Below are 115343 nucleotides of genomic sequence, written 5' to 3' on the forward strand. Positions count from 1 at the left end.
CTCTGCTGATCTTTCGAATGGATGAAGGAAGAAGACTGAGAATCAGCGCACTAACGGTTGTGGTGTACAGCATATTGCTGTGTCTGTTACTTGTATTTCAATCTGTTGACCAGGGTGAAGATTTTATGTATCTGGGGTTCTTCAATATGACCTATGGGGCTGCGAAAGTATGGATTAACATTTACGTGGTCGTCGCCCTGGCAGCGTTCATAACGTATCTGGGTGCGAGCGAAGAGGAGTAGGTGTTTTGAAGTTATGGTAACGGCGAGTGTGGTTGGATGTATAGATATATCTGATTCTACTTCTTTTGATCAAGAATCTCTTTGGGAACAATCGCATTCTGCACTTCAAAAGTATCATAATTGACGAGAATTGTAATCTCCGTATTTTTATTATTCTTTACATGTCCGCTCAAACTCACATTATGACTCAGGTCAGCGGGAAGGAATTTGTGATCTGTGAACTCTACATCCACACCATAGTTCTCCTTAAGATAGGCGAGACTCACTTGCTGGGCTTTCTCTAAAGTTTCCTTTTGTTCGTTAGACATACATCCAGAAAATAAAAAGATGCATATAAATAAGAAAGAAAAAGTAAGATATTTTTTTATGGGCATGTTCACTTGAGTACTCCTTGCTGCTATTAATTGAGTAGGATGTTGTTACTTTCTAAAAAGGAGTTTAAATTTTCTATTTAATACTAATACAGCTCTTCTTTTTCATTAAAATAACGATGCAACCCCTTTATATATAACACATTACAATTATATTTGGAATTAATTAGTGAAAAAGAGAGAACCACAAATCACCAGAATGGAGCATTCCAATGGTTAGCGGTTCTCTGAGTTAACTTTATTTTAGTGTGACCCTTGCGGGTGTTTCTGTTCGAGAGGTTGCACTTGCCCTTGCATAAACTGGTGATATTCACGGAAACTGCTGATATGATGCAAAGCATCGGTTTTGGAAGACTGGATTTTGACCTTACCGTTTCCAGGGTTCTTCTTCATCTTAGTCAGTGCTGATTTGGATCCTTCGATATCACCTGACATGTCCTGAATTCGCTGCAGCAATGCGGGGTGCCCTTCATGCTGAAGCATTTCAGCAAGTGGTCTCATTTCCTCAAGCTTTTGACTGGATCGTTCGAGTGTGGTCATCACCTGATCCCCATCGGTATGTGCACTCAATGAGACCATACGGTGGATATGATCTTTCTCCATACGCTCCAGTGCCTCAAGATGAGAAGCTTCAAGTCGCTTGGGGTCATTCCAGCTTTCAACTTGAACCTCAGGTTCATTTTGCTGTGATGCCTGGTTTGCACTATTCCCGTTATTCCCGCATCCCCATAGTAAAGATGAACAGGTCAGGATTGCACCGACTGCAATGATGCTTTTCAAGCTCATGTTGTCACTCCTTCAATTTTTTCCTGAAGGTAGTATGAGCCAACATATATCGAATCATGCTTATTCCGCAGAATTTCTTTCCTGCAATTACGCATATCCCCAAAAGTTCTGGTAACAACAGCCTACATTAATTCTTTAGTGATGGTACTTCGATGTCATCAATTGCAGACTTTTAGCTTATTTTTGCTGACGTATGTTTTCGGTGTACGGCTCTTGATTTATAATTAATTTAATTGAATAAGAGGTAATTATTACAAATTGTACTACACCTAACGGTTCCACAAAGAGACCTGATAGTTCTCCGGGTTGATTCTTGCTAAAACAGCTATTTCATTGCAGTGATTCCTTAGGATGAGGAATTTTCCTTTTTTGGATTACGGCTATCAATAAACCAATCCGGTCCTTCGACACTGAGAACTTCCTGTCTGTCATAGTTATACGAAACTGTAATCCGTTCATCTTCATGTCCCGTTACATAACCGTACAGGTAAAGACGCGAATGGATTGAAGGATCATCAATATCATAGCTGGTTACAACAAATTCAGCATTGTAATATTGCTTGATGTACTGGGCACTGATAGGCGTAGCGATTTCTACCATTTTTTGTTGATCTGATGTGGACATGCTCGAACATCCTATTACAAATGTAAAAATAAGCAAAAGAACTACCGTTAATAGCTTTATTCTCATTAGGTGTATATCTCCTTTTATGGTAAAAGGTATAAATATAAATTTAGTTTAGTTGGAATTTTAGCGACAGACAAGGAGGAGGCGATGCACATCTATAACAACCCGATTTGGCGCTGGACCTTTACACTGCTGTATCCAGCCATTATTTTCATCTTTCAGAGCTGGGGGCCGATATTGGAATCATGGGCGGGTCCCATTATCTTTGTTGCTTTATTTTGCTTTCTGTGGAGCGGGATTGAGGAGATGTTCATCTCGACAGGGCTGACCTGGTTAGTGGCCATCCCGTGCTGGTGGTATTTTATTGAGCGTCCGCAGCCGTCTTTCGGTGCGGAGAATTTTGCGGCACATTTATGGTTAATTGTCATTATATATATCGTTTTTGTCCTCATTCCTCAGGCACTGATCCTGACCACTCGTCTACGGATCATGGATTATTATAAGAAGTGATGGGGGAGTTACATCGCGTTTCAACGTAAGGGAGGAGGGGACATATGGAACGTAAAAAGAAACGGGGAGCATATGTAGCGTTGTATGTATTGGTACTCGCAGGGCTCCTGCTTTTGATCCGTTCATGCGCTCCACAGGACATCGATTCCATGCTAAGCGAGAATGGCATTCATTCAGACCAGGTAATGGTTGTAACCCCCATAGATTCACGAACTCATCTGGTTTTATATCAGAATATTACTGCTGATGGCTTAGCATCCGGATTGATTGAGCAAGAGCCATGGTCATCCCGGGTCACGCTGCCACAGGACGTTCTTCAGGATAATCCCAATGAGCCGATATCTTCTCATAGATCGGGATACCAGATGCCCGATGAGAAAACGTTCGATGTTGCATACGGATATGTCCACGATCCGGAGATAACGAAACTGCGCCTTCGATACGAGCTGAATTCATCGTCTGAGGAAGTGGAAGCTGATATTCTTGAACCCTCGAATAAGAATGAAGAGAGGCTATGGTACGCCATAGTTCAGCACCCGACAACGGGGATACAGCTCGAGATACAGGGGTTGGACAATGGAGGCCAAGTGATCTACTCATCGCAGGAGAACGAAGATTAGGAGGAATGTTCTTGAATCATGTAAAAAGAATAAACAAACCCTACTTCATCTTCCTGGTCTGGAACGTACTTATGATCTTTGCCGTACATGGGTTAACATTTCAGCATGAAGCTGGTAAAGGAGTCTCCGGCAATGGTAACCCGGGGATACTCATCTTGTTTCCGTCCCTTCTTACGTTTCTGATCTTGTGTATCTGGACGGTGTCACTGTCCAAGTGGTGGTTATATGATCAGCGTCAGCGCTGGGGCAAGAAAAAACATGTCATGGTACCCCTGGCTGCTTTGCTACTATGCGTGTTGTCTGTCTTTTGGCAGCTGTTCATGATTAAGGACCTGCGAGTGCAGCTAGGTGGTTTCACGAATGATCCAAATTCGGTGGTGTACCGTTTTGGCTGGTTGAATCAATATACGAATACTCTTTATTATAATGTTCCAATCCTGCTGTTCGGATTGTCATTGTCTATATTCATTGGTTGGTTAATGGAACGGAGTGTACGCAAGAACGGTTCATAAATCACTTTCCCTCTTCTTTTCCATCTTCCTTCACATATCTGAAATAACCCAACTAACACCCAAATAAGCCCTCTTGTCCGGTTTGACCAGTCAAGGGGGCTTACTGTTTCACCTTTGCTATACTCTCCTCTGGAATTTTCCCGTATAGGGAATGGTGATCTTAATGTTCAGGTTCTGAATGGAGTCTTCGGTCAGAATCATCTTCGAGCCATTATTGGATAGCTTACGCCACAGGCCTGGATTTTTGCGGTACAGCTTCTCCTGAAGGCCGTACACATCGACTCCGCGCCGCAGCCCCTCACGGTACGTTTGCAAGATCTGATCCTTTAGTGTCTTCTCACTATACTGGACCATTTCATCATAGGAAATGGGGGTGAGATATTCGTACAAGGCGGTTAGGTATTTGGCATCGATATTGAAGTGAACCTCATTCCCCTTAACAACAGGCTTGATCTTAAGATTGGGCAGACCCACACTGAGGACCCCATAGATGGTTCCCTCATTTTCAATCATCAGTGGTGCGCGCCGCATATCCTTGAGCAGCCAGTGGTATCCCGGAAGCTTACTGCGAGGCAAATATTCGAAATTATCTCCGGTTCGTTCGAAAAAAGCACCCTCAATGACAAACAGTTCGTGTTTCTTTTTGTTTTGAGACCAATGCTCCTTGTTCAGGGCAATACTTGGCAGATACGTTGTCGTGGACGTATTGTTATGCGTGGCAATCAGCTTGAAACTAAGCACTGGAGGAAAGAGCGACTCCTCCAAAAATGTGGGGAGTGGGTTATGAAGAATGCTGTCCAGCGGCGACATATTGTAGATGGATGTCGCACTCAGAATATCCTCCAGTGGCTCACGAGTACCATACACCCAAGTGGTATATCGCGATTCCGGAAAGCGTCCGAGCATATCGAACACATCCTTGATGTGATTGCTTGTCAGAACGCTTTCGTCCATGACGATAGCGGTCACATGGCCCCAGGCGATATGAAGCTGAGCGCTCCGGAACAGTTCATTTACAGCCAGATTCAATGTTTTCCCAGCCGCATGTCCCACCCATACGGGAGGGGTATCCGCTGTTTTGGCAGAGCTTTCGCTTTTGGCTACACTGGCAAAGTCCATCGTTTGAACATACATGTGATACAAACCGTCCTTGTATTCAATGCCGATCGCTTTGGCATAATCGACCTGCTGAATCTCATAGGCACTCCAGCATCCGCTGGTCACGAGACACAGAGCAAGGCTAAGCAGCCCGAGCGACCACCTTCGCATCTGCCGTTTCATCGATCGTTACCTTCTTTGCGTGGCTTTTGTGTTTCAAGATAGACCGGTCTGCGCTTCATCCATCCCTTCGGCAGCTTGAACAGGGATGCCATGGCCTGCTTGAAATTAAGTGGTGTCAGCGGGGTCAGGTAAGGAATGCCGAACGACTTCAGATCGGTCAGATAGATCAGGAACAGGATGATGGACAGGATGAAGCCGTATATACCCAGGGATGCGCTAAGGACAAAACAAAAGAAACGGAGAATCAGCACGGAACTGGTCATCACCTGATTCACGATTGTAGCGCCTGCGACCACTGTGACGGCAATGACGACAATCATGAGCGGGGAGACCATGCCTGCACGAATGGCTGAATCCCCGATAATCAAACCACCAACGACGGTCAGCGTTTGACCAATAGCGCTGGGAAGACGTACTCCTGCTTCCCGGAACAACTCCATCAGAAGCATAATGAGAAACATCTCCACACCCGATTCCATCGGCAGACCCATCCGTCCAACCGAGATCGTGGCTACGAGTGGAAAAGGCAGCTGATCCATATGAAAGGAAGTCAGGGCGATATAAAATCCGGGCAGGAATATGGTCACCAAAAGACCGATAAAGCGGAGCATGCGGCCCATGTTTACCGGGAGGAAAGGGAAGTTTGCATCCTCCGGGGATTTGAGAAGCAGAAACAGATTCACTGGACCAATGATAACACTGGGATTGCCATCTACGATAATAATGAAGCGACCATTGAGCAGGCATTCTGCTGCAAAATCGGGTCTGCCCGTGTAATGAGTTACCGGAAACAATGTGAGCTTCGATGGCGATAACAATTCCTCCAGCTCGTTGGCTGCCATAATGCGTTCCGTATCAATCTTGCGCAGCCGATCCTTGACATCGTCAATTAAGTCGGGGTTGGCAATATCTTTGATGTACATCAGAGCGACTTTGGTCACCGTACGTGAACCGATTAGTTCGATATTGCAGGCTAATTCGGCTGTACGCAGACGTGTACGAATCAACGTGATATTCACTGACATTCGTTCGATGAAGCCATCCCTTGGACCGCGGATAGATACTTCCGTTGTGGATTCTTCCGGTGTGCGGGTAGGAATATTGGATATATCCATGCTCCACATGGTCTGCAGGGAAGGGATGCAGACCAGCATATGCCCCTCAAACACCCGGAGGGATATCAGTTCCTTCCCCAGTTCAGCCTGTAAATCCATACGTGTCCACTGCAGGGTGATGGCTCTCTCGATATCGGATGTACGCAGAAAGTGAGTATGCTCGTAAGCACGAGTCAATTCAGGCAGAATAATATCGTATATGGATTTGCTATCGACCATGCCGCTGCAATACACAAGGATGATCTGTACGGGAGACTCCCCGATCATATGGCTGCTGATGATGACATCATCAGATCCGTCAAAAAATGTCGTCAGGTTATGCTCATTCATTCGAAAAGGTTCAGCCTGTTGCTGGCCCTTCTTGGGTGTTGTTTTGATCGGCATGGGCAGGAGCCTCCTTGTCTTTTTTGTGTATGAACGCGGCCAGCGTTAATAGGACGGTAACAATGGATACATAGATGAGCATTGCCGGAAATTGAATGTGTTTCACATAATATTCAACATAATCAATCCGCCACCAATGTACAGCTATCAAGCACATGATGAATGTGACGGACAATACAGCAATGTATCGCTTTTTGGGCCTGCGAATATCCAGCAGATCTACAATGAGGTAGATGGAAATCGCTACTCTGGCAAAAGAACCGCTCAGCCATTGATAAATGGATAGGAAGTCCACGTGCTGGAGCAGCTTCCCGATATTCACCAGCTTCCATTGCTCATAAGGACTGCTCCGCTGCTTGGCTGCCTCCTCCGGGCCAAATTCAACAATGGCTCCCAGGGTAGGGCCGATGGCCATACTAAGCATAAATAGACCAAGGAGCAGAACATGCCACCAACGAATTTTGCCTTTAACATCGTGCTGAAACAGCATCAAGATCCAGATCTCCATTAGTCCTGCAAGCGAATAGATCATGCCATTCATAACGGGTCCGGCACCATATTCCATGATCGGGAATAACTGGCCATAGTCCTTGTATTTCATGTTGGCTGACATGACAAAATAGCCGAGTAGGACCACGAAAGGCAGCAGAATGCTCGAAGTCATGGCAATGGAACGGATCCCTTTGGCAGCCGCCCAGGCAGCAACCAGCGCTCCGCCTCCGGCGAGCACGTATGGCGGTGTGAATTGCAGATACGTGGATACCGTCCAGTTCGTTGTCTCATATAAGGTATGTGTGCCAAGTGCGAGCAGTAAAAGAGAGGCCGAAATACGAAAGATCCAGGAAAAAACCGCACCGAACTCCCGCGTAATCCAGTCGGTTAGACGCTGTCCCCTTACCCTTCGAATAATAATGAACATCATACATAGAAAAAGCATGAAGAAAGGCGCAGCAGCTACTACAGATAGCCAGCCGTCTCTACCGGCCTGATCGAGAATGGCCGGAATGGATAGAACATGGCATACCAGTCCGGCGCTGAGCAAGATGATGGAAAAGGAAAGCCATATCGTGATTTCTCCCTTTTCACGGCTCATGGAAATCCTCCTTTCCGTACGAGGAAGTTTCCGTTAGCTTGTACAGCATATGGTGATTCGATTCCTCTAATCTTCTTTTTGAAGCAAAACGTTCCATTGCATAACGGTCGGACAATTTTTGTCCCCTTTTCCGAAGCATTTGCGATAGTACTGCACATCTCCCCCAATAGAACGGACATAAATTTCATGTTCTTTATCTGCAAAATATGTCCCTACTGTGCCTGCTGCTCAAGGTATACCGTTAAGGTACATCGCAGACAAGAGGAGGATGATGCGAATGAAATGGTGGTCTTCAAACCGTCTTCGCCTGATTCAAAATAATCTCCGCGAGATTGATGCGGATATGAATGTGGACCTGCTGATCCAGGAGCTGCAGGAGTTCCAAGCTAATGTGCTGATGATGAATGCGGGAGGAATCTTCGCCTTTTACCCTTCTGCACTGGAGCATCAATATGTCACACCTTATCTTCATACCGATTTATTGCAAGAAGCTGTATCGAAGACCCATGAGCAAGGAATGAAGTTTATTGCCCGCTTCGATTTCAGCAAGGCGCATGAATCGCTCTTTGAGGCACATCCGGAATGGTTTTATCGTGACCGTAACGGACAGGAAGTGAACTATTATGGAATCGTGCATACGTGTCTGAATGGGGCGTATCAGCAGGAAAAGTCGATCGAGACGATTACGGAGGTGCTTGAGAAGTATCCGGTGGACGGCATTTTCTTCAATATGTTTGGATACCAGCATTGGGATTACAGCGGCAACCATTATGGACCTTGTTATTGCGACAACTGCAGGCGTCGTTTTCAGGAGATCTGCGGGGCTGAACTGCTGAACTACACGGGGCCGGAGCATGAACTGCATAGAGCGTATCTTCATTTTCAGGAGATTACATCCAGGGCGATCCTGGAGAACATTGCAGACCGGGTAAAATCCCGTTGGCCGGATGTGGCCATAAGCACCTACCACCCGCACAGGGTTGACATCATTCGCAAGGAATCGAATACATCGCTAACCCGAAGCTTGCCCTTATGGCAGTATTCCGCCTCAGAGAATGTGGCCTCCGTAGTGAGCAGTTGGGACGATAAACTGGTCAGCAATTGCAGTATCAATGCCATAGATTTGACCTATCGATTCACGGGAGTGTCTCCCTATGAGACGGAAGTAAGGTTATATCAGAACATTGCCAGCGGCTCTGGACTTGATTTCTGTATTATAGGAGCGTTCGAGGGATATCCGGATCGGAAGAATTTTGAAGCAGCCCGGGACATTTTCCGGTATCATGCAGCGCATGAACATATCTATGGAGGTCTTGCTTCCATGGCTGAAGTCATTTTGATTAAACCAAAGGCACCAGAGGCAGGGACTGAATATTTGGGTCTGTTCAAAATGTTAAAAGAAGCCCATGTCCTGTTCGATGTCATTGTCGAAGACCAGATTACCGCCATGGCAAATAAGCTGGCCGCAGTGAAAGCAGTCATCCTGCCTGGTTTGCAAAGGCCTCACATCGATACCAAGGAAACGCTGGGCAAATTGCTCAGCCAAGGCGCAGCGCTGCTTGCTACGGGAAATGCCTTAAGAGAGGATGCAGAAGCATTATCAGACTGGTTCGGAGCCGTGCATACAGGGAATACCAACTTGCTTCCCTCAGCCTATCTTCACGTGGGAGACGAAGAACGTTTTCCCAGTCTGAAGGACCGGGAATGGATCACGGTTAGCGGTAATTTTGATCACGTAGAATTTGACCCATCGAATACCGAATGCTGCATGCCGTATATTGAACCTGCATCATTCGGTCCGCCTGAACGGGCGTATGGACACCGGGTGGGGGACAGTTACGGGCTGGGAATCTCCAATCCACCAACCGGCGGTACAGCAGCCTATTACACGTGGAATCCCGGTGTTCTGTATTACAGGCACGGTTTCGAAGATCACAAACATGCCGTGGTGGATATTCTGGCCCGGTTGATCGGGGAGAACGTGTTAAAGAATGATCTGCCTGCCAGCACGGAGCTATTTCTGAATCGGACGGAACAAGGAGATGTACTTCTCCAGCTCCTGAACTTGTCCGGTTTCAACGGAACGACATATCTGGAAGCGATACCGCTATATAACCGCACGATTGAGTTTCGCGATATAGGAGTACCTGTTCAAGCGTACTCATTGTGTTCGTCGAATAACATTCCCATGAACATCGAAGGGAACAAAGTCATACTAACCATTCCCGAACTGAAGCGGTATGAAGCCATTGTACTTGAGATGGAACATGTCCCGAAGAAAGAGGTGTCGTTAACCGAATGAAACCTCAGATAACGACGGTGAACCGTGCCGCGGGCAAGCTGCAATCGGGCAGCCTTCTGTCACGAATGTACAAACACCGGATGATCTATTTGCTTATTTTGCCGGGGCTGCTGTATTTCCTGCTGTTCAAGATCGTTCCTCTCTGGGGACTGCTGCTGGCTTTTCAGGATTACAATCCGTTCCTCGGGTTTACGGGAAGTGAATGGGTGGGATTCAAGCATTTTAATGAGCTGTTTGCCAGCTCCAACTTCTACATCATGCTGCGAAATACGCTCGCCATTAATCTGATCGCACTGGTATTCCATTTCCCGCTGCCGATTCTGCTGGCTCTCATGTTGAATGAAATTCGGCATGAGACGTTTAAACGCATCAACCAGTCGATTGTGTACTTACCGCACTTTCTGTCCTGGGTCGTCGTTGCCAGCATGACGTTTTTTCTGCTCTCCACGGACGTCGGCATTGTGAACAAGCTGATTGCACAGAGCGGCAAGGATACGATTTCGTTTCTATCAGAACCGAACTATTTCTGGGGGCTGCTTACGGCTCAGAGCATGTGGAAGGAAGCCGGCTGGGGAACGATCATTTTCCTCGCGGCCATGGCGGGAGTGGACCCTCAGCGGTATGAAGCTGCCGTTGTAGACGGAGCCGGACGGTTCCGGCAAATCTGGCATATTACGCTGCCTGCCATCCGGCCGACCATTATCATTTTGCTGATTCTGCGCCTCGGCAGCATGGCCGATACGGGGTTTGAACAAATTTTGCTGATGATGAATCCGTTGGTTCGTTCGGTTGGAGAGGTATTTGATACGTATTCCTATACGTACGGGATATTGCAAGGCAAGATCAGCATTGGGGTTACCGTGGGGCTGTTCAAGGGACTGGTTGGATTGTTCCTGATAGTGGCAGCCAACAAAATTGTAAGAAGACTTGGACATGAAGGTATCTATTAATCCCGTGGGTGGGTGGTCTATCAGAAAGGAGGATAGGTTATGAGCTTTGTTGTGCAGAAAAAAGGGCTCACGCTCTTCGACTGGATCAATTACAGTCTGGTTGCTTTGATCTCGCTGGCATGTATATTCCCGTTCTTATATGTCTTCAGCGTTTCGTTTACCGATCCGAAGGTGTATGTGCCGCTCAAGTTTTATCTGTTCCCGGAGAAGTGGTCGCTGGAATCCTACCGGTATATTTTATCAACCAACAGTTTTATCAATGCGTTTAAAAGCACGTTGTTTATTACGGTTGTAGGCACCATACTGAATATTATCGTATCCTTCACCATGGCTTATGGGTTAACCAAACGCTCTCTGCCCGGGCATAAGTGGATAATGGGATTGGTTATTTTCACCTTGGTGTTCAGTGCAGGGATTATCCCGAATTACTTGCTCGTGAAGGAGCTGGGACTGCTAAACTCCTATTGGTCCATGATTTTGCCTGGACTGACGAATGCCTGGAGCCTCATTGTGATCAAAAGCTTTCTGGAATCGCTGCCTTCGGAGCTGGAGGATGCGGCACAGATCGATGGATGCAGTGATCTCACCGCATTTTTCCGGATTATTGTACCGTTATCCATGCCAGCGATCGCCACGTTTACATTATTTTTCGCGGTAGGACACTGGAATGCGTATTTCAATGCATTGATCTATTTATCCGATTCAAGCAAATGGACACTTCAGCTGCTCATCAAGACGCTCGTCATTGATTCGAACTCTGTCGCCGTAGCTCAGGCTGGGGCAAGTGATGAAAGCGTCGTTCCGCAGGAGACCATTCGTATGGCGTCGATTGTACTCGCCATGGTGCCGATCCTGATCGTGTATCCATTTTTGCAAAAGCATTTTGCCAAAGGTGTCATGATTGGCTCCGTCAAAGGTTGAACGCTGATGAAGTTGAATTGTGCTTTATGTATAAATGCAAACGCTTACCAATCTGAAGATAAGGGAGATGAAGGCGAATGAACAAGGGGAACAAACGATGGACGACATGGCTCTGCATGTTTCTGGCTGTAACCATGCTGGCGGCATGTACGGGGAACAGTGGTTCAGGTGAAACGGCAGGCAGCACAAATAGCGGAGAATCCGGTGGAAATCAGCCGCTGGACATCAAGATGTTTGCCGGATTGTACAATGAAATTCCCGATATGAACAACGAATACTGGACCGAATGGGAGAAGCGCACCAACGCCAAACTCGATATTGAATGGGTGCCTTCAGGCGATCTGGATACAAAGCTGGATTTGCTGCTCGCCTCCGGCGATCTGCCAGAAGTGGTGGCCTACCAGAATCAGATTCGCCCCACGCTGATTACCGCGATCAAGAACGGTGCGTTCTGGGATTTGGCTCCGTTCCTAGGAGATCTCAGTGAATATCCGAACCTGAAGGAGAATCTGGCGCCGGATGCGCTCAAATACCTGTCTGTGGATGGAGGGATTTACGCTGTTCCACGCTCCCGTTCCCGAGTTGATGGCGGACTGAAAATTCGGGAGGATTGGCTGAAGCAGTTGAACCTGCCGGTTCCCAAGACATTCGAGGAATATAGGGAAGCCCTGAAGAAAATCGTGGACAGTGATATGGACGGCAATGGCAAAAAAGATACGGTCGGCTTGTTATTCGTCAACAATCCACCAGCCATGTTCCAGGCCGGATTCGGGGCGTATAACCCGACCTACGATAACGATGGTGGGCTCATGAGCCCGGGTTTAACACCACAATATGTGGAGATGGTCGAGTGGTTCCGCGAACTGTATGCGGATGGGCTGCTGTCCAAGGAGTATGCCGTTATGAAGGAAAGTCAGGCCGAAGAACTGTTCAAGACCAACCGGGCGGCTTCTTACGGACGTCCGATCTGGTGGGATCATGAATGGGAGCAGGCCATGAAAAAATCAGGGCAGCCTGACGCCAAAATTCTGAATTTGTCTCTGACAGGTCCTCATGGAGACGCAGCGGTCGGTCTGGAGACCGGAGTTGCTGGTGGATTCTACATTTCCAAGAAGGTGCCTGAAGAAAAGGTGAAGCAGCTCCTGAAGTATTTTGATATGACCGCTTCCCAGGAAATGACTGACTTTGCCTACTATGGAATTGAGGGTACGCACTATACGGAACAGGATGGTCAGAAAGTGCTGACGGAGCAAGGTGTCAAGGAAGTGAACACAACGAGCAAAGGGGCAGGTGTGCTCGCCTATGCCAAGTGGGGCAAAGTGATTAGTGCTTCCGGAGACAAAGCCTATAATGACGCCAAAATCAAGGAAGTCGAGAATTTCGACGAAATTGGTAAGATCGATTTCTACCGGGTGATTACCTCGGAGGCCTGGAGAGAGACATGGCCCAAATATGGAGACGAGTACAGCTCCATGTTGACCCGAACGATTGTTGGACAGATCAGTGTCGAAGAATTCAGAGCCTATGTAGACAAGTTGAACAGCCAGCCGGACATCAAGCAGGCCTATCAGGAAATGGCCAAGGCTTATGAGCAGTTTAATCAACAATAACGAGGTAAAGGAGAAGCGATGAAGACTCCCATACTGAGCGATAAGGAACAACGTCCCTGGTGGCAGCAGCCGCTGCGCATCATTCAACCTAACATGCAGGTGAAGGACACCGAGAAGATTGATCCCGAACGGCTTGCGGACCAAATGCTCGAGATGGGTGCCAATGCCATGGTGTTTAATGTGGGTGGAATCTATGCCTGGTACCGATCGAGTGTCGCATTTCATGTTCAAAATGAATACTTGCCCCGCGGCAGCGACCTGCTGCGGGATATGATCCAGAGCTGTCATCAGCGCGGGATTCGCTTTATTGCCCGCTTTGATTTCAGCAAGGCAGAGGACTCCGTTTATTTGCAGAAGCCCGGGTGGTTTGTCCGCAAGGAAGGTGGCCAGCCGGATATTATCGGCGCCACTCGGCCGGGGGCCTGGCCTCTGTTGATGTCGACCTGCATTAACGGAGGCTACCGCAACGAAGAACTGGCGGTTCCTGTAATTCGGGAAGCACTGGAACGTTATGAGATTGACGGTGTCTTCTTCAACGCACCCGGATATGTATATTGCCAATGCTCCAATTGTCAGAAGAAATACAAGGGGATGTATAGAACAGAGCTGCCGAGTACTTCAGCAGAGCTGGCGTCTGATTTTGCAGCTCGCTGCTTCGATGATAATCTGGGCCGGATGTATCAAGAGATCAAGGCTGTACGGCCTGAAGTGCCGATGATCCTGTACTACAATCTGCATCGGGATAATCTGGAGAAACGGGTGTCCATCACTGACATGCTCTGTACTGAACCGCAGGATGTGTTGTCGCTGGGGCATACCCGTATCCCGGAGTTCTGGCAGCCTGCGCTCAGTATCAAGGTGGGGCGTTCCGTTCCGGGTCGTCCTGATCCCTTCGGCATTGTACATTCTTGCCCCGGCATGGACTGGCGGCATACCGGGCTTCCGCCTGCCGAATACCGCTTCTGGCTCTCGCAGATTCCAGCCAACGGCGGTCAGCTCTGGCATTCATTAACCGGAATCCCCGATACGATAACGGATAAGCGGATTTTGCGAACTGTGACAGAGGTTAACAGGGATGCAGCGAAGCTTGCTTCCCATATGGACGGCGCACAACCAATGAACCAGGTGGCACTCATGTGGAGTGCCAATCGTTCAGCAGAAGGCTTGGCGGAGGCGCTCATCCATAAGCATATTCCCTTCGATGTGATTCTGCCTGAACAGGTGGCCAGCGTGAACCTGAACCACTATCCGGTCGTTATTTTGCCTGAAGGATTTGCACATTCATCCCATTTTATAGATTTGCTCCGCGATTATGTGAGTCAGGGAGGCAGCCTTATCGCAGAGGGAGAGCTGCCGAAGATGGAAGAACCGACGGAATCGATGCTGATGGACCTGTTTGGTATTTCCGGGGAAATGCAGGAGAGCGAGTATTTGGCTGCATCCTACCTGCGGTTTGAACAGATATCTAGCACAGACAATGAAGGGAATCCACTGCAGCGGAAGCTGGAGGAAACGGAACTCATACCGCATCGAGGCAAGGTGATGTACTGTCAGCCCAAGGATGTGGATGTGCAGGTATTGGCAACGTTAGTTCCTCCGTTTTCTCCGTTGGAAAGTGTAGGAGCGCCTCCGGAACGGGCCTCACTGGCTGTTAAACAAACCGATATTCCGCTGGCACTGTTGCGAAGCTTTGGCACAGGGCAGACCTTATATTTCCCATTTTCGCTTAGCGGCCTGATACAGGAATTCAAATTGGAGGAGCATTTCCGGTTGTTTGCCAATGCCGTTCATCTGCGGCTGAATAATAGAGCTCTGGTATCGATCACGGAAGCACCCGGTTTACAGATGACTGTTTTCCGCAAGGATAACGACCTGCTGATTCATCTGGTGAACGGGGCAGGACGCAGACCGCTGTCATCTGTGCTCCCCATCCATGATATTGAGATCACAGTCCGTTCAGGGGAAGAGAATCCTGTAGGGGACGCTGAAGCGTTAATCGCAGGAATGAAGCTGAAGACAGAGCGTACTGGAAATAAACTAAAAATAAGAGTCCCCACGCTGGACGTTTGGGAGTGTATCCGGGTACCTCTCTTGATATAATGAACCCGAACAGAGACAAGCGAAAATGAGCCTAAGGCAGCATACGGGGGTGATTCCATGAGGCGTGTAATGCACACCATCCAATCAGCGCTTGACCGCTGGTTCGCAACGAATGGTTATCTGAAAAGACTGATCTGGTTGGGCTGCATGTCGGTGGTCATCCCGGTGGTGCTTGCCGGAAGCGCGTACTATCATTTCTCGATGATCAAACTGACTGAACAATTCCAGGATAACAATATGGCCTCATTGAACTTGCTCAAAGACAGGGTGGAGAATATTCTGACCAATATTGAGCATGAATCGATGCAGCTCGCGAGTGGCCCGTTGATGCGAAATGCATTAGGCAGTGCTCATTATGAGAGCGATTACTTTCTCCATCTTGATCTGCTCGATCTGTTTCAGCTCCACAAAAACACCAATAACTTAATTGAAGAAATGATTTATTATGATGCCAAAACAGATATGGTTCTGTCCCATTATTACGGATTGGTCCCGCTGGCGGATTACAAGGAGAAGCAGGATATGGAGACTGCTCTGGAAGGCCAAGCAGCTGCAGGTTGGAGTTATCTCCCTCAATCCGGAGAAGCGGGTTATATTTCCTATGTTAGGCAAGTGCCCGTCATGGGCCAGGGAGAACCGCGGGGAGTGGTCATTCTCCAAGTGAAGGAACAGGAGCTGCGGAGTTTGCTGCGCAGCTATTCGGTTAGTCTGAAAGATCAATCCCTCGCCATTCTTAATGCAGATCAGCGTATTATTTTGCACACGGACGGCCCTGGAGAGATAGGCAAAAGGGCATCGGAGGACGATGTGCTGCAGCAGATTGCATATGCAGAAGGCAGAGAACGTTCCGGCCATGAGGTACTGAAGAGCGAGGATGGGAATGAACTTGTGGCATATGCCTCGGCATCCATGGGAAGGACCTATATATCCCAGCTCCCTGAGCAGGAGATGATTGCCCAGTTGAATTGGATCAAGGTGCTCATCCTGATCTCGGTGTCCATCTTTGTGTTGGTCGGTATGCTGCTCACCTGGTTCAGCTCACGGCTGGCCTACAACCCTATTCAGCAGCTGCTGCGGTATGGAGAGCACTTGCGCAGGAACGGGCAGGAAACAGCTCCCCAGGGGAATGAAATTGAATATATCCGGTCTTCGCTCAGCTATCTCAATGAACAGACCGAAACCCTGAATCGGTATATAGAGGGCATACAGCCAGACCTCCGCGATCGTTTTTTGCAGAGATTACTGCAATCTAGCGGTTCATGGACCAGCAGCAGGTTGGAAGAAGAATGTGCCAGACATGATTTCCGGACAGAGGGACAATTTTTGGTGTTGGTCGTCAAAGTGGAAAATCTGGTCAAGAAGAAACGATTTTTACCCAGTGAAGGCCCCGTCATTGTATTTGCCCTGAGAAACGTCATGGATGAACTGCTCAGCCAAAACACGGATTTGACGGGGTATGTTGTAGACAAAAATGATAGTGATTCGGTGGCAATCCTGCATTTCGATTCAGAGATTTCTCCTCGTGAAGCGAGGCAGAGGGTGTGCAGCTATGCAGAGGAGATTCATCACGCACTGGATCAATACCTGTCTTTCTCGGCAACTGTGGGCGTAGGGCGTCCGGGTCAACTTCATGGGATCGCAGAGTCCTTTCGGGAAGCGCAGCTCGCCCTCCAGTATCGGCTATTTGATGATGCCGAGAACGTTCTGTTCTATGAAGATATTCTGGCCACCCAGCGTAATCCGGTCTTCATGTATCCCCGGGAGATCGAAGAGGAGATTCTTGAATCACTATGGAACGGAACGCTTACGCAGGCGGAGGATGCGCTGCATCGGTTTTCCAAGAAAGTGCGCGCATCCGAATCCTATAAGGTCATGATTCAGGGATATCACATGCTGCTGTCAGCCATTATTCAATTCATGGAGATGAAGGGTCCCGGCATGCTTGAACGACTGGGCAGCAATCTGTTCGATCAGCTGCAGGAGAATCAAACATCGAAGGAGATGCACGACTGGTTTATCGGTGTGCTGTTTCCTCTGTGCATTGAGGCCAGTCAGGATCTTCGCACCAATTCATCCCGCCTGATTGTTCAGCGGGTCTGTGAGCATCTGAGCAGCCATCCCGAAGGAATGCTGTCACTATCGGATTGTGCAGAACTCGTGAATGTCAGTCCTTCCTATCTAAGCAGGCTCTTCAAGAAGGAAATGGGGGTGTCCTTTATCGAATACCTAATGAATCTGAAGGTGCAAAAAGCGAAGCAATTGTTGAAGGATACCGATTGCACCATTACGGAAATTGCCGAACAGGTGGGATATTCGGAACGCAATCTGAACAGGGCCTTTCAGCGGTTTGTTCAGATGTCGCCCAATCAATATCGAATGTCGGTCCGCTAGATTTCATGTAAATGATAGACGGCGGCGTGCGAAAGCTATAACATACAGATATAGCGATCCAAGACAAGCACCTCACCAAACCATAGAGAAACAAGGAGGAAACCTACGATGACAAATACGACGAAGGCACCTGGAGAGACGAAAGTCGGCTTTATCGGTACAGGCGTTATGGGGAAAAGCATGGCAGGTCACATCCAGAAAGCGGGCTACCCGCTGCATGTGTATACCCGCACAGCTGCCAAAGCGGAAGCGTTGGTGAATGAAGGGGCCGTTTGGCACGATACACCAGGCAAACTTGCGGCTGAGTGTGATGTCATCATCACCATGGTAGGATATCCGAAGGATGTAGAGGAGATTTATCTTGGCGAGGACGGTCTTGTGGCCAATGCCAAACCGGGTTCAACCCTGATTGATATGACGACATCCAGTCCCATGCTGGCTGCTCGCATCTTCGAGGCGGCAGAAGCCAAGGGGCTGCATGCATTGGATGCACCCGTATCGGGTGGAGATATTGGCGCACGCGATGGCAGGCTTTCCATTATGGTTGGTGGCAACTCGGAAGCATTCGAAGCAGTACGACCGCTGTTCGAGTGTATGGGCACCAACATTGTATTGCAGGGCAAGGCGGGTTCCGGTCAGCATACCAAAATGTGCAACCAGATTGCCATCGCATCAGGCATGATGGGCGTATGCGAAGCACTCGCCTATGCCAAGAGTTCGGGGCTTGACGCGGAGAACGTGCTGAAGAGCATTGCTACCGGTGCAGCCGGAAGCTGGTCGCTTAGCAATCTCGGTCCGCGCATGATCGCAGGCGATTTCGAGCCTGGATTCTATGTGAAACATTTTATCAAAGACATGGGGATTGCCCTTGAATCGGCCAAAGCCATGGGCATGAAGACGCCGGGTCTTGCGCTCGCGGAATCCTTGTATCAGGAAATATCCAGGAATGGTCTGGATGAGAAGGGCACGCAGGTGCTCTATACGTACTATCTTCAAGCATAAATACATTTTGTGGTAAGCGGCAGCGTGTTCTTTTTCTTCAGTGGAAAGGGATGCGCTGTTTTTTTAGAATTTTCAATGGATCGCATGTGTCTAAAGTCACAATATTGGTTAAATATTTTCGTGTGTTTTGGTTTGTGCAAGGAAATTAGGCCTGATGACCTTTATTTTTACCCACCTTCATCCGACATAAGTAATAGAAGTTTACATAATGGAAGTCCAAAGATGTTGTTATGTTGTTCAATTGTCGTAACCGATCACCTGTAACTCACACTAAATTTTAGAACGGAGCTTGCCCATGTTCAAAAAAATCCTGTCTCTGTTCAAGACACAGCCAGAGCTTGCGAGTTCAATTACGGCTTCGGCCCCCGCAATCCCGGATACGAGCACTGCACCTGCTCGAATGACGCGGAGCAGACGCAAGTCCAAATCCAAATCCAAACATGAAGCCGCTTGGATCGGCGAGCCGGAAGAACCGACTACAGCAGAACGACTGTATAGTCTCCCGGGACAATACAAAGTTTTGAGTGATCTGCTCGTTGCCAATCCCAAATCCCGTTCAGGCTATTCTCAGATTGATCATGTTGTTATTGGTCCGCGGGGGATCTTCGTCATCGAGACCCGTAACCTGACAACAGGCGAGATTCGGGGTGGGCGCAGAGAAGCCAACTGGACGGTCAGTACCAGTCGCATTAAGATGTATAACCCCCTGATGCAGCATCGGGGTCATGTTGAGGCGGTTCATGCACACCTCGGAGATTATAAGCGGATCCGCATGATTTCCATGGTGACCTTCACCAATCGCTGCCGGATCAGTGTCGATCCTGCGGTACGGTATGTGAATTCTGATGAACTGGTGATATATGATCATGAATTGGTTGAAACCATTCTGCGCAAAACGGAAAGACTTGAAACAGAAGTGCCTGAAACGTTGTTTAAAGAGCAGGATATTCAGGCGATTTATTCCTTGCTGTCGTCAGCCAATTGCACAGAGCCTCAGACTCGGGCGGAACATATCGAGAAGGCTAAGGGTATTAAATAGCGTATAGATAGGTTTCTTGCAGACACTGTTGTCCTTCGGGATGACAGTGTCTTTTTGTACTTTTGTCGGGGGCATCCAGTCATGACATCTCAAGGAGACAGGTACATCGTCGTATACACCCAAAATTTAACTTATGTTAGAATGTAGACCAATACTTACCTGTGAATACGGCATGTTATCCGAAGATAGATCATATGGATTATAGGAGTTCAATCGTACATGCCATGGTTAATTTAGATTATATGCATACATAAGATAAGGGGAAGATTATACCATGAAATGGACACAACCGATTCGGATGTTTACCTTGATATTCAGCTTGGCTGCTGTTTTATCCGCATGCGGTGGCGGGGCCAAGGAAGCTGCCAGCCCAGCGCCTGCCCAGGAGGCAGCTGAAGCGACAGCAACAGAGCCGTCCGGTGCCGATACGGCAATTGAGGATAAGGAGAGCAATGCGGCGGAACCAGCCTCGAATGCTACGGAGACGTTGAAAGAACTGCAGGATCAATACGCTGACAAGCTGGGCTATATCCGTATTCCGCTGGACGACCATCCGGTTCGCCGGGTTAGTGAGGAAGGGTCCAAGAATATTAACGTTGCCAATTACAGTGATACTGTCGTGGATATGAATGCGGAGGTTCCGATTCATGCCAATACACAGCGTTTAATCGATGACGCCTTTCCTTTCTTTACAACTGTACAGGCTCCTGACGTGACCTATATCACTTGGGATGAAGCTACGAACCTGGAACGGGCTATGGTAAAGACGCTGTTTATTTCTCGTGAAGGTCTGCTGATTACGGAAGATGCGATGAATAACAAGGATTACAGCAGCCAATCGTTTCAGGATTCCATGGATTTCTTCAGAGTTACCGCAAAATTCGAATCCATGGCTCCGGTTGCACAGCATCCATATGATATTACGTTAAGCGAACTCTACGACAAGGCCCGCAAGTCATGGGGGGAGCTGGCAGTAATGGACCCCGAGCAGGATGAGGCAGCGTTTGCCGAGAAGTACCAAACGGCGAGAACTGATGCCAATAATGCGATGGGGCTGCTTAACATATTGCTGTCTACGAATGAGGAAGAGCGTATGGAACAGACATACGGAAAGTAGAAGCGCGGCTTGTCCCATTCATGGATGAGCCCCAACAACGTACCAACATAAATGAAAGGTCCATCCGATAAACGGATGGGCCTCTTCCAGCCATTTCCTATATTCAAGGCAGATGAATGGTTTGAATATGATCGGTATGCGTAATCAAGGTCTGACCTTCTGCCTCTACCAGTTCAATCAGCTTATTGTCTGCGGCCTTCAGCAATCCAGCCCGATATGGCTTGTCACCAAGGTTCAGGATGACAAGTTCACCAACCATTTTCTGAAGCTGTTGGTCCATTGTCCGGGAAAGAGGCATGGACGCAGGCTGAATGGGGAAATGCTGCTGGCTTAGGGAATAAGGCGTGCTGTTTGTTGGAGAAGGAATGATATATTTCAGATGATTGATGGAGACGTAGACCGAATGATGCAGCGGAGAGAAGAAGATGAAGTAATCGTTCATAATGTTCGTAATATAACCGTGCAGCGTACGCCCGCCTATCGAAATTTCACTGAATCTTCCGCGGGCATTCATTAATATTTTACGATACGATATATTGTTGTGATCCATCTCGGGATCAGGCGCAGGCACGCTGGAGGTGGAACTGGCATCGCCCCCTTTAGTTATGTGCATGGATTGAAGGTGATGAAGAGGTACATAGAAGAATCGTTGATCTCCGTAAACAACAATCAGGTCCTGACCCATATCAATGATCTCACCCTGAATTGGAAGTTTACAGCCGGATAGTTCCAATTCGATGGATTTTCCAAGCCACATTGTTGGGAATTTCACAGTATACCTCCTCTCAATATAGAATAGACGTCCAAATATATAGGGAAAATAGGCTGACAATTAGACTAATTGGTATCACTATGAAGGTGACTTTCATATACTGTTTCCAAGAGACTCGAACATGGTTGGTCTTCAAAATATACATCCAGATCAACGTTGCTAGAGTACCTATCGGTGTCAGCAAGGCGCCTATATCACTTCCCAGAATGTTGGCCAGGTAAGCCAGATGCAGCTGGGTATCACCTAGTTGAAGATCGGTTACTGCAAAGGTGCCAATCATGACGGAAGGCAGGTTATTGAGCAGATTGGATAATAGAGTGAGCATTAGACCCGATACGGCAATGAGACTGGCGTCACCACCTTCTATCATGGGCTTCATCCACTGAACGATAACAGCTGTCATTCCAGCCCGGTGAAGACTATCCACGATAATATAAATGCTGAAGGCGAAGAGCAGAATATGCCAGGGCGTTTGTGTAACTACATCCTTAAGTCCAGTCCGGGTGCGATACCAACGCACAGCCAGCATCAGAACAACACCAGTGATGGCGACAATCTCCATAGGGATTCCCCACTGCTCAGCGAGAAAGTATCCTGCACGAATGAATACAACAATCCCGATACAGACACGGAACAACCACCAGTCTACGCTCATTCCACTATCTGCTCGTGGTGTATCCTGATTTCCTGTTTGCAGCGGATGATACCCTGAACCGGATGTGGATTGCATGGACATAGGGTAGTGATGAATAACCTTGGGAATACTTTTGCGAAAATAATAGAACAGCAGTATGGTCATCACCATGATCCCCAGCATCGATGGCACAAACATCATCTGGGTGTAGGTGTTCAGGTTTAATCCGACCATTTGCAAGGCGATGAGATTGGCAAGATTACTAAGTCCGATCGGGGCACTGGAAGCTGTAGCGATGAGTGCACCTGAGATCAAGTAAGGTAATTGCTGATGCACTTTGAGGCGTAGGATGGAACAGATTCGGAGGATGATCGGTGTTGTAATCAGTATACTGCCGTCGTTGTTGAAGAAGATGGTCATGAGAAAACAGAGTAATAGAATCAGCCAGAATAATCGGAAGCCGGAGCCTCGTGCCTTTTCTATCATATTGATGGCGATCCAGCGGAAAAAACCGATGCTCTCGAGAATGATGGACATGACAATGGTCGAGAGAATGGTTACAGCAGCGCCAGAAACAATCCCGAAGATGCCAACGATATGGGCGAAGCTGCTTACACCAGTAATAACAAGAAGAAGGGCGCCAAGCGAAGTAGGAATGGATTCATTTAATCCGCCAGGTCGCCACATCAGGAAAATGACAGTAATAATAAACACCCCGAAGGTTAACCACAACTGGTAATCAGGCATTTACTGTGATTCACCTCCCAGGGGGAGAAGTCCTGGTGGAGATTGAATCGAATGTTCGTGGGTTGGAGTGGGCCTTCTTCCAGGTAGAACGATCCAGTACAAAGGCACACCGATTAAGACAACAGCAACGAAGATCAACATGATGTTTCCCCCCTTTAAACTGGTTGATAACCTAAGCTGTCACGTGATTAGCAAGATCTCTTTTTGCCGCCAGATTTGTTTCCTTTGGATTGGTTGCCTTGAGCTCCTTTTGAACGGTTGCCACGAGATTGATTACCCTGAGCCGCTTGATTACCTAGGGAACGATTGCCGCGTGCTTGATTACCCTGAGCCGCTTGATTACCTAGGGAACGATTGCCGCGTGCTTGATTACCCTGAGCCGCTTGGTTGCCTTGGGAACGATTGCCGCGTGGTTGATTACCCTGAGCTGCTTGATTGCCTTGGGAACGATTACTGCGTGCTTGGTTGCCTTGAGCCGCCTGATTACCTTGCGAACGATTACCGCGTGCTTGGTTGCCTTGAGCCGCTTGGTTACCTTGACTTGTGTTGTTTCCGTTATTATTGTTGTTACTTCCCCGAACAAGGGATACCGATTTTACATGTTGGAGAGGAATACGAACAATTTCCTGATTCTTCAAGGTTATAATTAATTGGTTCTGATTGGCATCGGCCAGGATGCCTTCGACTTTTTCGGGACCTCCCCGGTTGATTTGAACACGACGGAAGCGCAGTGCCTGCATAACCCCCAGAAACGTGTTGGCTGGAATAGGATTACCTGTCGCTGCATTTCTGTTTCCACCGGAACGGCCTGTGTCTGTTATGCTTTTGACATGGGTTTCATTGACATAGACGATGCCTTCCTTGCAGCTCATCGCCATATAGTCCCACCGTACGTCCATCAGCGTGCCCGTTACGGAATCTGGGCCACCCCGGTTAATCTTGATCTCTCTTCCGAGCAAACCTCTCATACCTTGACCGTTCATAGACATTGTGTTGTGCCCCTTCCGTGATATAAGTTCAGATGGACATAAATGGCGGATGTTTTGTAGATCCCTTACATTCGTCATTCGTGTCTGTCTGTAGTTTAATCATATGAAACATGCCTTTGAGAGGGACTAGCCAGTCAACCATTTCTATTTATTTTGGCTATAATCTACGAGAAACGGATGATGTTCATAGATTAATGGCACGATTATTCCTCATTCCGGAAGGTTGGCTTGTAGGTGCTCTGAATGGAACTGTGTATCTGCCCTTACGGCTTGCTGTGCTCCTGCATAGGATGATGTAACAGCCTACGGGCAATCCAAGCAGTCTTCGAAAGGCGGATGGAAATGGCTCTACCTGTCTATCACATCACGGTGTCCGATAACGAGTATCAACAGTTAACATCAGATATTTGGTCAGATACGTTTGTGAGCGGAACGATGCAGATGGACGGCAAACCGCTTCCCATCCGAATTCGATACCGGGGAGGGCACACACGTGGCTATGTCAAAAAGTCTTTTGAAATTCGAACGTCCAGCAGAACGTTCCATTTTAATGCTGAGTACGATGATCCCTCATTGCTGCGCAATGCACTCTCGTTCCGTTTTTTTGAATCCCTTCGGGTTCCGGCTCCGTCGACGCAGCACTGCATACTGTATCTAAACGGACAGCTGAAGGGTGTCTATTTACGTATTGAGGGAGTTAAATCGTTCTTTTTTCGGCAGCGAAAAATGCCTGTTCGAAGCATCTTCTATGCGGTAAACGATCATGCGGGATTTGCACTGAATTCGACTGAAACAAACACGGATCTACTATCCGGATACACACTGATCCGCGGCAAGGACGAGGATCGCACGAGGCTCCGTACCTTTATCCAGCAGCTAAATACGAAGTCGAGGCAGGATCTGCTTCGCTTTTTGCAGACGAGAATGGATACGGATAACTATTTGCGCTGGCTGAGTGGAGCAGTACTTACAGGCAATTTCGATGGATTCCATCAGAATTACACATGGTATGAGAAGATCAAGACCCGGAGGTATGGGATCCTTCCCTGGGATTATGAGGGGACTTGGGGAAGAAACTGTTATGGCGCAAGAGTAGATCCGAACCTCGTACGGATTCAGGGATATAACAAACTGACCGGACGGCTGCTGGCTTTCCGCCTTTTCCGTCAGCAGTACAAGAGAATGATGAAGCAGTATCTGATGAACGTTTTCACTGAGAAACGAATTATGCCGGTAGTGTATCGATTACACGGTCAGATCCGTGAAGCTGTGGAGCAGGATCCCTACATGAAATGGCCGATGAATGTTTTTTATGATGAACCCGAGAAGATTCGTACCTATGTGGCAGAGCGCCGGGAGTATCTGCAGAAGGAGTTACACCGATTGTAGGTGCCCCGATATATGGTGAAATGATAAACTTTGACCAGTGCAGACAGGGTCAGGGTTTTTCTGTTTTTTTGAACAGGGGTGTGATATGTTTTTAAGCATAAGACGGGAACGGGATAAGGGTGAGGTGCGTGTACAGGATATGGTGGGACAATTTTTGTAAACGCTTTAAATTTAGAACGAAACTAGTCTTGTTTTTATCGGCTGCGACGGTACTCATCTCCGGAATGACAGGGCTGATCACATATCGCATCCATATTGCCCTGTTCAATGAAGAAGTCAGTCGTCAGTATAGTCTTACAGCAGAACAGGTTCTGGCACGGCTGGATTCGCGGGTCAACGACATGTACAAGGTTACGGATTATATCACACTCAATCCTTCCGTGAAAAATGCCATTAAGGCACAGGCAGCAGGCATCTCTTCCTATGATCAGATGAAGCTTGAGGATGAACTGGATGATCAGTTGTACCAGGTAAGGCTGGATGCACCGGAGATCATGGGGCTTCGCATTTATGATCTGAAGGGAAATATATTTAATCTTGGCGCCTTTGCTGGCTCGTTTCAACAGATGAATCCTTCCTATTTGGCCGAGATGGTTCATAAGCTGGAAGGGACGGGCGGTGAATATGTGTGGAATCGTCTGGGTCCGGATGCTTTTCTGCAGGAGGAGCAGTCCAATTGGATTTTGGCTGGACGATTAATGCGGTCGGTTGATCTGGAAACGTATGGAGTGATGTTGATCCTGTTTAACACCTCGCTGTTTGAGTCGTATCTCAAGGACCTGCGATTGAACGAGGAAGTTGCTGTTGATCTGTTTGATGCCGAAGGGCAGCTGCTATATGCGTTTCATAATCCGGATGCAGACCCACCACCGCTTACAGAGCTAAACCTGGGGGCAACAGAAATCAGGGACGAGCAGGGATCAACTCACCTCTATACCAAACAAACCTCCGACAAGGCAGGTTTCACACTGGTAAGCAAAGTATCGCTCGCACAGATTCAGAACAAAGGGAAACTCATCCTGCAAGTTGCCGTGTTCTCTGCCGCAGCCAGCGTACTATGCTCCTGGTTCATCATCACTATCATTAGCGGCAGATTGCTGCGTCCGCTGGCCAGTCTGGTCAATGCGATGAAAAGAGTGCGCGATGGCCAGTTCGATACAAGGGTCCGAATTGAGACGCGGGATGAGCTGGGCTTCATCGGTGAACGGTTCAATGCGATGGCTTCACGGATCGATACGCTCATTCATCAGGTGTACGAGCGGGAACTCAGTGAAAAGGAAGCCGAGCTCAAAGCCATTCAGGCGCAGTTGAACCCTCATTTTCTATATAACACACTAAGCATGTTTTTCTGGAAGTTTTATATGCTGGGCGATGAGAAATCCGCTCGTCTCGTTACAGCCCTGTCTGAAATGCTGCAGTATACATTGGAACCCGTGCAGCGATTAACGACTCTCCAGGACGAGATGACGCAAATCGATTATTATCTGCAAATCCAACAGGCCAGATATCAGGAAGCATTATCCATAGAAATTTCAATTCCTGCGGAGTTACTTCGCTGTCAGGTGATCCGATTGCTGCTTCAGCCTATCGTCGAGAATGTGTTTGTACATGCCTTCTCAGACAAGAGGGACAATCGCCATCTGCAGATTCGTGGTTTACGGCAACCAGGGCGTGAGACGGAGAAGGAAACGGACATGCTCATTATTGAAATAGTAGATAACGGCTGCGGCATGGATGCAGCAGTCATTGAACGAATAATGAAGCCAGTTCCACATGCGGAAGAAGAACGTCAGCATATCGGTATCCGAAGTGTGCTCCGAAGAATCGAACTGATTCACGGGGAGCCTTATGGCGTACAGATCGAGTCTGCTGTGGGTGAAGGGACGCTTGTACGCCTTCGTCTACCATATCAGATCGGAGAAGGAACCATGCCCGGGAATTCGGATGATAGAGAGGAGCAGGTGCTGTGAATGGACGAATGCTTGTAGTCGATGATGAAGTGTTATTCCGTCAGGGGCTAATTCATCTGGTTCGGAACAACCCTCTCGGATGGGAGGTTGTGGGAGAAGCTGCTGATGGAGAAGAAGCGATTCAGGCGGTGCACAGCTGTACGCCTGATCTGATTATTACGGATATTAACATGCCTGTAATGGATGGTCTGGACTTGGCTGAACGCATACATGAGAGCGGGCGGGATATCATGATTATCATTTTGACAGGGTATCGTGAATTTGAATATGCACAGCGTGCCATCCGCTATGGGGCTATTGAATTTTTGCTTAAGCCGTTCTCCCTCGATGAAGCATGTAAAGTGCTGCGCAAGGCACATGAACGGTATCGCCGGAAGCAGTCGGACATCCGAATCAGGGAGCAATACAACCAGGTGGACCGTACCGAGAGATGGCGCGAAGAACTGGCTTCACTGCTGCTCCATCAGCAATTTGAGCAGATGATCATTTGGGTGGAGGACCTGCTGGAGGAAGCCGCCCGAATGCCACTGCCCCAATGCAAATCCGAGATTCATCTGCTTATGAAAGTCATGACGGACATGCTCGCACAGCAGCTTCAGCCACAGGAATCCGAGGGACTGGACACATTCGGTCCAGATCCACTGCTGTGGATTCATACGGTGCCCGAAGTCATTGCATGGGCTCGCTCGAAGAGTGAAGAGTGGATGGATATGATGATGCGCTTGACCCGGGAACAGCAGGATCATGTGATCACACGTGTCATTCGGTATATTGAGATGAATTACGCCGGAAGCTGCACGCTGCAGGCCGCCGCTGTTCATGTGCATGTGACGCCGAATTACCTGAGTCATTTATTCAAAAAGGAGACCGGGCAGGGCTTCAGCCAGTATGTCAGCAAACGCCGGATCGAGAAAGCGAAGCTGCTGCTGTACAGCACCCGGCAGAGTATGGCGGATATAGCAGAACAGACAGGCTTCGATAACTCAAGCTATTTCACAACGGTATTCAAACAGGCGACAGGATTATCTCCTCGCGAATATCGTAAGCAGGGCACTGGAGATCACCAGGAGTAGCACCTGTTCTTTATGTGTTTTGCAGTCAAGATCAGATCATAAGGAATCTGTATGCAGACAGTTTTGTTTCCAATGACAACCCCACCATGTGGGGTTATTTGTGCGTAGAAATTTTAAAAAGGATCGTTAAATAACAAATGTTTACGCTTACATTTTTATCTAAAATACAGTTATAGCACATCCGCAGCAGAGAGGAGTGATGAATATGAAAGGCGAACTGGCCGCTGGAACGCCATCCGGAGTACAACCACCGGATAATGAAATGAAGCATCGAATCAGGCAGCAGCGGCTAAGAAGGTTCAAGACCAATATTCCGTTAATCCTGATGTTTATTCCGGTGATCCTGTTTTACCTGACCTTTCGTTATGCACCCATCGGTGGACTGGTCATGGCCTTCAAGGACTATAACTTCTATGACGGGCTCTGGCATAGTCCGTGGGTTGGCTTCCAACATTTCGAGACGCTGTTCAGCGATCCGCGTACGGTGGAGATCATCCGGAACACTTTGTTCCTGAGTCTGTTAAGCATCATCGTAGGATTTCCCATTCCGATTATCCTGGCCATTATGCTCAATGAAGTGAGAAACATGGCCTTCAAGCGGACGGTGCAGACGGTGGTCTACATGCCGCACTTCTTCTCCTGGGTCATTATTGCGATGATGATCATGACGGTTTTCTCATTGGAAAACGGGATCGTAAACCGCTGGGTCGAAGCTTGGACAGGTGAACCTTACCCGTTTATGTACAACAAGGGCTCCTGGATTGCGGTGTTCGTTGGATCGGGAATCTGGAAGGACATGGGCTTCAATGCCATCATTTTTCTGGCGGCACTCACGACCATTGATCCGAGCCAGTACGAGGCTGCACAGATGGATGGGGCGAGCAAAATGCGTCAGATTTGGCATGTGACCCTTCCGGGCATACGTTCAACGATTATTCTTCTGCTCATTCTGTCGATGGGGCGGGTGATGGAGGTTGGCTTCGACCAGGTCTATATGCTCCAAAATTCCAATGTCAACGAGGTTGCTGATGTCATCAGTACGTATATTTATCGCACGGGTCTTCAGGGAGCACAGTTCAGCCTGACGACAGCGATGGGATTGTTCGAATCCCTGGTGGCCTTTATTCTCATCTTTTGTGCGAACTACATTGCACGCCGATTCAATGAAGGTTTGTGGTAGGGAGGGAGAACAGCATGAGAAAAACCAGAGGAGAAAAAGTCTTTTATCTGATCAATTATGTGTTGCTATCGTTGGTTGCCGTCAGCTGCATCCTGCCCCTTCTGAATATCATTGCTTTGTCTTTCAGTGATGCAAGAGCCGTCGTGTCCGGTAACGTAGGGCTATGGCCAGTCGATTTCACCTGGTTCTCCTATCACAGCCTGATTACAGGGACGCCGATTCTGAACGCGTTCTGGAACAGTGTGGAGATTACGTTAATCGGTACAGGGCTCAGCATGGCCGTGACCATTATGGCGGCATATCCGCTGTCACGGAGGCACTTTTATCACCGGCGATTTTTTACGATGGCAATGGTGTTCACGATGATTTTTAACGGTGGACTCATTCCGACTTACCTAGTGGTGCAAAACCTGGGGCTGGTGAATAGTTACGGTGCACTCTGGCTGCCTGGCCTGGTGAGCACGTATAACATGCTGATCATGCGGTCCTATTTTGAAAATCTGCCTGGGGAAGTAGACGAGGCTGCCCGCATTGACGGTTGTGGTGAGCTGGGGCTGTTGTTCCGTATTGTGCTGCCGCTATCCAAACCTTTGCTGGCGACCATTGCTCTCTTTTACGGCGTGGGGTACTGGAATTCGTTCATGAGCGTGATGATCTACATCAACGATACATCCAAATACAACATGACTGTACTGGTCCAGAATATGATTATGTCCAATCTGAATGTACAGGACTTTACCGATCCAACGATGATTTCAAATCTGACACCGGAAGGTATTCGGGCGGCAGCCGTGATTGTGATGGTCATTCCGATTTTGGCGGTATATCCGTTCTTGCAGAAGTACTTTGTCAAAGGGGTTATGCTTGGTTCGATCAAAGGGTAAGACAGGCAAGCGGGATGTCGGTCATACTGCGTGGGTGTCATATTACAGGAGAGAAAGAGGGTCTTATCTATGGCGTTAACGATGAAGGCATGGATGAAGTCGGGTCTCGTTCTGGGCTTGATCGGTGGAATACTGACGGGCTGCACAGGGGGAGGTAGCAGTGAGCTGGCAGAAGGCGAAGGCAGCAGAGGGAACATCACATCAACGATCTATGATCGGGGTGCGGTTCCGAGCGGTATGGGTACGATAGAAGATAATATGTGGTCCAAGTGGATTAACGAGAACGGTCCGGCAAATGTCAAATATACGGCAGTTCCCCGCTGGGAATCCCAGTCCAAGTTAAACGTATTATTTGCTTCAGGCAGTGCGCCGGATGTCATTTTTGAATTCGGAACGCCCATCCGCAATACCCTGTTTAATCAGAAACAGCTTATGCCGCTGGATGACTTGATCGAGAACTCCAGCGTGGAATACAAAGCACTCATGGAGAAATATCCTCAGCTGAAGAAAGCTGGCATCAAAAGCGATGGCAAGTTGTACGAGGTCGGACGCATGAATGAGGTATTTCCGCTGACGAGCTTTTTCATCCGGGAAGACTGGCTGGAGAAGCTGAATCTGGAGGTGCCGACGAACGAGGAAGAGATGCTGGCTGTAGCCAAAGCCTTCACGGAAAATGATCCGGATGGAAATGGCGCAAATGATACATATGGCATCGGCGGGTTTCAATTTGGGGATACAGCAGGTCTGTTCCGCTATATGTTCAATGCCAACTGGGTCAATGTAGAGAATGGTGAAGTCGTTGTGGGTCCCAACCACATGAAGGAAGCGACCGCATTTAAACGTGCCTTGTTTGAAGCAGGCGTGGTGGATAAGGACTTTCTAACTGATAAGGACGGCGCCAAGGCGAAGCAGGATTTCCTGAATGGCAAAATCGGCATGTATGCTGCCATGACTTCGGATTATACGGGTTTTGCGGCGAAAGAACTGGATACGCTGATGCAAAATGTTCCGGAAGCTAAACTAAAAGTCATCGCGCTGCCAACCACTTCGGTCGGACAGTACACGATGGTATGGAACAACCCGGTGCAGATGACGGCGGTCGTGAATGCACGCGCCAAAAATCCGGAAGCGGTCATGCAGTATATTGATTTTTTAACCAAAACGGAGTCCGGTCGAACCTTCAAAAATGGATTTGAGGGCACACATTACACCCTGAACGAGCAAGGTTGTCCGCGCATCTCCGATCAGGAGAAATACAAGCAGGAGATCAGCTGGGCAGGGGACTATGCCATGATGTACAGCCGCCTGGAGGAAGGCAAATGCGGGTATACCGAAATGCTGTTCAGCGAGGAGATTCCATCCCAGAAGGAAGGGCTGCGACTCTTCAAGGAAGCACGGGAAGTATACATGACGGATCTTCCGGTCGGAGAGGGCGTGACCCACTCGGAACATATGCCACAGCTGCCGAAGGAGCTTCAGGTGAAGCTGACCAATGTAACGACAGCCATCAACGATATTTTCACACGGTCCATCATCGGGGGCAGCAAGTATACGGTTGAACAGGCTGCGGCGGAAGCCCAGCAGAAGTGGGAGCAAGGCGGAGGGCCGGAGATCGAAACGTGGTACAAAGACTGGTGGAGCAAGGAAAAGGATAATGTACTGGTCTGGGACGATTTCTATGAAATCTATGAACAGCAGCAGGCTGATTTTAAGAAGGCAAAGTGAACAGATTCTTATGTATTTAATGATTCAGCCTGGGCCTACCGCCCAGGTTTTTTTCCTGAATGGATATCCTCTTGTCCATTTCAGGTTAATAATGAGAAGGAAAGAAGATATTAACGATTCCAACCTGTAAAATGAGATATAATAATCGTATTGGGTACGTGAAATTTTACATAGAGTTAACGAAAGAGACTAACGGAGCTGGCTGCGTAGACCAAAAAAATGAGTCGCGGTAATCTAGCCCTCCGGTGCCGGAGGAATGGTAATGATCAAGCTGTTGTACTACTTGAAGAAGTATCGGGTTGCCGCGATCGCTGCACTGGTCATGATGCTGATTGAACTCGCGGTGGAACTTGCTCAGCCTTACCTGATCTCCAAAATCATTGACAACGGGATACAGCAAGGAGATCTGTCAGTGGTTTGGTTGTGGGGTGGCGTGCTTGTCGGCAGTGCTGTCGTGGCATTTGCTGCCGGAATCGCCAGTTCATTTTTTGCATCACATGCGAGTCTCGGGTTCGGATATGATCTGCGGGAGAAGCTGTATGACAAAGTGCAAGCGTTCTCTTACGCCGTATTTAACCGATTCGCCACGTCCTCGCTGATTACCCGATTAACCGGGGATGTGACCCAGGTGCAGGATACGGTCTTTATGAGTCTGAGGTTCATGACACGTGTGCCACTAGTGGTTATTGGAAGCATGATTATGGCTGTCGTGGTGAACCCAAGGCTGGGCCTTTTGCTTTTCGTGATGGTGCCTGTACTGCTCGTATTTGTCATGTGGATGATCAAAAAGGCCGCACTGCTGTTCCGCAATGTGCAGCGCAGACTGGATGCCGTCAACGGTGTCATCCAGGAGAATCTGACAGGCATTCGGCTGATCCGTGTCTTCGTCCGGATGGGCCATGAGATCGAGCGCTTTGCCGGATTCAGCGGCAAGCTGATGAAAGGTACGATCTCCGCGCTGCGCCTGACAGAGACCACCATGCCCTTCATGCTGCTCATGATGAATGGCTGCATCATCGCCGTGCTCTGGTTTGGACGGCGTGACATCTCGACCGGCAGTGCAAGCGTCGGTGAAGTGGTCGCGGTCATCAATTATCTGCTCCGCACCATCGGGGCCATGTCTGCCTTGTCCTGGATTCTGGTGACCTTCTCCAGAGCCAGTGCTTCAGCGCAGCGAATCAACGAAGTTTTTGATACAGAGGATCCATCGGAGGCTGATCAGAATTCAGCTGTGGTTCAAGACCCTGGAACTGGAAAGCAGTTTAAGCGAGCTAATGCTGTTCAAGGTGCAGTTGAATTCCGAAATGTAGGATTCAGCTATCCGAACAGTAATATAACAGTCCTGGAGGATATTACGTTCTCGGCCAAGCGAGGCGAGCGCATCGCCATTATGGGTGCGACAGGATCAGGTAAATCATCACTCGTGCAGCTGATTCCAAGGTTGTATACCGAGGATCAGGGCAAGGTGTTCATTGATGGCAGGGATGCAGACCAACTGCCAATACCTGCATTGCGGGGTGCAATCGGTTACGTGCCGCAGGAGGTGGTTCTCTTCACGGGTTCCGTGCGGGATAACATTGCCTGGGGACGGGAGGACGCAACGCTGGAAGAGATCAAGGAAGCCGCGAAGCGTGCCCAGATTCACGACACAATTGAGAAGCTCCCGAATGGATATGATACGCAGCTGGGTCAGCGCGGGGTTAACTTGTCCGGTGGCCAGAAGCAGCGTCTGTCCATTGCACGCGCATTGATCAGACGTCCGAGCATTCTGATTTTGGATGACAGCACGAGTGCACTCGATGTGGCAACGGAAGCGAGGCTGCTGGATGCGCTGGAAGAGCTATCTTGTACAACCTTTATAATCACCCAAAAGATCAGCTCAACGACCTCTGCGGATCTGATTCTGCTGCTGGACGATGGACGTCTAATTGGGCAGGGAAAACATGAAGACCTGATGGATTCGTCCGAGCTGTATCGCCGAATCTACGGATCTCAATACGGGGAGGGTACACCGCATGTTCAAAGCGTTCATTGAACCTTTCCGTCAGCCTCCGCCGCCACTGGATCCCGAAACGCTAAAAGCAGGTGGAGGTCGCAAGCCGAAGGCACGGGCGAAGAACTGGTCCGGTACATTGGGCCGGATCTGGACTTACTTGGCCCGCCGCAAAGTGAAGCTGACGATGGTACTGCTGATGGTATTTGCCAGTTCTGCACTGGCGCTGCTTGGTCCGTACATGGTCGGCGTGGCCGTGGACAATTACATGGATGGCGAAGCGACAAGCTCCAGCTGGATGACGTTTTTGTTGGGACTCGCAGCAGTGTACGTGCTGTTCTCACTCACATCCTGGCTGCAAAATATATGGATGATTGAAATCGCGCAGGAGACCATTTTCCGGATGCGTTACGATCTGTTCTCCCATCTGCACAAGCTGCCGATTCCATTCTTCGGCAAACGTCAGCAGGGTGAGATCATGAGCCGGGTCACGAATGACATCGAGAATGTCAGCGGTACGCTGAACAGCTCGGCCATTCAGATTTTCTCCAGTGTACTGACGCTGCTTGGTACGTTTGGCGTGATGCTCTGGTTAAGTCCATTGCTGACCTTGCTGACATTTATCGTTGTACCGCTGATGGCGATTGGCATGCGCTGGATTACACGTCGAACCGGACCACTCTTCAAAGAACGTCAGCGTAATCTCGGTGAACTTAATGGGTATATCGAGGAGACTTTGTCCGGACAACGAATCATCAAGGCCTTCTCCCAGGAGGAGCGGGTGGTTCGCGGATTCGAAGAGCGGAATACCCGAATCCGGGTATCCGGTTTTTGGGCGCAGACCATTTCCGGTTTTATCCCCAAACTGATGAATGGATTGAACAACCTGAGCTTTGCTATTGTGGCAGGGATCGGGGGGATTCTGGCCATCCAAGGTACGGTTACCGTTGGGGTCATTATCATCTTCGTGGAGTATGCTCGTCAGTTCACTCGTCCGCTGAATGACCTGGCGAACCAGTGGAACACGCTCTTGTCCGCGATTGCAGGAGCGGAGCGGGTGTTCGAAGTATTGGACGAGGATGAAGAAGCAAAGGATGAAGGAGCTGCGGTTTCTCTGAATAAGGTGGAAGGAGCCGTGCGCTTCGACCGGGTCTCCTTCGGATACGATGAGGGGCGCAGCATTTTGCATGAAATCAGCTTTGAGGCGAAGCCGGGTGAGATGATTGCCTTGGTGGGGCCGACGGGAGCTGGGAAAACAACCTTGATTCAGCTATTGTCCCGCTTCTATGATCCGACAGCGGGAATGTTGACGGTGGATGGAAGGGACATTACGACCATTCGGCGTGAAAACCTGCGTTCCCACATGGCTTTTGTTCTTCAGGATTCATTTCTGTTCCAAGGGACCATTCGGGAAAATATCCGTTTTGGCCGTCTGGATGCTACAGATGAAGAAGTAGAAGAGGCTTCGAGACTTGCCAATGCTCACTCATTCATTATGCGCATGAAGGATGGGTATGACAAAGTGCTTCAGGCAGATGGGAGCGGCATAAGTCAGGGACAAAAACAGCTGCTTGCCATTGCCCGGGCCATTTTGGCGGACCCGTCCATACTCGTATTGGATGAGGCGACCAGCAGCATTGATACTGTTACGGAGATCAAGATTCAAGAGGGTTTACAGCGGCTGATGCAGGGACGTACCAGCTTCGTCATTGCCCACAGGCTGAACACCATCCGGCAGGCAGACCGCATTCTGGTGCTGAAGGATGGGCAGCTGCTGGAACAAGGCTCGCATGACGTGCTGCTGGAGCAGGGCGGCTTCTACAGTGAACTGTATTACAGCCAGCTGCGCAAGAAAGCGCAATAGTAGGCTGTGAGTCAGGTGATCGATTCATATTAGATTTTATTACTACAGCAAAAGAGCAGGGATGAGGGCATGAAACCCTTGATTCCCTGCTCTTTGCCGATTTGTCGAAGGTGTGGAAAAGCGCGGCACCGAGCCTGGCTAAGGGAGAAGACAGGAAATATAGTCGGAAGTTCGTATTGAATTTTCTGGAAAATACAACCGTGACGATATGTCAACTTCAGGATATACTGGAACGAGATATTTTTCAGGAGGTACTTGTTGGATGAAGAATGCAAAAGTTGCTTACTCGCTCTTCCTTTTCAATGCGATCTATCTGATCACTTTGCTTGGATACCCGGTGGTGCTCATGCTTTGTGTGTTTATGTTTGATGCGCCGACTTCACATGACTATATATCCAACTATATAACGGTCTATATTATGGCCTCATATCCTGTTGCTGTTCTCTTGTCACTCAGCTGTTGGATTTTTTATCATGCACGTAAATTTAAATGGGCCCTGGTTATCGGCAATTTATTGTTGTTCTGGGTAGCGGCAATCATATTAGTCGGCATTGCCTCCAGTATTGTTTCGTTTTAGGTTATAGCTAGAATCAATGAAATAAGATTGTGTTTCCGGGAGGTCGCTAATTGTGAAAAATCGTACCGTAGCATACTGGCTTTTATCCATCAACGCAATCAATTTGATTACTCTCGTAGCCTATCCTTATATGTTAATTATCAGTTTCTATATGTTCGCCAGCAGCAATACAGATGATTACATACTGGAGTACATTGCCGCAGGGGTGCTGGCTACGTATCCGGTTCCCGTCCTTGCATCATTCACTTGCTGGGCGTTCTATAATAACTATAAGTTCAAAGCTGCATTAATGATGGCGAATTTGATACTGGTTTGGGTGGCGGTCCTGCTGCTGGCTGCGCTTGCTTCCACCCTGATATAGGTTAAAAGCAAATTGAAAAGGCAGAACCTTCATATGCGAAGGTTCTGCCTTTTTTGACTATCCGCTGATTACACGCCAATTATTCGACTGCTCCACTTTCAGAGGTTGATGTCTGCGAATATAGTCCTCCACCAGTGCCGCCATATCTGTGGCGCCTTCATGCAGTACCTTTTTGCCAGGATACATGGCGTAATCTCCGCCACCTGCCGCACGGTAACTATTCATCACGACAGAGTACGTCCCCTCCATATCAAGCGGTTTACCTTCACGTTCCAGTCTAACCACTCGGCTCCCCACAGGCTTCGATATGTCCAGCTCGTATTCGAGGCCTGCCCACATATCATAGTTGTAATGCTGCGGTTTCGGGGTCATATAGGCTGGATTGACCACGACTTCACCGGAAGCGCTCAATTCAAAATAGCGTGCTGTTTGCTCCAGCGCATCCCGAATGTCCTGACCGCTTAACTCCAATACAGTCAATGTATTGGGGTATATAAAATTGGATAACACATCCCTCACCGTAATGCGGGGGCCAAAGCCGCGGGCTTCTTCACTGAGCAGTGCCGTATTGGAAATTTCAGCTCCGGTTGCTTCCATCTGTACCTGGTGTACAAAGTCAATGAAGGGATGTGCCGAGAGCCGCAGAGCAGTGACATCGTTGATGGACAAGTCCCCGGCTACTTCGCCAATCGGCTGATCGAGCCATGCTTGAGCAGCAGCTTCCAGGTCTTCCGTAAGATCCATGACAACAGCATCGGGCTGTACATGGCTGTTCTCATCCAGAAGCAGCAAACGAGCTTCTTTCCCCGTAATCTTCCACGTCCCGTCCGAATGCTGCTCTAATTGAACGGATACTTGTCCAAGACCGTTGCCGCTGAAGCCTGGCTGAATGACGGTCACGCCATGAATTTCGGCAGTAAGCTGACGGTGCTGATGCCCGGTCAGAAGTACATCAATACCTTCGATGTCACGGCAGATGGCGTAGGCCTGGTTTTCTCCAGTTAACCGTTCGGCAGGCTCACCGCTCTCCAGATCACACTCAAATCCGCCATGATAACTGACCACCATTACGTCCGGCTGCTCATGCTCGCGAATGTAACCAACCCATTTTCGAATGGTCTCCAATGCGTCAAGGAAATGTAAACCTTCGATATTCTTCGGATGCTCCCAGTTCGGAATATAGTGAGTGGTTGCACCAAGCAGAGCTACTTTAACACCAGAACCTAATGTCTTGATGAGATAGGAAGGACCATATGCGGGTACATCCGGCTGTTCGCTGCTAACAATATTGGCGGATAACCATGGGAATTGGGAGGCATGAACGGCTCCGCGCAGCAACTCCTGACCATAGTTAAATTCATGATTGCCCATCACAGCAGCGTCATAGCCCAGTTCATTCAAAACTGTGATGAAGGGATGAACATGGCTATCCGTTTCCAAGGAAGCAGCATAGGATGCCAAGGGAGAGCCCTGCAGCAAATCCCCGTTATCCACCAGCATGAGTTCGGGTGATTGTTCACGCTGCTTGCGGATCAGCGAAGCGAGCAGGGCAAGACCTGCTGGACGGTACGCATTGGTATTGTAATGAATGGGACGGATGGCCCCGTGAAGATCACTAGTGAAAAGGATGTCGAAATTAGACGTGCGGGTTACGGATGTCATTTTACAATCTCCTCTAATATATAAATATGAATATATGGAATCACAGGCTGTTTTGCCAATGATTAACGAGTGAAGATCAGCCTCTGTATCTATATCTTCAACCATAATGAGCCTATTCTAACAGATGAAACTTCGTCTGACAGCCTGACAGGAAACTTTACAAAACTCCAAATTTCGTTTCACATCGCGCAAATATTTGCCAATTATAGTAGACAAGTATTGAAAAATAGAAACTCTTTGGAGGGTGTTCGCTTGAAGAAGTCCGCTTTATTTTTACCATTGTTGATTTTGGTTCTGTTTCTAAGTGCTTGTGGGTCTAGCAGTACAACGGGTTCGGCTAACGAGACGAATTCGAGCTCCAATGCTTCCGGTACATCTACCGAAACGGCAGAAACAGACAAAGAAGCCGAAGGGTATGTACCAACTGAATTGACTGTACAGTTCGTTCCATCCCAGAATGCAGACACACTTGAAGCCAAAGCAAAACCGCTTGAGAAATTGCTGGGCGACAAACTGGGCATTCCGGTAAAAGTCAGCGTATCCACGGACTACAACACAATTATCGAAGCGATGGCTTCCAATAAAGTAGACGTGGGCTTCCTGCCACCAACGGCTTATGTACTGGCAAAAGAAAAAGGTGCAGCACAAGTTATTCTGCAGGCACAACGTTTTGGCGTAAATGATGAGACAGGTGCTCCGACGGAAGAACTGGCTGATTCCTATAAATCCATGTTTATCGTAAAAAAAGATTCGCCGATCCAATCCATTGAAGAACTGAAAGGCAAAAAGATCGCCTACCAAAACGTAACTTCTTCCGCAGGTTATGTATGGCCGGCAGGTCTGTTGCTGGACAGAGGCATTGATCCATTGAAAGACGTAACTCCTGTAACGGTAAAAGGTCATGACCAAGGTGTTATTGCTGTACTGAACGGTGACGTTGATGCAGCTGCCATTTTCCAAGATGCACGTAACACGGTTTCCAAAGACTACCCAACGGTATTCGAAGATACACGTGTACTGGCGTTCACAGAGCCGATTCCTAACGATACGATCGCTGTACGTACAGACATGAATGCGGATTGGACAAGCAAAATCAAACAGGCGTTCATCGACATCGGTACAGATCCGGAAGGTCATGAAATCATCAAAGAAATCTATACACACGAAGGTTATGTAGAATCTGATGACAGCAAGTTCGAAATCGTTCGTCAATACGGCGAAAAAGTAAAAACCGAGTAGTCTTTGTTACAAGTAGACATTTGAAATATGTAGATGGTGTCATTCGTTTCCAATGAATGTTACAGATGTATTCGCAGTGCGGACAGGCCAGTTCAGCGTGATATACGCTGCGCTGGCTTGTCCCGTTACTGCCTGCAACGAAATAGAACTCTATTAATGAAAGAAGGATTAATGTCATGATTGAGCTTCGCAACGTAACCAAAACATACGCCAACGGCACCAAAGGCCTAGATAATATTAACCTTACCTTTAAGCAAGGCGAATTCATTGCGGTAGTAGGCTTGTCCGGTGCGGGTAAATCCACGCTGCTGCGTTCCATCAATCGTCTTCATGATATCAGCGAGGGAGAAATCGTGATCAACGGCAGTTCTATCACGAAAGCTCAGGGCAAGAGATTACGCATGATTCGCCGGGATATCGGTATGATCTTCCAGAGCTTTAACCTGGTTAAACGCTCGAGTGTCCTGCGTAACGTTCTGGCGGGCCGCGTCGGGTATCATTCCACGATGCGTACCATTTTGGGCCGTTTTCCAAAGGAAGATACGGAACTTGCATTCGAAGCGCTCGAACGCGTAAACATTGCTGAGAAGGCTTATTCCCGTGCAGATCAGCTGTCCGGCGGACAACAGCAGCGGGTGGCGATTGCCCGCGTCCTCGCACAGGAAGCAAAAATCATTTTGGCAGATGAACCGGTTGCCTCCCTAGACCCGCTCACCACCAAACAAGTCATGGATGATTTGAAACGCATTAATCAGGAGCTCGGCATTACGACCATCGTTAACCTTCACTTTATTGATCTGGCAAGGGAGTATGCGACACGTATTGTCGGTTTGCGTGCAGGTGAAGTGGTGTTTGACGGTCCTGTGGAAGAGGCGACAGATGAGCGCTTTGCGGAGATCTATGGCAGACCGATTCTCGCAGACGAGTTGTTGGATAAACAGGCTGTAACCGAGCAGGGAGAAGTACTGGTATGAAGGGGCAGTCTGGCGCTTCACTTCATACACCACTAACGGGAGCGGGGAAGGAGCCTGGATCCGGACCTGGACAGGTAGTTAATCGTCCCAAACCACCCGGCCGCACCAAACATCTGCTCACGCTAGTTATCATCTTGCTGCTGCTGTGGGCCAGTGCCAAACAGACCGATGCGAGCTTCGGCGAACTGTTTGGAGGATTCCCCGAAATGTGGAAATTGATAAAGGAAATGTTTCCACCTCGGTGGACTTACTTTGACAACATTGTTCAGGGCATGCTGGAGACCATTCGTATGGCTCTGATTGGCACCACCATCGGCGCAATTATTGCCATTCCAGTTTCGATTATCTGTGCAGGCAACCTGATGCCAAGCCGCTGGATTTACTATCCGGCCCGGTTTGTACTCAACCTGATTCGTACCGTGCCCGATCTGCTACTCGCTGCATTGTTTGTTGCCGTATTCGGTCTCGGCCCAATCCCGGGTATTCTGGCACTTGCCGTATTCTCCGTCGGACTGATTGCCAAGCTGACCTATGAAACGCTGGAAACAATTGATCAGGGACCGCTGGAAGCGATGACGGCTGTTGGCATGAACCGGATTCAACTGATCGTTTATGGTGTGGTACCACAATTGGCTGCCCAGTTTACGTCCTATGTTCTGTATGCCTTTGAGATCAATGTGCGTGCGGCTGCCATCCTTGGATTGGTAGGTGCAGGCGGTATTGGACTGTACTATGAAGCAACACTTGGATTCCTGGAATATGACAAAACGAGCGTGATCATTCTCTTTACTCTTGTTATTGTTCTGATCATTGATTATGTAAGTACTAAGCTGCGGGAGAAATTGTTATGATGAAAAATGAAACGAGCGTCATCCGGCGCAAACCTCGGAAGAACCCGCTTCGCTGGGTCATTGTGTTGCTGCTCATCCTGGTATATGCCTGGGCACTGGCAGGCGTACCGTTTACTGGCCTCAAGGAAACAGCCGGACAGATTATGAAGGCGATTATTGCCGGGATTTTTTCGCCTGACTGGGACTTTGTCTATTTGCCGGAAGGTGAAGATTTGCTGCGAGGATTGCTGGACACGCTGGCGATCTCGATCCTGGGAACCGTTATTTCGGCAGTGCTGTGTATTCCGTTTGCTTTCTGGTCTGCCAGAAACATGAGCCGCTTCCGCGGCATATCGGGTGCAGGGAAAATGGTGCTGAGCTTCATCCGTACCTTTCCTGAGATCATCATGGCCTTGCTGTTTATTAAGGCTGTAGGGCCGGGTTCCTTTGCGGGTGTACTTGCACTTGGACTGCATTCCATCGGGATGCTGGGTAAATTGTTCGCGGATGAAGTGGAAAATATCGATTATGGACCATCTGAAGCGCTGCTTGCTTCGGGAGCCACTCGTATGCAGCAGCTGTGGTTTGCCGTGCTGCCGCAAGTATTGCCTGGATTCCTCAACTACACATTGTATCGCTTCGAGATTAACGTACGTTCTGCAACCATTCTGGGTGTTATTGGGGCAGGGGGAATTGGTACACCGTTGATCTTTGCACTCAGCACGCGGAACTGGCCCCGAGTAGGGATTATCCTGCTGGGGATCATCGTGATGATCACAATCATTGACCTGATCTCGGGGTATATCCGGAAGAAGCTAGTATAAATAATCATAGAAGTCTTGGATTAAGAAGAGGCTATCACGTGCTGAAGTATAACTGCGCGGATAGTCTTTTTTCTGCATTTTAACTAAATCTTGATTCTCAGATGATCCATTAAGGTTTGCAACATTTTCGTTTCGTTTTTATAAAAGAGGTGGGGGGAATATGAGAGCGGCAAACTGTCACAAAAAACAAAAAAACCGAAACCATGTTGCCTGGAATCCAGGCCACTGTTGGTTTCGGTTTTTTTGTTATCTCTTAGCTAGCCAAAGGCAGTGCTTTGGTAACTTGAACCGTAATCGTTTCGGTGCTTGTCACACCAGCTGAATTCACCAGCTCAGCACGGTACGTGTACGTTCCGTTGGCACGACCGGACAGGTCTGTTGCCGCACTTTGAGCAGAAGGTGTTGCAGCTTTCAAGGCTTGAGTATCAATCAATACATCATTTTCATAGAGGCGATACTCGGTTGCATTTGTACCCCACCAGAGGTTCATCGTTACTTTGTAGCTGCCATCTCCATCCCAGTTGTCCTGGGAGAGGACTGCTTTGCCTGGAGCAGCATTGGCAACTTGAACCGTCAATACTTCACTGCGAGTGGAACCGCTGGAGTTCGTCAACTCAGCCACATACGTATAAGTACCGTTGGCTTTGCCAGTAATCGTGGTTTTGGCCGATTGTGCTTGCGGAGAAGCGCTGGTCAGCGTTTGCGAATCGATCAACACGCCGTCTTCGTATAATTTGTAGCTTGTCGCGTTTTCACCCCACCAGAGGTTCATGCTAACAGTATAGGATCCTTCAAGAAGACCATTGGTATGGCCATTATTGGAGGAAAGCACGGGTTTACCCGGTGCACCCGCCGAAGGAATCGAAGGCTCTTCACCGCCGCCTTCTTCCTCGGCAGCAGCAAAATCATTCAGGTTTCTTGGTTTCAATTGATATACATCCTTGAAGATGGCAGCCACACCGGTAACATTGATCTTGTCACCTGCTGCGTAAGGGAAGCTCGATTCAGTTACCCCTGTGCGTGTATCGACACGTACATGAGTGCTTGTCCCGTCGGCTGCAACTGCGTCGAATTCAAACGATCCAACAGGTGTTGCGCTGACCATGTTTTCAACCGTTACGTCTTTCAGTTGGATCAATTGTCCCTGATTGTTATCCGTTACTGTCGATGCTTCAACAGGAGCCGGGATATCAGCTGTTCCTGTTTTCTCGATGGCAACAATATCAGTCAGTTCGAACTCGGAGTTATACAGCGCCGTAGCTGCTGTAACCTTAACCTTGTCTCCGGCATGGAAACCGCTTGTGCTTTGGAAGACATATAGTCCGCCTGTTTCATCCTGCAAGTAGAAGGATTGTCCGCCAAATGCGCCTGGCTCTGTAGTCACAACGCCTTCAACGGTTACCGTTGTTCCGGCTGTTTTGGCACGTGCTTCAGCAATGGTGATTGCTGCAGGAATCGGTCCTTCTTCCTCCGGAAGCTGCTCGGCTGGAACATTGCTGATCGTGACAGCATTCGTGATCAGGTTGCTGCCGTTCAGGCGAAGACGCAAGTTCGCGGCACCGGAAGTTCCTGGCTTGATGCGAACGTTCAGATCCTTGATTGCCCGGCCTTTGCTGTCGGAAGTTACGCTGAATGTGGAGCTGTAGCCATAGGAAGTCGGCCAAGTGCCGCTCTCATTCTGAATCATCGCTACTTGAGTTCCGCCAGTCAGATAAATTCCTGCACTGTACCCGGATACAGTCGTGTTGGCAGGCATATTTTCCACGACAACGCGAACTTGGAAGTCCTCTGCGTTAGGCAGTGTATCCTGTTTCACGAAGCTGTAGGAAGCATTAGCGCTGGAAGCAGGTCCGCCATAGGAACCTGGTTTGAAGGTGGAGCTGTCATACCATTTGTAACCTGCAGCTGGTGCAGCCCAAGGTTCAGCCTGTGGCTCGGTGGAAGCTGCTGGTTCCTCGAACGCCAGCAATGCGGTTGGGCTATCCAGTTCCAAACCGTTTACCTGGGTAAAATCGGTATAGTTTTCTTGTGTAGCAAGCCAGTTTACTGTGTTGACGAGCAGCGCAGCATCATCGGCTTCTTTGAAACCATCATAGGTTGTTTTGCGTGCACCCGTCTCTTCACGCAAATATTTAGGTGACGCATCTTCTACTGGGGAGGAGTCTCCGATGAAGGCTGCTTTACCCGCACCCAGCTTGGATACGGCTACGTAAGGACCTTCTTCGATTCCGCCGCCGTTGTAGACGCCTTGATCGACTGCATTATTCCATTTTGCATTGGTTTTTGGCAGGTAGACAATACCTTTTGCTTTTTCCGGATCGGTAATAGCGAGGGTGGAACCGGCATGCATGGCTACAGCCGATACCCCTTCAGTGATCCCGAAGGCTTGATCTGCAGGTACAATGATGTTTGCGTCGATATCGCCAAGTGCGTTATAGCGGAATCGTACGCCAAAGTTATCGGACAACCAGTCCGTACTGGTTACATTTTGCATGGCTGCAGAGTTACGTTCCTCTGTGCTCATACCTTTAGCTGGGTCTTCGTATGCTCCACGACGGTAGCCGTTAATGACTTCAGAGCCATCCCAGCGGTTTTTGTTGCGGTCGGCATTATAGTGATCTCCGACGAAGAAGATACTGCCGCCAGATTCAACATACTGCTTCAGCGCAGCTTGTTCTGATGTTTTGAAAGGAATTTGGGGTTCTGCAATAACAAATACGTTATACTCCTTGAGGTCATCATAGGTAAATGGAGTTGTTTTTCGAAGTTCCTTCACGTAGTACCCGTCATTTGCGAGTGCATTACCGAAGTCCGAGAATCCGCCGTCAATAACCCAGTCTGCAGCTCCGGCTGTCTGACCATGCGAGTTATCGAACAATACCTTTTTGCCGGCATTTTCGTTCACCACTTTTGCCTGGATGAACGGTGCCGGATCCGTTGGTCCCTCTGCGTGAACAGCAGCGTTCCCATGCCATAATCCGACCTGAAGCGGTAAAGCCATGGACAATGCAAGGAGTGATTTTAACCATACTCCACGCATGCTTGTCAATTTACCCAACCAAATCCCTCCCAAATATTAGTTGATTCATAAGTTCGTCCATATTTTATCACACCAAAATCTCACATAGTCATAACAATTTGTAAAAAATACCTCGGGTTTTGTAAAATTGAGCCATTAGACATACGTCAAAATGGGAATATACGATAAAAGCTTACATCCTCTGTTTATTTTTGCTTAGCATAATATGAAGAAAGCCATCTCTTAGGAGATGACTTTGGCACGTATGCGATTCACGGCATGGAATACCGAAGATTTGATCATGCCTTCACTGCGATTGACGAGCTGAGCGGTTTCCCTGATGCTGTATCCATGAATGACGCGCAGCTCAAGGATTTTGCGATGTTCTGGATTACTGACGACAGAGAAGAGATCGTTGACACTCTCGGTGATCTCCAGTTCGGATATGTCATAGTGGTACGTTGGCACGTCAAGCCTGCTATCCCGCTTCATGGTTCGCGTTCGTTTGCGGAAGGTGTCCAGAGCGAGGTTGTAAGCAATCTTTTTGAGATAGTAGAGCAGTCGATCTTCAGGGATGTCTGCGTGAACGTTCATGAGCCGAATGAAGCATTCCTGCGTCAGATCTTCCGCATCTTGAGGCTGCCTGATGATATGGGATAAGTACCGTGTGATATCCGATTTGTAGTTAACATATGCGTTGTTAATTGTTGCGCTGTTCATGTAATGTGAGTCTCCTTTGATTACCGTCTGCATATCCGTTCCGGTTGGTACGATTCGAATGTCAGTATAGCGAGAGGATGTTTCCAAACGCGCCAAACTTGTATCTAACTTGTAACAATTGGAGCCTAGCGACCTTCGCTACCCACATCAAGTTCGAGACCACCAATCTTAAAATGAGACTTCGATGGACATGTGAAAGGTAGTGGAGGAGACGAAGTCGATTCTGGAGATAACAGCGATCGGAAAAACAATTCGTAGACGGAACGGTTGTTCAGACTTATTTTTGAAATGAGTCCAATAAAACACTGAATATTGATCGTTTTGAACGGATATTTGCCTATGTCACAGCGGAAAGGATGTCTATAATAGTACCCGTTGGGCAGGAATGCTTGCTCCGAATTGAATGAGGAATGGAAGGAGGACAGTGCTCTGGAAGTCGATTGAGTGTTTGTTCGACTTTGTTTATGTAAGCGCAATCATTGCGTTGTGGCGACCTGTTCTGTTCAAAATTAAGATAAGCATCACCTATTCTGTCTCAAGGAGAGTGAAGGTTGATGAATTCCAAAACAACAGTAAAGGTACATAAGGAAGAGTTTCCCCGTGTACAGACCAATCGTCGGAAGATGCGTATGCCGCTTGCGGCCAAGGTGTTATCCTCGGCACTCAGCGTAGCTTTGCTTATTGCGGGAACCGCGGGGACAAGCGGAGCAGCGGCTTCCAATGGCAGCAGTGCAGCAGAGGCTAGCCTTCAATCACACAAGGGGGGCGGTTCATTGAAAGAGATTCAGCTCGAATATTTGGATCGGGGGCTAGTAGCTGCATCCACGTCCGAAGGTGTTTTTCTAAGCTGGAGGTTACTTGGGGATGAGGCAACGGGGTACAGCGACAAAGGGCTGACAGGCACGAACTTCAACGTATACCGCGACGGCAAGAAGATTGCTACCGTTACGGACAGTACGAACTATATCGATCCCGCAGGAAAATCGTCTTCCCGCTATGAAGTGGCCGCTGTTAACAGCAAGGGAAAGGAAAGCAAGCGCAGCAGCTCCGTTAAGCCGTGGGCGAGTGGCTATATGGATATTCCACTGCAAAAACCGGATGATGGGGTTACACCTGCTGGCGAAGCCTACACGTACTCCGCGAATGACATGAGCGTAGGTGATGTGGACGGAGACGGCCAATATGAGTTTTTCGTCAAATGGGACCCTTCCAACGCCAAGGATGTATCTCAAAAAGGCTACACCGGTAAAACGTACGTCGATTGCTACACCCTGGATGGCCAGTTGTTGTACCGGATTGATCTCGGGGTCAACATCCGTGCGGGTGCTCACTATACACAGATGCTGGTTTATGATTTTGATGGAGATGGCAAGGCAGAATTGATGTTCAAGACCGCTCCGGGAACCAAGATTATCAAATATAACAAAAAGGGAAAAGTGACGTCAGAGAAATATATAACGCTGCCAAAAGAAGACCGCAAAGCAGGGTACTCCAACGAAGACGACTATCGTTTAAGTGCTGACGGTTACTATGATCATGTAGTCGACATGTTCAAAAACTGGCACAAACACGAGGAGGTTGTGAAGGGGAACTGGCCAGCTACGCTGGAGGAGGCTTTTGGCATAGAGAAGAAGTATGCCTATCCATTGTCCCAACAGGATGCCGAGAGTCTGGCTGATTACTTCATCGATGTCTATGCGCCAAGCCGCAGTGATAAGAACGAGCTGCGCAAATTCGAAGGCTTTATCGTAGATGGACCTGAGTATGTGACCGTGTTTGAAGGGGAATCCGGCAAAGAGCTAGAGACCATTCCTTATGAGCCGGAGCGCCATGATGACGGTCTAATGTGGGGCGATTATGCCATGGCACGGATCGAGCCAGGTAACCGGGTGGATCGTTTCCTGGCAGGAGTGGCGTATCTGGATGGCAAGAATCCATCCGCTGTCTTTGCACGCGGGTACTATACACGCTCGACGATGGTGGCTTATAACTGGGACGGCAAAAAGCTCAAACGCGAATGGAAAGTGGACAGTGGCTGGACGCCGATGAAAAATCCGTTCAACGACGGACCACACGGTGTAGATGGCACAGATCCGGAGTACGGCTCCATTACAACTCAAGGTGCTCATTATTTCAGTGTGGCTGATGTCGATGGAGATGGTAAGCAGGAGATTATCTACGGTTCAGCTACGATTGATCATGACGGCAGTGTGCTGTACAGCTCAACGGATCTGATGCCTGCGGAGAGTGCTGCACCGGGAACGGTGGCCCGTCTGGGTCATGGGGATGCACTGCATGTGGCAGATATTGATCCGGATCGTCCGGGACTTGAAATCTTCATGGTGCATGAAGGCGGTCCGTGGGCTCCATACGGATATTCCTTGCGGGATGCCAAGACCGGAGAAGTGATCTATGGCGGGTACACAGGCAAAGATACTGGGCGTGGTATGGTAGGGGATGTAGACCCGACTCGCCGAGGTTTGGAGACATGGGCCGTAGGATTGTGGACAGCCAGTGGGGAGAAAATAAGTGATAAGGCGCCTGGCACCAATATGAATATTCGCTGGGCAGCAGATATGACGACTCAGATCGTAGACGGCGCGATTGATGTTACTCCAACCATCAAGGATTGGAATCGCGGCACGCTGCTGACCGCCACAGGAACATTAACCAACAATCATACCAAAGGTACGCCATCTCTGGTGGCCGATATTTTCGGGGATTGGCGGGAAGAGATGCTGGTGAGAACGGAGGACAGCTCGGCGATCCGCATCTATCTGAGTACGGAGAAGACTGACCGGAAGCTGTACACGCTGATGCATGACGCCATGTACCGCGTGGGTATTGCTGGACAGAACAGCGGTTATAACCAACCTTCCTATCCGTCCTTCTACATGGCATCGGATATCGACTGGTCGAAGGTAACGCTGCCCAAGTTCTCCACTCCCCAATCAGGTAAGGGTGGAAAATAATTAGGCTCAGGTTAATGAAAAAAGGCTTCTAATATAAAACATAGCTCTGGAATATCCCGGTGTGTTTCGGCACATGAGGGGTTCCAGAGCTTTTTCACGTAGGAACGGAAGAAGAAGGAGAACTGGATCAAAAACTCATCCAATCGAGGGGGACTATATCAGAGCTATACCTTTATCTTCAAGTCAAATGTTCTATGGACGCGAATGCTTCAATTCTGCAGTTCCCTTTATCATAGATTAGCTTGGTTATGGAACATTCGGGAATAAGACGGTTTTGTACGGATTTAAAATCAGGATGCCAGACGTTCAGCTCTCGCTCGGTGAAGTCCTGAACCAGGAAATCGGTAATAAGTCCGCCATGGGTAACCACGATGATGTTACGGTTTGCCGGCTCTTCATTATGCAATTCGTCCAGTAGGGAGGCCAGACGCTTACCCGCTTTTTTGGCCGAATCACCCACAGGCGGGATGTAATCCGGATCAGACGTGCATTGATCCCACATCGCGATAAATTGCTCCAAGGTCTGATTAGGACAATCGCCCCAATTGGCACGCTCTCGCAAGCGGGAATCCTCGGCTACAGGACAATGAGTAAACAAGGCAATCCTTTCTGCAGTTTCTTTTGCTCTTTGAAGGGGACTGGTAACCATTTTGGTGATGGGGAAAGCAGCCTTGGCCAAATGCCTTGCTGTTAACTCAGCTTGTATGATCCCTTCGGGAGTAAGGGAGACATCACCGATGCGCCTTTCTTTTAAACCGTGTCTCACGAGATGGAAGATGGTACTCATCATACTCGACCTCCTTATAGGATGGAAAATAGTGCGGAATAAGTTTAGATGTTTAGCTAATTATATAAGTGTCTAATCGTAATAAGCAAGTCTATTTGAAGCAATGGAGTTTAAAACCACCTTGCAGAATTGCTACAATGGAGAAAAGTGAGGATCGCTGCATCAATGGAGGTATGAACATGAGCACGAAACGTTTTACGGGAAGCCTGTTTCAGGAGGAGCTGCGAACAGAGGACTGCGGGCCGCGATTCTACGCGTACTATTATAAGCAATGGGACAATTACAGCATGGCCTATCACCATCATGATTCGACTGAAATCATGTATATTATTTCGGGGATGTGCAGGGTGGATGTGCAGATGCTGGATGGGAATTCGGAGCAGGCTGTGTTGAAAAAGGGACAGTTCATTCTGCTGGATGCAAATGTGCCTCACCGTTTGCTGGTGGAGGATGGTGTTCCATGCCGGATGTTAAATGTGGAGTTTGGCTTTGCAGGCTCGGCGCCTGGACAACCCTCCATTCGGCAGCTCGCTCAGGAAGAGGAGGAAGTCGGTACCTTCTTAACGCACGCTTCGCCTTACATGGTACTACCTGATCCGGAAGAGGTATACCACATTATGAAAAGCCTCGTACTGGAGCTGGATCAACGCGGCCTCATGGATCACGGCGGGGCTGCGATCCCGATGCGAATCATTCCTTCTGATGAACGATCACACCATCGCGAGGCCAGGAATCTCAAGTCACCGGAACAGGGTACGCTGGTGCGTACACTGTTTATCCAGCTGCTGGTCCGGGTTGCACGGCTGCGTGGGGAGATGAGCCGGAGTGCACTGGATCAGTCGGAGCTATATGTTAAACGAACCATTGAGTTCATGCATCACAATATGGATCGCAGCATTCAGATGAAGGATATCGCGGCAGCGGTCAATCTGCATCCCGGCTATCTGCATCGCATTTTTCGTCAGCACACCCAGCGGACCCCAACGGACTATCTTACCATGCTTCGAATGGAGAAGGCCAAGATGCTGCTGCAGCAGACCAATATCCCGATCTCGGAAATTTCGGAGTACGTGGGTGTGGGCAGTCGTCAGTATTTCCACATGTTATTCAAAAAATATACAAGCAGGACTCCGGTTGAATATCGATCCATGATGGAGAGACATGTCAGCCAGTACCCACCAGAGGAATGAGTAAATTGTGTTATTTTTAGCCAAGAGAGAAGGATTGTAATTGATAATAAAAGTTAGGATTTTTGACAACCTCATCTGGAACTGGTCATGATTTTGATAACGCTTCCTCATTTTCCGTTGATACAATGATTCCATGAAGTGAGGTCATTAACCGAAACGAATCATTTCGGATTACGGGAGGACATGCGAATGTCGTTTAAAGTGGCATTTATCGGGGCAGGGAGTATCGGTTTTACAAGAGGTTTGCTGCGGGATTTGTTGACGGTACCGGAGTTTAACAACATTGAGATTGCGTTCTGCGATATTAATCAGCACAATCTGGACATGGTAACAGAGCTATGCCAGCGGGATATTCGCGAGAATGGACTCCATATTCAGATTCAGCCTACGACAGACCGAAGAGAGGCACTTAAGGACGCGAAGTATGTACTGTGTACAATTCGTGTTGGAGGGCTGGAGGCATTTGCAACCGATGTGGACATTCCACTCAAATATGGGGTGGATCAATGTGTCGGCGATACGTTGTGTGCTGGTGGTATTATGTATGGACAGCGCGGAATTGCCGAAATGCTGGACATCTGCAAAGATATTCGCGAACAGAGTGCACCGGACGTGCTGCTCCTGAATTATTCCAACCCGATGGCTATGCTAACGTGGGCTTGTAATAAATATGGCGGAGTTCGCACCATCGGGTTGTGTCACGGTGTGCAGCATGGACATCACCAGATTGCGGAAGCATTTGGATTGAAGATGAATGAAGTGGATATTGTTTGCGCGGGTATCAACCATCAGACCTGGTACATCAAGGCTTCTCATGAAGGCAAGGATCTTACAGGTGATTTGCTTGAAGCTTTTGAAAAGCACCCCGAGTACAGCCGTACCGAGAAAGTCCGGATCGATATGCTGCGCCGCTTCGGCTACTACAGCACGGAATCGAACGGGCATCTGAGCGAATATGTGCCATGGTACCGCAAACGTCCAGAAGAGATTCAGGACTGGATTGATCTGGGCAACTGGATCAACGGAGAGACGGGCGGGTATTTACGCGTGTGTACAGAGGGCAGAAATTGGTTCGAGACTGATTTTCCCAATTGGATGAAGGATGAACCGATGCAATTTGTTCCGGAAAAACGTGGCGGAGAACATGGTTCATACATTATAGAAAGTCTGGAAACGGGACGCGTATATCGCGGCCACTTTAATACAGTGAATAACGGCGTGATCTCCAATCTACCAGATGATGCGATCATAGAGGCGCCGGGATATGTGGATCGTAACGGGATCTCGATGCCTCATGTTGGTGATCTGCCACTGGGTCCGGCTGCGGTATGTAATGTGAGTATTTCGGTGCAACGGCTTGCGGTTGAAGCGGCTGTACACGGAGACGACAAGCTGCTTCGTCAAGCATTCATGATGGATCCGCTTGTCGGTGCCGTATGTAATCCAAAAGAAATTTGGCAGATGGTTAACGAAATGCTGGTTGCTCAGGCGAAGTGGCTGCCGCAATATGGTGAAGCCATTGCAGCCGCAGAAGCCAGACTTGCTGCCGGTGATCTTATTCCTACGAAGGAATATGAAGGTGCAGCACGTCTCAAGGTGAAAACGATCGAAGAGATGCAGCAGGATCGTGATGCAGCGAACAAAAATGCGGGTGAGTCCGATAAGGGAAAAGACCGCGAGAAAGTGCAGCAATAAGTGTAAGATTCATCTGAGCAGAACATAAGTTGAACGTGAACCATGACAAGGCCCACTCCAATGTGTTGGAGGGGCCTTGTTTTTTATTTTTTCTCCAAGAGATGAACGGCAAAAGCAAATGAAGTATCTCCTAGGGAGACATTGGAGTCTTCAGGAGAGGACCAGCGGGCAAATGCTCCATAATAGTGAATGCCTGTTTCCTGTGCCAGCTGGAATGATCCCGCTGTAAATGACACGCGATGAGCTTTTCCATCCACAATCTCGACTAAAGTAAATTCATCCGGGGCAACGTCAGTGCCCATATCAATGGATACATCTTCTCCTACAAGTAAAGTAACAGGAGTTATTCCTTCCAGCAGTTCCATGGTTCCTGCGTAGTCAGCACAGCTGGCCTCCCAACAATAACTTCCCTGTATAGCAGGAATGGCGCTCCCACTTGCAGTTTGAATCATTGGCGTAGGGAGTTCCTTCGGTAAGTTCTTGCGGCTGCTCGTTGCGTGAGAGGGATTCCCCTCGTTGGTAACGTTGTATTGGTTGGTATTGCATCCGGATATTAGGAACACAGATCCAAGCAACATAAAGGTAATCCAAGTTTTCTTAGTATTTATGAAGTTAATCTCAAACACCCCCCAATATATTCCATACGAAAAGTAACAGAGGAATGTTGCTCAGCAATGGGTGGGCACGGAGTTGAAGGCACTTCAGGACCCAGTCCAATGGGATTCCGTGGTAAGTTCGAAGCTGGAGAAACCAGCAAAAGTCCAAGAGGCATTTTCACAAATTGTTGACAATTGAGCTGCATGAAAACGTAGGAAATAGGCAAGACACTCGACTCTGCTCCCATGCTATGTTATTATAAGTCTCTGATAACGTGGTAACGAACTAAAGCGTTTGGGTTTTGGTTACAGACATGGAGGGGTTCTAGAGATGAGAAAAAAAGCGATATTCCTATTATTCATCAGCATATGCATGATCGTTGTAGCAGGTTGTTCCAGCTCGGGAAGCAAGGACGACAACTCCATTGTTGTGGGGATTGATGACAAGTTCGCTCCAATGGGATTCCGGGATGAACAAAATGAAATTGTAGGTTTCGACATTGATTACGCCAGAGCTGCAGCGGAGAAAATGGGTAAAGAAGTTACCTTTCAGCCGATCGACTGGTCTTCCAAAGAATCAGAGCTGAACAGCGGCCGGATTGACATGATCTGGAACGGGTACACGATTACGGACGAACGCAAGGAGAAAGTGCTGTTCACGAAGCCTTATTTGGAAAACAGTCAGGTTGCGATTACACTGGCCGATTCCCCAATTACGAAGCTGGATGAGCTGGATGGCAAAAATGTGGGATTGCAGGCTCTGTCTTCAGCCGCAGATGCACTCGCAGCCAGTCCACTGAAGGACAAAGTGAAAGCTTCCGAATTCAAGGATAACGTTCTTGCACTGACGGATCTGAAGACGAAACGTCTGGATGCCGTTATCATTGATGAAGTGGTGGCAAGATACTACATGTCGAAGGAAGAGGGTACGTTCAAATTGCTGGATGAATCCCTTGCACCGGAGCAATATGGTATTGGTATCAAAAAAGGCAACGAGGAACTGCTCAATCAGCTGCAAAAAGCACTGGATGAACTGAATGCAGACGGAACGGCAGCAGACATCTCAACGAAGTGGTTGGGTGAAGACAAGGTATTGAAATAGACAGGTTAGCCGCCTGACATACGATCAGAACAATATGACCCCGTATTCCTCTTGGAGCATCGACTCCATTGGAATGCGGGGTTAACAGATTAGAGGAGACAAAAAATCATGAGTTGGGATTATATATCTACTATTTTGAAACCTATGCTTGAGGGAGCCCAGACAACCATCTTTATGTTCTTGCTCGCCATCGTGCTGTCCGTACCGCTTGGTTTCGTGGTCACCCTGGCGATGAGAAGCCAAATTAAACTATTGGCATGGATTGCACATACGTACGTCTATGTCATGCGGGGAACACCGCTGCTTCTGCAGGTATTATTCTTCTGCTTCGGTCTTCCGCTGCTTCCTGTGATTGGCGATTACCTGGTGTTTGATCGTTTCGTTGCTGCGGCGATTGCATTTATTCTGAACTATGCGGCGTACTTTGCCGAAATCTTCAGAGGCGGTTTGCTCTCCATCGACAAAGGGCAGCATGAAGCTGCACAGGTTCTCGGCTTAACCAAGTGGCAGACAATGACCAAAGTCATCATTCCACAGATGATCCGGGTCGTATTGCCAGCAACGGCGAATGAGTCCATTACTCTGATTAAGGATACGGCTCTGCTCTATGCGGTTGCGGTTCCTGAATTGCTGTATTATGCCCAAGCCGCGGTCAACCGAGATTTGCAGTTAATCCCATTTTTTGTGGCAGCGATCATGTATCTGCTCATGACACTGGTGCTTACACTGCTGTTCAAAGCGCTGGAGAAGCGGTTTTCATTTGAATAAATTAAATCTGATTAATCAAAGGACTGTCTGCATATGACACATATTATAGAAGTGAATCAGTTAAGAAAATCATTCGGCACACTTGATGTACTGAAGCAGGTAACCTTCAATGTGACGCCCGGTGAAGTCATTGCCGTGATTGGCCCTTCGGGCTCGGGCAAGAGTACGATGCTGCGCAGCCTGATTCATCTGGAGGATATCTCCGGTGGAACGATTCGCATTCAGGATCAGACACTGGTTGATAATGGCCGTTATGCGGGGACTGCGGAGATCCGCAAAATCACGGATCGTATGGGTATGGTGTTTCAGCACTTTAATCTGTTCCCGCATCTGACTGTACAAGCCAATCTGGAACTCGCACCGAAGACGTTGAAAAAAGAAAGCACGGCCATTATCCGCCAGCGAAGCCTGGAATTGCTCGGTAAAGTAGGGCTGTCCGACAAGGCGGATGCCTATCCGGCCAATCTGTCCGGTGGACAGAAACAGCGCGTAGCCATTGCCCGCGCATTGATGATGCAGCCAGACATCCTGCTGTTTGATGAGCCGACTTCAGCACTCGATCCCGAGTTGACTGGAGAAGTGCTGCGAGTGATCAAGGATCTCGCACAGGAGAATATGACGATGATGATCGTTACCCATGAGATGAGTTTCGCCCGTGATGTTGCGGATCGGGTTTTCTTCATGGATAACGGTGAAATAGCCGAAGAGGGCCCGCCGGAGCAAATCTTCGGTAATCCCAAGCTGAATCGCACCCGAACCTTTCTTCAGCGGGTGGAAGTAGATTCTTAAAACGAAATGAAAGTGGTGCTCCATTAAACATGGAGCACCACTTTTTTTAAGTTCATTTTAAGAGATGTACCCGTCGAACAACCACTCCCGCCAGTAGTAAGAGGATGCTCAAAGATTACATAATTACAAATTTATTAATAAATATATTTATTTTACATAACGACATGAGTCCCCTTACTTCGACAAGGATATGCATTTATTATGAGGTGGAGTATAGTGTTCGAATTCAGAATCGCTATACGGCTTATCAATATGAGAGGAGGTTAATATATTCATTCATAAGTAACAAAAGTATGTTCTATTAAAGATGGATTGCAAAAGAGAGAGAATATATTTTATATTTTAAAATATGAAAGCGCTTTACAATGTGGATGTGCACAGAAATGTAATTGTTAATTTGCAATACAAGCAACCTATTATGAAGGGAGAATGATCCAATCATGCAACGTGTATACAAGTTATGGAATAAGCTGACCACGATGATGCTCGTATTTGTGCTTTTGGCTGTCAGCGTTGGCAGCGGTAATGCACTGGGGGCCGCAAGTTCATCAACAACTTCGAATACAACCCGGGTGTCTGTACATGACCCTTCCATTTATTATGATTCGTCCACAAACAAGTACTACATTTACGGATCTCATCTGGCTCAAGCCAGCAGCACGGATCTCCGAAACTGGTCTTACGAGGGAACGCAGGGGTATGCCAACAGTACCTTGTACGCACCCTCTACCTTCGAAGGGTATTATTACATCAAAAATAAAAACAGCAACCTCTATCTGGATGTTACCGATGGCTCATCTGCCGATGGGACAGGCATTCGGCAGTGGTCCTATAATGGTTCCGACGCGCAAAAGTTCAGAATTATGCATTACGGCAACGGGGATTACTATCTCCTTACCGCCAACTCGGCCTATAAAAGTGCCATCGACGTAAATAGCGGCTCGGCTGCCGATGGAGCTCTCATTGAGCAGTGGGCCTATTGGGGCGGTACAATGCAGTTGTTCCGGATCCAGCAAAATGCAGATGGTTCCGTTGCTTTCTTGACCAAGGCATCCGGATATACTAGTGCACTGGATGTGGCGAGCGGCAGCACAACGGCTGGGGCGAATATACAGCAGTGGAACTACTGGGGCGGAGAGATGCAGAAATGGGAGCTGGTCAAGGCAGGCGGTACCGGTAATGCTTCTCGCAGCTCGGGAGCTGCCTTGACATCCGCCTTGGCTGTTTCCTATGCATGGGCTGGATATAATGACCAAGACAGCTCTGGTGGTCATGCGGTATGGGCGCCTGCATCGCCAATCTACAATGCTTCATACACATGGGCGGACGGTTCTAAGGGAGCCTATATGCTGTATTACTCCACGTCTTCTACCTATATTCGCTCAGCTATCGGATTCGGCGTATCCAAATCCGTGAAGGGGCCGTACGAATACATCGATACGATTATCTACTCTGGATTCACAAATGGGAGCAATCCAATTACGACCACGTCCTCACTTGGAACCAAAACCGTAAACACGTGGTATCAGCATACCAACATTCCTGAGCTAATCGACAAAGGCAGTCTGTCCGGCACGCGGAGCGGTTGGTTCTTGAGCAATGGAGGCTTTAACAATACCCTGTTCCCGAATGCCATCGACCCTACCTTAACTTACGACAATTCCGGAAAGTTGTGGATGAGCTACGGGTCCTGGTCAGGAGGAATTTATATTCTGCAAATTAATCCGGATACCGGACAGCCCATTTATCCGGGATCGGATAACGGCAATACCGACCGTTATTTTGGCAAGCGCATAGCCGGAGGTTACGGCAAAACAGGAGAAGCTCCCTATATTGTGTATGACAAGGATGCAGGATATTACTACCTGTATGTAACCTACGGCGGACTGGCGAATGAAGGTGGTTACCATATCCGCTTGTACCGTTCTACTACAATTGACGGAACTTATACCGACGCAGCGGGCAATCAGGCCGTATATGCCTCTGCTTCAGTCGACCAGTCGACTCGTGGCATCAAGCTGTTTGGTAACTATGCATTCTCCGGCATACCGCTCGGTTACAAATCAGGCGGGCATAACTCCGCTTTTCTAGATACGGATGGTGCAAGATATTTGATCTACCACACCCGGTTTAATAATGGAACCGAGTATCATGAGGTTCGTGCGCATCAGCAATTCCTGAACGCTGACAAATGGCCGGTGACGGCTGTATACGAATTTTTGGGAAGCAGCATCTCGTCCACAGGTTATAGCGCAAGCGACATGGCGGGAACGTATCAGTTCGTCAACATGGGGCTGGATGCTTCCATCAGCGGTGTGGGCATGCTGCCTACCCAAAGCGTGACGCTGAATTCCAATGGTACGATAACCGGTGCAGTAACCGGTACGTGGTCCAATACTGCCGGTACGTATTACTGCACGATGGTTATTAATGGGGTGACCTACAAGGGCATATTCTTCAAACAGAAAAATGAGTCGGCCAGTCATAATGAAGTCATGACCTTCTCGTTGATCGGGTCCAACAATCAATCGATCTGGGGATCCAAATAGGATCACCAGCCCATTAGTCGATATAACCTCGGACACATTTAAGATTCATTAAAGGTTTGTCCTCTACGATGGTTCCTATAAGCCTCAGGTGCTTAACAGAAACCTAGAAGGAGGATGTACCATTTGAATAATCTACTACAAAAAGTTGCAGTAACGGCACTGTCCGTGACGATGGTGACGTCGTCATTCGGCCTGATTGCTAGCCCTAACGCAGCGTATGCCGCAGAGGATACAGCGGCGACAACGAACAGCACAGGCGTTACACAAGCATACGAATCATTATTCCAGACGGATAATGTCATTGATATCAACGTTACGATTGATGATGCGGATTGGGAGAGCATGCTTGAAAGTCCGCTGGATAAGGACTATAAGAAGGTCAGTGTGGAAGTGGATGGCACCAAGCTGGATAATGTCGGTTTTTCCACCAAAGGCAATCTGACATTGAAGGCCGTGGCATCCATGGAAGATTCGGACCGTTACAGCTTCAGACTGAAGTTTGATAAATATGACAAAACGCAAACCCTGCTTGGCCTCGATAAAATGGTATTGAACAACAACTACGCGGATCCATCGTACATGCGTGAAGTTCTTCACTATGAAGCGCTGCGTAGTATTGGTATGGATGTACCAATGACGAACTACGTCAACCTGTATGTCAACGGCGAATTGGTTGGTTTCTATACAGGTGTTGAAGCGGTGGATGACAGCTACCTGGAGCGCAACTACGGTGAAGATTACGAAGACGGTGTTCTCTATGATACCGACGAGAGAAGTTATCTTCAATATGAAGAGGGCAGCGACTATAGCACACTCACAGAAGATTTGGGTACGGACGAGAATAAAACCAAACTCAAAAGCTTCATCAAAACGCTGAATGACATGCCTGAAGGAGAAAAAGGTGATATCGAGAGCGTGCTCGACGTTGATTCCGCACTTCAATATATCGCGGGGAACATGGTCTTCGGCAACTATGACAGCTATAACGGTGACAAAGGGCATAACTACATGCTCTACAGCGATGCCGATGGCAAGTTCACGGTTGTGCCTTGGGACTTTAACATGTCCTTCAATGGATATTCGGGTGGAGGCGGACGTGGAACAACGACAACCGGATCAACTACGACCAATACCAACGCAACGAACGTATCCGTGGACGAGCCTGTACTCGGCATAAGCATGGAAAATGTACCGATGATTAACAACCTGCTTGCCGTGCCGGAGTATAAGGAAAAATACTTGAACTATGTCAACGAGTTGACGGATTACCTGGAAGGCATCCAAGACCGTATTACAGAACTTGCTGATGTCATCCGTCCTTATGTAGAAGCAGATCCAACCAAATTCTACACAACCGAACAGTTCGAATCCAACATCGCTTACTCTGCAAACGCTGATGCAGCAGGCAGTATGGGTGGAACACCACCGGAAGGGTTCGAAGGCATGACTCCGCCAGAGGGCATGGAGGGAATGAAACCTCCGGAAGGTTTTGAAGGAACACCTCCAGATGGAACGACACCACCTTCGCAGCCGGATGGCACAAGTGGAACAGAACCAACAGATGCAGCCGCGAGCACAGGAAATACACAGACACGTCCCGGTGGTAACTTCGGCGGTGGTGGAGGCATGGGCTCCATGGCAGCAGGATCGCTGACGACGTTTGCCTTGAACCGACTTGCGAACTTGCAAGAGCAGCTCGGACGCGAAGTGACACCGCTGCCTGAGACCATAGAAGATGCAGGCTCGGAAACTTCTTCTGAAACGGGAGCAACAGACCAAACCATTTCCGTTATATTGGATGGCCAAGCCATTTCGTTCCCGGATCAGGATCCGCTGGAGCAGAGCGGCCGGGTGATGGTACCTGTCAATGCCATTCTTGAAGCGCTGGGTGCAGAGGTAACTTGGGACAAAACGGCGAAGACGGTAACTGCTGTTCTGAACGACCAGACACTCGTACTCCAGATTGGAAGCAGCACGGCAACGGTTAATGGGGAGACGATAGATATCGATGCACCGGCCATTATCCTAAGCAGCCGTACACTGGTCCCTGTACGCTTCATCTCTGAAGGATTGGGACTGACTGTCGATTGGGATCAAACGGCAGCACAAGTAAGTCTTACATCCCAATAATCTAGAATGGAACAAGAGACTCGATGAGCACATCGGGTCTCTTTTTGTTTTCCTTTTTTCCATATGTTTCGTTCCATACTCCCTAATCATAAGCGACCTTGTGTTCTTCTGTTTAATTGAATATATGAATCCAGACATATCTAATTGTTATGTTCTGGACGTCTAAATTTCCAGACAGAAGGACATTCGCACACGATTACGGAAAACACGGAAATGTTTTGGTTTTTTCAATGAAAAATTGTGATAAATATCACTGAAAACTTATAAATAATGTGAATATGTCTACCGATAACTCTATATGTGATAATCGAAATCGATTCGAAATCGGTTCGATATCACCTCAATTAAATAGGGAAATGGGTGGCTCAACACATGCGAAGCATGAGCATCGGTACCAAAATCAGTTTGATCGTTATCAGCATATTTATCGTGTTTTCCTCAGCCGTAGCGGTAAGCGTAATTCTGGAAATGAGACAGGGAATTACGACATTTGCAACGGAAAAGGCGAAGCGGGATTTGGAGATGGCGGACCGAATCATTACATACAAACACCCTGGCGACTGGGCCATCAAGGATGGCGAGCTGTACAAAGGCGAGACAGCAATGGAGGGCAACTTCGAACTTGTAGATGAAATCGGTGAGGCATCTGGAGATACCGTCACCATTTTTAGCGGGGAAGAGCGCGTGGCAACCAATGTGATGATGGATGGAGAGCGTGCTGTCGGGACAAAAGTATCGGAACAGGTCGCCCAGGCAGTTTTGCAGCAGGGAGAGAAATTCTACGGTGAGGCCGTTGTCGTTGGACAGAATGTACAGACGGCATATCAACCGATCAAGGATGCAACCGGGGAAATCATCGGGATTCTCTATGTAGGGGCATCTCAATCGCTGATTGATGTCATTATTTCTTCATTTCTAAAGACCTTTCTGATCGTATTCTTGCTCGCGATGGGGGTAGCAATTACAGCCATTATTCTGTATGTCCGCCGAGTGAAATTAAGGATCGAACGGGTGTCTATGGCCATCAAGCTTGCAGGCACGGGGGACTTCACTCAACCGGTCGTCGATCACGTCAACGACGAGATTGGCATGCTGGGTGCCGGATACAACGAGATGAGAAGCAGCTTGCAACTAATTATTCAGGGTGGCCTTCAAGCGGGGGAGAAAGCTAAACATTCGACCGGAATTCTCTTGACCATTGCCGAACGGACGGCACGGGAATCGGAACAGATTGCTTCGTCGGTGGAACAGGTCGCGAGAGGGGCAGAGAGCCAGACCATCAGTACCGAAGAGAACCTGCAGGCCATGGAAGAGGTAGCCATTGGAGTGCAGCGGATGGCAGACAAGGCCTCCAGCATCTCGGAATCTGCCCTGTACTCCCGGAGGCAGGCGGAAACCGGAGGGGAAGCAGTGCAGCTGACGGTTCAGCAAATGTCGACGATCGAATCTTCCGTTACAACAACGGATGAAGTCATTCGTACGCTGGAAGTGAAGTCTGCACAGATTAGCCAGATGGTTACGACCATTCATGAGATCGCGAATCAAACCAATCTTCTCGCTCTTAATGCATCCATTGAAGCGGCCAGAGCAGGGGAGCATGGCAGAGGCTTTGCCGTCGTGTCTACCGAGGTCCGCAAATTGGCTGAACAGGCCGGGGACTCTTCTAGCCGCATTGAGGAACTGGTCAAAGCCATGGAGCAGGACATGCTGCTGTCCCTATCAGCCATGTCTCGAGTGAAGCATGAAGTGCAGGAAGGGCTGCGTTTGACCCGTGAAACGGAACAAAACTTCAGCCTGATCCGGGACACAAACTTAAGGATCGCAACAGAAATTGAGGACATGGCAGCGACAAGTGAGGAGATGTCTGCCGGTGTAGAACAGATCGTTGCTTCCGTGCACGAGATTGCACGCCATGCACAGACGGCCGGTGCCAATTCTCAGCAGGCTGCCGGTTCTGTTCATGAACAGCTCAAGTCGGTGGAACAGATTAAGGCGTCTGCCGCTGTGCTGTCCGATGTTTCCTCAGAGCTTCAGACATCGCTCAGCCCGTTTAAGATCTAACATCTGTTACAATGGTGGAAAAAGGAGGAATAAGTATGGCTCCCGATAAAACAAAACTTTTCCCCAACGAGAATATCCGCACCGTTTGTTATATTCAAAATTTGCCGCCTCGCCCCAATGTGGACATCGGTGACTATACCTACTATAGCGACAATAATAATCCGCCTGAACATTTCTATGACCGAATTCTGCATCATTATGATTTTCTTGGGGATCGCCTGGTGATCGGCAAGTTTTGTGCGATTGCAGAAGGTGTGACCTTCATTATGAATGGTGCAAACCACCGGATGGAGGGCATGACGACCTATCCTTTCAATATTTTCGGTGGAGGATGGGAGAGAGTGACGCCCACTCTGGATCAGCTGCCATTAAAGGGCGATACCGTACTGGGTAACGACGTATGGCTTGGGCAAAATGTAACGATCATGCCTGGCGTCACGATCGGAGACGGAGCCATCGTGGCGTCCAATTCGACGGTAACACGGAACATCGAGCCTTATGTCATTGTTGGTGGCAACCCGGCCAAGCCGATTAAAAAACGCTTTGACGACAAAACGATTGAGCTGCTGCTGGAACTGAAATGGTGGGATCAGGATGAAGAGTGGCTGGATACCCATTTGGAACAATTGGTTTCCACATATGATCTGCAGACATTGAAGAAACTTTTAGATAGCAGATAGGATTGGTTTTCAAAAAAACGAAGCAACAGCTGGTTCCTGACGGAGCCAGCTGTTTTTATTTGGTCAACATATGCCTATCCCCTTTGGCCTAGCTTTAAGAAATAATGTCTCGACATTGAGGAAAGAGATGGAATGTTTCATGTGATATATCTCATAGAATATCGTTAAGTAAGCGCTTCCAAATACCAATATGAATTCACGGAGGGGTTCAGGATGCGAGTCAAGAGTGCTGCAAAACCGCTCATCGCCCTGTTATTGTCGGCTGCTCTATTGGCCGGATGCCAAAGTGTTCAGCCACCGTCGGTAAGTGAACCGCAAGGAACGGTAGATCCACCTGCTGCAACGACCCAAAATGAACCGGCCCCACAAACCAATAAGGAGACTCCACGCAACGAGACGCTGTATGTCAATGGACTGCAATGGGGCCCCCCCACCAATTTCAATCTGCTCAGCGGCAATCCCGCCTTCCCTGTGAATTACGGAAACTCCAGGGAACTCCTGTACGAGACCTTATTTATGGTGAACCAGCTGGATGGAGCACTTGAGCCGCTGCTCGGCAAGTCATACGAATGGACGGATGACACGACACTGCGGATTGAGCTGAACGCAGATGCGAAGTGGAGTGACGGAACGGCTTTTACCGCAGATGATGTGGTGTACACTTATGAATTGGGCAAGAAATACGACATTAACTGGAGTAGTTTCTGGACCTATATTCAGGAAGTGAAAGCTGATGGAGCACAAGCCGTGGAGATCAAGCTAAACCCTGATAATCCCAACAAACTGACCGTGCTGGATAGCATTGAATTAATCCCGATGCTGCCGAAGCATATCTGGGAAGAGATTGAGAAGAAAAATAATAATGATCTGACAGCGATCCGCAAAGAAATCAACGATAATCCGGTGGGCACCGGAGCTTACAAACTGCACTTCTACAATGATCAGAAAATTACCATTATTCGCGACGACAACTACTGGGGGCAAAAGCTGTTCGGCAAGCTGCCGGCACCGAAGTATATCACCCATGTAATCTACAAGGATAATGCGGCAGGGGATCTGGCGTTCAAGAGTGGGCAAGTGGACGTCTCCCAACAGTTTATCCCGCAGGTGTGGAAAATGTGGGAAGGCGGCGCTCCGGTCAAAACCTATCTGAAAGATGCTCCTTATTATCTCCCTGGTTCCATGCCAAGCATCTTCTTCAATCTCTCCAAAGCCGGACTGGATAACGCAGATGTCCGCCGGGCCATAGCTATGAGCATCAACTATGACAAGATCTCCGAACTGGCAATGAGCGGTTATTCTGCACCAATGCAGCCTTCGCTGACCTTGAACTCGGATGCCGAGTCCAAATATATTGATCAGAATGCAATCAAGTCTCTGCAATGGACCACTGATGTGGAAGGGGCCAATGCGCTGCTTGATTCAATTGGGGCTGCCAAAGGCAAAGATGGCATTCGTGTACTGAATGGTACCCGTCTCGGACCGTTTGAAATTGAGTGTCCATACGGCTGGTCTGACTGGAATGCGGCGCTGGAGATTGTTGCACAGAGCGCCAAAGCAATCGGCATTGAGATTCGAACCAAATTCCCGGAATCCCCGGTGTGGACCAATGATCTGCAGACCGGCAAATTCGATATTATCATGAACACACCTGCGGGCGGTGTAAGTCCGAGCCAGCCGTGGAACCGTGCCATGACCATCATGTATTCGAAAGGCGTTGCACCACTCGGCGAGATGGCATTCTGGAACTGGGGACGTTACCAGAATGACCGTGCAGACGCAATCATTGAAGAGATTCCTTCCGTATCCGATGAGGCGAAACTGAAATCCCTATACACCGAACTCAATACGATCTGGCTCAAAGACATCCCGTCCATTCCACTAATGTACAGACCGTGGGTGTTTGATACCGTGAATGAGTCTGTTTGGAAAGGCTTCCCGTCCGAAGGGGACGGCACCAACATTCCGCCGCAGATTTCCATGGATGGCTCAGGCATCAAGGCGCTTTACCAAATTCATAATTAGGTGATGCAAGAAGGTTCTCACCTTAGTACAGATATGGCCTTATCCGTAAAATTCGGGGGGTGCTGGATCCAATGAATGCCTACGCCAGATATGTAGCGAAAAAAGTGTTCTGGTATGGCCTGACCCTGATCATCGCCGTCGGATTGAATTTTATTCTGCCAAGACTGATTGAAGGCAACCCGGTGAGCATGATCGCTTCCAAAATGACCGCAGGCATGACTGATTCGGATTCCATCAAGCGGGTGTATGAGACATTTACCGTTGAATTTGGTATTGATCAGCCCTTGTGGACCCAGTTTGGCATTTATCTGAAAAATCTCTTCACAGGCAATCTCGGCACATCCTTCGGATTATATCCGAAGCCTGTAACGGACATTCTGGCCTCCGCCGTCCCTTGGACGGTGGGGCTTCAGCTCCCAGCTATCCTGCTGGGCTGGTTGATCGGCAATTTGCTCGGTGCCATCGCGGCGTACCGGAAAGGTGTTTTTGATAAAGTGCTTTTTCCTGTAGCGCTGTTTATCAATTCCATTCCTTTTTTCACTCTGGCTATTATTATGCTGTATGTCTTTGCTTTAACACTGAAATGGTTTCCGCTGTCCGGTGGATACGACTTCCAGATGGTGCCTCAGCTAAGCTTCGACTTTATCATGTCGGTCATACGCCACCATACCTTGCCGTTCCTGTCCATTGTGCTCGTAACCATTGGAGGTCAGGCGATTGGCATGCGGGAGATGTCCATCTATGAGCTGAATTCGGACTATGTGCTGTACAGCAAACTGCTTGGCATTCGGGACGGCCGCATTGCCCGTTATGTGTTCCGCAACGCCATGCTGCCGCAGATCACGGGACTAGCGCTCTCCATTGGCACCATGGTTGGCGGATCACTGATCTGTGAAATTGTGTTTAGTTATCCGGGCATAGGTACCTGGCTGTTCACGGCCATACGTCAGCTCGATTATCCGCTCATTTCAGGATGTACACTGCTGATTGCCATCGCCGTGCTGCTGGCCAATTTCACGATTGATGTAATCTATGGCTTCATTGATCCGCGCATTAAGGCTGCTCAAATGGAGGAACAATGACATGAAGCATTCGATCTCTATTTTGCTGAAGTCGCCCAAGTTTATGATCGGTGCGGTGACTTTTGTAGGCATGCTGCTGCTTGTTACCATCTATCCGCTCATAAATCACAGTGATCCGCTGGAGATGATTGCGATGGCTTTTCAGCCTCCGGGGGATGGGTTGCTGCTGGGATCAGACAACTTTGGGCGTGATATCTTTCTGGAATTGATGTATGGCATCCAGACTTCCATACGGGTGGGGCTGATCGCGGGCGTTTTTGCAACGGTCATTGGTCTGATTATGGGCTTGGTATCCGGATATATCGGAGGCATGCTGGACAATTTCCTGACAGCCGTTACGAATATTTTCATCGTGATTCCCTCATTTATCATTTTGATTCTGATCTCGGTCAGTATCGATTCCCGCAGTTCGCTCGTAACGGCCATCATTATTGGCATCACGAGCTGGCCGTGGACAGCCAGGGCGGTCCGTGCACAGACCACATCCCTGCGGAGCCGGGATCATGTGCATATTGCGAAAATTTCGGGACACAGCACGCCGCGTATTATTATTCATGAGATTCTGCCGTATATCGCGTCTTATGTTGTCATGGCCTTTGTGCTCCAGACCGCCTCGGGCATTCTGTCCGAAGCCTCAATCTCGATGCTGGGGCTCGGTCCGTATAACACGATATCACTCGGCATTCTGATGAACTGGGCACTGGTATTTGAAGCTCCGGTAGCAGGAGCATGGTGGGCATTCATTCCTGCGGCAATGGCCATTGCCGTCATTACGTTCTCGCTCTATCTGATGAATACAGGCATGGACGAAATCTTTAATCCGAAAATAAGGAGCTAAGACCATGAACCAACCTATACTTCAGGTCAGCGGCCTCAAAACCTATTACCGTACCCGGCTCAAAGAAAATGTTTATGCGGTTGACGGGGTGGAGTTTGGACTGAAAGAAGGGCAGACGCTGGGCATTGCGGGGGAGTCCGGCTGCGGTAAGTCAACACTGGCACTCAGCCTGATGGGCTTCTATTTCCCGCCCTTGCATTATGGCAGTGGTTCAATCCGGATCAATGGCACGGACATCATGCAGCTGAACAAGGAGCAGCTGCGCTCCCGCATTCTCGGTAAGGAAATTGCCTATATTCCGCAGGCTGCGATGAATGCACTTAATCCAACGCTGCGCATCATCCGTTTCATCGAGGATATTATGAAGGAACATCGTCCGGAGATGAAGCGTCAGGAAGTGCGGAGGATGGCAGCCGAGCGTTTCCAATCGCTGAATCTGTCCCCGGATGTGCTGGATATGTATCCGAATGAACTGTCCGGTGGCATGAAGCAGCGAACAGTCATTGCCATCTCAACCATTTTGAATCCCAAAGTGCTCATTGCGGATGAACCGACATCCGCTCTGGATGTGACTTCACAGAAGGCGGTCATCCGTCTACTGAAGGATTTGTTGAAACGTGAAGTGATCAAGTCCTTGGTGTTTATCACCCATGAGCTGCCGCTTCTGTATCACGTCACGGATGAGATTATGGTCATGTATGCCGGCGAAATTGTGGAACGGGGAACGGCGGACCAGATGATCTTCGATCCACTGCATCCATATACCCGTAAGCTGATGGGGTCCATCATTGTGCCAGAAGAAGGGATGAAGGAACATAAGCTTGCAGCGATACCTGGCGCTCCGCCGAATCTCAAGCATGTGCCTGAAGGCTGTAGATTCGCAGAGCGCTGCACGCTGGTTACGGATGAATGTCGTCAGGGGAAGATTGAGAATATCCAAGTGCAAGAACGGATCTATCGCTGCCTGCTGACACCGGAAATCCTGGAGCAGATCAGGAAAGAGGAGCAGCTTGATTCATGACTCCCGGAAGGAGTGAACTCGCATGGCGATGGGCAAGGTACTGATCAGCGGCCGTCATCTGACGAAGGTATACGGTACAGGCAACCGTAAAAAGGCGGCGGTAGACGATGTCAGCTTTGATTTTCACGAAGGCGAGATTATTTCGATTGTTGGCGAGAGCGGCAGTGGCAAGACCACGCTTGCGAAGATGATTATGGGCCTGCTTAAGGAAACGAGTGGGACCATCAAATATAACGGAAAACCGAGGCAGCTGGGGCGATACCGTGAACGCAAAGCCTATTGGAAGGATATTCAGGCCATTTTCCAGGATCCGTTCTCCTCGTTCAATGTCTTTCACCGGGTAGAGAAGCTGCTGGTCGATTGCATCAAGCTGCAAGGTGTGAAGCTCAGCCAGGATGAGGCGTACATTAAAATGAAGGAAGCTTGTTCCTTCGTAAACCTGAAGTTTGAGGAGTTGTACAACAAATATCCGTTCGAGCTGTCCGGTGGACAGATGCAGCGGTTAATGATTGCGAGGATCTTCATGCTGCACCCGAAAGTACTGATCGCCGATGAGCCTACCTCCATGGTAGATGCCTGTTCGCGTTCCACGATTCTCGATATGCTGCTCAAGCTGCGTGATGAGAACCGGATGACCATTGTGTTTATCACCCATGACGTGGGTCTCGCTTATTATGTTAGCGATACGATCTGCATTATGGAACACGGGCGGATGGTGGAGGCTGGAAAAGCGGAGGAGGTCATTCACCGTGCAGAGCATCCTTATACAAGGCAGTTGATTAACGATGTGCCCAAGATTCATTCGCCCTGGGTACTGGATTAACATAAATCAAGCCCTGGACCGTTTATATGCGGAGCAGGGCTTTTTGTTGTCCAATATGAAAGGGTTCGTTAGCGAGTTGGTGATGATGGAGTGTGTTCAGACTCTGCTGAAGGGGCTGTTGAATGGGTGTGATCCTTTGCGTGATCCTGGTTGGTCTTCTTGTCAGAATAATAGTTAAGAATGTCATCAACCGTAGAAAATGTCGCATTTGCATTATAATTATTGTTGTTCGTTTGAATAAAAACCTTCTTTCCGGTACTGTGTTGTGCTACCTTAATTTAAAGCTTTTTTCATCATTAATCCGGCTGTAAATACAGGAACTTTCCCTGCAGGAAGCTGAACTTCCTTGCCGGTTCTCCGGCTTCTACCCATGCGTGCTTCGCGTGCTTGCACTTCGAATTTTCCGAATCCGACAAGCTGAACTTCTTGACCTTCTTTTAAAGCTTCCAAAATCGAATCGAGTACGACGGTTACGGCTTTTTCTGCGTTCTTTTTGGAGAATCCGCCAGCTTTGGCAACTTCGGTAATCAATTGTTCCTTATCCATCTTAATCCCTCGCTTTGTATGATTGTGGCGTTCGGGTCGATCTGATGATCTGAATAGAGCAGGAAGAGAATAAAAACAAAAAGCTGCCTGTAAAGGCAGCTTGGATATTATTAGATGACTGTAACGTTCTCAGCTTGTGGTCCACGGTTACCTTGGGTTACTTCGAATTGAACGCGTTGTCCTTCATCCAATGTTTTGAAACCGTCACTTTGGATTGCGCTGAAATGAACGAAAACGTCATTTCCTTCTTCAATTTCGATAAAACCGAACCCTTTGTCCGCGTTGAACCATTTCACTGTACCTGTTTGCATGTGATTCCTCCAAAAAATAAGTTTTTAAGCGACCATTTTGATGAGTGCTAATGTGAAATTAACGCTGATCAGGTGCATTTAAACCACAGACTTGATGTCCGCTAATGTATCGATTAATATGATAATACCATGTCCGCTAATATAAGTCAAGATTTGGAGGTTTTTTCTAATGGATAAGGTATCTGGTATGCCGGTACATGGGGAAATGGTTGTTCAGGAATTCATACATATGCTTACAATTCAGGCTAAATTGACTCCCAAAACATTAAAGGAATACGCGAGTGATCTGAAGCATTTTCTTGAATGGTGCAAAGGAAGTACAGCATTTGGAGAAAAGGATATCAGAATTGAAAACATAAATACATCCACGTTAATGAGCTACCTTGATTATTCGCAGAACGTTTTACAGCTGAAGCCAGCTACGATTAACCGCAGACTGATTACACTGAAGCGCTTATTCAAATGGGCTGCAGCAGAGTCCAAGCTTAACAGTGATCCTTCCAAACCTCTAAAGTTCATTCCCGAAGACAAGGTGAGTCCTCGCCGAATGACACCCAGAGAAGAAGAAGCTTTTCTCTCCGCGATCGGACAGGGAAACTCTCTGCGTGATCAGACCATCTTGATCTTAATGTTTCATACGGGGCTGCGGACGATGGAGGTATGCAATCTGGAGCCGGTCGATATTGAACTGGGTAAGCGAAGCGGGCAGCTTACGGTGCGGGCCGATAAACGAAACGGACAACGAAGAATTCCACTGAACATCGTGTGTGTTACGATGTTGAGAAAGTATATGGAAGATCTGAGTCCAGGTAGCCCTTACCTGTTTCCTTCGGAGAAGACTAATGATCGTTTGACCGAGAGGGCGCTTCGCCATTTGATTAAAAAAGTGATGACCGTAGCCGGATTGGAAGGACTAAGTTCACATGATCTGCGTCATCGGTTTGGCTATGCCATGGCTGAGCGTGTTCCACTGCATCGTCTGGCTGAAATGATGGGACATACGAATCCAGATCGAACGATGATTTATGTAAAAGAGTTAAATGCCAATCCCGTAGAGCAGGAGAAGGAATCTTACCAATTGGATTAGATAAAAAGATATAAAGGAGTCTTGCAACCGTAATTATTAATCTAGACTTCATACGAATGATAGCCCTGATCCGCTGTTGAGCGGCTCAGGGCTTATTGATGATCTGCGCACCACTTTCAAGCCATCTGCGCGATCCATCCTCATCTAATCGTTTCTCCATTGTTATGATTGCATACGTTCCATCATGCTTCTCCCAGAACTGAATGGCTTTTGAATGGTCTGGGTTCAGAAGCAGGGCAGGCATGACATCACCATTTTCAAGCAAGGATCTTCGGGCTTCACCGTAATAGACATGAATGAAAGAGGAGTGCTCTTTGCGGGGAATCTGGTGTTTGGCATGCTCCAAATCATAATACAGTTTCCACTTGCTTAGGTTTTCCTTATCTTCATCCTCGCCTTCACCCATAACCTTGTGGATGGCCTCTAATCCTTCACTCCACGAACGTGTTAATTTATTCCTTAGGTCCTGAGAATAATTTTCCCACATCAATGTTTCCGTAGGTGAATGAAGTTGATCAGATCGAATGGTTTCGGTGATGGCTCCGCTACAAAGCAATACGGCGCCGATCCCTGTGGTTATCAATCCAGCTTGTAATCTGTTCATTTGAGATAACATGTTCCTTTCTTGAATTTTTCGAAATAATTTAACTATAATTTACCATGAATTCAAGAGGAATGTGATATCAATATAATCCTTTCCGTCTCAAAAGTAAGCGGTTACACAAATGAAATAATATTGTATAGTATGATGGCAACCTTGGATCGAAACGACATATACATGAGGCATCTTGCCTTATTCCAATGAGCTGGGGGAGGAATTCGGACGTGTACCGGGTATTGCTGGTGGATGATGAAGAAGACGTACGCGAAGGATTAGTCATAGAGGTGGATTGGGAGGCACTGGACCTGCGAATTGTCGGATTGGCAGAGAATGGCCGTGAAGCGCTGGAGATGGCCGAGAGGGTTGAGCCGGATATCGTGGTAACCGACATAAGTATGCCGTTTATGGATGGACTGGAACTTGCGCGAAGGCTGCGGGAACGCAACCCGCTCGTAAAGGTTGTCATTTTGACTGGGTATGATGAATTTGATTATGCGAGGCAGGCGGTCTCACTGAGTGTGGATGAATATTTGCTGAAGCCGTTCTCAGCCGGGCATCTGACCGAACTGCTTACACGTCTGCGAGCGCAGATGGCATCCGAAGTGGCAGAACGTGAAGACGTCCAGCAGCTGAGGGATCATTATTATACAAGCTTGCCGCTGGTGCAAGCCGATCTGATGGCTACGCTGCTGCATCGGCAGAAATCCCCGGCGTACATTCATGGCAAAGCCAAGCAATGCAATCTGGACCTGCACGGTGAGCGGTATGGGGTATCTGTTCTGACGCTGCACATGGAGGGCGACGGGAAGAAGAATGGCCACCAAGTGGGAGCGAATACTCAGAAATTGGTCAAGGCAGACAACGTATCGGAGGAGAAGGATCACCACGGTTCCGGGGGATCACTGCGTCACTCCGAGGATGCGGAACTGAAGCAGTTCGCTGCACTTAACATTGCCGAAGAGGTATGGAAGGAACACGGGGCAGGACATGCTTTTATGCACCAGGAAGCCATTGTTCTGCTTTTTATTGATCGCTGGGGTTCGGGCGAAGGGGAGAAACGTCAGCAGCAGGCCCTTGAAAATGTCATCCGCAGCATTAATCACTACTTGCGCATCCCAGCCACCGTGGGTTCTGGATCTATGGTCGATACCCTCTCGGATGTGAAACATGCTTATGAGGATGCATTGTTGGCTCTCGACTACAGACTGGTGCCTGGGACGGATTCGCTTATCTATATTGCAGATGTGGAGCGGCAGACTGCGGGCAAGCTGCGTTTTGACGAGCTGAAGCAGCAGGCGCTGACCCGTACGCTCAAGGCAGGAACCAGAACGGAGCTTGAAGACGCACTGGATATCATTTTCCGGGAAATTACGGTGGAGCATGGTCGAGGGGACATCCAGCTGTACCTGATTGAAGTGTTGACAACCGTATGGAAGTCCGCGCAGGCATCTGGTGAGGACATGGAGGATATCTTCGGTACAGGATTCCAATTGTATGCGGATATGTTCCGATTGCCGGGACTGTCTGAGGCACAAGACAAAGTGAGGGAAGTCTGCGTGCTCGTGCAGCACCGAATTGCCAGCGGGCGCCAGCATGTATACAAGGATATTGTGGAGCAGGCGCTGCGGTTTACGAAGGAACATTACGCGGATCCCGATCTATCCATACAGAAGGTATGCGGCTATCTGCATATCAGTTCAGGTTATTTTTGTGGCATTTTCAAAAAAGAAGTGCAGCTTACCTTCCTGCAATATCTGATGCAGATCCGTATGGAGGCGGCCAAGGAACTGCTTCGCTCCACGGAGCTGAAGTCGTTTGAGATTGCGGAACGGGTAGGCTTCGCCGAACCGAATTATTTCAGTTTTTGCTTCAAGAAACATATCGGCGTCTCGCCCAAAGAATATCGCAAGCAGTCCGCGATGATAACGCGTGAAGGTGCAGAATGATGAGAACGTTAGCCGGATGGATGGGGCAGCTATGGCTCCGGCTTCGTTTCCGTCTCCGATCCTCGAAGGTCAGCAGTATTCGGTCTATTATTACGTGGTCCTTTTCCATCTTCATCGTACTTGTGCTCACCATCATGGCCCTGCTTCTGCATGACAAATTCACACAGGCTGCCGAACGCAGCGCCGAACTGACAACGAGGCAGATTGTCGATCAGGTCAGTTACAACCTGGAGGACTATGTTCGGAGCATGTCGCATCTCTACCGAGCCATCGAGGAGCATATGCTGCGGGACGGAACCTGGGAAGGGGAGCAGGTGGACAAACAGCTGGATACCCTGCTCAGCAGCAGGGAGGACATTATCTCCATTACGCTGCTCGACTCCAAGGGCGAACTGCTCAAGAACAGACCTTCCGCCGAGTTAAAATCAAGCGCCCATGTGACACAGCAAGGGTGGTTTCAATCTGCGCTCAGAGTGCCGGACCACCTTAGTTTTTCGCTGCCTCATATTCAGAACATGTATTCAGGCCCCTATAAGTGGGTCGTATCGATGAGCAAAGGCATTACTGTACGGCAAAATGGTCAGGATCGACAGGTTATTCTGCTGGTGGATATCAATTTCAAACAGATGGATGAATTGAGTCGCCGGGTCAGTCTGGGGCAGCGGGGATATGTCTACATCATCGACGAGAGTGCAGGCAACATTGTTTATCATCCGCAGCAGCAGCTGATGTACATGGGACTCAAAAGCGAAAATATCGAACAGGCCCTGGTGGCTACAGGCAGTTATGAAGATGAAGCGGATGGACAGAAAAGGCTGAACACCGTAAAGTCTGTTGCCAATATCGGATGGAAAATTGTCGGTGTGGCCTACCTGGATGAAATCATGACAACCCGGCAGGAGGTCAATGGCTATCTCGTCCGGGTACTGCTGGTTGTGCTTATACTCGTCATTCTTGTGTCCATGCTGCTCTCTTCCAGTTTGACACGTCCAATCCGGCGGATGGAGCGGAAGATGAAAGCCGTGGAGAGAGGGGACTTCAACGTGGAGCTGCCCATTCAGGGACCACTTGAAGTGGAGCGGCTATCCCGTCGGTTTAACCTGATGGTGTACAAAATTCGTACCCTGATGAATGAGATCATCCATGAACAGGAGCAGAAACGGCGTCTAGAACTGGAAGCATTGCAGGCCCAGATTAATCCTCATTTTCTCTACAATACATTGAATTCTGTCGTGCGGATGGTGGGCATGAGTCGTAATGAAGAGGTGATCACCATGATCACATCGCTATCACGCCTATTTCGCATAAGTCTCAGCCAAGGAAAAACCATTATTACCGTCCGTGAAGAGCTGGAGCATGCGCATCATTACCTGACCATTCAGCAGATGCGGTTCAAGCGCAAATTCCGGTTTAGCCTGAATGCGGATGAGGATACCTTGGACTGTTTGACACTGAAGCTGGTCCTTCAGCCGTTAATTGAAAATGCCATCGTTCATGGGATTGAGTATCACACGGATGAAGGCTGCATCGAGATCCGCGTCTATCGGGAGAGCGACCAGCTGGTATTCCGCATCACGGATAATGGTGTCGGCATGACGGAGGAGCAGGTGGCAGGACTACTTCAGGGCAGCCCCATCGTGAAGAGTGGTGCTGGATCAGGGGTAGCCGTGCGCAACGTGCATGACCGGATTCAGCTCTATTACGGGGAAGGGTGCGGTCTTGAATTTGAGAGTGAGCTGGAGGAAGGAACGACGGTCTGGATTCGGATACCGGTTCAATGCGAACGGGAGGATGGTGATTTTTATGATAAAAGGTAATGAAGATAAAGCAATCATCCGCAGGATCTTTCGTGCAGATCCCATCAAGAAGTTCAGTCAGTCCATCCCCCGTATACGCAGATGTATGGGGATCGTTGCGGCGGGCTGCTGTGTATTCCTGGGTACAGCATGCGGCATCTCCAATGCCGATTCGGTACTGCCGCCACCTCGTGTTGCTCTAATCACCCCTGCTGGGACAGGTGAACTTGCTGAAGCAATAAGGCTCGGCGCAGAAGCGGCAGCCAAGGAATATGGAGCTGAACTGCTGACGGTGGAGGCATTTCCATCCGAGGCGGCAACGTATGCACCATCCAATCCTGATTCGACGATTCACCGAGCCAGAGAGCCTCAGGAGTTGTTCGGGCAGGAAGTTTCGGCGTACAGTCAGCGCGAACAGGCTCAGATCCGAGCGGTCACGCAGGCTTTGCAACAGGGCGCTTCCGCTCTGCTCGTTGATCCACTGAGTGAGAAGGTGCTTGACGACATTATTCAGAAGGCCCAAACGATGAATAAGAGCGGCATGAGTGTTCCGGTAATTGTTCTCAATGATGAGTTCCCTGTGGAAGGGATTACAAGTGTCATTTCCATGGATAATGTGGAGGCTGGGCGGCAGGCAGGTGAAGCGATGGCCGAACTTCTGGGAGGAAGGGGCAGCTTAGCCTTGCTGGGGCCCGATCCTGTGAATCCAGGGCTAATCCACCGGGAGGAGGGGGTCATGGAAGCGCTCGGACAGTATCCGGGTATTCAGGTTGAGCCCAAGTCCGTGTGCAGCACCCGGGAAGTTTGCTGGCAGGCAGCGAAGCAGCTGCTGGACGAGCAGCAGATAGATGGTTTCATTGCCCTGCAGGAGCCTGCATCTCTGGGAGCGGCGGATGAACTGCATCGCCGCAAGTTGGAGCAGCAGGTCAACATTGTAGGCTTCGGTAGTGAGCAGCAGCAGCTGGAGCAGCTGCAGGAAGGGGTATTCCAGCACCTTATTGTGCAAAATGGCTTCAGCGCAGGGTACCTTGGTTTGAATCAGGCCGTGGCACGGCTGAATAATCAGCAGGTGCAAGCCAGAGTGACGCTGGAAACGAAGCTGGTCAGTACGGACAATATGTTCTGGATGGATAACCAGAAGCTGCTGTTTCCGTTTGTTCAATGAGGATAGAAGACATGAACCGAACAGAGGAAGATTTCGATAAAACAGATGAAGATATTGTATTCGAAAATCGTGTAAACCCTTTCATAATAAAGACATCGGTGAAGCCGAATGAACTTGGGGGAGGTCATTAGGATATGAAGAAAACGTGGATGACACTGCTGCTTACTGCATTCATGATTGCGGCCGCGGGCTGCAGCAGCGGTGGAGACAGTGCGGGCGGAAGTACGGGAACGGGTACGGAAGAGCAGGCAGCAGGAGGAACGGAGACGCCGAAAATTGGCGTTGCGATCTACAAATTCGATGATACGTTCATGACGGGCGTACGGAATGCGATGACGGCAGCAGCAGAAGGCAAAGCCACACTCGATATCGTGGATAGCCAGAACGCACAGCCGACCCAAAATGAGAAAGTGGACCTGTTTGTATCCAAGAAATACAGCGCGATGGCTGTGAATCCGGTTGACCGGACTGCGGCAGGCGTCATCATTGACAAGGCCAAGGCGGCAAGCATTCCTGTCGTGTTCCTGAACCGTGAGCCGGTTGCCGAAGACATGAATAAATGGGATAAGGTGTACTACGTTGGTGCCAAGGCGGAAGAGTCGGGTACGATCTCCGGCCAGCTGATTGTGGATTACTGGAAAGCCCATCCCGAAGCGGACAAAAACGGAGACGGCAAACTGCAATACGTCATGCTGAAAGGCGAGCCGGGTCACCAGGATGCAGAGCTGCGGACCAAATACTCCGTACAGGCGATCCAGGATGCCGGTATTGAAGTAGAGGCACTGGCAGAAGACACGGCGATGTGGGATCGGGTCAAAGGACAGGAGAAAATGCAGGCGTTCCTCGCTTCCCACGGCGATAAGATTGAAGCTGTACTTGCCAACAATGACGACATGGCACTCGGTGCCATCGAAGCACTGAAGGCAGCAGGATACTTCAAGGACGGCAAGGCAATGCCTGTCGTTGGTGTGGATGCAACCGCTCCTGCCATTCAGGCGCTTCAGGACGGCACGATGCTGGGCACCGTACTGAATGATGCGAAGAACCAAGGGGCTGCAACGGTGGCTTTGGCTGCTGCACTCGCCAAGGGTGAGACGCCGACGAAGGAAAATACGGGGTATGACATTACGGATGGCAAATATGTCTGGATCGCCTACAAGAAAATTACGAAAGACAACATTGCCGACGCCCAATAACAGCAGCAGAGAGGGACGTCCGTCTTAATAGGTGGCGTCCTTTTTTCTGGGCATATGGAAGGGAGGAACCAACATGGCATCACCATATCTGCTGGAAATGGACGGGATTTCGAAGGGTTTCCCGGGTGTGCAGGCACTCAGTCAGGTAACCCTGAGGGTTAAGCCCGGAACGGTCCACGCCCTGATGGGAGAGAATGGAGCGGGCAAATCGACACTGATGAAATGTCTGTTTGGCATGTACCGACCGGATGAAGGAACGATTCGAATAGATGGAATAGAAGTGGATATTCCGAATTCCAAAGCAGCACTGAAACACGGCATATCCATGATCCACCAGGAGCTGAATCCGGTGCCTCATCGTCCTGTGATGGAGAATATATGGCTGGGACGTTTCCCGATGAGAGGGTTACTGGTCGACGAGAAGAAGATGTACGCTGATACCTTGGCCTTGTTTAAAGACCTGAATCTGGATATCGACCCGAAGGCACAGGCAGGAACGTTATCGGTGTCCAAAATACAATCCATGGAAATCGCCAAAGCGGTCTCTTTTCAATCGAAAGTCATTGTTATGGATGAGCCAACCTCATCTCTGACAGGCAAAGAAGTCGAGCAGCTGTTCACCATCATTAACGAGCTTCGCAGCCGGGGTGTGTCGATTATATACATCTCACACAAAATGGAGGAAATCCTCACGATTTCGGACGAAGTCACCATTATGCGTGACGGGTTTGTTGTCGGTACCTGGGATGCCGCTGATCTGACTACCGATCTGATCATTACCCGCATGGTTGGACGGGATCTGGACGAACGCTTTCCGGAACGGACCAACGTTCCGGGCGAAGTGATCTTGAAGGCGGAAGGGTTAACATCGAGTCAGGCCCACTCGTTCAGGGATATTACGTTTGAACTCCGAAAAGGCGAAGTGCTGGGCATTGGCGGACTCGTTGGAGCGCAGCGGACGGAACTGATCGAATCCTTGTTCGGACTGCGCGGTCTTTCTTCGGGTACAATCTCGATTCATGGACGCAAGGTGAAGATTAACTCACCGGCCGCGGCGAAACGTCATCATATGGCGCTATTGACCGAGGAACGTAGGGTTACGGGCATATTTCCGGTGTTGTCCGTGTATGAAAATACGATCATTGCGAGTCTGGGAAGGTACCGAAACCGGGTCGGACTGCTGGATGAGAAGAAGGGACGCGAAGAGGCACGGGAGCAAGTCCAGAAGTTCAGAACCAAAACGCCTTCAGTTAACACGCTGATTCGCAACCTGTCTGGGGGGAATCAACAGAAAGTGCTTCTGGCACGTTGGCTATTGACCAGCCCGGAGATTCTGCTGCTTGATGAACCAACGCGTGGCATTGATGTGGGCGCGAAGTTTGAAATATACACCATTATTACGGAACTGGCTCGTCAGGGCAAAAGCATTATCATGATCAGCTCGGAGATGCCCGAACTGCTTGGGATGTCCGACCGGATCATGGTGATGAGTGAAGGAAGGCTGACCGGCATTGTAGATGGAGCCGAGGCCACAGAGCAGGATATTATGAGGCTGGCCGCTCAGCAGCGGATGGCTTAGACAGGAGGAAACAGATGAACACGCAAGTAATCAATCAGGTGAAACAGTATGTAACGCAGCGGGCCATCTTTATCGTACTTATTCTGCTTGTCATCGGCATTGCCATTGCGGACCCGAACTTCCTTGCTTTCTCTACACTTCGGGATATTTTACAGCAATCCTCCACACGGGCCATCATCGCACTCGGGGCGGCCTTCATTCTTGTCACTGGCGGAGTCGATTTGTCTGCTGGACGGGTGGTAGGTCTGACGGCTGTCGTATCCGCATCCATGCTGCAAATTGACGAATATGCCAATCGGTTCTTCCCGGATCTGCCTCACTTATGGGTAGGGTTCCCCATTATAATCGGGATTGTGGCTGGTCTGATTGTCGGATTGGTAAATGGAATTATAGTGGCCAAACTGCATGTGCCTCCATTTATCGCGACATTGGGAACGATGGTGGCTGTCTACGGGTTGAACTCGATTTATTTTGACACAGAGCCCAACCAGTCGCAGCCGATTGGAGGACTTAGATCGGACTTCACGGTGATCGGATCAGGCTACATTGATCTGGGCGGGGGCTACTCGATCCCTTATATTGTACTGATTGCGATTGCAGTAGCATTAATCTGTTGGGTCGTTTTCAACAAAACCCGTCTCGGCAAAAATATGTACGCCATTGGTGGTAACATCCAGGCCGCACATGTGTCGGGAATTCACGTCGCACGTAATTTGATTGCTCTATATGCCATTGCGGGAGCATTGTATGGACTGGGTGGTGTGCTGGAGGCAGCGCGCACAGGCGGAGCGACGAATAACTACGGCAACATGTATGAGCTGGATGCCATTGCGGCATGTGTCGTTGGCGGCGTTTCAACAGCCGGAGGCATCGGTACGGTGCCGGGCGTTATGGCCGGTGTGCTCATCTTCGGCGTTATCAACTACGGTCTTACCTTTATCGGTGTAAGTCCCTATTGGCAGCTGATTATTAAAGGATTGATTATAGTCGCGGCCGTTGCATTTGATATCCGCAAATATATGGCGAAGAAATAGTTATGTTGAGAGGAAAGAACAAAGCCAGCGCTCTGGAATGTCAGAGCGCTGGCTTTGTGTTTAAGAATAGATAAGCCACTCGAGTACAGTAGCCAAAGGGCCAATGAAACAGACGAGCAGCATCATTCCGGCCAAGATCGAAGCGGTTCTTGTACCATAGTGTACATTGTGTTTTCTGGCAATGATGATGGCAGGGATCCAGAAGATCGCAGTGATGACGGTTGGGATGACAAATCCTTCGTCACCTTTGCTATAGATGGGCCAATTCATCTGATGAAATAGATAATAACTGAATCGAAAATCCTCAGGCCCCCATGCATAATTAAATGCAAATCCCAAAGCCACAATGAGCAGAGAAAATGTGCCAACTCCGTATGGTCTTCTACGTTCCACCATGAAAATCACCTTCAACTTCCACTTTTATTGAAAATAAATCCATTATTGTATTATAACATACCAGAAAAAGGATGAATTATGTGCAGAACAGCTATTCAAGACGCTAAATAAATGGTATATAACCCATGAGCCCTATCCATTCCGATTTGGAGAGCTTCCATTAATCGACAACATTAGCTAGTCATAATCGATATAATACATGTAATTAAAATGTTAGATGTGAGTAGATTGTCAAAGGGGGCGAGGCTGTTTGCTAACGTACACGATGAAAAGGGTTATTTTCCCACTGGGTTGCCTGCTTGTAATCCTGTCCTCTTATTTTTTGGACCGTACTTCCAGCCTCACATGGATGATCCTTGCCGGTGTCTTATTTGTTGCTAGCATTTATGGAGAAAGACGATATCCTGTATTACAAAAAATCCAATGGATTTTCCTTGGCTTATTCCATTATTTCAGTGAATTGAACTGGTGTAACATGTTATATTACCTGCTCATCATGACAATGATTCAGGACAAACAGCGTGTAGAGCAGACCCTGCCCATTTCTCTTCTGCTCGTTCTTCAATATACAGGGATTCGGCTATCCTACGTAACGATAGATGCCTACACATTGTCGGTTTCCCTATTCGATTTACTCACAGCAATCGTTATCATTTTTCTATATCATACGCTGATTAACAGCGAAGCCGAAAAGCGCAGGTTGCGCGAAAAAAATCAATTCCTCACCCTGCACGACCCGCTTACAGGGCTGCTCAACTATGAAGGATATATGAATGCACTGCAAGAGACGGCAGAGAAGCAGCGCTCCTTTTTGCTCATTCTTTTGAACATCCAGAACTTCAACGGATTCAACAAGGAAGCGGAAGACAATTGGAGCACCATCATAGCGGGGACAGGAGGGAGCATCTCCAAGCATTTTGCGGATGCATATGGGGTATCCCGTTATGCCGGAGATCGATTTTCGATCATTTTGCCCGAGGTTGCGGGTATCGAGGAACGAATGAGCACGATGCAAACCACAGATCTGAAAGGATTACAGGTCACGTATAGCATTTCGATCTATCCGGAGACAGCAGAGACCCTCCAGCAGTTCATAACGGTTGCAGAGGAGCGGTTATTTCAGGCACAGCGCAGCAAGTGGATCAAGAATGAAGAAGAGATCTACCGTTCAGAAAGGCTTCGGGCTGTTGGAGAATTGGCAGCCGGCATGGCGCATGAGATCCGTAATCCGCTCACGGCGATTCGTGGATTCTTGCAGCTGTCACGCGGACAAGCGTTCAATATTGCCCCATGGTATGAAGTGATTATGGGCGAAGTGATCCGGGTCACGGACCTGACTGCAGAGTTTCTGCAATTTTCCAAGCCGCAGGCTCATCTAATGAAACCGGAGAAGCTGGACCAGTGCCTTGAACGTGTTTTGTCATTAACCGAGTCAGATGCAGCATCGCGCGGTCACCGGATTTCGCTTGAGCTGACGGGACATGCTGTTATGGTGCACATGGATCGGGACAAGATTGTACAGGTGTTAATCAACCTGATACGCAACGCATTCGAAGCGATGAATGATCCCGGAGAAGTACATATTGTTCTTGTTCATGAAGGAGACAAAGCATATACATCCATCACGGATACGGGAAGCGGCATACCGGAGAAGGCCCTTGCCGATATATTTAATCCATTTTATACAACGAAGGAAGAGGGGACAGGGCTTGGTCTATCGCTCTGCCAGAAGATTGCTCATGATCACCATGGAGAGATTACAGTGCGAAGTGAAGTGGGAATCGGCTCTACGTTTACGCTGGAGCTCCCTGTAGTAGCCGTGGAATAATTGGTTAACAAGCTACCTCTAAGAACAAACGAAAACGCCGCACAGGTCCGAAATAACGGAACCTTCGTGCGGCGTTTTGATGTTGTCGCTCAGTTGATGGATCAGTTTAGCTGACCTTGATGGAGCTGATAATAAAACCCTTTTTGCTGCATGAGATCCTCGTGGTTACCCCGTTCGGCAATCTGTCCTGAATCGATAACCAGGATCTGATCCGCCTCCCGGATCGTGCTCAATCTGTGGGCGATGACGAAGCTGGTCCGATCTTTCATCAACGTGCGCATCGCCTCCTGAATCTGCATTTCCGTACGGGTATCAATACTGCTCGTTGCCTCATCTAAAATGAGAATGGCCGGATCGGCGAGGATGGCCCGAGCGATCGTCAGCAATTGCCGCTGTCCTTGGCTCAGATTGCTTCCGCCCGCAATAATGGGGGTGTCGTAACCTTGGGACAGTTTGCGAATGAATGAATGGGCATTGGCCAGCTCAGCTGCCTGCCTGATCTGCTCATCGGTCGCATCCGGCTTGCCGTAGGCAATATTATCACGAATGGTTCCCGAGAACAGGTAGGCATCCTGCAGCACAATGCCGAGTCCGCGCCTGAGGTGATCCTTCTCCAGCTCCGAGATGTTCGTGCCATCAATGGTAATGCTTCCGCCTGTAATTTCATAGAAGCGGGGGAGCAAGTTAATAATGGTTGTTTTGCCGGCACCCGTTGGTCCCACGAGGGCAATCATCTCGCCAGGCTGCGCGGTGAAGCTGACATTTTTCAAAATCGTTCTGTCGGAATTGTATCCAAAGGATACATTATCAAAAACAACTTTGCCTTGAATGTGGTCCAGCTGCTTCTCCTGTTTCTCATCGTATTCACTTGGAGTATCCATAATCTGGAATACACGCTCGGCACCGGCAATGGCTGCCTGAATCAGATTGTACTGGTTCGCAAGATCGTTGAGAGGCCGCTCAATCTGCCGGGAATAAGCGAGAAAGCTTACAATCAGTCCGATGGACGTTAAATTGTGGTAGGCCATCCATCCACCCACTGCTGCGAGAATGGCAAATCCAATGTTGTTCATGACGTTCATCGTAGGTCCAACCAGCCCGGATACGGTTTGGGCCTGTGTACTGGCTGTACGCAGCTTTTCATTCAGGTTTTCAAAATGTTGGTGCGCCTGTTCTTGACGGTTATAGGCGGCAACCACCTTTTGTCCGGCGATCGTTTCCTGCGCATAACCATTCAGCTCACCGAGCAGCTTCTGCTGGGCAGAAAAATGTTTGCGTGTTCTGGAAGCGATCAGCTTGGTCGCAATGGTGATTAACGGCACGGTCACCAGACTGAGAAGTGTCAGCCGGATATCCAGAGCAAGCATGATCGACAGCGAACCGACAAGCAGGATCGCACTGGACATCAGCTGAGTCACACTCTGATTCAGGGTAGTGGATACGTTATCGATATCATTGGTAGCCCGGCTCATCAGGTCTCCGCTTTGATTTTTGTCAAAAAAACTTATGGGCAGCTGCTGCAGCCTGGAGAACAAAGCCTGACGCAGATCCTTCACTGTCAATTGGGATACGCCGATCATGACATAAGACTGTCCCCACATCATGAGCGAACTCAGGACATATACCGTCAGTAACAGAAGACAGTCCTTCAAAAGGCCGTCTGTCACTTTCGGAACAATATGCTCATTGACGGCACGGCCCAGAAGGTAAGGTCCCGCCAGATTAAGCAGTGTACCCAGAGCGGTAAGGACCAGAGCTATGATAACCCCTTTGCGATGACGTCCCATGTAAGACCATACTCGCAGGATGGCGTGCTTGGCATTCATGGCTCTTACTTTCGGAACAGGTCCCCGGCCCGGTCCAGGTCTTAAGGTAGGAGGGACGACAGATGGCTGCGCGGAGGAAGATGCAGGTTTAGCCAAATTGAACATCCTCCTTCCGTTGTTGGGAATCATAAATGGATTGATAGTGTGTGGAATTGGCCATGAGTTCGTCATGTGTACCACTTGCCACGATTCGCCCCTCATCCAGCACGTAAATGCAGTCAGCATCCTTCACCGAAGATATGCGCTGTGCAATCAAAAAGGTTGTACTGTCTTTCATCAGGGAATGCAGTGCTCTCTGAATGCTTGCTTCGGTCCGCAGATCGACTGCGCTCGTACTGTCATCCAAAATAAGAACATCCGGCCGCATGAGCAGGGCACGCGCAATGGAAATACGCTGTTTCTGCCCTCCGGAGAGATTGACTCCCCGCTGTCCAAGCTCCGTGTCGTATCCATCTTTCAGGTTCATGATAAATTCATCCGCTGCCGCTGCCCGTGCTGCCGCACGGATCTCGGCATCCGTGGCATCCGGTCTGCCGAAGCTGATATTATCCCGAATGCTGCCGCTGAACAGAATGGATTCCTGCAATACAATGGACACTCTGCTGCGAAGCAGCTGAAGATCCCAGTTCCGTACATTAACGCCGCCAACGAGTACTTCACCGAGTGAGGCATCATATAGGCGGGGGATCAGCTGCACGAGTGATGTCTTGCCTGAACCGGTGGAACCGAGTAAAGCCACTTTTTCCCCTGCTCGCGCAGTAAGATTAACTCCCGTGAGAGCATCTTCGCCGTCATAACGGAACGAAACGTCCCGGAATTCCACCTCACCTGGTCGGCGAGTACCCCTGGATGCCGGATTGGAGCCAACCTGAGTGGCCAGATTTGGCAATGCATTCTCACTCTGAGCTTCCTGGCCTGACTGAATGTCCGGCTCTGTATGTAGAACCTCGTTGATCCGCGCAGCAGACACCTTGGCCCGGGAGTAACTCATCATCATCATGCCGATGGAAGTGAGGGAGGAGAGCACCACCGTTACATAGTTGATAAAAGCAATCAGATCCCCGGCTGCAATATCGCCTCCTACAACCTGAAACCCGCCAAACCATAATACGGCTACGATGGTCGCATTCAGCATCAGGCTGAGTACAGGTGCATTCAGCGTAACAATACGCCAGGCTTTCACCGCTGTTCCCGTATAATCCTCATTGGATTGATTGAAACGCTTTTTCTCCGTGCCCGCCCGTGCAAAAGCCTTGACGACACGAATCCCAGCGAGATTTTCCTGCAGAACGGCGTTGACTTGATCCAGCTTGTTCTGCACGCTGGCAAATAGAGGGTAGGAAGCGGTTATGAGAATATACAGAATGACAAAGAGAACGGGTACGGTCATCATGAGAATCAGCGCCAGCTTGATACTGATCGTAAATGCCATGATAATACTGCCGATGATCAGCATCGGCGACCGGATGAACATTCGCAGTAGCATCTGCACAAAGGTCTGCATTTGCGTAATATCGCTCGTTAAACGTGTAATGAGCGACCCTTCCTGGAATGTGTCCAGATTACGGAAGGAAAAGGTTTGAATATGATCGAACAGCTCCTGGCGCAGATCGGTGCCATATCCAACAGACGCTTTGCTGGAAAAGAGCGTACAGCCTGCTCCGCCAACCCAGCCAATGAGGGCAAACAAAAGCATGAACAGCCCCGTGCGTACAATATGGGGCAGGTCACCGGCAAGTACGCCATCATCCACAATGCTGGACATCAGCTTCGGCTGAAGCAGGTCCATGGCTACCTCCAGCACCATGAGGAGTGGAGCGAGTATGGCGGCTGACTTATAAGGCGTCAAAAATCGTTTTAACGTCCACAATAGGGAAATCACCTCATTTAATGAAGTCTAAAATCATCTTGCAAAAATTCCAGCGTCATTCAGGATTCACGAAGGTTGTGAATCATGCGCTGTGCAAGCGCTGACATGAGTTGCGTTTCTTCCGGCGTAAATCCTTCCTGAGCCTGGAGCTCCAGTTCCTGAAATACCTCACTCAAATCCTTGAGCGCGCTGCGGCCCTGGTCGGTCAGATAGACACGCAGACTGCGCTGGTCATTCGGATCGGCTTCACGCCTTACATATCCCGATGTTTCCATGCGTTTCAGCATGACTGTAACGGTTGCAGGAGCACGGCGAAGCTTCTCGGCCAGACTTTTCTGGGTTTGACCATCTTCACGGTCAAGCTGGAACAGCAGTGGAGGTTGTCCCGGGTACAGCTCGGGGTGATTAACCAGCTTCTCATGAACTTTATAGCGATGCAGCTTCACAAGTTCGGATAATTGTCCGAGCAGCCGTTCGCTGCGGGCTGAATGCATAAGCTACCCTCCTATTAATTAGTCGACTAACTAAATCATAAGTTTGATCTTACATATCGTCAAGGCATTTGTAGGGTCAAATTAAATATGTGAGGGCATCGTATCCCCAGCGGCGGAGCGATGAAGGTTTTGCAACATAAGAAAAAGAGCTCCGGAACGGCTCCGGAGCTCGAACTGAAGAGAGAGAAATACTTTGCTGCCCTTACAGGTAACCCTACCCTTTTTGATATTACATCTGTTCAGTCCGTGACTCTGACTTGACGGCAGGAGAGATGGAGAGCTTGCGCCATAACCATTCGACCGGTCCCGATTTAAATTTGAGCAGCCATGCATGTGAGAATAACATTAATACAATACAGATGCCGGCCCACAGTAACACAATCACAAGCGAAGAGGGATAACCACCAAGTCCCAGACCCCATCCGTAAAAGATGGCGGAAGCCAGAATGTTTTGCAGAATGTAACAGCTCAATGCCATCTTGCCAATCTCTTCGAACCGCCTGAAGAGACCGGCGAACCTATTTTTCTCCAGCATGTAAGCGATTAGCCCAAGATAGCCGAACGTAAGGATCGGTGCACTGATGTACCGAACAAACAAGTCCATGCTGCCTCCCGGCACCAGCAGGAGCAGGTTCAGAGGAATGCCGGCGGCAAGCCCGAAATTCATCCATTTGCGGCGTCTAAGACGTCCGGATGCTTCGTCTGAGAATAGGTTTGCACGCATGAGCATGGAACCCAGCAGGAACAGAAATATATTCAGCGGAATGATGATGATGGACTCTGTTCGAAAGAAAGCAAAGTTGTCCAGCCGGAATAGAACCTGCTCCCACCATGTTCCTGTGGCGTATAGCTTGGCAATCACGTCCATGTTATTGAAGGTGGCACCACTTTCTGTAAGGGCCAACAGTGCAGTAATTCCGCCCACTCCGATGAGATGTATACCACCCATGAGCCCCATCACGATCAAAATAAAGCGGCGGGAACGGTTGATGATGAAGGACACGATGATGCCAGTAATTGCATAACTCATCAGCACATCGTATTCCAAGACCAACGTGTAGTGCAGCAATCCATCAATGAGCAGCAGCACACATGTCCATATGTAAACCCCTGGCCAGACATATCCTTCACGAAGTGCTTTTTGCCGCTTTAATTCCATGCCTGCCCCGAAGAGAAGAGTAAGCAGTCCTAGAAATTTTCCGTTCACCAGAAAAAGCATCAGTGTTTGCAGTAAACGATCACCCGAGGTCCACCAGGGTTGAAGCGGATCGCCAAACATTTTGTTCAGAGAGCCTAAGTATGCAAAAAGCCAAATATTCGTCCCCAATGTACCAATAATCGCAAATCCTCTAAGAACATCCAATAATACGATTCTTTTCATTCCAGCGAAACATCCTCCTTATTAATACGAGTGAATTGAATTTAATATAACACAGTTGTATTGAAATGGATATAATACAGTTGTACTGAAATAATCGCTGCGGGTTAGCCACCAAGCCTGCCTTTCCATCTCACACTTTTACTATGCAAGCTGTGTATACTGTATATATCAATATACACAGTATACAGACCTCCACTTTGCACCGTCAACCCTTTTTTTCCTGAATCAGGAATTTATCAGGAATTTATTCCCTCAGACATTGAAATGATGCAGTTTGAAAGGCTGGCTTAGGGCAGTTACCACACTGTTCGTTTAACAACTGCTTCGAACTGGTGTGCAGGCAAAAAAAAAGAGAGCTGACTCCGATATTGTGCGAACACAAAACGGAATCCACCCTTTCAATTTTCCGGCACCTGTATGCAGAAGAGGTCAAACTTTTACACCACGATTAACACCCACCCAATCCCAACCCGTACAGCAGTTCTTATTTTTTTTGATATGGGAAATATTGACGAAGGCTAATAGATATGTTAACTTCTTATTATCTAATTGTTAATAACATTATGTTAATAACAGAATGGGGTTTTAAATATGACAAATGAAGGTTATTCAGAGGGCCGACCATTGGACCATCTGAATCATGGCAATATGAGCGAGCAGCAGTTTCTGGAGACATATAATGCAGGCGATTATGAGCGTCCTTCGGTGACGGTAGATATGCTTGTCTTCACGATAAGGAGTGAAGCTCAGTCCAATTATCGCAAACTGGCTGAGCCTGCACTTCAGCTGCTGATGATTCGCCGCGGTGGTCATCCCTATATAGGGAAGTGGGCATTACCAGGTGGATTCGTGTCCATGCAGGAATCCCTGGAAGATGCAGCACGCCGCGAGCTGGTTACGGAGACCGGGCTGGATGATATCTATCTGGAGCAGTTGTACACATGGGGTGATGTGCATCGCGATCCTCGTACAAGGGTAATCAGCTGCTCGTATATGGCGCTCGTTGATAGCAGCGAGCTTGAACTGGAAGCAGGCGACGATGCGAGTGATGCGGACTGGTTCAGGGTAGAACAGCGGCTCCTTGAGGAGAAACGTCATATTCATGAACGAGGTCGAACGACGGAACGAAGAGTGCAGCTGACATTGTCGAACGGAACCGAGGAGCTATCGGCTGTCATTGAGGTGAAGGAAGCCGTGGAAGGAAGCGTGCGAAGCAGCAGCATGACCATCTTGGAAGTGGAGGGCATAGCGTTTGACCATGCCAAGATCATGTATTATGCGCTGGAACGGTTACGATCCAAAGTGGAATATACGGATATTGCTTTTAATCTGATGCCCGAGACATTTACGCTGACGGCCCTGCAGAAGGTCTATGAGATTATTAGTGGCAAAAAGCTGCTGGCTGCAGCCTTCCGGCGCAAAATTGCGGATTGGGTGATCGAAACCGGAGAGTTTACGGGCAATGCAGGACATCGTCCTTCCCGCTTATACAGACTGAACCCGGAGCGTATGACAACATAATTGTTTTATTGAAAGGAGGACATAAGGAACTATGGAGAAGTTTACTTTTTTTTGGCGTACCGCATCACCCTTTTCCCAGTGGCATCCGGCTGATTTTACGGTGAACGGAATCAGTTATACGAGTGCTGAACAGTACATGATGCATCAAAAAGCACTGCTGTTTGGCGATCAGGCCATGGCGGACAAGATTTTGAAGGCAAGCTCGACTTCAGTACAAAAAAAGCTGGGCAGACAGGTAGCCGGGTTCAACCAAGAGATATGGGAAGCAAACTGCAAACGCATTGTTTATGAAGGCAATCAGGCCAAATTTACACAAAATGAAGACCTGCTCGCCGCATTGCTCGCCACCCGTGGCACGACCCTTGTGGAAGCAAGCCCGGATGACCGAATCTGGGGCGTTGGACTGGCAGAAGAAGATCCGCGTATCCGCTATCGCAGAACATGGCGGGGAACCAACTGGCTCGGTGAGATTCTGACCAGGCTAAGAGATGAGATAGGAAGTGATTAGAATGAATACAAACCAGCATATGAAAAATAACCAGCTAAAAAGCACGAATCAGCGAACGGGCCGGGCTCGTATTGCCCAGGAAACACTGGCCATCCTGGAAGAGGGGCAGTACATCAACGGATATGACCGCAGGGTATCGATTGAGGAAGATTTGAAAGAAGCGATTCAGGGTTCCGTTTTATACCGTCCGGATGAGCTTCCGGCACTTCGGGAGCAGGTGCGCCAATTACAGGCAGCGCCTAAGTCTGCAGCTGCTAAGATTGAAGTCACTGGTGAGACAACGCTTGCGGCAGCTTCACGTCTCGTGGTAGATGAGGGGAGAACGGATGTCGTTTGCCTTAACTTTGCCTCAGCGAAAAATCCGGGTGGAGGTTTCCTGGGTGGAAGTCAGGCACAGGAAGAGAGTCTCGCCCGGGCTTCCGGGTTATATCCTTGTATTTCTCAAATGAATGAAATGTATGATCATAATCGTAAGCTGCGCACCTGTCTGTATTCAGACTATATGATCTATTCACCGGGTGTACCGGTCATACGTGATGATGAGGACCGGCTGCTAGCCCAATATTACACGACTGCCTTTATTACGGCTCCTGCTGTAAATGCTGGCGTTGTGAAGGAACGGGAGCAGGCAGATGACCAGCAGATCGAATCGGTCATGAAGGAGCGAATTCGGTATATTTTGGACGTGGCAGCGACGAATGGTCATCGTACCCTTGTTCTTGGAGCTTATGGTTGCGGGGTGTTCCGGAATGACCCGGTGGATGTGGCGAGGTATTTCCATGAAGTCCTGGTACAGGAGAATTTCAGGCAGTCCTTTGATCAAATTGTCTTTGCTGTGTTGGACAGATCAGCTGGACAGAGAATAATCAAGGCGTTTCAAGAACAATTGCTTTGAACAGCAAGTAAGTCATTTTAATATGTGAAGAAGGAGGATTCAGATGCAATTTCGTGAGATCCAACAAGATTTGTTTGCAATGGATGAAGCTTATACGCTCGCTCATTGTATTTCCGCTGATGCCCGCATGGGGGCGGGAATTGCAGTACAGTTTCGGGAAAGATTCGGACTTCAGGTTCTACAGGAGCAGGCGAAGCAGGAAGCGCTTGAGATTGGACGGTGTTACCCGGTAGGGCGTACGTTGAATCTGGTAACCAAGGCAAAGTTTTCAAATAAACCGACCTATTCATCGTTTACCCACGCGGTGAAATCGATGCGAGACGTCTGTGTAGAACAGGAAATCAGTAAGCTGGCCATGCCGCAGATTGGTTGCGGACTCGACAGACTGAAGTGGGACAAAGTAAGCAGCATTATTCAGGATACGTTTGCTGACACGGATGTTGAGATTGTCGTTTGCACCTTATGAGGATGAGGAATGCCAGGCTTTCATTAATATATAGAGAAAAAACCTCTGCTTCGGACGGAGGAGAACAGGACCGCAAGTCTGCCGTTCCCTCTCCAGTTCGTAAGCGAGGTTTTTTTGTGATTTCTCCAGTGTGATGCTGGTTTATTTTTGGATAAACATCTCTTTGGCCTCATCCAGTGCCATTTTATTGCCAATTGCGGAATAGTCCAGCCAAGGCTGCGCGCCGATGGTGTACACGTGACCGGATTTAACGGCTTTTAGCCCTTGCCAGATCGGGTTGTTTTGCAGTTCTTTGAACATGTTCTCCGCTTCCTCATCCGAGTTCACCACTACGAAGATGGCATCTGCATCGAAATCAGGAAGTACTTCACGAGAGATCACCTGGTAAGGCTTTGTGGAATCGATATCTGATATGCCTTTGGCCGGGGTCAGTCCAAGATCATCATACAAAATCGGCCCCATAGGACGGCGCGTGCTGAATACACGCAATTCTTTGGCAGTAACACGGATGGCCATCACGCTACCATCACCGATCTCGTCGTGAATTAATGATTTTACTTCTTCGGTCTCTGCTGCATAATCCTGAATATATTGCTCTGCTTCCTTTTCACGATTGACCAGCTTGCCAATGTCCTTGAGATGATCACGCCATGTACCGTCATCCAGATTAAATACATGCACAGGAGCGATTTTCTCAAACTTGGCAATGTCCTCACCGGAATATTCTTCATCGAGATAGATCACATCGGGTTTCAGGGCAAGCAGAGCTTCCATGTCGGGATCTTTCACCGGACCTAGCGGCGTCGTGTTTTGCAGGCGATCTGCAACATGAGACAGGAACGCTTTGGCTTCGCCGCCAATTACGGAACCCACGGGTGTGATGCCAAGCGCCAGCAAGTCATTCGTCAGGTGGATGGACATCGACGCGATGCGTTGTTCTCCGGAAGCCGCACTGTTATTCTGCTGCTCGGAAGTACTACCCGTGGAAGTACTGCCAGTAGCGGAAGAAGAGCCAGAATTGCTGGCAGTTCCGCAAGCGGCAAGCACAAATATCAGGCAAATGCTCAGAGCAAGCAATAGGTTTTTCTTTAACATGAAGATTCACATTCTCCTTGGACATCACTTGGATGTTAATAATTAGATGAATAAAGTAGATCAACGGCTTTGATCATTTGGTTCGCACCAGCAGATATAAAAAATAAGGCGCACCAATGGCAGCCACCACAATACCTGCGGGGATGGCATTCGGTTGGAAAATGGTTCGTCCAATCGTATCGGCGGTAACCAGGATGACCATGCCAATGAGACCGGCCGCCGGAATCAGGTGGCGATGCATCGGACCGACAAGTCTGCGGGCGAGATGTGGCGCGGCCAGCCCGATAAAGCCAATGCCTCCCGCCATGGATACACTTACGGCTGACAGCGCTACAGTACATAGAAGAAGCCATATGCGCTGGGACCTGACAGGTGTGCCGATACCCGTGGCAGCTGCATCTCCGAGACCGAAAGAGTCCAGCGTTTTGGAACGGCTCCAGATGTAGGGAACACAAACTGCAATCCATGGAAGCAGAGCCTGCACGTGAATCCAGTCCCGACCCCACACACTGCCGGCGAGCCAGCGGGCAGCGAAGGAATACGTATCTTCATCCAGCCGAAGAGACAGATATAACGTTAGCGCATGAAACCCTGCGGCGACAGCGATACCGACCAGGATCAGCTTGATGGGAGATACCCCGTTATGCCGGTCATAGGCGAGCAGCATAATGATCAGTGCCGAGATGACTCCGCCTGCAAAAGTAAACAAGGGGATCAGCAGGGCAATCGAGCCATCCATGGAATAGGACAGACTTACGGAAACCATCAGCCCAAATGCTGCTCCTGCATGAAGGCCAAGAATCCCGGGATCGGCAAGCGGGTTGCGCGTAATGCCTTGAAGGGCCGCACCCGAGATACCAAGTCCTGCTCCAGCCAGGACTGTAATGAGAATGCGAGGCAAACGGTAATCGAACAACACAATCTGATCGTCCGGGCTGCCATGGCCAAGCAGCGTTTGCAGTACAGCGAGCGGAGAGAGACGGATCGTACCCGTATTCAGGCTAATCACGATAACTGCGCATGCAATACAGAGCAGCGTAACGCTGACTGCGATGGATCGTTTTCCCCGTGAAGGCACAGTGGATCTCATGTTACAATGCCCTCCTTTCCTTGCGGGCCAGATAGAGGAAGAACGGTACACCGACAAAAGCAACCATGATGCCTACCGCCAGTTCCTCCGGTGGATTTACGATGCGTGACCCCAGATCGGCCAATACCAGAAGGATGGCCCCGAGCAGGGAGGACATGGGAATGATCAGACGATAATTGACACCAACGAGTTTACGGGAAATATGCGGAATGACTAACCCGACGAATCCAATCGAGCCAACGGCGGATACGGACACGCCTGCCAGTATAACCACAGCCGTGAGTGCAAGGAATCGGGTCATGCGAATATTAATCCCCAGGCCCAGCGCAACTTCCTCTCCGAGCGACATGAGGGATACTCTCCGGGCAAGAGGCATGGTCAGCAGCAATGTGATCAGAAGAACAGGAACAATGAGTCTCAGATGCCGCCATTCAATACCGCCAAAGCCACCGGCATACCAGAAGGCGAGATCCTGACTTAGGTCAAAATAAATCGCGACACCTGTACTGAGCGAGCTCAGCATGGCGGCAACGACAGCACCTGCAACCGTCAGCCGCATGGATGTCAGTCCTCCCGGCGCGGCCGACCCCAGCAGGAAAATAAATAGGGTGCTCAGCACGGCACCAATGAATGAAAGACCCATAAGCCAGGCATAAGGCAGTCCCGGCCAGATGGCAAAGCTCAACGCCACCATGAAGGTGGCACCTGCGTTAATGCCGAGTACTCCCGTATCCGCTAGCGGATTGCGCGTAATTCCCTGCATCAGCGCTCCTGCAACCGCAAAGGCTGCGCCTACGACAGCGGCAGCAACTACGCGGGGGAGACGGAGCTCATGAATAATCTGGTGCGGTGTCAGAGCCGGATTGTACTGAAATATGGCCGCCCATACCGTTTCGAGTGTTAGTGATTTGGCACCAAGCGATATGGCGACAAACAGACTAATTAGCAGAATGGCGATGGCTGACAAAAACATCAGGCTTATTGTCACCGGGGATTTAGTTGAATTGGACGGACGATGTGGCAGTCCCGGATGTTGAATGGGGGTCACTCCTTTTGTTGCCAGCAAGATCAGCTCTGCTGTTATTGATTATCATTATCAATTAGAGTTCATTATAAAATCTTAATTCAGGCCCGTACATGGCATAAATTAAGATTCGGGTGATGGACATTTTTTAGATTACAAAAAGGATGCCTTGTTCGTCAATAACATGAAGGCCTCATCCAGCTGGATGTTGATGGAATAGGGTGCATATACAACCCACGAATTCCAATCAATAACATGAACATGCCCATTCCGGACGGCCGGATACTGATTCCAACGTGGATCAGCCTGGATTTGATGCAGCAGGGAGGCGCGTTCTTTCACCGAGGTCACGGCCAGCAGCAGAACATCAGCCTCCAGTCCATCCCATTCTCCTGGAGTGATGGACATCCAGTTGAAACCTACACCTGGAGGTTTACCAGCGAGCTCGGATTGAATACGTTCAGGTGGAGTCAGCTGCAGGCTGCGATAAAACACATGACCGAAGTTACGGGTGCTGTACATACGCGGCCCCTTCGCAGTTAATGTGCATACCGCAACCGTTACCTGTCCAATCGTCTCCCTGATCTTTTTGCGTGCACGCTCAACCTTGCGTTCATGCCGTTCCAGCCAGTCATTCGCTGCCTGGGTGCGATCCACGATGGATGCAATCGTATGAAGATGACCGAACATGTCAGTCTGATTCCAGGGGATGGTGATGATTGGAGCGATATCCCCGATATGTTCCATAGCTTTTGTAGCTGCATTGTCCTTGGTTAGAATCAGGTCGGGGTTCACATCCAGGAATGCCTGACGTCCTTGCTCCCAGGGCTCATAGGCATGAAATGGCAGACGGAGAGATTTCGGGATATGGGGTAGATGTCCCTGGATCTGAGCCGCACAAGGCGTTATGCCGAGAGTCATCAGATGATCGGTGTAGGGGTATGAAAGCGAAACAATATTGCGGTGAACCTGCTTCGCATAGGACGTTGGCGCGTAGCCGGCATGATTTCGAAAACGCCGGCTGAAATAAAATTCGTCCCGGTAACCGACACTCCGGGCCACATCGCGAATGCGCATGTCCGAGGTCAACAGCAGTTCCTTGGCACGGTTCATGCGCAGATGGGTTACGTATTCAATTGGATTTTTGTACATCCGGCTCTTGAAAAGCTGCGAATAATACGATGGATGCATGCCTGCCAGTTCGGCCAGTTTCTCCAGTTTGATCTCATGCATATAGTTGTCGCGCATATATTGCATCGTTACCTGGAGCCACTGATTCGGGTCGTCCTCTGCGCTATCGTTATTTATCTGCTCTTCCTGAGGCCAGAGCATGTGCAGCAACTCGGTCATGAGCATTTTCTTTTTATGTGAGGTTGGTCCGTCATCCGCAGTCAACTGAGCTGCAATGCGCTGTATGCCGTAATAAGGGCCCTGAATCCAGCCCTGTACCGGGAAGCTTGATTCACGCTCATAAATAATTCGTGTTTCGCTTTTCTCCGCTGCCCGGAACAGATCATAATTGATGATATACAGCTCGGTCTCATGCCCTGCGTCACTGAATAATTCCAAAGCAGTGCCTGGATTGCAGAGGAAGGCAGATTTGCGGGTAACGAGGTGCTCGGTACCATTCATTTTCAGTTTCCCCGTAAATTTATGCATGTATATAAAGGTATGGTGGTTAATATCGGGTTTACTCCAAGTCCACTCCTTGCTCGTGAACCTGATCAGGTCTGTTTGATGAATTTCGAGCAGGGTATCTTCCAGGAAAAGCCCCAGATCACTCGGTGAAATAGCTTCCTTGCCGGTGGCCATAATACTGAGTTTCATGTTGTTGGACACAGGGGGATGAGCGTTTGGATGATGAACTATATCTGATTTGCTTATCATGGAGGGACCTCCCTTCGTTCTATATATTCAATGAATCGATTCTTTCTATAACGAGCGTAGACGCATATCTGAGGTAAACCATTGTCTGTACGTCAGCAGACTCAGTATGATGCTGGTTATGGCTGCCGAGCTGGTGAAGGCAAACACAATCAGAATCTGGTAACGGACAGCTTCGACGGGGTCGGCGCCTGCGATAATCATGCCGGTCATCATGCCGGGAAGCTGAACGAGGCCTACCGTTTTCATGCCGTCAATGGTCGGAATCATGCTGGATTTGACAGAGCGTTTCAATACATCCTGAAATGCACGTCTGGGCGCAGCACCCAGAGAGAGCAGTGTCTCAATCTCCCCTTTGGAGGCCTCAACCTCACGTTTCATCTGATTCAGGAACAGCCCCGAGACAACCATCGCATTGCCAATCGTCATTCCGCTGAGTGGAATAATGTATTGCGGGGTCGGCTCGACAATGTGAAGACCCAGCAGGAGTCCCATCATCAATAATTCGGTCACCGTAATGGCTGCTGCGATATATAGGGTGACTCGGCGTAGTCCCTTGCCTCGTTTACCCGCGTTGAAGGATGCCACGGTTATCATAAAACCGACAATCGCAATGATGAGTGCAGGGTGGTCCGAGTTGAAGATAAATTGAAGTACATATCCGACCAGCAGCAGTTGAACCGCCGAACGAACGGTACCTACAGCAATATCTCTCTCCAAACCAAGCTTCTGCCAAACTGAAATAAGCATGGTCAGCATAATAAATATGATAGTGAAACTCAGTGCGAGGATGGACATGTGTTCTCCTTATCTGCCTCGGGGGCAGGACGCAGAATGTATTGACGGGCCAGTTCGGAATGTGGATGGGCAAAGAAAAGGGAGGTGGGCTGGCGTTCCAGCAGGGTCTGTTCGCCCATGAACCATGTCGTTGTGCTGAACGAGCGTGCCTGTTCCTGATCATGGGTGACCCATACGAGTGAAATGCCCTCTTGCTTGCTCCATTCGGTCAATTGCTGTTCGACAAGCTTGGCATTGGTCCGGTCCAGAGAAGCCGTGACTTCATCCAGAAGCAGCACCTTTGGACGAAGCATGATGGAACGGATCAGCGCTATGCGCTGTTTTTCTCCGCCAGAAAGATCACTGGCCCGCTTATGTATATCCAGTTCTTCCAGCCCCACTCCGGCCAGCAGACGGCTAGCCAGATGTGAATCATAGGGTGTCCGGTGGAGGTAGTGAACGGTTTTCAAATTATCTTCAACACTGCCTGCGAGCATAATGGGCTGTTGTGCAACATAGGACATGCGCATGCGCCAGGTCCTGGGATCGGAATCGAGGTAAGAGGTGCCCTGCCAGAGGATATCTCCGCCATCAGGCACATCCAATAAGGACAGGATGCGGAGCAGCGTGCTTTTGCCCTGTCCGGATGCACCCAGTATGGCAATTCGCTCTCCTTCATCGACAGAGGCATTCACTTTCTCAAACAAGAGACGCTGCTCGGTCGTTCCAATATGCTTGGTGAGTTGTTGAATGGTTACGAGAGTAGACACAGCGGGATCTTCCTTTCATCCGTGATCTGCTGATAATCTTAGCAAAAATGCTTGAGAATTGAAATGAAAGCAGCTCTATGCAAGCCTGGGGAATAGGAGTTGAAACCAACGTCTGACGTGAGAGGTTCTTTTTGGTAATATAGAGGTGAGTCAGAATTGGTTCTACCAATAGGGTACAAGGGAGGCTTTCATATGACAGGAGTTACGGGACGACAAGACAAGGTAAAGTGGGGCATTATGGGCACAGGATGGATCGCATCCCAGTTTGCCAGAGATCTGGAGCATGCCGGCAATGCCGTGAAGGCAGCAGTTGGTTCGCGTACACGGGAAAGTGCGGAGAAATTTGCAGCTGAATATGGTTTTGCAAGCGGATACGGATCGTATGAAGAACTGCTGCAGGATCCAGAAGTGGACATTATCTACGTTGCTACACCGCATCCTTTTCATAAAGAAAATGTAATGGCTTGTCTGGAAGCGGGAAAAGCAGTGCTGTGTGAGAAGCCGTTTACGATGAACGGACGTCAGCTGGAGCAGCTGGTGGAGACGGCTCGCAGCCGCAAGCTCTTCCTGATGGAAGGCATGTGGACGCGTTTCTTGCCTCCGATTGTTCAGGCGCGGAAGTGGATTGCCGAAGGACGAATCGGTGAAGTGCGGCTTGTCAAAGCGGATTTTGGTTTCCGTATCGGCTGGGAGCCTGAAGGAAGACTGCTGAACCCGGATCTGGGCGGGGGAGCTCTGCTGGATGCTGGCGTGTATCCTGTTTCATTCGCGTCCATGATCTTTGGCGAGCAGCCGCAGCATGTCTGGAGCACGGCGAACATCGGAGAGACCGGTGTGGATGAACAATTCTCCGTACTGCTCTCTTATTCGGAAGGACGCTCGGCATCATTGAACGGGGCAGTCCGTCTGAACCTGAGCAACGAAGCTGTCGTGTACGGTACGGAAGGGTATATCCGTTTGCCGCTTTTCCTCGCTGGTAAAGAAGCATATCTGCATGTGAATGGTCAGGACGAGCCCGAGAAGTTTACGGATGATCGGACAAGCATCGGCTATGCATTTGAAGCAGAAGAGGCTGGACGCTGCATCTTGGAAGGCAAAACGGAAAGTTCAATTATACCGTTGGACGAATCCCTTGAGATTATGAAACTGATGGATACCATTCGTGGACAGTGGGGCTTGCGATATAAATTTGAGTAATGGTAAACCATCATAACCGGATGGTTCTATGTAGGTAAGTATGCAGAGAAATCATACGGGATACGAAATGAATGGATGGGAGTGGGACTAGGATGAAAATTCTGATTTCGGGGTTTGAGCCATTTGGCGGGGATGCCGTGAATCCCACGGGAGAACTGATGGAAGCTCTCGCACAGGAAGTGGTGGAAGGCGCCGAATCAAAAACCGTACTGCTGCCGGTACATTTCGATGAATGTGCGGATCTGCTGATTGCCGAGATGGAAGCATATGGTCCGGATGTCGTGATTGCCTGCGGTCTTGCCAAAGGCCGGACGGCTGTGACACCTGAGCGTATCGCTGTGAATGTAAAAGACATTCCAACTGGCTCCTATGCCGATAACCAGGGACAACGTCCTGTGGACGAGCCCATAACCGAAGGCAGTCCGGACGGCCTGTTCTCGACATTGCCCATCCGCGCGATGGTGAATAATATGACTGCGGCAGGTATTCCAGCAGCGGTATCCAATACTGCCGGAACGTATATTTGCAATAATACGATGTATCGTGTGCTGGATTACATTCGATTGCAGCAGCTGCCGATCCGGGCGGGATTTGTCCATTTCCCGGCTTCAACGGAGATGTCATTGCTGCAGCCGTCGGTGCCTTCGCTGCCGAAAAGTGCAATGCTTGATGCCTTGCGGGTCATGATACGCACCGTAGTGGCAGAAGCGTAAATCATGGTCTTCTTGTATGTGAGGTAGTAGCTAAGTTAAGGGAGACTTACCCTGTGAGTAACGTTCGTAGCAATAGGGATTGAATGGAGTAACTAAAACGTTTTCTGAAATGTGTCCTATTCTAACTTGTAATGTGCTAGATTCGATTGTAAGTAACGAAAATTAGATAGAGGGGCTGTCCCATGAAGTCATGTTGATGACTATGGGACAGCCCCTTTTTTGATACATAATTAGTGGCACTGTACAGGCAACCAGTGTCGCTGCTTAGATGAATAGAGCTGATGATTTGAGCTAATGAGTAGATCTGATGAGTAAAGCTAACGAACTCAGTATCTCTTATTGAAAAAGGTACCAGAGGTTTGTTGGGTGTGACGCATCGTAAATGACTTATTTCACCGTTTCACTTGTTCTGTCCCCAGTTTCTGCCCGAATAACGTGTCTACTGTTCTTCAGCCTGTCCATTACGTCTGAATTCTCCGAATAGGTTGCGACAGGTTCGTTAGCGACAAAAAGAACTAAAACCGAAGGTAGGCAGGCACCGTATTCATCCTAACGAACAGCTTGCTGTTTGCTGGCTCAGATCAGATCCGCAGAAGATTCAGGTCGAATTCGGGAACGAGGCCCTCTTTCATCGCTCGTCCAAGCAGGGCTGTAATTGCTCCATAGCCGTCATCGCCCAGATGGGCACTGAACTCGTTCACGTATAGATCAATATGCTGTGCTGCAACATCCGGGTCCATTTCCTGTGCATGCGCCATGACGTATTCTTTGGATTCATCCGGGTGTGCCCAAGCGTATTCCACGGATGCACGTGCCCATCCAGCGAGTGCATGAGCGTCCAGATTACGGCGTGCAATGATTGCTCCGAGCGGGATCGGCAGGCCGGTATCGCTTTCCCACCAGCTGCCCAGATCAGTCATCAGCTTCAGATCGTAGTTTTGGTACGTGAAGCGCGCTTCATGGATGACCAGACCTGCATCGATTTTGCCATCCCGTACCGCTGGCATGATTTGATCGAACGGCATCACAACAATTTCGCCCACGCCTCCTGGAACATTCTGCGCTGCCCATAGACGGAACAGCAGATAAGCGGTTGAGCGTTCACTCGGCACGGCAACTCGCCGTCCGGACAGATATGCAGGATCAGTAGTGCCGTTAGCCGTAAGAACGAGTGGTCCGCATCCTCTTCCCAGTGCTCCGCCGGAAGGCAGCAGAGCATACTCGTTCAGCACGAAAGGAAGAGCTGCATAAGAAATTTTCAAGACATCCGGGCCGCCGGGGTTAGCAGCCAGACCATTCGTAATATCAATATCCGCATAGCGGACGTCCAGTTCCGGAGCACCCGGAATAAGTCCGTGCACCCAGGCGTGAAAGATAAATGTATCGTTAGGACAAGGGGAAAATGCAATTTTCATGATGTAAGTACCTCCCGTAAAATGGAACTTGCCGCCTGGAGCGCATCCAGGGCATCCTTGATGCGCCAGGCATCGCGGTCGCGTGGACCGACCGCGTTGGATATGGCCCGCAGTTCGAGCGCAGGTACGCCGAACTGCTTGGCCGCCGTTGCCACGCCGAAGCCTTCCATGCCTTCGGCGGTGGCATCCGGCACGCGGCGCAGCAGCTCCGCGGCCGTCTCGGCCGTTCCGGTCGCCGTGGACACGGTGACCGCTATGCCTCCGCTGACAGCGTGCCCGGCCCGCTGCAGCTCATGGCGCAGGCGAGCGGCAAGCTCTGCGTCCGCCGCCACACGGGACGAGCCGAATCCGAGCTCGTCCACGCTCAGGAAGCCGTCTGGCGTCTGCGAGCCCAGATCGGCAGCAACCATGGCGTCGGCCACCACGAGTGAGCCGACGTCCGCCCGGCCGGGGAACCCGCCGCCAATGCCGGCACTGATCACCAGCGTGTACGCTGGGGTCAGGCCTGCTCCGGCAAGGGGCCCCGGGGATGCGGCAGATGCCTGTGCCGCATCCGGTCCGTCTGGCGCGGTGGGACCTTGCGCCAGCGCCTTCCCGCCAGACGCTGCGGCGAATGCCAGCTTGGCTGCAGTACTTGCTGTAACTGCTGCCGGGCCTACCCCGCCAGCGATCACGTCAAACATTTCCGCGGCTTGGTCACCCAGACCGCGAAGTATGGCATCTTTCTCCGCATCCACGGCGGTTACGATTAATACGCGCGGAACTGCTTGGTTCGGTGCCGAGCCGTCTGTCTCTGTATGATTTAAAGCCTGATTTTGCTGATTCATCGGAGTTCTCCCTTATAAGGTGTTGATTCAACGCTATATTTGGTCATCTCCATCATAACGGAATGGGAAAGAGAGGAACAACCTTTCCATGTAATTGTCTGAACATGATCCGCTTACATGTGCTGCCTCGCTAACGGGACTTGGATCTTATATATGTCACTTCATATATATAAAGGTATCGCGTATTAAGAGTGAAGTCAAAGATAACGTTGACAATCTATTTCAACTGTATTAATAATAATAGTACAGTTAATACACCTGGTGTTAGAAAGCATACACTTTATATACAGTCATTCAATTCGCTTATGGGGTATTACATTATTTTTGGGGAGAGGAGGTGCGGGATGTTCGAATTAGATGTACGCAGCCGTAAGGCGATCTACGAACAGCTAATGGACAAAATCAAGGAAATGATCGTATACGGTGTTCTCCAACCTGATGAGCAGCTTCCTTCGGTTCGCACACTGTCAGCGCAGCTGACCGTCAATCCGAATACGATTCAGAAGGCCTATCGGGAGCTTGAACGCGAAGGGTATATCTACTCTTTGCAGGGAAAAGGGAGCTTCGTATCATCGTCTGTGGAACATCCGAATGCAGCCATGAGAGATGAGATTAGAGCGGCACTGGTGAAGCTGATTGCAGAAGCGACGTACTCCGGTTTAACCAAGGCGGATATGACGCTTTTGTTCCAGGAAGCGATGGCCCGTATCGAAAAGGGGGAGCCGAATGATTGAGCTGAATCAGGTGATTAAAGCGTTTGAACATGAAAAAGCGGTGGATGGCGTTACGATGCACATACATAAAGGATCCATCTACGGTTTGCTTGGCTCCAACGGGGCAGGTAAGACATCGCTGCTCAAAATCATGGCCGGCATTTATCGCCAGGACAGTGGGACAGTTCGCATTGACGGGGCCGAGATTTATGAAAATATGGATCTCAAAGGCCGCACGATTTTCATGGCGGATGCGCCGTACTTTTTCCCGCAGTCCTCCATTGCCCAGATGGCGGATTTCTATCGTTCCGTGTATCCGCGCTGGAATGAGGAGCGATTCGCACAACTGGCCACGGTGTTCAAGCTGGATGTAAAACGCAAGCTGCATCGCATGTCCAAAGGAATGCGCAGGCAGGCAGCTGTATGGCTTGGGCTGAGCTGCATGCCGGAAGTGCTGCTCATGGACGAGCCGATTGACGGTCTTGATCCGGTGATGCGGCAGCAGATCAAAAATTTGCTGTTCCAGGAAGCCGCTGAGCGTCAGGTGACCATTATTATTTCGTCCCATAACTTGCGCGAAATCGAAGATCTGTGTGACCACGTCGCCATTATGCACAAGGGCCGCATTATTGTAGAGAAGGATCTCGATGATCTGAAGGCCGATACCCATAAGATTCAGGTGGCTTTCCGTCATCCTGACGATGCCAAGGCGATGGATGAGCTGAACATTTTACATGAAGAGATGCGGGGAAGTGTCTCGCTGTACATTGTCAAAGGCAGTCGCGAGGAAGTGACGGAACGGTTCCGGGCCTTGAATCCTTATCTGCTGGATGTGCTGCCGCTGACGCTGGAAGAAATATTTATTTATGAAATGGAGGATGCAGGGTATGATATTCAACCGATTATTCTGTAACCGGGGCATCCTGTTCCAAAATTTCAGGCAGCACGGTTGGCTCGGAATACTGTACCTGATCACGCTGCTGTTTTCGCTGCCACTATATATTGCGACGGCACATAGGGATATCCCGCAGCAGATTACTAGCTTGTTTCAGGCAAATGGGGAAACTCATATTTTATTTGCGATCACATTCCCGGTGGCGATGGGCATATTTCTATTCCGTTATATGCAATCCGGAGCGCCGTCGGACTTGTTCCACGGTTTGCCGCTGAAGCGCAAACATCTGTTAACGGTCAATCTGCTCTCCGGCTTCGGAATGATCCTGATCCCGATCTGGCTTACCACGGCGATTACAGGTTGGGTGTGGGCTGCGCAGGATCGTATGGCCTTCATCTTTGACGGCAGTGAGATCTGGATGTGGGGCCTTAGCATGAGCATTTATTCACTGTTTATGTTTATGCTGACTGTAGCTGTGGGCATGTGTATCGGCCAATCTGTACTGCAGGGTCTAACGGTATATGCAATCTTGTTATTGCCTGTCGTGTTTTGGTTTATCTTTACGCTGCACCTGCAGCATTATCTGCTTGGATATCCATATGGTGATATGAACAGCTATGCGGAGAAGATATCTCTTGTCCTTCGTATGGGGTCCATTAATTTGATACCTGTAATACGACTGGAACTCATCATTTACTCGGCCTTGGCCATCTTGTTCATCCCACTAGCTTATGTTTTATATGCCAAGCGTAAAGTGGAATCCGCTACTCAGGCGATTACGTTTACCCTTGTAAAACCTATATTTCGCTTTGGCTTGATGTTTACGCTGGTTTTGATTGGTGGAGCCTATTTCACAGTTATTGCACCGCCAGGATCCGCAGGGTGGACTATCTTCGGATATGTTCTAGGCGGCATTGTCGGTTACATTGTGGCCGAGATGATTATTCGCAAAACGTGGCTGATCTGGAACGTCAGATTACTGCCCAAGCTTGCCTTGTATGGTCTCCTGTCCGCGTTGATTCTGTACGTGCCTGTCGCTGACTGGAACGGTTACGCTGCCAGAGTGCCGGAAGTGAATGATGTCAAAAGCATTAAGCTTGGAGGAGATCGTTACACTTACGTTAATGGAGTGAATCAGAGGATGGATGATCATCCATTTTACTCGGATAGTCCTGAATTTCTGGGGGCGGTACTTGCTCTTCATCAGAAAATCATCGATTCTGACTTGCCGTTGCTAGACCCTGTAAATCCGGATGATGATTATGACGAGTATGTGTATATCAGCTATAAACTCAATAACGGCAAGGTCATGAAGCGTAAATATCAAATTCCTGAAACTGAATTCCGACAGGAACTAATGGCCTTGAAACAGTTAGAGGATTATAAAAAGGTGGCTTATGATACGTACAAACTGGATGAGGATATCCTCAGTATTGGAATCCGTTCCACCATCAGTTCGTATCGCAAAATATACATTGGTAGTCCTGACCAGGTCCGGGAGTTCAAGGAACTGTTGAAGCAGGATATTCTCGACCAAACCTATGAGGAACAACGTTCCCCTTGGCAGTCGTTTGCAAATGCGGAGATAAATCAGGAATCCCACTCCAAAGATCCGTATCAACCGAGAGATATGTGGAGTTACGAAATCAAACCAAGCTATGACCGTGTAATCGGGTGGCTGAAAGAGAACAAATTATATGATCAACTGCTTGTTACGGCAGACGAAATTGCTTCGGCGCAGTTCGTGAAGCAGGAGATCGACAGTCCGGGTAATCCTCAGTGGGTATATGCTCAGCCGGAATATATTGATGGAAGTCTGGGCAGCAGCAAGCAGGTCGCAACTAAAAACAAAAAAATAATTAGCGATCTGCTAGAACGTCAGCGATCAGGAGAGCGGACGGAGAAAGCGACCGTTTATCAGATCAAGCTGAATGCCATACGTGGGGAAAACATCTATATGATGCTGAAGGAAGAAGATTTGACCGAAGAGATGAAAGCCATTTTGTCCGAAAAGTAGATCGAATGGTGAGCGGGAAGGGTTCTCCCGCTGCCGAATGTGTAGCCCATGAGGCTTGCTTGACGAAATGATTGTATTGGAATATATTTGAAAAGGTTGAGATTCGCTCCAGAATAAGATATAACCGCGAATCATATAGGGAACGGTTAATAAGGGAAGCACCCGTAGAATCAGGCAATCGTCTGATTTTGCGGGTGCTTTTTTTGTGTTTGTTTCGGCCGATTCACCTTGGATCAACTGGAGAACGAAGAAGATGTACTACATTTTGAGTAAATGAGGAGGAAGGTTCAATGAACAAGGTGGAAGAACACTACACGATGGATGGTACTGCGAGTTCCGGCAGCGTAAGTGGCAGAAGGGGTAGAGGATTTATCGCTCGATTTTGCATCGCGCTGCTTCTGGTAGCCAGCATGGGTTCCATGCATCTTTTTACGTCAGCTGCCGAGGCGGCTGGCCCGGATCTTGGCGTAACCGCCCAGAAGTCGTGGGATGCCTTGCTTAAGAAGGCAGACGCCCAGACGAAAGCTTCTCTTCAGCAAACGTATCAAAAAGTGGGCACATGGACAGCGCAGGAGCAGAGCTGGGAGCAGAAAACCAAAACCCTTCATGCAGCGAATACGGCTGAGTTAGCCAGGCTTCGTCAGGAAATACGAAAAACGGATGAAGCGAAACTAGCTGCACTGGCTGATACGCTGAAGCGTACCCAAACCCGATATGAGCCGATGCTTACATTGTACACGGCGGTCAATAAGCAGCTTGCTGCAGCTAGAGCCGCCAAGAACAAGGATTGGACTGCCGCACTCCGTGCGCAGGCAGACACGCTGAAACCGGCTGTACAGCTGGCCAAGGCAGACATTCGCATCAAGAAACAGCAGCTGGCCGATGCCCGCAAACGCAAAAGTACAGAGGATAAGCGTCTGCGTACCATGCTTGCGACTGCTGATCCGTTCAAGAAACAGATCCAAACCGCCAAAAAACAGGCAAGCCTGTCCAAAGAGCGATATACGAACGCCTTGAAATTGTTCAAACAGAATATCAAAGACGGCCAGCCTTCACGTGTATTGAGTTCATTGAATCAGCTCTCTTCTACTGCGGAGAAGTGGGCTGGCTCCAAACAAAATATCCATACATTGGAGCAAAAAGTTGCGGATACCTACCTGAAAGTAAAAAAGGAACTGGCTAAGAAACAATAATAAATCTGCCAAGAAAATACAATAAACGGAAACCCATACCTTAGAGCCACGTACACCACTTTAGATGCAGACAGACAAATGAACAGAGGTGACCCTGTTGCAGTTAAAGTTAGACACCAAAGGTACGGCAAGGCCGTGGTACAGACGCAGGTTGTATTGGATTCCGGGCGTGATCGTAATGGTAACTATACTTACTCTCTATATTGGCACACAGATTACACCCAAAGTTCCTGTTTTCTTTTTAAAAACGCTGATCAAGTTTGCTCCATCTGACTCCGATGTCGTTATGGCTGAAGGGGTAAGCCATCTGAAGGATGTCGCCTATATCGAAGGGGGACGCAGCAACAGTACGATGGATATCTACTATCCGTCAGCAGCAACTGAATTGCTGCCTGTTGTCTTGTGGGTGCATGGGGGTGGTTGGGTCTTGGGTGACAAGAAAGACATAGCCGACTATGCGATGCAGTTGGCTGATCGGGGGTTCGTGGTGGTCAGTATGAACTATGCACTTGCACCAGAGGCCACATATCCGACGCCTGTGTTCCAAGCCAATCAGGCCCTAACTTATATCCAGGATCATGCCACCGAATTTAAGGGAGATCCCCATAATATTTTTCTCGCAGGCAATTCCGCGGGTGCTCAGATTGCCAGTCAGACCGCAGCAATAGTAACGAATCAGGCCCTTGCGCAGCTCATGAACATACAACCCTCGATTGACCCAGAAGAGCTGCGAGGTGTCCTTCTATACTGTGGACCATATAATATGAGTACCGTTGGCGAAAGCGGGTTTCCTCTCATTCGGACATTCCTCTGGTCTTATACGGGAATTAAAGCTTTTGAAGAATTTCCCCGTCTGGATGAGATGTCGACCGTGCTGCAGGTTACGCCGAACTATCCGCCTTCATTTATTACTTCGGGCAATCATGACCCGTTAACCGGGCAATCGGTTGAACTCGCACAGACCCTGAAACGACTGGATGTTGAAACGGAAACGCTGTTTTTTACAGCCTCTACGGAGAAGCTGGGACATGACTATCAATTTCAACTTCAGACGGATGGCGGGAAAAGGGCGCTGGAGGAGGCTGTCCGATTTTTGCAGAAGCATCGTCGATGAAGCAGCCGGACTATGGTACACTCAGGTGTAAACGATGTGCAGGAGGCTATGAATGGCTGATAAAGAAGATTTGACCCGATTCGGCGTGGCATTCCCTACTCCGCTGATTGAACAGTTTGATGAATATATCGAAGAGCGGGGGTACAAAAATCGGTCCGAGGCGTTTCGTGATCTGGTTCGCAAAACATTGCTGGAGCCTTCCCGTCTGCGATCCGAGCAGGATGTGGCAGGAACGATTGTCATGGTCTATGACCACCATATCAGTGATCTGCCGGTCCGTTTAATGGAACTGCAGCATCTGGCCCACCATGACATTATCTCCAACATGCACGTACATCTGAACCACGACCAATGCTTGGAGGTTATCGCCGTAAGAGGGAACCTCGGACGCTTGCGTCACTTGCATCAACAGATTCAGGTGCAAAAGGGAGTGCTCTATGCCGAGCTCTCTGTTACATATGTGGATGAGCTGAATGAACTCGCAAGCCGCCATAGCCATGATCACAGCCATCACCATCATGAATGAGACCAGGGACTAAGCTAATGGAAAGTGCTTTTCAATAAGAATTAAAAAAACAGCCGATAGAAGTGATCGGCTGTTTTTGTTTAATTAACTAGCAGTATAAGTTGAAGTTTGGGGTTTCAATGAACGGGGCTACTACAATGTTGTTGAATTGGATAAGGGCTCGCTTTGGCCGTTCGCTTTTCGTTTATAATTTTTCTCCACAGGGATTTGGAAGCTCCAGTCTCCGGTGATCAGATTCTGCTGAGCCTGGTCATCGGACAGGACTAACTGGTTTACATTGACACTCAACAGGAACTGGTCTGGAGGTGGTGAAGCTTCAATAAAATAATATCGGATGGTCCCGTTTTTGGCTAACGTTACACCTGAATCCGTGGCGATGCCGGGAACTGCTTTTATCGTTGAAACATCCAGAGTGAAATTAGGTTTGACCGATTGTTTCACCCACTGCGACTCTGATATCTGATTAGTATGTTTCATGGAGTACTGGATGCTAAGGCTCTGACCGTCGAAAAAGTAATTATGAATGAGAAGTGTATAGCCTTTGTCTGTTTTACCGGTTATTAAAGCCATTTCGTTATTTCCGCTTATTGACATCATCGCTGAATCGTCAGCTTCAGAGAAGATGGAAGGCAACTTTAACACGAGGGCGGAGGTGAATGAATTGTTAACGCTGAATAGTACCACCGCACATACGAGTAATACCATCATCGGTAGCGCAGCAGTCCTGAAGTGTAAAATACGTCGCTGCTGCGTAAATAATTTTTGTTTCGGAGTCTGACCTTGTTTAGGGTGCACAGTCGGGATCTGCTCGATTTCATGTTCATCATGAACTTCTTCTAATACTGCTGCATGTGTCCGATTGGGGCCGTAAACCGAGAACCTCATCTCAAATAGGGTGGCCTTCCTGCTGCTGCGCGCGGTAATGCATCCTCCGTGTACCTCGATAATACTTTTCGTGATAGCCAGACCAAGACCGGTGCCCCCGGTCTGCTTTGACCTGGAGTTCTCTACTCGATAAAAACGGTCGAAAATATAAGGCAAATCCCTTTCCGGAATGGGGGGACCATAATTTTGAATCCGAACAATCAGCACATCTTCATCCTGTGCGATATCAATATCGATATATTTGCCTGTCTGCCCGTACTGGATGGCATTAGCGATTATATTCTCATACGCCCGTACCAACAATGCTCCGTCCGCTAAGGTCTTGAATTCACCTTCTTGTATATTAAGTCTGATTTCCATACCTGCTTTCTCCGTGATCGGCACGAATTCCTCGGCAAGCTGACCGATTAACCCGGCGATATCAAGCTCACCGATTTCAAGAGGCATGCCGTTGTTAATACGCGTATATTCGAACAGTTCGTCGATTAATCGCCGAAGTGACAAAGATTTCTCATAGGCAATGTTAACAAAGTAACGCATCTCCACTTCATCCTGATACCGATCCTTCTCAATCACTTCGAGGAAGCCGAGAATGGAGGTAAGTGGAGTACGCAGATCATGGGAGACACCGGTAATCAAATCGTTTTTAGTCTTTTCAGCCTTGCGTTCCTCCGCTATAGAATGCTTCAATTGCATACTCATCTGGTTAATGCTGCGCGCGACCTCGCCCAATTTATTACCGGCAATTTCCGGAATTTGATGGTCGAACTGTCCGCTGGCAATTTCCTCTAAACCACATGTGATTTCCGCCAAGTAATGATCCCAATCTGTGCTTAATTGATTCATACTCTCTGCGATCAGGCTTATCTCATCCTTGCTTTTGACCGTTACCACATGTCCGAAACGACCTGCCGATATTTCCTGCAACCCTGCATTGATCGCGCGCAAATCTCGAACCAAACGTAGGCTGGCAAGGAAAAAAGTGATGGGAAACAGAATTATACCCGTTATGATCATCACGCGAATGGACCCGGCTTGCTCAATGATCCAATTGATCGGGACAGCCGCGTATTCAATCTTTTGCATTGCACCCGCCATGACATACCCCAAAAAAATAGCTGCGCCTGTTAAAGCCAGACTTGCAACCATAATCAGCATTAATCTCCAACGAATCGTATATAGCCACTGTGGCTGCATATTACTCACCCCTTGCTTTTTCATCACTTTCTATTTTGTATCCAATTCCCCATACGGTTTTGATGATTCGCGGTTCGCGCGGGTTAGATTCTATCTTCTCGCGGAGCTTTCGGATATGTACCATAACGCTATTTTTTGACTCCATAAAGGGCTCGTTCCAGACCTCTTCGTAGATACGATCCATACGAAGCACCGTCCCTCTATTAACTGCCAACATATGAAGAAGTGCGAACTGGCGGGGAGTTAATTTAATTTCCTGCTGATCGACCTTTACCGTATGGGACGCAATATTAATGGTCACATTTTCGATGTGTATTTCGTTCGCGTTAGCCGCAATGGCGTTGAACTGGTTCATCCGTCGAAGCTGCGACTTGATACGTGCGATCAGCTCAAGTGGGTTGAATGGTTTGGTTACGTAGTCGTCAGCGCCGATGCTGAGACCTGATATTTTATCGATATCTTGGCCTTTAGCCGATAGCATGATGATAGGTATAGGATTCGTTTCTCGTATTTTCATACAGGCTTGCAACCCGTCCATCTCAGGCATCATTAGATCAAGTACAATCAAATCGATTGGTTGCGAATCCAGGATCTTCAGTGCCTCTACACCATTTGACGCTTGCAGGAGCTTGTAGCCTTCGTTATTGAAATAGATACTCATTAATTGGATGATTTCCGCTTCGTCATCCACCATTAAAATCGTACTTTCTGCCATAGATCCTCCTTGATTCTGTATCCACCTTACTTTGGAAGGCAGCACGATAATTATAAGTGATATTTTTTATGCATGGAGTAACGCCAGTATTAATTAAGGAAATGATAAGAAGTACGGTAGTTAGATGATAAGCTTTCACCTCTATACTTAGTTCAACACAAGCGAATAATCGTTTGAACAAAAATGGAGTGGAGGTTTTATTTTTGAAGCAAAATTTTTTACAGAAGGCCATGCTTGTTAGTCTTAGTGTTATGTTAATCGGTATTTCAGCAGGCCTTAGCACAGGTAAACAAGCTTCTGCAAATTCAGACAATGAGGCAGATACGAAACGTACTTTAAAAGTGTTGTACTGGAACGAAGACGATTTCAACATGACGTATGGAAATTTGTTTAGTCAGAAGTACCCGAATACAAACATCGAAGTAGTTGCACCTGCAGGTATGGAAGCGATTAAGGATTACAATGGGGCTATCCAAAAGTATTCACCGGATCTTGTTATGCTGCCCCCATACCATTACAAACAACTGTCTACAGATAAAAAACTGGTCGATTTAGAACCGTTAATTAAGCGAGATAGGTATGACACGACAACGTTATACCCTGGCTTGCTTGATGAATTGAAGAAACAAGGCGGTGGCAAACTTTACGGGTTAAGCCCAAAAGCAGATTCGTATGCTCTTCTGTATAATGCTGATTTATTTAAAAAGTACAAAGTTAAAGTACCAAGTGATGGAATGACGTGGAAAGAGATATTGAATCTTGCTCAAAAATTCCCTGCTAAAGGAGATAAGAACTCCCGAATTTGGGGCTTAAGCTCCTTTGGATCCAGCAATTTGGTCATGGATATCGCCAGAACAGAAGGGTTAACGTATTTGGATCCGAATACTCTAAAGGCTAGCGCGAATACCGCTGCGTGGAAAAATGCTTATCATCTGGCGAGCGAAGCAACGAAGTCCGGAGTACTTGACGAAAGGATCAGTCTGTCGGGCAAAAGTTACCTAGAAAGCAGCTCGTTCATTATGGGACGATCAGCTATGATCGTAGCACCGATTAGTCAATTGCAGTCCTTACAAGCAGCAAAAAGTGGTGTGAAGAATTATAAACCTTTTACGCTAGGTATTGCTGCCGGCCCAGCGGCTTCTAAGGATCGAGAGTCAACAGGGAATGTTTCCATTAATGAGATATTTGCGATTCCAGCAGGAGCAGATCATGTCGATGCCGCTTGGGATTTCATTAAATACTTTAATGGAGAAGACTATGCTGGCGAATACTATAAATCCAAGAGCTCTAATAATAGTATCGGTGCTCCTCTATCTCGCATGACTAAGGAGTACTCAGGTTACAAGTTGGATGCGTTCTATAAATTAAGACCTAATCTGGATTCATCGATAACAAGCTATGCTCTCATGAACAAGTCACCCAATTTCGAATTAAAGTTTCGTTCGATTCTATTAAAAGAACTGACACAGGTAGTAAACGGGAAGAAATCACTAGCCAAAGCAACTGCTGCCATTCAATCAGGTACTCAAGCTGCTGCTGATAAACTGAAATAGGCTCAGACGGCAACGAAGTAAAATAATTAGGCCTGCCCTTCTTATGAAGGGCGGGTCTTTTTTTTGCGCGCAAGGGCAAAATCCAACCTGATCTCGCAACCATGCTGCTGCTTTAGAATGGAGTGGAGAACCCAAAATACTTATCTTTCATTGGCCAGATCGTCTCACGCTCAAAAAAGAGCAACTCTAAAGCAGCAGCACTGGCTGTCTTTGGAGTTGCTGTTCAGGCATATGCTCAATGGGAGCGTAACTGGTTCAAAACGTTCCCGGGAATCATTTTCTCTTCTATTATAGTCCATTCTTTGGTATAGGCTCCCTTAGCAAGCACCCTGACATAGCTTTCTGATTTCTGTTCTTTGCTTGAGGAGAAAGTGATCTTTTTCTTTTCTCCCTTTCCTGTATATCCTGTCAGATTATATCTGTAGCGAATCCATTCATTTTTACCTTCCTTCTTGGCTGGTTCATTGATTACTGCGTACACATATTGTTCCTCGTAGAATGGATTGAACTGGTCAAACTCCCGTTTGAATGTTAAATACAGGGCGGAGCAAACAATTAGTGCGGTCAGAATAAAAATAACGCTTTTTTTCATGCAACATTACCTCCCCGTAGTCGTTGTTATAACATAGCGTTCTGAACGATTTTTTTGTAATACCCAAGTGTGAAGAAAGCGAACAGGAAGTAGATGGAGGCATAAGCTCCCATCGAAATCATCGCAGGGATGGTATCGTCCGAAAGAGTTATGAAGTAACTTGCCTTGACTGCATAGACCGAATGCAATATTCCAATGAACAGCGGCAGCAGAAAGACCAGCATCTGCTTTCGCAAGATGCCTTTCATGATCATCTTTTCATCAAAACCAAGCTGACGCAAAGTTCTAAAGCTCTGTTTTTCCTGCTCGGCTTCGCTCATCTGTTTAAAGTAGAGAATACTGCCGGTTGAAGCAAGAAAAGCAAGTCCCAGAAAGGCAGCTATAAAAATTAATAATCCGGATTGCTGGAGCAAACTTGTGTACCGGGAATAAAAGTCTGCCGAATAATATTCGTCCGTATTATATTTCTGATAGAGAGAGGAAGCCAGCGCAAGTTCCTTATTGTCCGGGACTAGAAATGTATCTATCTCAACCCGTTCAAAACCGTCCATATTGGACATTCTTCTCTCAATCTCTTCCAAGGTGTCTTCAGATACTAACAATTGTCTACCTGATATTCCGGCGTTCACGATATTCTCCAGCAATATTTCATTCAAAGGATAACTCTTGGTCTGTGTTTCTGAGCGCAGTTCAATCATGGTTGGATAACGTTTGGTGAGATCAATGTCATCATATGCGCTCAGAGCAGAAGCATTATATTCTATTGCTTCGCCATAGTCAGGTATAGAGACATCTCTGCCGGATTTTTGCAACTGTTCTGCCGATAGCCATAATAGCGTGCCTTCTCTAAACCCGGATTCAGTTAACGGATCCAGAACAACACCGTTAGTCCGGAACGTATTGATGGTATAGTGGTTGTAGTTAATCCCTTTGCTCTCCAGCTCGGCTGTAAATGCATCTGAATCCCGCTGGTTATTCTCAATTGCGAAATCATATGGATAATCCTTGCGGGTAGTTTGCTCAACAGAGTAGTAGATAGAATACGCCATGGTAACAAGTGTAAGGGTTAAAGCCGACAGCACAGTTATTAATGTAAGCGAGTTGGCATTGGCCTTCATGCGGTGCATCAGCGGAGCAAGCGACAGACTGTTGTACAAGCCCAAATGTCCTTTTTTACGTTTGCGGAACCAGTAGAGA

General features: G+C 48.8%; 97 protein-coding genes (2 of these 97 running past the window's edge). 63 read left to right on the plus strand and 34 right to left on the minus strand.

Translation table 11 applies throughout. The annotated features are described in order from the left end of the window. Window positions 1-242: the 3' portion of a hypothetical protein gene (locus tag CHH60_RS21660; protein ID WP_095361101.1), read on the plus strand. 67 nt of this gene lie to the left of the window's left edge; only the last 242 of its 309 coding nucleotides appear in the window; its start codon lies off the left edge, out of view; it ends in the stop codon at window positions 240-242. A 56-nt stretch (window positions 243-298) separates the two neighbouring features. Here CHH60_RS21660 and CHH60_RS21665 read toward each other — a convergent pair whose 3' ends face one another. From CHH60_RS21665 to CHH60_RS21675, 3 genes are all read right to left on the minus strand, one after another. Next, complete coding sequence (locus tag CHH60_RS21665) at window positions 299-550, minus strand: DUF1433 domain-containing protein (RefSeq protein WP_176476162.1); 252 nt, start codon at window positions 548-550, stop codon at window positions 299-301. A gap of 306 nt (window positions 551-856) precedes the next feature. Continuing rightward, complete coding sequence (locus CHH60_RS21670; protein ID WP_095361103.1) at window positions 857-1399, minus strand: hypothetical protein; 543 nt, start codon at window positions 1397-1399, stop codon at window positions 857-859. 346 nt (window positions 1400-1745) lie between these two features. After that, complete coding sequence (locus CHH60_RS21675; protein ID WP_255248038.1) at window positions 1746-2024, minus strand: hypothetical protein; 279 nt, start codon at window positions 2022-2024, stop codon at window positions 1746-1748. Window positions 2025-2174: 150 nt separating this feature from the next. Between CHH60_RS21675 and CHH60_RS21680 the strand changes: the two genes are divergently transcribed. Genes CHH60_RS21680 through CHH60_RS21690 form a run of 3 tightly spaced genes read left to right on the plus strand, consistent with a single transcriptional unit; the run spans window position 2175 to window position 3669 of the window. Continuing rightward, window positions 2175-2537, plus strand: coding sequence for a hypothetical protein (locus CHH60_RS21680; RefSeq protein WP_095361105.1), 363 nt, complete (start codon window positions 2175-2177; stop codon window positions 2535-2537). Between the two features lie 44 nt (window positions 2538-2581). Beyond that, the gene (locus CHH60_RS21685; protein ID WP_095361106.1) at window positions 2582-3157 is read left to right on the plus strand and encodes a hypothetical protein; all 576 of its coding nucleotides are present in this window, start codon (window positions 2582-2584) and stop codon (window positions 3155-3157) included. A gap of 11 nt (window positions 3158-3168) precedes the next feature. Further along, window positions 3169-3669, plus strand: a complete 501-nt coding sequence (locus CHH60_RS21690) for a hypothetical protein (protein ID WP_095361107.1) — start codon at window positions 3169-3171, stop codon at window positions 3667-3669. Between the two features lie 117 nt (window positions 3670-3786). Here CHH60_RS21690 and CHH60_RS21695 read toward each other — a convergent pair whose 3' ends face one another. The 3 genes from CHH60_RS21695 to CHH60_RS21705 are packed head-to-tail and all read right to left on the minus strand — an operon-like array spanning window position 3787 to window position 7542. Then, entirely contained in the window at window positions 3787-4950 is a 1164-nt protein-coding gene (locus CHH60_RS21695; RefSeq protein WP_095361108.1) for a Ger(x)C family spore germination protein, read from the minus strand. Next, window positions 4947-6449: a spore germination protein gene (locus tag CHH60_RS21700; protein WP_095361109.1), complete on the minus strand. Its 1503-nt coding sequence runs from the start codon at window positions 6447-6449 to the stop codon at window positions 4947-4949. The genes CHH60_RS21695 and CHH60_RS21700 overlap by 4 nt, the downstream gene beginning before the upstream one ends. Beyond that, window positions 6406-7542, minus strand: a complete 1137-nt coding sequence (locus CHH60_RS21705) for an endospore germination permease (RefSeq protein ID WP_095361110.1) — start codon at window positions 7540-7542, stop codon at window positions 6406-6408. The genes CHH60_RS21700 and CHH60_RS21705 overlap by 44 nt, the downstream gene beginning before the upstream one ends. Window positions 7543-7819: 277 nt before the next feature. Here CHH60_RS21705 and CHH60_RS21710 point away from each other — a divergent pair, with 277 nt between their 5' ends. The 9 genes from CHH60_RS21710 (at window position 7820) to CHH60_RS21750 (ending at window position 20974) form a co-directional block, all read left to right on the plus strand. Beyond that, window positions 7820-9844, plus strand: a complete 2025-nt coding sequence (locus tag CHH60_RS21710; protein ID WP_176476163.1) for a family 10 glycosylhydrolase — start codon at window positions 7820-7822, stop codon at window positions 9842-9844. Then, the gene (locus CHH60_RS21715; protein ID WP_095361112.1) at window positions 9841-10794 is read left to right on the plus strand and encodes an ABC transporter permease; all 954 of its coding nucleotides are present in this window, start codon (window positions 9841-9843) and stop codon (window positions 10792-10794) included. Before CHH60_RS21710 ends, CHH60_RS21715 begins: the two co-directional genes overlap by 4 nt. A 39-nt stretch (window positions 10795-10833) precedes the next feature. After that, window positions 10834-11715 carry a carbohydrate ABC transporter permease gene (locus CHH60_RS21720; protein ID WP_095288713.1) on the plus strand — a complete coding sequence of 294 codons (882 nt, stop codon included), beginning with the start codon at window positions 10834-10836 and terminating at the stop codon, window positions 11713-11715. Window positions 11716-11792: 77 nt separating this feature from the next. Then, window positions 11793-13325 (plus strand): extracellular solute-binding protein, encoded by a 1533-nt coding sequence (locus CHH60_RS21725; RefSeq protein ID WP_095361113.1) that lies wholly within the window; start codon window positions 11793-11795, stop codon window positions 13323-13325. An 18-nt stretch (window positions 13326-13343) separates the two neighbouring features. Then, window positions 13344-15425 (plus strand): alpha-amylase family protein, encoded by a 2082-nt coding sequence (locus tag CHH60_RS21730; protein WP_095361114.1) that lies wholly within the window; start codon window positions 13344-13346, stop codon window positions 15423-15425. 57 nt (window positions 15426-15482) lie between these two features. Continuing rightward, a complete protein-coding gene (locus tag CHH60_RS21735) occupies window positions 15483-17816 on the plus strand; it encodes a helix-turn-helix domain-containing protein (protein ID WP_095361115.1) in 2334 nt (777 codons plus the stop codon). Between the two features lie 108 nt (window positions 17817-17924). Further along, the gene (locus CHH60_RS21740) at window positions 17925-18818 is read left to right on the plus strand and encodes an NAD(P)-dependent oxidoreductase (RefSeq protein ID WP_095361116.1); all 894 of its coding nucleotides are present in this window, start codon (window positions 17925-17927) and stop codon (window positions 18816-18818) included. A gap of 295 nt (window positions 18819-19113) precedes the next feature. After that, the gene (locus tag CHH60_RS21745; protein ID WP_095361117.1) at window positions 19114-19857 is read left to right on the plus strand and encodes a nuclease-related domain-containing protein; all 744 of its coding nucleotides are present in this window, start codon (window positions 19114-19116) and stop codon (window positions 19855-19857) included. Window positions 19858-20131: 274 nt separating this feature from the next. Continuing rightward, window positions 20132-20974 (plus strand): hypothetical protein, encoded by an 843-nt coding sequence (locus CHH60_RS21750; RefSeq protein ID WP_095361118.1) that lies wholly within the window; start codon window positions 20132-20134, stop codon window positions 20972-20974. A gap of 103 nt (window positions 20975-21077) precedes the next feature. Here the strand turns inward: CHH60_RS21750 and CHH60_RS21755 are convergent, their stop codons facing one another. The 3 genes from CHH60_RS21755 to CHH60_RS21765 all read right to left on the minus strand — a co-directional run bounded on the left by CHH60_RS21755 (window position 21078) and on the right by CHH60_RS21765 (window position 24116). Continuing rightward, window positions 21078-21746 carry a DUF2642 domain-containing protein gene (locus tag CHH60_RS21755; RefSeq protein WP_255248039.1) on the minus strand — a complete coding sequence of 223 codons (669 nt, stop codon included), beginning with the start codon at window positions 21744-21746 and terminating at the stop codon, window positions 21078-21080. A 13-nt stretch (window positions 21747-21759) separates the two neighbouring features. Further along, window positions 21760-23127 (minus strand): arsenic transporter, encoded by a 1368-nt coding sequence (locus tag CHH60_RS21760; protein ID WP_095361119.1) that lies wholly within the window; start codon window positions 23125-23127, stop codon window positions 21760-21762. Window positions 23128-23315: 188 nt separating this feature from the next. Further along, window positions 23316-24116 (minus strand): hypothetical protein, encoded by an 801-nt coding sequence (locus tag CHH60_RS21765; protein WP_095361120.1) that lies wholly within the window; start codon window positions 24114-24116, stop codon window positions 23316-23318. Window positions 24117-24452: 336 nt separating this feature from the next. Here CHH60_RS21765 and CHH60_RS21770 point away from each other — a divergent pair, with 336 nt between their 5' ends. The 10 genes from CHH60_RS21770 (at window position 24453) to CHH60_RS21815 (ending at window position 37132) form a co-directional block, all read left to right on the plus strand. Continuing rightward, window positions 24453-25505: a CotH kinase family protein gene (locus CHH60_RS21770; RefSeq protein WP_095361121.1), complete on the plus strand. Its 1053-nt coding sequence runs from the start codon at window positions 24453-24455 to the stop codon at window positions 25503-25505. A gap of 188 nt (window positions 25506-25693) precedes the next feature. Beyond that, window positions 25694-27475 carry a cache domain-containing sensor histidine kinase gene (locus CHH60_RS21775; protein ID WP_095361122.1) on the plus strand — a complete coding sequence of 594 codons (1782 nt, stop codon included), beginning with the start codon at window positions 25694-25696 and terminating at the stop codon, window positions 27473-27475. Further along, on the plus strand, window positions 27472-28548 hold the full coding sequence (locus tag CHH60_RS21780) for a response regulator transcription factor (protein WP_095361123.1): 1077 nt from the start codon (window positions 27472-27474) through the stop codon (window positions 28546-28548). The genes CHH60_RS21775 and CHH60_RS21780 overlap by 4 nt, the downstream gene beginning before the upstream one ends. Before the next feature lie 205 nt (window positions 28549-28753). Then, window positions 28754-29728: an ABC transporter permease gene (locus CHH60_RS21785; RefSeq protein ID WP_095361124.1), complete on the plus strand. Its 975-nt coding sequence runs from the start codon at window positions 28754-28756 to the stop codon at window positions 29726-29728. Between the two features lie 14 nt (window positions 29729-29742). After that, window positions 29743-30612, plus strand: a complete 870-nt coding sequence (locus CHH60_RS21790; protein ID WP_095361125.1) for a carbohydrate ABC transporter permease — start codon at window positions 29743-29745, stop codon at window positions 30610-30612. 69 nt (window positions 30613-30681) lie between these two features. Then, a complete protein-coding gene (locus tag CHH60_RS21795) occupies window positions 30682-32337 on the plus strand; it encodes an extracellular solute-binding protein (protein ID WP_095361126.1) in 1656 nt (551 codons plus the stop codon). Between the two features lie 262 nt (window positions 32338-32599). After that, window positions 32600-34372: an ABC transporter ATP-binding protein gene (locus CHH60_RS21800; RefSeq protein WP_095361127.1), complete on the plus strand. Its 1773-nt coding sequence runs from the start codon at window positions 32600-32602 to the stop codon at window positions 34370-34372. Next, window positions 34353-36194: an ABC transporter ATP-binding protein gene (locus CHH60_RS21805; protein ID WP_095361128.1), complete on the plus strand. Its 1842-nt coding sequence runs from the start codon at window positions 34353-34355 to the stop codon at window positions 36192-36194. Before CHH60_RS21800 ends, CHH60_RS21805 begins: the two co-directional genes overlap by 20 nt. A gap of 262 nt (window positions 36195-36456) precedes the next feature. Then, on the plus strand, window positions 36457-36771 hold the full coding sequence (locus tag CHH60_RS21810; RefSeq protein ID WP_095361129.1) for a hypothetical protein: 315 nt from the start codon (window positions 36457-36459) through the stop codon (window positions 36769-36771). Between the two features lie 52 nt (window positions 36772-36823). After that, window positions 36824-37132, plus strand: coding sequence for a hypothetical protein (locus CHH60_RS21815; RefSeq protein ID WP_095361130.1), 309 nt, complete (start codon window positions 36824-36826; stop codon window positions 37130-37132). 57 nt (window positions 37133-37189) lie between these two features. Here CHH60_RS21815 and CHH60_RS21820 read toward each other — a convergent pair whose 3' ends face one another. Continuing rightward, window positions 37190-38794 carry a bifunctional metallophosphatase/5'-nucleotidase gene (locus CHH60_RS21820; protein ID WP_095361131.1) on the minus strand — a complete coding sequence of 535 codons (1605 nt, stop codon included), beginning with the start codon at window positions 38792-38794 and terminating at the stop codon, window positions 37190-37192. Between the two features lie 252 nt (window positions 38795-39046). Between CHH60_RS21820 and CHH60_RS21825 the strand changes: the two genes are divergently transcribed. The 4 genes from CHH60_RS21825 (at window position 39047) to phnE (CHH60_RS21840) (ending at window position 42661) form a co-directional block, all read left to right on the plus strand. Next, on the plus strand, window positions 39047-40033 hold the full coding sequence (locus CHH60_RS21825) for a phosphate/phosphite/phosphonate ABC transporter substrate-binding protein (protein ID WP_095361132.1): 987 nt from the start codon (window positions 39047-39049) through the stop codon (window positions 40031-40033). 176 nt (window positions 40034-40209) lie between these two features. Further along, window positions 40210-41007 (plus strand): phosphonate ABC transporter ATP-binding protein, encoded by a 798-nt coding sequence (gene phnC, locus CHH60_RS21830; protein WP_095361133.1) that lies wholly within the window; start codon window positions 40210-40212, stop codon window positions 41005-41007. Further along, on the plus strand, window positions 41004-41858 hold the full coding sequence (phnE, locus tag CHH60_RS21835; RefSeq protein ID WP_095361134.1) for a phosphonate ABC transporter, permease protein PhnE: 855 nt from the start codon (window positions 41004-41006) through the stop codon (window positions 41856-41858). Before phnC ends, phnE (CHH60_RS21835) begins: the two co-directional genes overlap by 4 nt. Beyond that, window positions 41855-42661 (plus strand): phosphonate ABC transporter, permease protein PhnE, encoded by an 807-nt coding sequence (gene phnE / locus CHH60_RS21840; RefSeq protein WP_095361135.1) that lies wholly within the window; start codon window positions 41855-41857, stop codon window positions 42659-42661. Before phnE (CHH60_RS21835) ends, phnE (CHH60_RS21840) begins: the two co-directional genes overlap by 4 nt. A gap of 253 nt (window positions 42662-42914) precedes the next feature. Here the strand turns inward: phnE (CHH60_RS21840) and CHH60_RS21845 are convergent, their stop codons facing one another. Beyond that, window positions 42915-45719, minus strand: a complete 2805-nt coding sequence (locus CHH60_RS21845; RefSeq protein WP_441339406.1) for a DUF5689 domain-containing protein — start codon at window positions 45717-45719, stop codon at window positions 42915-42917. Between the two features lie 204 nt (window positions 45720-45923). Next, window positions 45924-46400 carry an RNA polymerase sigma factor gene (locus CHH60_RS21850; protein WP_176476164.1) on the minus strand — a complete coding sequence of 159 codons (477 nt, stop codon included), beginning with the start codon at window positions 46398-46400 and terminating at the stop codon, window positions 45924-45926. Window positions 46401-47029: 629 nt separating this feature from the next. Between CHH60_RS21850 and CHH60_RS21855 the strand changes: the two genes are divergently transcribed. Beyond that, the gene (locus CHH60_RS21855) at window positions 47030-49372 is read left to right on the plus strand and encodes a rhamnogalacturonan lyase (protein WP_095361205.1); all 2343 of its coding nucleotides are present in this window, start codon (window positions 47030-47032) and stop codon (window positions 49370-49372) included. A gap of 178 nt (window positions 49373-49550) precedes the next feature. Here the strand turns inward: CHH60_RS21855 and CHH60_RS21860 are convergent, their stop codons facing one another. Continuing rightward, on the minus strand, window positions 49551-50159 hold the full coding sequence (locus CHH60_RS21860; protein ID WP_095361137.1) for a histidine phosphatase family protein: 609 nt from the start codon (window positions 50157-50159) through the stop codon (window positions 49551-49553). Between the two features lie 173 nt (window positions 50160-50332). On the opposite strand from CHH60_RS21860, the gene CHH60_RS21865 reads away from it, so the two are divergent. Further along, complete coding sequence (locus tag CHH60_RS21865; RefSeq protein WP_437126867.1) at window positions 50333-51349, plus strand: AraC family transcriptional regulator; 1017 nt, start codon at window positions 50333-50335, stop codon at window positions 51347-51349. Window positions 51350-51538: 189 nt separating this feature from the next. Beyond that, entirely contained in the window at window positions 51539-53044 is a 1506-nt protein-coding gene (locus CHH60_RS21870; RefSeq protein WP_095361139.1) for an alpha-glucosidase/alpha-galactosidase, read from the plus strand. 83 nt (window positions 53045-53127) lie between these two features. Here the strand turns inward: CHH60_RS21870 and CHH60_RS21875 are convergent, their stop codons facing one another. Beyond that, window positions 53128-53622 carry a hypothetical protein gene (locus CHH60_RS21875; protein ID WP_217990003.1) on the minus strand — a complete coding sequence of 165 codons (495 nt, stop codon included), beginning with the start codon at window positions 53620-53622 and terminating at the stop codon, window positions 53128-53130. Between the two features lie 349 nt (window positions 53623-53971). Here CHH60_RS21875 and CHH60_RS21880 point away from each other — a divergent pair, with 349 nt between their 5' ends. The 12 genes from CHH60_RS21880 (at window position 53972) to CHH60_RS21935 (ending at window position 69508) form a co-directional block, all read left to right on the plus strand. Continuing rightward, the gene (locus CHH60_RS21880) at window positions 53972-54742 is read left to right on the plus strand and encodes an amino acid ABC transporter substrate-binding protein (RefSeq protein ID WP_095361141.1); all 771 of its coding nucleotides are present in this window, start codon (window positions 53972-53974) and stop codon (window positions 54740-54742) included. A 108-nt stretch (window positions 54743-54850) separates the two neighbouring features. Next, the gene (locus CHH60_RS21885) at window positions 54851-55510 is read left to right on the plus strand and encodes an amino acid ABC transporter permease (protein ID WP_095361142.1); all 660 of its coding nucleotides are present in this window, start codon (window positions 54851-54853) and stop codon (window positions 55508-55510) included. Between the two features lie 33 nt (window positions 55511-55543). Next, entirely contained in the window at window positions 55544-56299 is a 756-nt protein-coding gene (locus CHH60_RS21890; RefSeq protein WP_095361143.1) for an amino acid ABC transporter ATP-binding protein, read from the plus strand. A 440-nt stretch (window positions 56300-56739) separates the two neighbouring features. Continuing rightward, entirely contained in the window at window positions 56740-58848 is a 2109-nt protein-coding gene (locus tag CHH60_RS30490; RefSeq protein WP_095361144.1) for an RICIN domain-containing protein, read from the plus strand. Window positions 58849-58962: 114 nt separating this feature from the next. Next, a complete protein-coding gene (locus CHH60_RS21900) occupies window positions 58963-60978 on the plus strand; it encodes a CotH kinase family protein (protein WP_255248040.1) in 2016 nt (671 codons plus the stop codon). Between the two features lie 381 nt (window positions 60979-61359). Then, entirely contained in the window at window positions 61360-63039 is a 1680-nt protein-coding gene (locus tag CHH60_RS21905; protein WP_255248041.1) for a methyl-accepting chemotaxis protein, read from the plus strand. Between the two features lie 35 nt (window positions 63040-63074). Further along, window positions 63075-63719 carry a Vat family streptogramin A O-acetyltransferase gene (locus CHH60_RS21910; RefSeq protein WP_095361147.1) on the plus strand — a complete coding sequence of 215 codons (645 nt, stop codon included), beginning with the start codon at window positions 63075-63077 and terminating at the stop codon, window positions 63717-63719. A gap of 213 nt (window positions 63720-63932) precedes the next feature. After that, window positions 63933-65744 carry an ABC transporter substrate-binding protein gene (locus tag CHH60_RS21915; RefSeq protein WP_095361148.1) on the plus strand — a complete coding sequence of 604 codons (1812 nt, stop codon included), beginning with the start codon at window positions 63933-63935 and terminating at the stop codon, window positions 65742-65744. Window positions 65745-65815: 71 nt separating this feature from the next. Further along, a complete protein-coding gene (locus CHH60_RS21920; RefSeq protein ID WP_095361149.1) occupies window positions 65816-66826 on the plus strand; it encodes an ABC transporter permease in 1011 nt (336 codons plus the stop codon). Between the two features lies 1 nt (window position 66827). Beyond that, a complete protein-coding gene (locus CHH60_RS21925; RefSeq protein ID WP_095361150.1) occupies window positions 66828-67664 on the plus strand; it encodes an ABC transporter permease in 837 nt (278 codons plus the stop codon). A 4-nt stretch (window positions 67665-67668) separates the two neighbouring features. Next, window positions 67669-68685: an ABC transporter ATP-binding protein gene (locus CHH60_RS21930; protein ID WP_095361151.1), complete on the plus strand. Its 1017-nt coding sequence runs from the start codon at window positions 67669-67671 to the stop codon at window positions 68683-68685. A 22-nt stretch (window positions 68686-68707) separates the two neighbouring features. Continuing rightward, entirely contained in the window at window positions 68708-69508 is an 801-nt protein-coding gene (locus CHH60_RS21935; RefSeq protein WP_095361152.1) for an ABC transporter ATP-binding protein, read from the plus strand. Window positions 69509-69781: 273 nt separating this feature from the next. On the opposite strand, the gene CHH60_RS21940 is transcribed toward CHH60_RS21935, so the two are convergent. Further along, entirely contained in the window at window positions 69782-70165 is a 384-nt protein-coding gene (locus CHH60_RS21940; protein WP_369680202.1) for an HU family DNA-binding protein, read from the minus strand. After that, a complete protein-coding gene (locus tag CHH60_RS21945) occupies window positions 70165-70365 on the minus strand; it encodes a cold-shock protein (RefSeq protein ID WP_095288763.1) in 201 nt (66 codons plus the stop codon). Before CHH60_RS21945 ends, CHH60_RS21940 begins: the two co-directional genes overlap by 1 nt. A gap of 169 nt (window positions 70366-70534) precedes the next feature. On the opposite strand from CHH60_RS21945, the gene CHH60_RS21950 reads away from it, so the two are divergent. Then, window positions 70535-71452: a tyrosine-type recombinase/integrase gene (locus CHH60_RS21950; RefSeq protein ID WP_095361154.1), complete on the plus strand. Its 918-nt coding sequence runs from the start codon at window positions 70535-70537 to the stop codon at window positions 71450-71452. An 85-nt stretch (window positions 71453-71537) separates the two neighbouring features. Here CHH60_RS21950 and CHH60_RS21955 read toward each other — a convergent pair whose 3' ends face one another. Next, complete coding sequence (locus CHH60_RS21955) at window positions 71538-72056, minus strand: hypothetical protein (protein WP_095361155.1); 519 nt, start codon at window positions 72054-72056, stop codon at window positions 71538-71540. A gap of 221 nt (window positions 72057-72277) precedes the next feature. Between CHH60_RS21955 and CHH60_RS21960 the strand changes: the two genes are divergently transcribed. The 6 genes from CHH60_RS21960 to mglC all read left to right on the plus strand — a co-directional run bounded on the left by CHH60_RS21960 (window position 72278) and on the right by mglC (window position 80769). Next, window positions 72278-73999: a response regulator gene (locus CHH60_RS21960; RefSeq protein WP_095361156.1), complete on the plus strand. Its 1722-nt coding sequence runs from the start codon at window positions 72278-72280 to the stop codon at window positions 73997-73999. Then, window positions 73999-75816, plus strand: coding sequence for a cache domain-containing sensor histidine kinase (locus CHH60_RS21965; RefSeq protein ID WP_441339409.1), 1818 nt, complete (start codon window positions 73999-74001; stop codon window positions 75814-75816). The genes CHH60_RS21960 and CHH60_RS21965 overlap by 1 nt, the downstream gene beginning before the upstream one ends. Then, complete coding sequence (locus CHH60_RS21970) at window positions 75803-76960, plus strand: substrate-binding domain-containing protein (RefSeq protein ID WP_176476165.1); 1158 nt, start codon at window positions 75803-75805, stop codon at window positions 76958-76960. The genes CHH60_RS21965 and CHH60_RS21970 overlap by 14 nt, the downstream gene beginning before the upstream one ends. A 134-nt stretch (window positions 76961-77094) precedes the next feature. Next, window positions 77095-78156 (plus strand): galactose ABC transporter substrate-binding protein, encoded by a 1062-nt coding sequence (locus CHH60_RS21975; protein WP_095361158.1) that lies wholly within the window; start codon window positions 77095-77097, stop codon window positions 78154-78156. A 73-nt stretch (window positions 78157-78229) separates the two neighbouring features. Beyond that, entirely contained in the window at window positions 78230-79735 is a 1506-nt protein-coding gene (locus CHH60_RS21980; protein WP_095361159.1) for a sugar ABC transporter ATP-binding protein, read from the plus strand. A gap of 14 nt (window positions 79736-79749) precedes the next feature. Beyond that, on the plus strand, window positions 79750-80769 hold the full coding sequence (gene mglC, locus CHH60_RS21985) for a galactose/methyl galactoside ABC transporter permease MglC (RefSeq protein WP_095361160.1): 1020 nt from the start codon (window positions 79750-79752) through the stop codon (window positions 80767-80769). A 60-nt stretch (window positions 80770-80829) separates the two neighbouring features. On the opposite strand, the gene CHH60_RS21990 is transcribed toward mglC, so the two are convergent. Beyond that, window positions 80830-81162 (minus strand): hypothetical protein, encoded by a 333-nt coding sequence (locus tag CHH60_RS21990; protein ID WP_176476166.1) that lies wholly within the window; start codon window positions 81160-81162, stop codon window positions 80830-80832. Between the two features lie 499 nt (window positions 81163-81661). Between CHH60_RS21990 and CHH60_RS21995 the strand changes: the two genes are divergently transcribed. Further along, on the plus strand, window positions 81662-82993 hold the full coding sequence (locus tag CHH60_RS21995; protein ID WP_255248042.1) for an ATP-binding protein: 1332 nt from the start codon (window positions 81662-81664) through the stop codon (window positions 82991-82993). Window positions 82994-83094: 101 nt separating this feature from the next. On the opposite strand, the gene CHH60_RS22000 is transcribed toward CHH60_RS21995, so the two are convergent. From CHH60_RS22000 to CHH60_RS22015, 4 genes are all read right to left on the minus strand, one after another. After that, window positions 83095-84924 (minus strand): ABC transporter ATP-binding protein, encoded by a 1830-nt coding sequence (locus CHH60_RS22000; protein WP_095361162.1) that lies wholly within the window; start codon window positions 84922-84924, stop codon window positions 83095-83097. Further along, a complete protein-coding gene (locus CHH60_RS22005; RefSeq protein ID WP_095361163.1) occupies window positions 84908-86689 on the minus strand; it encodes an ABC transporter ATP-binding protein in 1782 nt (593 codons plus the stop codon). The genes CHH60_RS22000 and CHH60_RS22005 overlap by 17 nt, the downstream gene beginning before the upstream one ends. A gap of 59 nt (window positions 86690-86748) precedes the next feature. After that, window positions 86749-87183 (minus strand): MarR family winged helix-turn-helix transcriptional regulator, encoded by a 435-nt coding sequence (locus CHH60_RS22010; protein ID WP_095361164.1) that lies wholly within the window; start codon window positions 87181-87183, stop codon window positions 86749-86751. A gap of 229 nt (window positions 87184-87412) precedes the next feature. Next, window positions 87413-88564: a DUF418 domain-containing protein gene (locus tag CHH60_RS22015; RefSeq protein WP_095361165.1), complete on the minus strand. Its 1152-nt coding sequence runs from the start codon at window positions 88562-88564 to the stop codon at window positions 87413-87415. 591 nt (window positions 88565-89155) lie between these two features. On the opposite strand from CHH60_RS22015, the gene CHH60_RS22020 reads away from it, so the two are divergent. From CHH60_RS22020 to CHH60_RS22035, 4 genes are read left to right on the plus strand one after another with little or no spacing between them, the layout of a single operon-like run. Next, on the plus strand, window positions 89156-90085 hold the full coding sequence (locus CHH60_RS22020; protein ID WP_095361166.1) for an NUDIX hydrolase: 930 nt from the start codon (window positions 89156-89158) through the stop codon (window positions 90083-90085). Between the two features lie 31 nt (window positions 90086-90116). Continuing rightward, window positions 90117-90593 (plus strand): NADAR family protein, encoded by a 477-nt coding sequence (locus tag CHH60_RS22025; protein ID WP_095361167.1) that lies wholly within the window; start codon window positions 90117-90119, stop codon window positions 90591-90593. A 1-nt stretch (window position 90594) separates the two neighbouring features. Then, complete coding sequence (locus tag CHH60_RS22030; RefSeq protein WP_441339407.1) at window positions 90595-91488, plus strand: TIGR02452 family protein; 894 nt, start codon at window positions 90595-90597, stop codon at window positions 91486-91488. A 43-nt stretch (window positions 91489-91531) separates the two neighbouring features. Then, complete coding sequence (locus CHH60_RS22035) at window positions 91532-91954, plus strand: macro domain-containing protein (RefSeq protein WP_095361168.1); 423 nt, start codon at window positions 91532-91534, stop codon at window positions 91952-91954. Between the two features lie 141 nt (window positions 91955-92095). Here the strand turns inward: CHH60_RS22035 and CHH60_RS22040 are convergent, their stop codons facing one another. From CHH60_RS22040 to CHH60_RS22065, 6 genes are all read right to left on the minus strand, one after another. Then, entirely contained in the window at window positions 92096-93049 is a 954-nt protein-coding gene (locus CHH60_RS22040) for an iron-hydroxamate ABC transporter substrate-binding protein (RefSeq protein WP_095361169.1), read from the minus strand. A 73-nt stretch (window positions 93050-93122) separates the two neighbouring features. Continuing rightward, on the minus strand, window positions 93123-94139 hold the full coding sequence (locus CHH60_RS22045; RefSeq protein WP_095361170.1) for a FecCD family ABC transporter permease: 1017 nt from the start codon (window positions 94137-94139) through the stop codon (window positions 93123-93125). A 1-nt stretch (window position 94140) separates the two neighbouring features. Further along, window positions 94141-95112 carry a FecCD family ABC transporter permease gene (locus tag CHH60_RS22050; protein WP_095361209.1) on the minus strand — a complete coding sequence of 324 codons (972 nt, stop codon included), beginning with the start codon at window positions 95110-95112 and terminating at the stop codon, window positions 94141-94143. Window positions 95113-95316: 204 nt separating this feature from the next. Continuing rightward, window positions 95317-97050, minus strand: coding sequence for a helix-turn-helix domain-containing protein (locus CHH60_RS22055; RefSeq protein WP_095361171.1), 1734 nt, complete (start codon window positions 97048-97050; stop codon window positions 95317-95319). A 45-nt stretch (window positions 97051-97095) separates the two neighbouring features. After that, window positions 97096-97845: an ABC transporter permease gene (locus CHH60_RS22060; protein ID WP_095361172.1), complete on the minus strand. Its 750-nt coding sequence runs from the start codon at window positions 97843-97845 to the stop codon at window positions 97096-97098. Continuing rightward, entirely contained in the window at window positions 97827-98594 is a 768-nt protein-coding gene (locus CHH60_RS22065; RefSeq protein WP_095361173.1) for an ABC transporter ATP-binding protein, read from the minus strand. The genes CHH60_RS22060 and CHH60_RS22065 overlap by 19 nt, the downstream gene beginning before the upstream one ends. Before the next feature lie 192 nt (window positions 98595-98786). On the opposite strand from CHH60_RS22065, the gene CHH60_RS22070 reads away from it, so the two are divergent. Further along, entirely contained in the window at window positions 98787-99791 is a 1005-nt protein-coding gene (locus CHH60_RS22070; protein WP_095361174.1) for a Gfo/Idh/MocA family protein, read from the plus strand. Window positions 99792-99883: 92 nt separating this feature from the next. Further along, window positions 99884-100504 (plus strand): pyroglutamyl-peptidase I, encoded by a 621-nt coding sequence (locus CHH60_RS22075; protein ID WP_095361175.1) that lies wholly within the window; start codon window positions 99884-99886, stop codon window positions 100502-100504. A 581-nt stretch (window positions 100505-101085) separates the two neighbouring features. Here CHH60_RS22075 and CHH60_RS22080 read toward each other — a convergent pair. Both CHH60_RS22080 and CHH60_RS22085 read right to left on the minus strand, forming a co-directional pair. Then, window positions 101086-101919, minus strand: coding sequence for a 1,4-dihydroxy-6-naphthoate synthase (locus tag CHH60_RS22080; protein WP_095361176.1), 834 nt, complete (start codon window positions 101917-101919; stop codon window positions 101086-101088). Continuing rightward, complete coding sequence (locus tag CHH60_RS22085) at window positions 101916-102746, minus strand: futalosine hydrolase (protein ID WP_095361177.1); 831 nt, start codon at window positions 102744-102746, stop codon at window positions 101916-101918. Before CHH60_RS22085 ends, CHH60_RS22080 begins: the two co-directional genes overlap by 4 nt. Before the next feature lie 344 nt (window positions 102747-103090). Here CHH60_RS22085 and CHH60_RS22090 point away from each other — a divergent pair, with 344 nt between their 5' ends. The 6 genes from CHH60_RS22090 to nikR all read left to right on the plus strand — a co-directional run bounded on the left by CHH60_RS22090 (window position 103091) and on the right by nikR (window position 109204). Beyond that, window positions 103091-103480 (plus strand): GntR family transcriptional regulator, encoded by a 390-nt coding sequence (locus tag CHH60_RS22090; RefSeq protein ID WP_095361178.1) that lies wholly within the window; start codon window positions 103091-103093, stop codon window positions 103478-103480. Further along, a complete protein-coding gene (locus tag CHH60_RS22095; protein WP_095361179.1) occupies window positions 103473-104372 on the plus strand; it encodes an ABC transporter ATP-binding protein in 900 nt (299 codons plus the stop codon). The genes CHH60_RS22090 and CHH60_RS22095 overlap by 8 nt, the downstream gene beginning before the upstream one ends. Further along, a complete protein-coding gene (locus CHH60_RS22100; protein ID WP_095361180.1) occupies window positions 104347-106371 on the plus strand; it encodes a hypothetical protein in 2025 nt (674 codons plus the stop codon). The genes CHH60_RS22095 and CHH60_RS22100 overlap by 26 nt, the downstream gene beginning before the upstream one ends. Before the next feature lie 290 nt (window positions 106372-106661). After that, the gene (locus tag CHH60_RS22105; RefSeq protein WP_095361181.1) at window positions 106662-107564 is read left to right on the plus strand and encodes a hypothetical protein; all 903 of its coding nucleotides are present in this window, start codon (window positions 106662-106664) and stop codon (window positions 107562-107564) included. A gap of 97 nt (window positions 107565-107661) precedes the next feature. Continuing rightward, entirely contained in the window at window positions 107662-108678 is a 1017-nt protein-coding gene (locus tag CHH60_RS22110; protein ID WP_141236982.1) for an alpha/beta hydrolase, read from the plus strand. A 52-nt stretch (window positions 108679-108730) separates the two neighbouring features. Next, window positions 108731-109204 (plus strand): nickel-responsive transcriptional regulator NikR, encoded by a 474-nt coding sequence (nikR, locus tag CHH60_RS22115; protein ID WP_095361183.1) that lies wholly within the window; start codon window positions 108731-108733, stop codon window positions 109202-109204. A 132-nt stretch (window positions 109205-109336) separates the two neighbouring features. On the opposite strand, the gene CHH60_RS30560 is transcribed toward nikR, so the two are convergent. Continuing rightward, the gene (locus CHH60_RS30560; protein ID WP_095361184.1) at window positions 109337-111286 is read right to left on the minus strand and encodes an ATP-binding protein; all 1950 of its coding nucleotides are present in this window, start codon (window positions 111284-111286) and stop codon (window positions 109337-109339) included. 1 nt (window position 111287) lies between these two features. Continuing rightward, window positions 111288-112001: a response regulator transcription factor gene (locus CHH60_RS22125; RefSeq protein WP_095361185.1), complete on the minus strand. Its 714-nt coding sequence runs from the start codon at window positions 111999-112001 to the stop codon at window positions 111288-111290. Window positions 112002-112204: 203 nt separating this feature from the next. Between CHH60_RS22125 and CHH60_RS22130 the strand changes: the two genes are divergently transcribed. Continuing rightward, window positions 112205-113554, plus strand: coding sequence for an ABC transporter substrate-binding protein (locus CHH60_RS22130; protein ID WP_095361186.1), 1350 nt, complete (start codon window positions 112205-112207; stop codon window positions 113552-113554). 235 nt (window positions 113555-113789) lie between these two features. On the opposite strand, the gene CHH60_RS22135 is transcribed toward CHH60_RS22130, so the two are convergent. Continuing rightward, window positions 113790-114146 (minus strand): YxeA family protein, encoded by a 357-nt coding sequence (locus CHH60_RS22135; RefSeq protein WP_095361187.1) that lies wholly within the window; start codon window positions 114144-114146, stop codon window positions 113790-113792. A 26-nt stretch (window positions 114147-114172) separates the two neighbouring features. After that, window positions 114173-115343, minus strand: partial view of an FtsX-like permease family protein gene (locus CHH60_RS22140; RefSeq protein ID WP_095361188.1) — the 3' portion only. Its footprint extends 761 nt past the window's final position; the window shows 1171 of its 1932 coding nt (coding positions 762-1932); its start codon lies off the right edge, out of view — the gene reads right to left on this strand; the stop codon is at window positions 114173-114175.

This window comes from Paenibacillus sp. 7523-1, assembly GCF_002276415.1.
Classification (GTDB): Bacteria; Bacillota; Bacilli; order Paenibacillales; family Paenibacillaceae; genus Paenibacillus; species Paenibacillus illinoisensis_A.

Excerpts from the sequence above, each read along its gene's own strand:
- CHH60_RS21665 (WP_176476162.1), bottom strand. The coding sequence starts at position 550 with ATGTCTAACGAACAAAAGGAAACTTTAGAGAAAGCCCAGCAAGTGAGT.
- CHH60_RS21670 (WP_095361103.1), bottom strand. The coding sequence starts at position 1,399 with ATGAGCTTGAAAAGCATCATTGCAGTCGGTGCAATCCTGACCTGTTCA.
- CHH60_RS21675 (WP_255248038.1), bottom strand. The coding sequence starts at position 2,024 with ATGTCCACATCAGATCAACAAAAAATGGTAGAAATCGCTACGCCTATC.
- CHH60_RS21680 (WP_095361105.1), top strand. The coding sequence starts at position 2,175 with ATGCACATCTATAACAACCCGATTTGGCGCTGGACCTTTACACTGCTG.
- CHH60_RS21685 (WP_095361106.1), top strand. The coding sequence starts at position 2,582 with ATGGAACGTAAAAAGAAACGGGGAGCATATGTAGCGTTGTATGTATTG.
- CHH60_RS21695 (WP_095361108.1), bottom strand. The coding sequence starts at position 4,950 with ATGAAACGGCAGATGCGAAGGTGGTCGCTCGGGCTGCTTAGCCTTGCT.
- CHH60_RS21700 (WP_095361109.1), bottom strand. The coding sequence starts at position 6,449 with ATGCCGATCAAAACAACACCCAAGAAGGGCCAGCAACAGGCTGAACCT.
- CHH60_RS21705 (WP_095361110.1), bottom strand. The coding sequence starts at position 7,542 with ATGAGCCGTGAAAAGGGAGAAATCACGATATGGCTTTCCTTTTCCATC.
- CHH60_RS21710 (WP_176476163.1), top strand. The coding sequence starts at position 7,820 with ATGAAATGGTGGTCTTCAAACCGTCTTCGCCTGATTCAAAATAATCTC.
- CHH60_RS21715 (WP_095361112.1), top strand. The coding sequence starts at position 9,841 with ATGAAACCTCAGATAACGACGGTGAACCGTGCCGCGGGCAAGCTGCAA.
- CHH60_RS21720 (WP_095288713.1), top strand. The coding sequence starts at position 10,834 with ATGAGCTTTGTTGTGCAGAAAAAAGGGCTCACGCTCTTCGACTGGATC.
- CHH60_RS21725 (WP_095361113.1), top strand. The coding sequence starts at position 11,793 with ATGAACAAGGGGAACAAACGATGGACGACATGGCTCTGCATGTTTCTG.
- CHH60_RS21730 (WP_095361114.1), top strand. The coding sequence starts at position 13,344 with ATGAAGACTCCCATACTGAGCGATAAGGAACAACGTCCCTGGTGGCAG.
- CHH60_RS21735 (WP_095361115.1), top strand. The coding sequence starts at position 15,483 with ATGAGGCGTGTAATGCACACCATCCAATCAGCGCTTGACCGCTGGTTC.
- CHH60_RS21740 (WP_095361116.1), top strand. The coding sequence starts at position 17,925 with ATGACAAATACGACGAAGGCACCTGGAGAGACGAAAGTCGGCTTTATC.
- CHH60_RS21745 (WP_095361117.1), top strand. The coding sequence starts at position 19,114 with ATGTTCAAAAAAATCCTGTCTCTGTTCAAGACACAGCCAGAGCTTGCG.
- CHH60_RS21750 (WP_095361118.1), top strand. The coding sequence starts at position 20,132 with ATGAAATGGACACAACCGATTCGGATGTTTACCTTGATATTCAGCTTG.
- CHH60_RS21760 (WP_095361119.1), bottom strand. The coding sequence starts at position 23,127 with ATGCCTGATTACCAGTTGTGGTTAACCTTCGGGGTGTTTATTATTACT.
- CHH60_RS21765 (WP_095361120.1), bottom strand. The coding sequence starts at position 24,116 with ATGTCTATGAACGGTCAAGGTATGAGAGGTTTGCTCGGAAGAGAGATC.
- CHH60_RS21770 (WP_095361121.1), top strand. The coding sequence starts at position 24,453 with ATGGAAATGGCTCTACCTGTCTATCACATCACGGTGTCCGATAACGAG.
- CHH60_RS21785 (WP_095361124.1), top strand. The coding sequence starts at position 28,754 with ATGAAAGGCGAACTGGCCGCTGGAACGCCATCCGGAGTACAACCACCG.
- CHH60_RS21790 (WP_095361125.1), top strand. The coding sequence starts at position 29,743 with ATGAGAAAAACCAGAGGAGAAAAAGTCTTTTATCTGATCAATTATGTG.
- CHH60_RS21795 (WP_095361126.1), top strand. The coding sequence starts at position 30,682 with ATGGCGTTAACGATGAAGGCATGGATGAAGTCGGGTCTCGTTCTGGGC.
- CHH60_RS21800 (WP_095361127.1), top strand. The coding sequence starts at position 32,600 with ATGATCAAGCTGTTGTACTACTTGAAGAAGTATCGGGTTGCCGCGATC.
- CHH60_RS21805 (WP_095361128.1), top strand. The coding sequence starts at position 34,353 with ATGTTCAAAGCGTTCATTGAACCTTTCCGTCAGCCTCCGCCGCCACTG.
- CHH60_RS21810 (WP_095361129.1), top strand. The coding sequence starts at position 36,457 with ATGAAGAATGCAAAAGTTGCTTACTCGCTCTTCCTTTTCAATGCGATC.
- CHH60_RS21820 (WP_095361131.1), bottom strand. The coding sequence starts at position 38,794 with ATGACATCCGTAACCCGCACGTCTAATTTCGACATCCTTTTCACTAGT.
- phnC (WP_095361133.1), top strand. The coding sequence starts at position 40,210 with ATGATTGAGCTTCGCAACGTAACCAAAACATACGCCAACGGCACCAAA.
- phnE (WP_095361134.1), top strand. The coding sequence starts at position 41,004 with ATGAAGGGGCAGTCTGGCGCTTCACTTCATACACCACTAACGGGAGCG.
- phnE (WP_095361135.1), top strand. The coding sequence starts at position 41,855 with ATGATGAAAAATGAAACGAGCGTCATCCGGCGCAAACCTCGGAAGAAC.
- CHH60_RS21850 (WP_176476164.1), bottom strand. The coding sequence starts at position 46,400 with ATGAACAGCGCAACAATTAACAACGCATATGTTAACTACAAATCGGAT.
- CHH60_RS21855 (WP_095361205.1), top strand. The coding sequence starts at position 47,030 with ATGCCGCTTGCGGCCAAGGTGTTATCCTCGGCACTCAGCGTAGCTTTG.
- CHH60_RS21860 (WP_095361137.1), bottom strand. The coding sequence starts at position 50,159 with ATGAGTACCATCTTCCATCTCGTGAGACACGGTTTAAAAGAAAGGCGC.
- CHH60_RS21865 (WP_437126867.1), top strand. The coding sequence starts at position 50,333 with ATGAACATGAGCACGAAACGTTTTACGGGAAGCCTGTTTCAGGAGGAG.
- CHH60_RS21870 (WP_095361139.1), top strand. The coding sequence starts at position 51,539 with ATGTCGTTTAAAGTGGCATTTATCGGGGCAGGGAGTATCGGTTTTACA.
- CHH60_RS21875 (WP_217990003.1), bottom strand. The coding sequence starts at position 53,622 with ATGTTGCTTGGATCTGTGTTCCTAATATCCGGATGCAATACCAACCAA.
- CHH60_RS21880 (WP_095361141.1), top strand. The coding sequence starts at position 53,972 with ATGAGAAAAAAAGCGATATTCCTATTATTCATCAGCATATGCATGATC.
- CHH60_RS21885 (WP_095361142.1), top strand. The coding sequence starts at position 54,851 with ATGAGTTGGGATTATATATCTACTATTTTGAAACCTATGCTTGAGGGA.
- CHH60_RS21890 (WP_095361143.1), top strand. The coding sequence starts at position 55,544 with ATGACACATATTATAGAAGTGAATCAGTTAAGAAAATCATTCGGCACA.
- CHH60_RS30490 (WP_095361144.1), top strand. The coding sequence starts at position 56,740 with ATGCAACGTGTATACAAGTTATGGAATAAGCTGACCACGATGATGCTC.
- CHH60_RS21900 (WP_255248040.1), top strand. The coding sequence starts at position 58,963 with ATGTACCATTTGAATAATCTACTACAAAAAGTTGCAGTAACGGCACTG.
- CHH60_RS21905 (WP_255248041.1), top strand. The coding sequence starts at position 61,360 with ATGAGCATCGGTACCAAAATCAGTTTGATCGTTATCAGCATATTTATC.
- CHH60_RS21910 (WP_095361147.1), top strand. The coding sequence starts at position 63,075 with ATGGCTCCCGATAAAACAAAACTTTTCCCCAACGAGAATATCCGCACC.
- CHH60_RS21915 (WP_095361148.1), top strand. The coding sequence starts at position 63,933 with ATGCGAGTCAAGAGTGCTGCAAAACCGCTCATCGCCCTGTTATTGTCG.
- CHH60_RS21920 (WP_095361149.1), top strand. The coding sequence starts at position 65,816 with ATGAATGCCTACGCCAGATATGTAGCGAAAAAAGTGTTCTGGTATGGC.
- CHH60_RS21925 (WP_095361150.1), top strand. The coding sequence starts at position 66,828 with ATGAAGCATTCGATCTCTATTTTGCTGAAGTCGCCCAAGTTTATGATC.
- CHH60_RS21930 (WP_095361151.1), top strand. The coding sequence starts at position 67,669 with ATGAACCAACCTATACTTCAGGTCAGCGGCCTCAAAACCTATTACCGT.
- CHH60_RS21935 (WP_095361152.1), top strand. The coding sequence starts at position 68,708 with ATGGCGATGGGCAAGGTACTGATCAGCGGCCGTCATCTGACGAAGGTA.
- CHH60_RS21945 (WP_095288763.1), bottom strand. The coding sequence starts at position 70,365 with ATGCAAACAGGTACAGTGAAATGGTTCAACGCGGACAAAGGGTTCGGT.
- CHH60_RS21950 (WP_095361154.1), top strand. The coding sequence starts at position 70,535 with ATGGATAAGGTATCTGGTATGCCGGTACATGGGGAAATGGTTGTTCAG.
- CHH60_RS21955 (WP_095361155.1), bottom strand. The coding sequence starts at position 72,056 with ATGAACAGATTACAAGCTGGATTGATAACCACAGGGATCGGCGCCGTA.
- CHH60_RS21965 (WP_441339409.1), top strand. The coding sequence starts at position 73,999 with ATGAGAACGTTAGCCGGATGGATGGGGCAGCTATGGCTCCGGCTTCGT.
- CHH60_RS21970 (WP_176476165.1), top strand. The coding sequence starts at position 75,803 with ATGATAAAAGGTAATGAAGATAAAGCAATCATCCGCAGGATCTTTCGT.
- CHH60_RS21975 (WP_095361158.1), top strand. The coding sequence starts at position 77,095 with ATGAAGAAAACGTGGATGACACTGCTGCTTACTGCATTCATGATTGCG.
- CHH60_RS21980 (WP_095361159.1), top strand. The coding sequence starts at position 78,230 with ATGGCATCACCATATCTGCTGGAAATGGACGGGATTTCGAAGGGTTTC.
- mglC (WP_095361160.1), top strand. The coding sequence starts at position 79,750 with ATGAACACGCAAGTAATCAATCAGGTGAAACAGTATGTAACGCAGCGG.
- CHH60_RS21995 (WP_255248042.1), top strand. The coding sequence starts at position 81,662 with ATGACAATGATTCAGGACAAACAGCGTGTAGAGCAGACCCTGCCCATT.
- CHH60_RS22000 (WP_095361162.1), bottom strand. The coding sequence starts at position 84,924 with ATGTTCAATTTGGCTAAACCTGCATCTTCCTCCGCGCAGCCATCTGTC.
- CHH60_RS22010 (WP_095361164.1), bottom strand. The coding sequence starts at position 87,183 with ATGCATTCAGCCCGCAGCGAACGGCTGCTCGGACAATTATCCGAACTT.
- CHH60_RS22015 (WP_095361165.1), bottom strand. The coding sequence starts at position 88,564 with ATGAAAAGAATCGTATTATTGGATGTTCTTAGAGGATTTGCGATTATT.
- CHH60_RS22020 (WP_095361166.1), top strand. The coding sequence starts at position 89,156 with ATGACAAATGAAGGTTATTCAGAGGGCCGACCATTGGACCATCTGAAT.
- CHH60_RS22025 (WP_095361167.1), top strand. The coding sequence starts at position 90,117 with ATGGAGAAGTTTACTTTTTTTTGGCGTACCGCATCACCCTTTTCCCAG.
- CHH60_RS22030 (WP_441339407.1), top strand. The coding sequence starts at position 90,595 with ATGAATACAAACCAGCATATGAAAAATAACCAGCTAAAAAGCACGAAT.
- CHH60_RS22035 (WP_095361168.1), top strand. The coding sequence starts at position 91,532 with ATGCAATTTCGTGAGATCCAACAAGATTTGTTTGCAATGGATGAAGCT.
- CHH60_RS22040 (WP_095361169.1), bottom strand. The coding sequence starts at position 93,049 with ATGTTAAAGAAAAACCTATTGCTTGCTCTGAGCATTTGCCTGATATTT.
- CHH60_RS22045 (WP_095361170.1), bottom strand. The coding sequence starts at position 94,139 with ATGAGATCCACTGTGCCTTCACGGGGAAAACGATCCATCGCAGTCAGC.
- CHH60_RS22050 (WP_095361209.1), bottom strand. The coding sequence starts at position 95,112 with ATGTTTTTGTCAGCCATCGCCATTCTGCTAATTAGTCTGTTTGTCGCC.
- CHH60_RS22055 (WP_095361171.1), bottom strand. The coding sequence starts at position 97,050 with ATGATAAGCAAATCAGATATAGTTCATCATCCAAACGCTCATCCCCCT.
- CHH60_RS22060 (WP_095361172.1), bottom strand. The coding sequence starts at position 97,845 with ATGTCCATCCTCGCACTGAGTTTCACTATCATATTTATTATGCTGACC.
- CHH60_RS22070 (WP_095361174.1), top strand. The coding sequence starts at position 98,787 with ATGACAGGAGTTACGGGACGACAAGACAAGGTAAAGTGGGGCATTATG.
- CHH60_RS22075 (WP_095361175.1), top strand. The coding sequence starts at position 99,884 with ATGAAAATTCTGATTTCGGGGTTTGAGCCATTTGGCGGGGATGCCGTG.
- CHH60_RS22080 (WP_095361176.1), bottom strand. The coding sequence starts at position 101,919 with ATGAAAATTGCATTTTCCCCTTGTCCTAACGATACATTTATCTTTCAC.
- CHH60_RS22085 (WP_095361177.1), bottom strand. The coding sequence starts at position 102,746 with ATGAATCAGCAAAATCAGGCTTTAAATCATACAGAGACAGACGGCTCG.
- CHH60_RS22090 (WP_095361178.1), top strand. The coding sequence starts at position 103,091 with ATGTTCGAATTAGATGTACGCAGCCGTAAGGCGATCTACGAACAGCTA.
- CHH60_RS22095 (WP_095361179.1), top strand. The coding sequence starts at position 103,473 with ATGATTGAGCTGAATCAGGTGATTAAAGCGTTTGAACATGAAAAAGCG.
- CHH60_RS22100 (WP_095361180.1), top strand. The coding sequence starts at position 104,347 with ATGATATTCAACCGATTATTCTGTAACCGGGGCATCCTGTTCCAAAAT.
- CHH60_RS22105 (WP_095361181.1), top strand. The coding sequence starts at position 106,662 with ATGAACAAGGTGGAAGAACACTACACGATGGATGGTACTGCGAGTTCC.
- nikR (WP_095361183.1), top strand. The coding sequence starts at position 108,731 with ATGGCTGATAAAGAAGATTTGACCCGATTCGGCGTGGCATTCCCTACT.
- CHH60_RS30560 (WP_095361184.1), bottom strand. The coding sequence starts at position 111,286 with ATGCAGCCACAGTGGCTATATACGATTCGTTGGAGATTAATGCTGATT.
- CHH60_RS22125 (WP_095361185.1), bottom strand. The coding sequence starts at position 112,001 with ATGGCAGAAAGTACGATTTTAATGGTGGATGACGAAGCGGAAATCATC.
- CHH60_RS22135 (WP_095361187.1), bottom strand. The coding sequence starts at position 114,146 with ATGAAAAAAAGCGTTATTTTTATTCTGACCGCACTAATTGTTTGCTCC.